Source organism: Paenibacillus jiangxiensis (genome assembly GCF_046098255.1).
GTDB lineage: Bacteria > Bacillota > Bacilli > Paenibacillales > Paenibacillaceae > Paenibacillus > Paenibacillus jiagnxiensis.
The window spans coordinates 1-115343 of record NZ_JBJURI010000011.1 but is presented as its reverse complement, the minus strand read 5'-3'; the positions used below and the strand labels follow the sequence as shown (position 1 = coordinate 115343).

Annotated in this window: 93 protein-coding genes and 2 pseudogenes (1 of these 95 running past the window's edge); 67 read left to right on the top strand and 28 right to left on the bottom strand. The window is 48.2% G+C overall.

Features of this window, described 5'->3' with window-relative positions; all coding sequences use genetic code 11:
• The 6 genes in view from iolA to fba are tightly spaced (at most 37 nt apart) and all read left to right on the top strand, a layout consistent with a single transcriptional unit that may run on beyond the window.
• Positions 1–1165: the 3' portion of a methylmalonate-semialdehyde dehydrogenase gene (gene iolA, locus ACI1P2_RS12755; protein WP_355320232.1), read on the top strand. 314 nt of this gene lie to the left of the window's left edge; only the last 1165 of its 1479 coding nucleotides appear in the window; its start codon lies beyond the left edge, outside the window; the stop codon is at positions 1163–1165.
• A 17-nt stretch (positions 1166–1182) separates the two neighbouring features.
• A complete protein-coding gene (gene iolB, locus ACI1P2_RS12750) occupies positions 1183–2001 on the top strand; it encodes a 5-deoxy-glucuronate isomerase (protein ID WP_355320231.1) in 819 nt (272 codons plus the stop codon).
• A gap of 20 nt (positions 2002–2021) precedes the next feature.
• Entirely contained in the window at positions 2022–3011 is a 990-nt protein-coding gene (gene iolC, locus ACI1P2_RS12745; protein ID WP_355320230.1) for a 5-dehydro-2-deoxygluconokinase, read from the top strand.
• A 34-nt stretch (positions 3012–3045) separates the two neighbouring features.
• Positions 3046–4959: a 3D-(3,5/4)-trihydroxycyclohexane-1,2-dione acylhydrolase (decyclizing) gene (gene iolD / locus ACI1P2_RS12740; protein WP_355320229.1), complete on the top strand. Its 1914-nt coding sequence runs from the start codon at positions 3046–3048 to the stop codon at positions 4957–4959.
• Between the two features lie 37 nt (positions 4960–4996).
• A complete protein-coding gene (locus tag ACI1P2_RS12735; RefSeq protein WP_355320228.1) occupies positions 4997–5863 on the top strand; it encodes a sugar phosphate isomerase/epimerase family protein in 867 nt (288 codons plus the stop codon).
• A 30-nt stretch (positions 5864–5893) separates the two neighbouring features.
• Positions 5894–6766, top strand: a complete 873-nt coding sequence (gene fba, locus ACI1P2_RS12730) for a class II fructose-1,6-bisphosphate aldolase (protein ID WP_355320227.1) — start codon at positions 5894–5896, stop codon at positions 6764–6766.
• 78 nt (positions 6767–6844) lie between these two features.
• Here the strand turns inward: fba and ACI1P2_RS12725 are convergent, their stop codons facing one another.
• Positions 6845–7597 carry a DeoR/GlpR family DNA-binding transcription regulator gene (locus ACI1P2_RS12725; RefSeq protein ID WP_355320226.1) on the bottom strand — a complete coding sequence of 251 codons (753 nt, stop codon included), beginning with the start codon at positions 7595–7597 and terminating at the stop codon, positions 6845–6847.
• 241 nt (positions 7598–7838) lie between these two features.
• Between ACI1P2_RS12725 and sigK the strand changes: the two genes are divergently transcribed.
• The 5 genes and pseudogenes from sigK to ACI1P2_RS12700 all read left to right on the top strand — a co-directional run bounded on the left by sigK (position 7839) and on the right by ACI1P2_RS12700 (position 10682).
• Positions 7839–8540 carry an RNA polymerase sporulation sigma factor SigK gene (gene sigK, locus ACI1P2_RS12720; protein WP_355320225.1) on the top strand — a complete coding sequence of 234 codons (702 nt, stop codon included), beginning with the start codon at positions 7839–7841 and terminating at the stop codon, positions 8538–8540.
• A gap of 143 nt (positions 8541–8683) precedes the next feature.
• Complete coding sequence (locus ACI1P2_RS12715; RefSeq protein ID WP_355320224.1) at positions 8684–8860, top strand: hypothetical protein; 177 nt, start codon at positions 8684–8686, stop codon at positions 8858–8860.
• Positions 8853–9455, top strand: a complete 603-nt coding sequence (locus tag ACI1P2_RS12710) for a zeta toxin family protein (RefSeq protein WP_355320223.1) — start codon at positions 8853–8855, stop codon at positions 9453–9455. The genes ACI1P2_RS12715 and ACI1P2_RS12710 overlap by 8 nt, the downstream gene beginning before the upstream one ends.
• 25 nt (positions 9456–9480) lie before the next feature.
• Positions 9481–9702, top strand: a pseudogene (locus ACI1P2_RS12705) (sigma factor); the annotation flags it as partial.
• A gap of 584 nt (positions 9703–10286) precedes the next feature.
• Positions 10287–10682 carry a hypothetical protein gene (locus tag ACI1P2_RS12700; protein ID WP_355320222.1) on the top strand — a complete coding sequence of 132 codons (396 nt, stop codon included), beginning with the start codon at positions 10287–10289 and terminating at the stop codon, positions 10680–10682.
• A 52-nt stretch (positions 10683–10734) separates the two neighbouring features.
• Here the strand turns inward: ACI1P2_RS12700 and ACI1P2_RS12695 are convergent, their stop codons facing one another.
• From ACI1P2_RS12695 to ACI1P2_RS12685, 3 genes are all read right to left on the bottom strand, one after another.
• A complete protein-coding gene (locus ACI1P2_RS12695) occupies positions 10735–11091 on the bottom strand; it encodes a hypothetical protein (RefSeq protein WP_355320221.1) in 357 nt (118 codons plus the stop codon).
• A 349-nt stretch (positions 11092–11440) separates the two neighbouring features.
• A complete protein-coding gene (locus tag ACI1P2_RS12690) occupies positions 11441–12829 on the bottom strand; it encodes an MFS transporter (RefSeq protein WP_355320220.1) in 1389 nt (462 codons plus the stop codon).
• Between the two features lie 3 nt (positions 12830–12832).
• Positions 12833–15232 carry a hypothetical protein gene (locus tag ACI1P2_RS12685; protein WP_355320219.1) on the bottom strand — a complete coding sequence of 800 codons (2400 nt, stop codon included), beginning with the start codon at positions 15230–15232 and terminating at the stop codon, positions 12833–12835.
• Between the two features lie 241 nt (positions 15233–15473).
• Here ACI1P2_RS12685 and ACI1P2_RS12680 point away from each other — a divergent pair, with 241 nt between their 5' ends.
• The 11 genes and pseudogenes from ACI1P2_RS12680 to ACI1P2_RS12630 all read left to right on the top strand — a co-directional run bounded on the left by ACI1P2_RS12680 (position 15474) and on the right by ACI1P2_RS12630 (position 29236).
• Entirely contained in the window at positions 15474–16349 is an 876-nt protein-coding gene (locus ACI1P2_RS12680) for an AraC family transcriptional regulator (protein WP_355320218.1), read from the top strand.
• Between the two features lie 36 nt (positions 16350–16385).
• A pseudogene (locus tag ACI1P2_RS12675) lies at positions 16386–16493 on the top strand (RNA polymerase subunit sigma-70); the annotation flags it as partial.
• A 279-nt stretch (positions 16494–16772) separates the two neighbouring features.
• Positions 16773–18560: a sensor histidine kinase gene (locus ACI1P2_RS12670; RefSeq protein ID WP_355320217.1), complete on the top strand. Its 1788-nt coding sequence runs from the start codon at positions 16773–16775 to the stop codon at positions 18558–18560.
• A complete protein-coding gene (locus ACI1P2_RS12665) occupies positions 18557–19624 on the top strand; it encodes a response regulator transcription factor (protein ID WP_355320216.1) in 1068 nt (355 codons plus the stop codon). Before ACI1P2_RS12670 ends, ACI1P2_RS12665 begins: the two co-directional genes overlap by 4 nt.
• 104 nt (positions 19625–19728) lie before the next feature.
• Positions 19729–21462 carry a beta-N-acetylhexosaminidase gene (locus tag ACI1P2_RS12660; RefSeq protein WP_355320215.1) on the top strand — a complete coding sequence of 578 codons (1734 nt, stop codon included), beginning with the start codon at positions 19729–19731 and terminating at the stop codon, positions 21460–21462.
• 338 nt (positions 21463–21800) lie between these two features.
• The gene (locus tag ACI1P2_RS12655; RefSeq protein WP_355320214.1) at positions 21801–23114 is read left to right on the top strand and encodes an ABC transporter substrate-binding protein; all 1314 of its coding nucleotides are present in this window, start codon (positions 21801–21803) and stop codon (positions 23112–23114) included.
• An 87-nt stretch (positions 23115–23201) separates the two neighbouring features.
• Entirely contained in the window at positions 23202–24086 is an 885-nt protein-coding gene (locus ACI1P2_RS12650; protein WP_458296050.1) for a carbohydrate ABC transporter permease, read from the top strand.
• Positions 24083–24910, top strand: a complete 828-nt coding sequence (locus ACI1P2_RS12645) for a carbohydrate ABC transporter permease (protein ID WP_355320213.1) — start codon at positions 24083–24085, stop codon at positions 24908–24910. Before ACI1P2_RS12650 ends, ACI1P2_RS12645 begins: the two co-directional genes overlap by 4 nt.
• A gap of 78 nt (positions 24911–24988) precedes the next feature.
• The gene (locus ACI1P2_RS12640) at positions 24989–26752 is read left to right on the top strand and encodes a family 43 glycosylhydrolase (RefSeq protein ID WP_408976211.1); all 1764 of its coding nucleotides are present in this window, start codon (positions 24989–24991) and stop codon (positions 26750–26752) included.
• 13 nt (positions 26753–26765) lie between these two features.
• On the top strand, positions 26766–28304 hold the full coding sequence (locus ACI1P2_RS12635; RefSeq protein ID WP_355320211.1) for a GH35 family beta-galactosidase: 1539 nt from the start codon (positions 26766–26768) through the stop codon (positions 28302–28304).
• Between the two features lie 299 nt (positions 28305–28603).
• On the top strand, positions 28604–29236 hold the full coding sequence (locus ACI1P2_RS12630; RefSeq protein WP_355320210.1) for a GNAT family N-acetyltransferase: 633 nt from the start codon (positions 28604–28606) through the stop codon (positions 29234–29236).
• A gap of 22 nt (positions 29237–29258) precedes the next feature.
• Here ACI1P2_RS12630 and ACI1P2_RS12625 read toward each other — a convergent pair whose 3' ends face one another.
• Together ACI1P2_RS12625 and ACI1P2_RS12620 are read right to left on the bottom strand one after the other, a co-directional pair.
• Complete coding sequence (locus tag ACI1P2_RS12625) at positions 29259–29705, bottom strand: hypothetical protein (RefSeq protein ID WP_355320209.1); 447 nt, start codon at positions 29703–29705, stop codon at positions 29259–29261.
• Positions 29706–29776: 71 nt separating this feature from the next.
• The gene (locus tag ACI1P2_RS12620) at positions 29777–30067 is read right to left on the bottom strand and encodes a MerR family DNA-binding transcriptional regulator (protein ID WP_355320208.1); all 291 of its coding nucleotides are present in this window, start codon (positions 30065–30067) and stop codon (positions 29777–29779) included.
• A 337-nt stretch (positions 30068–30404) separates the two neighbouring features.
• Here ACI1P2_RS12620 and ACI1P2_RS12615 point away from each other — a divergent pair, with 337 nt between their 5' ends.
• Positions 30405–30671, top strand: a complete 267-nt coding sequence (locus ACI1P2_RS12615; protein ID WP_355320207.1) for a hypothetical protein — start codon at positions 30405–30407, stop codon at positions 30669–30671.
• A gap of 159 nt (positions 30672–30830) precedes the next feature.
• Here ACI1P2_RS12615 and ACI1P2_RS12610 read toward each other — a convergent pair whose 3' ends face one another.
• A complete protein-coding gene (locus ACI1P2_RS12610) occupies positions 30831–31274 on the bottom strand; it encodes a hypothetical protein (RefSeq protein WP_355320206.1) in 444 nt (147 codons plus the stop codon).
• Between the two features lie 403 nt (positions 31275–31677).
• Between ACI1P2_RS12610 and nrdI the strand changes: the two genes are divergently transcribed.
• The 14 genes from nrdI to ACI1P2_RS12540 all read left to right on the top strand — a co-directional run bounded on the left by nrdI (position 31678) and on the right by ACI1P2_RS12540 (position 47876).
• Positions 31678–32037: a class Ib ribonucleoside-diphosphate reductase assembly flavoprotein NrdI gene (gene nrdI / locus ACI1P2_RS12605; RefSeq protein WP_355320205.1), complete on the top strand. Its 360-nt coding sequence runs from the start codon at positions 31678–31680 to the stop codon at positions 32035–32037.
• Complete coding sequence (gene nrdE, locus ACI1P2_RS12600) at positions 32024–34108, top strand: class 1b ribonucleoside-diphosphate reductase subunit alpha (protein ID WP_355320204.1); 2085 nt, start codon at positions 32024–32026, stop codon at positions 34106–34108. Before nrdI ends, nrdE begins: the two co-directional genes overlap by 14 nt.
• Before the next feature lie 35 nt (positions 34109–34143).
• Complete coding sequence (gene nrdF / locus ACI1P2_RS12595; RefSeq protein WP_355320203.1) at positions 34144–35112, top strand: class 1b ribonucleoside-diphosphate reductase subunit beta; 969 nt, start codon at positions 34144–34146, stop codon at positions 35110–35112.
• A gap of 184 nt (positions 35113–35296) precedes the next feature.
• The gene (locus ACI1P2_RS12590) at positions 35297–36022 is read left to right on the top strand and encodes a FadR/GntR family transcriptional regulator (protein WP_355320202.1); all 726 of its coding nucleotides are present in this window, start codon (positions 35297–35299) and stop codon (positions 36020–36022) included.
• Between the two features lie 18 nt (positions 36023–36040).
• A complete protein-coding gene (locus ACI1P2_RS12585) occupies positions 36041–37231 on the top strand; it encodes a M20 metallopeptidase family protein (protein ID WP_355320201.1) in 1191 nt (396 codons plus the stop codon).
• A 12-nt stretch (positions 37232–37243) separates the two neighbouring features.
• Positions 37244–38806 carry an ABC transporter substrate-binding protein gene (locus ACI1P2_RS12580; RefSeq protein ID WP_355320200.1) on the top strand — a complete coding sequence of 521 codons (1563 nt, stop codon included), beginning with the start codon at positions 37244–37246 and terminating at the stop codon, positions 38804–38806.
• Positions 38807–38954: 148 nt separating this feature from the next.
• Entirely contained in the window at positions 38955–39872 is a 918-nt protein-coding gene (locus ACI1P2_RS12575; RefSeq protein ID WP_355320199.1) for an ABC transporter permease, read from the top strand.
• A gap of 13 nt (positions 39873–39885) precedes the next feature.
• Positions 39886–40836 carry an ABC transporter permease gene (locus tag ACI1P2_RS12570; protein ID WP_355320198.1) on the top strand — a complete coding sequence of 317 codons (951 nt, stop codon included), beginning with the start codon at positions 39886–39888 and terminating at the stop codon, positions 40834–40836.
• Positions 40837–40866: 30 nt separating this feature from the next.
• A complete protein-coding gene (locus ACI1P2_RS12565; protein ID WP_355320197.1) occupies positions 40867–41844 on the top strand; it encodes an ABC transporter ATP-binding protein in 978 nt (325 codons plus the stop codon).
• Positions 41841–42935, top strand: a complete 1095-nt coding sequence (locus ACI1P2_RS12560) for an ABC transporter ATP-binding protein (RefSeq protein WP_355320196.1) — start codon at positions 41841–41843, stop codon at positions 42933–42935. The genes ACI1P2_RS12565 and ACI1P2_RS12560 overlap by 4 nt, the downstream gene beginning before the upstream one ends.
• A 51-nt stretch (positions 42936–42986) precedes the next feature.
• Positions 42987–44975 (top strand): S9 family peptidase, encoded by a 1989-nt coding sequence (locus ACI1P2_RS12555; protein WP_355320195.1) that lies wholly within the window; start codon positions 42987–42989, stop codon positions 44973–44975.
• 16 nt (positions 44976–44991) lie between these two features.
• Positions 44992–45426, top strand: a complete 435-nt coding sequence (locus tag ACI1P2_RS12550; RefSeq protein WP_355320194.1) for a hypothetical protein — start codon at positions 44992–44994, stop codon at positions 45424–45426.
• Positions 45427–45773: 347 nt separating this feature from the next.
• Positions 45774–46928 (top strand): MFS transporter, encoded by a 1155-nt coding sequence (locus ACI1P2_RS12545; RefSeq protein ID WP_355320193.1) that lies wholly within the window; start codon positions 45774–45776, stop codon positions 46926–46928.
• A gap of 51 nt (positions 46929–46979) precedes the next feature.
• Positions 46980–47876 carry an amidohydrolase family protein gene (locus ACI1P2_RS12540; protein WP_355320192.1) on the top strand — a complete coding sequence of 299 codons (897 nt, stop codon included), beginning with the start codon at positions 46980–46982 and terminating at the stop codon, positions 47874–47876.
• A gap of 81 nt (positions 47877–47957) precedes the next feature.
• On the opposite strand, the gene ACI1P2_RS12535 is transcribed toward ACI1P2_RS12540, so the two are convergent.
• Complete coding sequence (locus ACI1P2_RS12535) at positions 47958–48584, bottom strand: RraA family protein (RefSeq protein ID WP_355320191.1); 627 nt, start codon at positions 48582–48584, stop codon at positions 47958–47960.
• A gap of 237 nt (positions 48585–48821) precedes the next feature.
• Here ACI1P2_RS12535 and ACI1P2_RS12530 point away from each other — a divergent pair, with 237 nt between their 5' ends.
• The 6 genes from ACI1P2_RS12530 (at position 48822) to ACI1P2_RS12505 (ending at position 54267) form a co-directional block, all read left to right on the top strand.
• The gene (locus ACI1P2_RS12530) at positions 48822–49892 is read left to right on the top strand and encodes an isocitrate/isopropylmalate dehydrogenase family protein (protein ID WP_355320190.1); all 1071 of its coding nucleotides are present in this window, start codon (positions 48822–48824) and stop codon (positions 49890–49892) included.
• Positions 49893–49955: 63 nt separating this feature from the next.
• Positions 49956–50606 carry a class II aldolase/adducin family protein gene (locus tag ACI1P2_RS12525; RefSeq protein WP_355320189.1) on the top strand — a complete coding sequence of 217 codons (651 nt, stop codon included), beginning with the start codon at positions 49956–49958 and terminating at the stop codon, positions 50604–50606.
• A 29-nt stretch (positions 50607–50635) separates the two neighbouring features.
• Positions 50636–51292 carry an aspartate/glutamate racemase family protein gene (locus tag ACI1P2_RS12520; protein WP_355320188.1) on the top strand — a complete coding sequence of 219 codons (657 nt, stop codon included), beginning with the start codon at positions 50636–50638 and terminating at the stop codon, positions 51290–51292.
• A 25-nt stretch (positions 51293–51317) separates the two neighbouring features.
• A complete protein-coding gene (locus ACI1P2_RS12515; RefSeq protein ID WP_355320187.1) occupies positions 51318–52601 on the top strand; it encodes a four-carbon acid sugar kinase family protein in 1284 nt (427 codons plus the stop codon).
• Between the two features lie 90 nt (positions 52602–52691).
• Positions 52692–53978 (top strand): CitMHS family transporter, encoded by a 1287-nt coding sequence (locus ACI1P2_RS12510; RefSeq protein WP_355320186.1) that lies wholly within the window; start codon positions 52692–52694, stop codon positions 53976–53978.
• 46 nt (positions 53979–54024) lie between these two features.
• Positions 54025–54267 carry an HPr family phosphocarrier protein gene (locus tag ACI1P2_RS12505; protein WP_355320185.1) on the top strand — a complete coding sequence of 81 codons (243 nt, stop codon included), beginning with the start codon at positions 54025–54027 and terminating at the stop codon, positions 54265–54267.
• A gap of 58 nt (positions 54268–54325) precedes the next feature.
• On the opposite strand, the gene ACI1P2_RS12500 is transcribed toward ACI1P2_RS12505, so the two are convergent.
• Positions 54326–55192: a LysR family transcriptional regulator gene (locus ACI1P2_RS12500; protein ID WP_355320184.1), complete on the bottom strand. Its 867-nt coding sequence runs from the start codon at positions 55190–55192 to the stop codon at positions 54326–54328.
• Between the two features lie 198 nt (positions 55193–55390).
• Here ACI1P2_RS12500 and ACI1P2_RS12495 point away from each other — a divergent pair, with 198 nt between their 5' ends.
• The 4 genes from ACI1P2_RS12495 to ACI1P2_RS12480 all read left to right on the top strand — a co-directional run bounded on the left by ACI1P2_RS12495 (position 55391) and on the right by ACI1P2_RS12480 (position 59954).
• Positions 55391–56422, top strand: coding sequence for a DUF3231 family protein (locus tag ACI1P2_RS12495; RefSeq protein ID WP_355320183.1), 1032 nt, complete (start codon positions 55391–55393; stop codon positions 56420–56422).
• Between the two features lie 607 nt (positions 56423–57029).
• The gene (locus ACI1P2_RS12490) at positions 57030–57839 is read left to right on the top strand and encodes a C40 family peptidase (protein WP_355320182.1); all 810 of its coding nucleotides are present in this window, start codon (positions 57030–57032) and stop codon (positions 57837–57839) included.
• Between the two features lie 180 nt (positions 57840–58019).
• A complete protein-coding gene (locus ACI1P2_RS12485) occupies positions 58020–59042 on the top strand; it encodes a helix-turn-helix transcriptional regulator (protein ID WP_355320181.1) in 1023 nt (340 codons plus the stop codon).
• Between the two features lie 117 nt (positions 59043–59159).
• Positions 59160–59954 (top strand): SDR family NAD(P)-dependent oxidoreductase, encoded by a 795-nt coding sequence (locus tag ACI1P2_RS12480; RefSeq protein ID WP_355320180.1) that lies wholly within the window; start codon positions 59160–59162, stop codon positions 59952–59954.
• Between the two features lie 344 nt (positions 59955–60298).
• Here the strand turns inward: ACI1P2_RS12480 and ACI1P2_RS12475 are convergent, their stop codons facing one another.
• Positions 60299–60700, bottom strand: a complete 402-nt coding sequence (locus ACI1P2_RS12475; RefSeq protein ID WP_355320179.1) for a hypothetical protein — start codon at positions 60698–60700, stop codon at positions 60299–60301.
• Positions 60701–60780: 80 nt separating this feature from the next.
• Between ACI1P2_RS12475 and ACI1P2_RS12470 the strand changes: the two genes are divergently transcribed.
• Positions 60781–61527, top strand: coding sequence for a hypothetical protein (locus ACI1P2_RS12470; protein WP_355320178.1), 747 nt, complete (start codon positions 60781–60783; stop codon positions 61525–61527).
• A gap of 520 nt (positions 61528–62047) precedes the next feature.
• Here the strand turns inward: ACI1P2_RS12470 and ACI1P2_RS12465 are convergent.
• On the bottom strand, positions 62048–64303 hold the full coding sequence (locus ACI1P2_RS12465) for an alpha-galactosidase (RefSeq protein WP_355320177.1): 2256 nt from the start codon (positions 64301–64303) through the stop codon (positions 62048–62050).
• 52 nt (positions 64304–64355) lie between these two features.
• Complete coding sequence (locus ACI1P2_RS12460) at positions 64356–65342, bottom strand: LacI family DNA-binding transcriptional regulator (protein WP_355320176.1); 987 nt, start codon at positions 65340–65342, stop codon at positions 64356–64358.
• A 204-nt stretch (positions 65343–65546) separates the two neighbouring features.
• Between ACI1P2_RS12460 and ACI1P2_RS12455 the strand changes: the two genes are divergently transcribed.
• The 5 genes from ACI1P2_RS12455 to ACI1P2_RS12435 all read left to right on the top strand — a co-directional run bounded on the left by ACI1P2_RS12455 (position 65547) and on the right by ACI1P2_RS12435 (position 70713).
• Positions 65547–66239, top strand: a complete 693-nt coding sequence (locus ACI1P2_RS12455; protein WP_355320175.1) for a FadR/GntR family transcriptional regulator — start codon at positions 65547–65549, stop codon at positions 66237–66239.
• Positions 66236–67444, top strand: a complete 1209-nt coding sequence (locus ACI1P2_RS12450; protein WP_355320174.1) for a CynX/NimT family MFS transporter — start codon at positions 66236–66238, stop codon at positions 67442–67444. Before ACI1P2_RS12455 ends, ACI1P2_RS12450 begins: the two co-directional genes overlap by 4 nt.
• 244 nt (positions 67445–67688) lie before the next feature.
• The gene (locus ACI1P2_RS12445; protein ID WP_355320173.1) at positions 67689–68336 is read left to right on the top strand and encodes a FusB/FusC family EF-G-binding protein; all 648 of its coding nucleotides are present in this window, start codon (positions 67689–67691) and stop codon (positions 68334–68336) included.
• Positions 68337–68546: 210 nt separating this feature from the next.
• A complete protein-coding gene (locus ACI1P2_RS12440; RefSeq protein ID WP_355320172.1) occupies positions 68547–69992 on the top strand; it encodes an amino acid ABC transporter substrate-binding protein/permease in 1446 nt (481 codons plus the stop codon).
• Positions 69985–70713 carry an amino acid ABC transporter ATP-binding protein gene (locus tag ACI1P2_RS12435; RefSeq protein ID WP_355320171.1) on the top strand — a complete coding sequence of 243 codons (729 nt, stop codon included), beginning with the start codon at positions 69985–69987 and terminating at the stop codon, positions 70711–70713. The genes ACI1P2_RS12440 and ACI1P2_RS12435 overlap by 8 nt, the downstream gene beginning before the upstream one ends.
• 102 nt (positions 70714–70815) lie before the next feature.
• On the opposite strand, the gene ACI1P2_RS12430 is transcribed toward ACI1P2_RS12435, so the two are convergent.
• The 3 genes from ACI1P2_RS12430 to ACI1P2_RS12420 form a co-directional block, all read right to left on the bottom strand.
• On the bottom strand, positions 70816–72690 hold the full coding sequence (locus ACI1P2_RS12430) for a beta-glucoside-specific PTS transporter subunit IIABC (protein ID WP_355320170.1): 1875 nt from the start codon (positions 72688–72690) through the stop codon (positions 70816–70818).
• Between the two features lie 70 nt (positions 72691–72760).
• Complete coding sequence (locus ACI1P2_RS12425; RefSeq protein ID WP_355320169.1) at positions 72761–74038, bottom strand: apiosidase-like domain-containing protein; 1278 nt, start codon at positions 74036–74038, stop codon at positions 72761–72763.
• Between the two features lie 236 nt (positions 74039–74274).
• A complete protein-coding gene (locus ACI1P2_RS12420; RefSeq protein WP_355320168.1) occupies positions 74275–75243 on the bottom strand; it encodes a LacI family DNA-binding transcriptional regulator in 969 nt (322 codons plus the stop codon).
• Between the two features lie 124 nt (positions 75244–75367).
• Between ACI1P2_RS12420 and ACI1P2_RS12415 the strand changes: the two genes are divergently transcribed.
• Positions 75368–76786 carry a glycoside hydrolase family 1 protein gene (locus ACI1P2_RS12415; RefSeq protein ID WP_408976215.1) on the top strand — a complete coding sequence of 473 codons (1419 nt, stop codon included), beginning with the start codon at positions 75368–75370 and terminating at the stop codon, positions 76784–76786.
• A gap of 191 nt (positions 76787–76977) precedes the next feature.
• On the opposite strand, the gene melA is transcribed toward ACI1P2_RS12415, so the two are convergent.
• A complete protein-coding gene (melA, locus tag ACI1P2_RS12410) occupies positions 76978–78486 on the bottom strand; it encodes an alpha-glucosidase/alpha-galactosidase (RefSeq protein ID WP_355320167.1) in 1509 nt (502 codons plus the stop codon).
• A gap of 96 nt (positions 78487–78582) precedes the next feature.
• Positions 78583–79488 (bottom strand): AraC family transcriptional regulator, encoded by a 906-nt coding sequence (locus ACI1P2_RS12405; RefSeq protein ID WP_355320166.1) that lies wholly within the window; start codon positions 79486–79488, stop codon positions 78583–78585.
• A 563-nt stretch (positions 79489–80051) separates the two neighbouring features.
• On the opposite strand from ACI1P2_RS12405, the gene ACI1P2_RS12400 reads away from it, so the two are divergent.
• Positions 80052–81809, top strand: a complete 1758-nt coding sequence (locus tag ACI1P2_RS12400; RefSeq protein WP_355320165.1) for a DUF5605 domain-containing protein — start codon at positions 80052–80054, stop codon at positions 81807–81809.
• 139 nt (positions 81810–81948) lie between these two features.
• On the opposite strand, the gene ACI1P2_RS12395 is transcribed toward ACI1P2_RS12400, so the two are convergent.
• The gene (locus ACI1P2_RS12395; RefSeq protein ID WP_355320164.1) at positions 81949–83460 is read right to left on the bottom strand and encodes a hypothetical protein; all 1512 of its coding nucleotides are present in this window, start codon (positions 83458–83460) and stop codon (positions 81949–81951) included.
• A 545-nt stretch (positions 83461–84005) separates the two neighbouring features.
• Between ACI1P2_RS12395 and ACI1P2_RS12390 the strand changes: the two genes are divergently transcribed.
• The 10 genes from ACI1P2_RS12390 to ACI1P2_RS12345 all read left to right on the top strand — a co-directional run bounded on the left by ACI1P2_RS12390 (position 84006) and on the right by ACI1P2_RS12345 (position 99299).
• Positions 84006–85754, top strand: a complete 1749-nt coding sequence (locus tag ACI1P2_RS12390) for a cache domain-containing sensor histidine kinase (RefSeq protein WP_408976210.1) — start codon at positions 84006–84008, stop codon at positions 85752–85754.
• A gap of 42 nt (positions 85755–85796) precedes the next feature.
• Positions 85797–87380: a helix-turn-helix domain-containing protein gene (locus ACI1P2_RS12385; protein WP_355320162.1), complete on the top strand. Its 1584-nt coding sequence runs from the start codon at positions 85797–85799 to the stop codon at positions 87378–87380.
• Positions 87381–87541: 161 nt separating this feature from the next.
• A complete protein-coding gene (locus ACI1P2_RS12380) occupies positions 87542–88447 on the top strand; it encodes an ABC transporter permease (protein WP_355320161.1) in 906 nt (301 codons plus the stop codon).
• 1 nt (position 88448) lies between these two features.
• Entirely contained in the window at positions 88449–89318 is an 870-nt protein-coding gene (locus ACI1P2_RS12375) for a carbohydrate ABC transporter permease (protein ID WP_355320160.1), read from the top strand.
• 13 nt (positions 89319–89331) lie between these two features.
• A complete protein-coding gene (locus ACI1P2_RS12370) occupies positions 89332–90900 on the top strand; it encodes a type 2 periplasmic-binding domain-containing protein (RefSeq protein WP_355320159.1) in 1569 nt (522 codons plus the stop codon).
• A 20-nt stretch (positions 90901–90920) separates the two neighbouring features.
• Positions 90921–91850, top strand: a complete 930-nt coding sequence (locus tag ACI1P2_RS12365; RefSeq protein WP_355320158.1) for a nucleoside hydrolase — start codon at positions 90921–90923, stop codon at positions 91848–91850.
• A gap of 164 nt (positions 91851–92014) precedes the next feature.
• Positions 92015–94669, top strand: coding sequence for a glycosylhydrolase-like jelly roll fold domain-containing protein (locus ACI1P2_RS12360; protein WP_355320157.1), 2655 nt, complete (start codon positions 92015–92017; stop codon positions 94667–94669).
• A gap of 33 nt (positions 94670–94702) precedes the next feature.
• Positions 94703–96505 (top strand): beta-glucuronidase, encoded by a 1803-nt coding sequence (gene uidA / locus ACI1P2_RS12355; protein WP_355320282.1) that lies wholly within the window; start codon positions 94703–94705, stop codon positions 96503–96505.
• A 14-nt stretch (positions 96506–96519) separates the two neighbouring features.
• Complete coding sequence (locus tag ACI1P2_RS12350; RefSeq protein ID WP_355320156.1) at positions 96520–98985, top strand: glycoside hydrolase family 2 TIM barrel-domain containing protein; 2466 nt, start codon at positions 96520–96522, stop codon at positions 98983–98985.
• A 107-nt stretch (positions 98986–99092) separates the two neighbouring features.
• Positions 99093–99299 carry a DUF1657 domain-containing protein gene (locus ACI1P2_RS12345; protein WP_355320155.1) on the top strand — a complete coding sequence of 69 codons (207 nt, stop codon included), beginning with the start codon at positions 99093–99095 and terminating at the stop codon, positions 99297–99299.
• An 89-nt stretch (positions 99300–99388) separates the two neighbouring features.
• Here ACI1P2_RS12345 and ACI1P2_RS12340 read toward each other — a convergent pair whose 3' ends face one another.
• The 4 genes from ACI1P2_RS12340 to ACI1P2_RS12325 form a co-directional block, all read right to left on the bottom strand.
• The gene (locus ACI1P2_RS12340) at positions 99389–100060 is read right to left on the bottom strand and encodes a hypothetical protein (protein WP_355320154.1); all 672 of its coding nucleotides are present in this window, start codon (positions 100058–100060) and stop codon (positions 99389–99391) included.
• Positions 100029–101288: a glycosyltransferase family 4 protein gene (locus ACI1P2_RS12335; RefSeq protein ID WP_355320153.1), complete on the bottom strand. Its 1260-nt coding sequence runs from the start codon at positions 101286–101288 to the stop codon at positions 100029–100031. The genes ACI1P2_RS12340 and ACI1P2_RS12335 overlap by 32 nt, the downstream gene beginning before the upstream one ends.
• A complete protein-coding gene (locus ACI1P2_RS12330) occupies positions 101285–102289 on the bottom strand; it encodes a polysaccharide biosynthesis protein (protein ID WP_355320152.1) in 1005 nt (334 codons plus the stop codon). The genes ACI1P2_RS12335 and ACI1P2_RS12330 overlap by 4 nt, the downstream gene beginning before the upstream one ends.
• 67 nt (positions 102290–102356) lie before the next feature.
• Entirely contained in the window at positions 102357–102989 is a 633-nt protein-coding gene (locus ACI1P2_RS12325) for a DUF1796 family putative cysteine peptidase (protein ID WP_355320151.1), read from the bottom strand.
• 637 nt (positions 102990–103626) lie between these two features.
• On the opposite strand from ACI1P2_RS12325, the gene ACI1P2_RS12320 reads away from it, so the two are divergent.
• The gene (locus ACI1P2_RS12320; RefSeq protein ID WP_355320150.1) at positions 103627–103902 is read left to right on the top strand and encodes a hypothetical protein; all 276 of its coding nucleotides are present in this window, start codon (positions 103627–103629) and stop codon (positions 103900–103902) included.
• Positions 103903–104357: 455 nt separating this feature from the next.
• On the opposite strand, the gene ACI1P2_RS12315 is transcribed toward ACI1P2_RS12320, so the two are convergent.
• Positions 104358–107327: a serine-rich family protein gene (locus ACI1P2_RS12315; protein ID WP_355320149.1), complete on the bottom strand. Its 2970-nt coding sequence runs from the start codon at positions 107325–107327 to the stop codon at positions 104358–104360.
• A gap of 263 nt (positions 107328–107590) precedes the next feature.
• Between ACI1P2_RS12315 and ACI1P2_RS12310 the strand changes: the two genes are divergently transcribed.
• Entirely contained in the window at positions 107591–107932 is a 342-nt protein-coding gene (locus tag ACI1P2_RS12310) for a hypothetical protein (protein WP_355320148.1), read from the top strand.
• Between the two features lie 144 nt (positions 107933–108076).
• On the opposite strand, the gene ACI1P2_RS12305 is transcribed toward ACI1P2_RS12310, so the two are convergent.
• The 5 genes from ACI1P2_RS12305 to ACI1P2_RS12285 form a co-directional block, all read right to left on the bottom strand.
• Complete coding sequence (locus tag ACI1P2_RS12305) at positions 108077–109045, bottom strand: polysaccharide deacetylase family protein (RefSeq protein WP_355320146.1); 969 nt, start codon at positions 109043–109045, stop codon at positions 108077–108079.
• Positions 109046–109058: 13 nt separating this feature from the next.
• Positions 109059–109838 (bottom strand): hypothetical protein, encoded by a 780-nt coding sequence (locus ACI1P2_RS12300; protein WP_355320144.1) that lies wholly within the window; start codon positions 109836–109838, stop codon positions 109059–109061.
• A gap of 28 nt (positions 109839–109866) precedes the next feature.
• Positions 109867–111699 carry a glycosyltransferase family 4 protein gene (locus tag ACI1P2_RS12295; RefSeq protein ID WP_355320142.1) on the bottom strand — a complete coding sequence of 611 codons (1833 nt, stop codon included), beginning with the start codon at positions 111697–111699 and terminating at the stop codon, positions 109867–109869.
• 37 nt (positions 111700–111736) lie between these two features.
• Positions 111737–113269 (bottom strand): CgeB family protein, encoded by a 1533-nt coding sequence (locus ACI1P2_RS12290; RefSeq protein ID WP_408976214.1) that lies wholly within the window; start codon positions 113267–113269, stop codon positions 111737–111739.
• Between the two features lie 226 nt (positions 113270–113495).
• Entirely contained in the window at positions 113496–114803 is a 1308-nt protein-coding gene (locus tag ACI1P2_RS12285) for a nucleotide sugar dehydrogenase (protein WP_355320136.1), read from the bottom strand.
• Between the last annotated feature and the right edge of the window lie 540 nt (positions 114804–115343).

Below are 115343 nucleotides of genomic sequence, written 5' to 3'. Positions count from 1 at the left end.
AGCATTGGGCGAGGTGCAGCGCGGAATCGAGAATGTCGAATTTGCGGCGGGCACACCCTCTCTAATGATGGGGGATTCCCTTTCTTCCATTGCCACAGACGTGGAGGCAACAAACTACCGTTACCCCATTGGTGTTGTTGGCGGGATTGCTCCTTTCAACTTCCCGATGATGGTGCCATGCTGGATGTTCCCGATGGCCATCTCCCTGGGCAACTCCTTCATACTAAAGCCTTCCGAGCGGACACCGCTCCTGACGGAGAAGCTTGCCGAGCTCTTCACCGAAGCGGGCCTGCCGGATGGCGTGTTCAACATCGTATATGGGGCGCATGATGTGGTGAACGGCATTTTGGAACACCCTGATATTAAAGCGATTTCATTTGTAGGATCGAAGCCTGTTGGCGAGTATGTGTATAAAAAAGGCAGCGAGCATTTAAAGCGGATACAGGCGCTGACAGGTGCAAAGAATCACACGATTGTACTGAATGATGCCAATCTGGATGACACGGTCACCAATGTGGTATCCGCAGCCTTCGGTTCAGCCGGCGAGCGCTGTATGGCTTGTGCGGTGGTTACGGTGGAAGAGGGGATTGCCGATGAGTTTATCGCCCGTCTGAAGGAGAAAGCGCTGAGCGTCAAAATCGGAAACGGCCTGGATGACGGTGTGTTCCTGGGGCCGGTGATCCGTGAAGAGAACAAGGAGCGGACCATCCGTTACATCGAGAAGGGCATCGAAGAGGGAGCCAGACTGTTGATTGACGGACGTGATCAGATGCTGGAGGATGGTTATTTCATCGGCCCTACAATCTTTGAAGGTGTAACAACGGATATGACCATTTGGAAGGATGAGATTTTCGCGCCGGTATTATCAGTGATCAGGGTCAAAGACCTGAAAGAGGCCGTTGAAATTGCCAATCAATCGGAATTCGCCAATGGTGCGTGTCTGTTTACAACGAACGCCCACGCCATCCGTTATTTCCGCGAAAATATCGATGCAGGCATGCTGGGCATCAATCTGGGCGTACCGGCACCGATGGCGTTCTTTCCGTTCTCGGGCTGGAAATCGTCATTTTATGGAACATTGCATGCCAACGGCAAAGACAGCGTAGATTTCTACACCCGCAAAAAAGTGGTAACCGCACGTTACACAGAACCTGTATTCGAATAAACGAGGAGGAATCATTCGTGGCCAGTCATCTGCTGTGCAAACCGGCTCAAGCTCAAGAAGGCGATGTCACAATTATCCATAACCTGCTGCCTCGGGACACCCGGCTGGAATATGTCGGCTTTAAAATGATTGATTTGAAGCCGGGCGGACGTTATGAAGAGACGCTGCAGGATCAGGAATGCTGTATTGTGGCGTTGACAGGCAAGATTAGTGTTACCGAAGGCGAACAGACCTTCAAGGAAATCGGGACAAGAGAGAGTGTGTTCGAGAAAAAGCCGACGGATAGTGTGTTTGTTTCCGGTGGCAAGCCGTTCGGGATCGAGGCGGTAACAAGTGCAAGAGTCGCCCTATGTTACGCTCCTTCTCTGGAACCACTTCCGACCCGATGGATCAAGGCAGGTGACGTGGGTGTGGAGCAGCGGGGAAAATATCAGAACAAACGGATGGTGCACAACATTTTGCCCGACAGCGATCCTTCGGCAAGCAGCCTGCTCGTCGTGGAAGTGTACACCGAAGGAGGGAACTTCTCCAGCTACCCGCCGCACAAGCATGATCAGGATCGCCTGCCGGATGAGTCGTTCCTTGAGGAAACCTACTACCATGAAATGGATCCAGGCTCGGGTTTTGTCTTTCAACGGGTATACACCGATGACCGCACGCTGGATGAGACGATGGCCGTGGAGCACAGGGATGTGGTGCTCGTTCCGGCTGGATACCATCCTGTGGGTGTGCCGGACGGATACACCTCTTACTATTTGAATGTCATGGCAGGGCCCAAGAGAATATGGAAATTCCACAACGATCCGGATCATGAGTGGATTTTGGAGCGTCAATAACCTAAAGGAGCTGGGAGACCATGAGCGGTGGAGCAAGCGTGAATAAAAAGTTTGATTTAATTGCAATTGGAAGGGCCTGTATTGACCTGAATGCCGTGGAGTATAACCGGCCGATGGAAGAAACGATGACGTTCTCCAAGTATGTTGGCGGTTCTCCCGCCAATATTGCCATTGGCGGTGCGAGGCTGGGGCTCAAGGCGGGGTTTATCGGCAAAATTGCGGACGATCAGCACGGCCGCTTCATCCGCAATTATATGAAAGAGGCGGGCATTGATACTTCACAGCTGAAGGTGGATCTTGAAGGACACAAGACCGGCCTGGCCTTTACAGAAATTAAAAGTCCGGAGGAGTGCAGCATTCTGATGTACCGTGACCAAGCGGCGGACCTGTATCTTCGGCCGGAGGAAGTGGATGAGGAATATATCAAGCAGACGGGAATATTGCTCGTGTCCGGCACAGCTCTTGCGCAAAGTCCGTCCAGGGAGGCTGTATTAAAGGCGGTGCAGCTGGCCAAGCGCAACGGAGTTCAAGTTGTTTTCGAGCTTGACTATCGTCCATATACGTGGAAGTCAACCGAAGAAACCGCCGTGTACTACTCACTGGTGGCGGAGCAATCCGATATTGTGATCGGGACCCGCGATGAATACGATATGCTGGAAAACCGGGAAGGCGGCTCGAACGAGGAGACGATCCGCTACCTGTTCAGTCACCGGCCCGAAATTGTGGTGATCAAGCATGGTGTCGAGGGGTCTTATGCATACACCAGATCCGGCAGCATATTCCGGGCACAGGCGTACAAAACAAAGGTGCTCAAAACGTTTGGTGCCGGCGACTCGTATGCCTCAGCTTTCCTGTATGCCATCATTCGCGGCAAGGATATCGAAACCGCGCTGAAGTATGGCAGCGCTTCCGCTTCTATTGTTGTCAGTAAGCACAGCTCATCAGAAGCCATGCCGACCGTTGAGGAGATTGAATCATTAATGGCCAATCAGCCTGTCATTCATTCCTGAATCAAGATACTTCAATCTAAAGGTGGAGTTGTTCATGGGCAATAAAATCAGACTGACTACAGCACAAGCGCTGATCCAGTTTCTTAATCAGCAGTATATTCATGTTGACGGCCGCGAGACCCCGTTCGTGGAGGGGATATTCACCATTTTCGGCCACGGCAACGTGCTTGGCATTGGGCAGGCCTTGGAACAGGATGCCGGCCATTTAAAAATATTCCAGGGTAAGAATGAGCAAGGCATGGCCCATGCGGCCATCGCTTACAGCAAAGAAAAGCTGCGGCAGAAAATTTATGCGGTCTCTACTTCATCGGGTCCGGGATCGGCCAACCTGGTAACAGCGGCCGCCACGGCGCTGTCCAATAACCTTCCGGTCCTCTTTCTGCCTGCGGATACGTATGCAACAAGGCAGCCTGATCCGGTTCTGCAGCAAATTGAGCAGGAGTATAGTACGGCCGTTACGACCAACGATGCACTGAAGCCGGTTTCCCGCTACTGGGACCGGGTTACCCGTCCGGAACAGCTGATGAGCAGCCTGATCCGTGCTTTCGAGGTGCTGACTGATCCGGCCAAGAGCGGCCCGGTCACGATCTGCATTTCCCAGGACGTTGAAGGGGAGGCCTTCGATTTCGAAGAAGCCTTCTTCCAGAAGCGCGTCCATTATGTAGATCGTCTGCAGCCAAGCGAAAGGGAACTGGCAGCCGCGGAGCAGCTGATCCGCAGCAGCCGGAAGCCGCTTATCCTTGTGGGGGGCGGTGTCAAGTACTCGGAAGCGAGCGGGGAGCTCAAGGCTTTCTCGGAAAAATACGGGATTCCGCTGGTGGAGACGCAGGCTGGCAAATCGGTGGTGGAAAGCACGTTTGTCAATAATCTGGGGGGCATGGGCATTACAGGGACACTGGCCGCAAACAAGGCCGCCCGTCTGGCGGATCTGGTCATTGGCATCGGTACCCGCTATACCGATTTCGCCACTTCATCGAAGACCGCCTTCGACTTTGACCGTACGAAGTTCCTGAACATCAACGTCAGCCGGATGCAGACTTATAAGCTGGATGGCTTGCAGGTTGTGGCGGATGCCAAAGCCGCGTTGAGCAAGCTGCATGACCGCCTGGAAGGCTACATCAGTGAGTTCGGTCTGCTCATTCCGGAACTGCGTGAGGAATGGAACACTGAGCGTGAACGGTTGAGCCGGATTGAATTTAAACGCTCGGGTTTTGTGCCTGAAATCAAAAAGCAATTTACCCAGGAGATCATGAACGAATATGCGGATGCCCTTGGAACGGAACTTGCGCAGACGACGGCATTAGTTGCCGTCAATGATACCATTGCCAAGGACAGCATCATTATCTCCTCCGCCGGTTCACTTCCAGGCGATTTACAGCGTCTCTGGCATGCTGAAGTGCCGAATACGTACCATCTGGAGTATGGCTACTCCTGTATGGGTTACGAAGTATCAGGAGCCTTGGGCATCAAGCTCGCCCACCCGGACCGGGAGGTCTATTCCATCGTAGGCGACGGCAGCTTTCTGATGCTGCACTCCGAGCTGGTCACGGCTATTCAATATGGTCAGAAGATCAACATCCTGCTTTTTGACAACTCGGGTTTTGGCTGCATTAACAATCTGCAAATGGACTATGGCTCCGGCAGCTATTACTGTGAGTTCAGAACGGAAGACAACCGGATTATGAATATTGACTATGCCAAAGTGGCGGAAGCTTATGGCGCAAAGGTCTATCGTGCCCATACCCTTCAAGAGCTCAAGGAAGCTCTGCAGGATGCCAGGAAGCAAACCACCTCAACGCTGATCGATATGAAGGTTCTGCCAAAGACGATGACCGACGGATATGACAGCTGGTGGAATCTCGGGGTCGCTGAAGTGTCGAACAGGGAGAGCACTCAGCGGGCTTATCAACACAAAGTGGAGATGTTAAAAAAATCCAAACAGTACTAATAGGTGAATAATTATTTGCATGGGGAGAGGAATAAGCATGAAGCTGGCGTACGATCCGACGCATTTCAGAGATTCACTGTCACTGGAAGAAATGATCTTCAAAGTAGCCGATCTGGGCTATGAATACATCGAGCTGTCCCCGCGGGAAGATTTTTGCCCGTTCTATAAGTATCCGAAGGTTGACAAGCAGAAGATCAAGCAGGTCAAGAAGTGGATGAGCGAAGCAGGTGTGAAATTCTCCTCCCTGCTGCCGCTGTACCACTGGGCAGGTCCGGATGAAGAGAGAAGACAGGCGGCGGTACGCAATTGGAAACGGGCCATCGAGATTGCCGTTGAACTGGATATTGATCTGATGAACAGTGAATTCAGCGGTTCCAAATACGAGCCATTCATCTGTGAAGAGAAGTTTGTGAAATCCATGGACGAGCTGATTCCGGTATTTGAAAAGGAAGGGATACGCCTAAATTTGCAGGCTCATCCGTATGATTTTATCGAGACGAACACAGGAGCCATTGATATGATCCGCGCGCTTGATCGTCCATGGATCAAGCTTGTGTATTCCGTTGCTCATACCTTCTTCTATGATGACGGCGTGGGCGACATAGCCAAGATGCTGGATGATGCGGGCGACCTGCTGGATCATGTGCTGTTCGCGGATACCTTTAACCATAAAGCGGCTTACGGGCTACGCTACATTGTCAATCCGCCGGATGCGCAGGTAACGGTACACCAGCACCTGAATATAGGTGAAGGCGACGTGGATTTCGATACGCTGTTCCGGAAGCTGCGTGAGATGAAATTCGATGGAATTGCAACCAATGCAGTATTTGCATACAGCGACAAGCCGGAAGAGTCGAGTGCCATCATGCTGAAGAAGATGAAGGAAGGGTTAGGCCTCAGCTAGAAGCGAAGATCAGGGATGGAGGTGTTGGGCATGCCCTTGGTATCCATGAAAGAAATGCTGCTACAGGCCAAGCGGGAACAATACGCAGTCGGCCAGTTCAATGTGAACGGGCTGTCCTGGGTTCACGCGATTCTGGATGCGGCACAACAGGAAGAAGCGCCAGTCATTGTGGCGGCATCAGACAGACTGATTGATTTTCTCGGCGGGTACCGGACCGTTGCCGCCATGGTGAACGTGCTGCTGGAGGAAAAGAACATCCAGGTACCGGTGGCGCTGCACCTGGACCACGGCAAAACAGTAGAAAATTGCCTGCGTGCGATCGATGCGGGCTTCTCTTCTGTCATGTTCGATGGCTCTCACGGACCGATCGAGGACAACATCAGAGATACGAAAAAAGTAACGGCTTATGCCGCCAGTCGTGGCGTGTCTGTGGAAGCCGAGGTGGGAACGGTCGGCGGTATGGAAGACGGCCTGATCGGCGGGATTCAGTATGCTAGTCTGAACGAATGCATCCGGATTGTGGAAGAGACGGGAATTGACGCCCTTGCCGCTGCTCTGGGTTCCGTACACGGCAAATATGCAGGCGAGCCCAAGCTTGGCTTTGCGGAGATGGAGGTGATCTCCCAAGCAGTTGGCATTCCGCTGGTGCTTCATGGGGCTTCCGGTATTCCGCTCCATCAATTAAAGCAGGCGATTGAGCTTGGTCATGCCAAAATTAATATCAACACCGAATGTGTCACCGCCTGGTCACTGCAGCTGCGAAAAACACTGGCGGAAAACTTGGAGACCACGGAGCCGAGACTCATCTTGATGCCTGCCAGGGAGGCGATCCGCGAGACCGTCCGCACCAAGATTCGCCAGTTTGGCTCCAGCGGCAAAGCTGCCAGTCTGCAAAACAAATAGCGGTTCACGAAAAAACGGCACAGCCCTGGCATACTCTTGGCGAGTTGGCGGGGTTATGCCGCTGTCATTGCTGCAGAATCAAGGCGTTACAATCGTAATGCCGTTTTCCAAAGCGTACTGCTGATAGCTGCTGTTCGGTACACTGTTTGTAATGAGGTAATCAATATCGCTGAGAGCGCAATAGGTTGTGAGCGCATATTTGTCGAATTTGCTGTCATCAATCATTAAAAAAACGTTTAAGCTTTTCTCTACTACCGTACTCTTGATATCTGTTTCCAAGGGCGACGAGTTGGTCACACCATTCGTAAGGGAGATTCCGGTGGAAGCGACGAATGCTTTATTGATGTTGTATTTTTTCAACAGTTCGATGCTCTGAAAGCCTACAAAAGAGTTGGTTTTGCGTTCCAGCATACCTCCGGTTGAAAAGATGGTCAGCGATGGGTAAGCTTTGGCTTCGTGAATAAAGTCAAAATTATTCGTAATCACCGTAAGCTGTTTGTGGTGTACATAAGGAAGAAGCTCCAACGTAGTTGTTCCGGAATCAACAAAGATCACGTCCCCGTCCTCCACGAATTGGGCTGCAAGCTTGCCGATTTCCTGTTTCTTGGTTAAATTTTGGTCCCTTCGTTCATTGAAAACAACAAGAGTTGAATGGTTTACGGAAACTCCCCCATATACTTTCTTTAAAATCCCCGATTCGACCAAAGGTTGTATGTCTCTGCGTATTGTATTCATGGAAACGCCAAATTTGTCGACAAGCTCCTCCAATGACACCGATTCATGTTCGAATACATATTCTTTGATCTGGTTAATGCGCTGTGATTTGATCATTTTTTGATTCTCCTAGTGATAAATTCAGTAAAACTCCTGATCAAGTATTAGTTAATTTTATTGTAAGCGAGAACAAGAAAAAAATCTAGAACAGACACACGGTGCCTTGCTTTGGACAAAAGAAAAATTTTACTTTTTTCTAATACGTACAGGCACGGATGGGCAAGGGCCCACATAGAATGAACAGACCGCAAAATGATACGAAGGCCGGTATCAGGCAAAAATTCAGGAGGTGTCATCCGTGCCCGGACTGTTTACTGCAATTGCCCTGTTTATCAAGGAACTGACCCTGCTTGTTTCGTATGTCAAAAACAATGCGTTCCCCCAGCCGCTCAGCGAGCAGGAAGAAGCCAAGCATTTAAAGCTGATGGCCGAAGGCAACGCACACTCCCGCAATATGCTGATCGAGCATAATCTGCGCTTAGTGGCACATATCGTCAAAAAATTCGATAATACCGGCGAAGACCTGGAGGATCTGATCTCCATCGGCACCATTGGGCTCATCAAGGCCATCGAAAGCTTCCAAACCGGCAAAGGCACCAAATTGGCAACATTTGCGGCCAGGTGCATCGAAAACGAAATCCTTATGCACTTGCGTTCCCTCAAGAAAACCCGCAAGGATGTCTCCTTGCATGATCCTATAGGGACTGACAAAGAAGGCAATGAAATAACTCTGATCGATATCCTCGGCTCCGAGGATGATGACGTGATCAATACGGTGCAGCTCAAGATCGAGAAAAGCAAAATCTACCGCAATCTCGACATCCTGGATGACCGCGAGAAGGAAGTGGTGATCGGGCGCTTCGGCCTGGAGACGGGTGGCGAGGAACGGACCCAGCGCGAAATCGCCAAGGAACTGGGCATCAGCCGCAGCTATGTGTCGCGGATTGAGAAAAGGGCACTGATGAAGTTGTATCATGAGTTTTATAAGCAGAAGGGGTAAAAGCAAATAATACTTTACATAACAGGCGCACCGATAACGGTCGTCTGTTTTTGTTTATTTGAAAGTGAAATGGTTCCTGCTCTGTCGATATCAAATTATGATATACTCACGTTATATGATGTAAATTGGATGGTGAATACTGAATGGAGCGTATCCAAGATCTGGGCAAGCTAATTAAACTGACTGGAGACAGAGCCAAACTGGACGCTAAAGCAAATGGCACATACATTGTCTATAAATCACCGGATGGTCAGTTTATAAAAGAACATAGCAATGGCAAGATTGAGCGAATCAATGAACAGGAACTTCATCATGATTGATCCGATTGCAACGATGTTTATATTCGCTGGTAACAATGGTAGTGGTAAAAGCACAATTCGCAATCTACTTATTGATAAACTTGGTATAAGTGTAAATATCGATCCTGATGCTCTAGCCCGGAGAATTGATCGTGATAACCCTGACCGGCGTAAAGTATCGGCGGGGAAGGAAGCGATTAAATTAGCCAGGGAATGTATAAAGAATAAACGGGATTTCAGCGTAGAGACCACCCTTGCCGGTGGTAATGTGATTCGACAAATGCGTGAAGCCAAAGACCATGGCTTTGAAGTGATCATGTTCTTTGTGGGGCTTGGGGATTATCGACTTAATATTGAGCGTGTCGCTGCACGAGTTCGAAATGGAGGTCATCACATTGAGACTGCTGATATAATAAGGCGGCATCAGACTTCAATGGATAATTTGCTCTCAAATCTTAGTCTTATTGATCATTTAATTGTGATCGATAACAGCAGAGCGGATGGAGTAATTGTAATAGAGGCAGTTGGTGAAAACATAAGACATCATGTGGCGACTTTACCGGATTGGGTACAAGTCATCGCTCGTCACTTGGAAAACAAAATTACCGATCATTAATAAACAGACGACTGTCTTATCTCAGTTGTCTGTTTATTTCATTTTTCTATTGTTTCGTGTCCATATCGTCAAAAAATTCGATAATACCGGCGAAGACCTGGAGGATCTGATCTCCATCGGCACCACTGGCCTCTTCCAAACCGGCAAGGGCACCCAATTGGCAACGTTTGCTGCCAGGTGTATCGAAAACGAAATCCTCATGTACTTGCGTTCCCTCAAGAAAACCCGCAAGGATGTCTCCTTGCATGGAGTTTTATGAGCAGAAGGGGTAAGTAACAATTTCAAATGTCAAGAATTCTAGCTCCAAAAAGCCACAGTGAAATTATCTCCGCCAAGTACAACCTAAAAAGCATTATACAGCCTTAGTTATGAAGGGAAATCGCAAGTGAAATGGGTATGTCTGCGGGTGCGCTGATTGAATATATACAAAATGGATTTTACTTTCATAATTCTTCTGGCTCATCCATGAACCATGAAATGTAGGAGCAATTTTGACAAACCAATATTGTTGCATTGCGGTTGGCCCAGTCAAGTCCCAAGAAAGTAGCTCCTCTTGAATTTAGTTGTCGATAGTCTTTCTCGAAGGTATCGTTCCTGCAACATGGACAAAAAACCTTAGTGTTATTTATGTGAAATTCCATAAGAATCACCCTTTCAATTTTATGATTACTACGTACTAACCTAATATTTGGTTTCTTAGTAACATCACGGCCCCGAGAAAGGCAATGTACCTGCCACGATTACCCTTTATTACAACCCTATTAATGCTATTGTTATATATAAATCTGATGATCTGAGTGCTAAGATGGGGTCGAGCTCAAAAACAAGGTAATGGCTTTTCTGAGTACCTTTGATTATGACGAGAAATTTATATTTGAAGAAAGAGATGATCCGGTGGAAAATCTACAAGGGAAAATGCATAAAACCTTCAAAGGCTACAATTCTTATGAAATAGTTGATGCCGACACGTCATTTATCTACAAATTAGCTACTATTGTTACTGAAAAGTTTCATTTTACTCATATCAATTCAATAACGGGGCCTGAACAAGTTTTCATGGATTTTGAAAAAGGTGGGAATATGATAACTCTTGGATGGGATATTTGGAGCGGTTGTTTTGTCATGGCTCATGACAATGCAGGTGACAAGTATATTGAGGAATTAGGAAAGTATTTAGACACCTTACCTTGCTTTGCTAAAACACAAGAAAGCGGCAAACTAAGATAGTGGAAATAACTTTTTGTTTGCCGCTTTTTTTAACTAATGTATCCCGTTGGTATTAATATCTTTTCCGATTTTCTCCAGGAGATTTTTTGCGTGTATGACTTCTGTGCATTGTATTCTTCATACTGCGGCGCTTTTTATTTGTACTTAATATACCGACACCTGGCGCACCGTATCCGAGACCGGGGTAATAACCTAATCCCGAACCTGGACCTCCAAAACCAAGACCTGGTGCAAATCCTACTCCCGAACCAGGGAGACCCACCCCAAAACCAAAACCTGGCGCACCAAATCCGAGACCGGGGTGAAAACCTAATCCCGAGCCTGGACCTCCAAAACCAAGACCTGGAGCAAAGCCCACTCCCGAGCCAGGGAGACCAATAGCTTTTACTCGAGCTTTTTTTCGAGCCATTTTCTCACTCACCTTTTATTTATTTTCCAAAGGAGATAAGTCGCATTCAGATTACAAAAGTAAGGCAAACATGAGCAACAGGACATCAGGAAAATGGAGACTACAACCTTCGGTACCTGAATATGCCGTTTAGTCCCCCCTTTCAGATAGATGGTATAATTTATGTGTAAATTGGAGTATTCGAACTAGGTCAGCTTATCAATTTTTTAGGCAATTTAGAAACATAGCTTTTCCAATAGGAACAAACAGCCGGATTATCGATTAGCTTTGCAATGTCTGTATCTGTTTGTATGGGCAATAAAAAACAGCTTCAAGCCATCCATAAGATGGCTTGAAGCCGCATGATCAATTAATCGTTCGAGCCCGATCTTGCTTCCAATTCTTGTCGGATGTTGCTTTCGTTTTTCTCATATTTTACATACTTCAACATAATCATTGCTCCAACCGCAAAGAAAATGGCCGGCAGCCAGGTGAAGCAAAATTTAATGGCCGCCAAGGATTGAGGCGTCTGTGCTGTATTTGCGACATAACCTGCACTATCCAAAATCAAGGAAGGAATAAAGCTGCCTAGTCCAGCACCCAACTTGATGCAGAATGAAATTCCGACTGCCGTCAAAAAGCCGCTGGCTCTAATGCCATTTTTCCATTCCCCATAGTCGACAGTATCCGAAAGCATGGCAAAAGGCAAGGTAACGGCTATACCCGTTCCTAGAGAAGCTATTATCCATCCCACGATAATCAGCGTAATGTTACTGCCGGAGAACCCGATAATAATTTGACCCAAGGCGGCCAGTGTTAACCCAATAATTTGTGTATGGGACTTGATCAGACGTTTGACCAGATATGGCAGTACCGTGATTGAGATCATTTGGACAACGACAAGACCATTTAATAAAGCGGCCCAATTTTTATGGCCCAAATTATATTCGGTGTAATAAATTACGGTCGACGTTCTCGCTGTGTTTCCTAACCAATAAAAAATGAAGACTAAAACAAGTGTAATCCAAGGCCAATTCCCTTTAATGGCGCGAAAGCTTTGACGAATGGAGATGGATTTGGCTTTCTGGGTAATCCCAATTTCCTTTGTTCCGCTAAAAGCGAAGAGAAGAAGCAGAATAGCTGCGACTGCAAATATGCCAACGGTCATGCTAAATCCTAATTGATCGTTTCCTTGTCCGAAGAAATCAACTAATGGGAGCGCAAACGAAGCGGTAATCAAATACCCGATCATGCCTCCATTGCTTCTCCAGGAATTTAACCGGACTCTTTCATCGGAATCGTAGGTCAGATTTGGCAGCGCGGACGACATGGAAGCACTGATGCCCGTATAAATAACACCGGCTAAAATATAGGTTACCAATGCATAAATCGTTTTTGCGCCTTGCGATAGATCCGGAGTCAGAAAAGCCAGAAAAACGGAAATGCCAAAAGGAACAGAAAGCCATAACCAGTAGGGGCGGCTTTGTCCCCATTTTGTACGCGTATGATCAATCACAATTCCCCAAATCGGAGCATCGAGAGCATCAACAAACCGTGCTATAAGCAAAATCATACCTGCTGCGGCTACGGAAATACCAAATACGTCCGTGTAAAAATACATGATGAAGCTCGTAAGGGTACAGTAGAGCAAATTTCCCGCCGTATCGGTGCTGGCAAAGGCCAGTATTCTTTTTAAGGATAACTTCGATGGTTTTGGATCCGTGACGCTATCCTTTTCGAATTTGAGAGCGTTTTCCATTTTTTATCTTGCCTCCTCTACTGTTTTTAAAGGAATAAACCGTCCTTCAGCATATAGAATTTTCTCTGCCATTTCTCCATGTAGAGCAATAAAATGAGCATCAGCTTCGTAAAAATGGTATTCTGTCGGGTATGGAGCGTAGCTGTGAATTAAAAGCCCTTCCTGAGTATGTTCAATACAGCCATTAATCGCTTTTATTTGATTGTCTTCTTTGTACAAGAAGGTTTTTTTGCCAAAGCCATCGAGATACGCTGCAAGTTCTTCTCCCATATCCCAGTCAGCGGTTTCTTCTTCTTTGTTAAACAGCTTCGAAAAAATGCCGCCATCTCGATAGAAGGTGGATTGTCCAAACCGGTTTCTTGATAAATCGGGACGATTGAAATGGGGGCCCCCGACACTATAGGTGGAAGCTGCTTCCCCGGTATTCAGCCTCTTGTCGGTAGCTTTTGCATCGGTATCATAGCAGTATAAAATGCCTGCAGTAGCTCTATAAGCAGCTTTCAAATAACGGGTATCCTGCAATTTCTCGTATACTTTTAGAGTAGCCGCAGCCGTTAATCCCCCCCACAAGGAGTGAATCATATAAGAGAGCGCTTCCCACCAGCGATCCGGATTTTGGGCTCTAAAGTCATTGGAGAAACCTATGTTGGCGAGCAGTAACTCTCCATACTTTTTGGCGGCTTCGATATGGCCGGAGCTTGCTAATGCGCCTGCCGCCGGGCCAAATCCGGCATTGTCATAAAAGTGCTCGGTTACCGCCGCTTTATATGCATCGCTGTCTTCTGCGACTTTTGCAGCGATATCAGACCATAATGCCTGTATTTCCTTATACTTATCTGTTAATCCCCGCTTTTTTATTTCATCCAGCAAACCATCAATATACAGGAAGAAGGTACCCAACATTTTGGCTTCTTCTTTTCCTCTAACCGTGTGGTGCAAGTCTGGGTTTACCCGTAACCGAAATACTTCCGCTGCCCACTCTAAATAAGTCTCAGGGGTGTTATATTTTAATAGGTTTTGGTCAAAACGCGACAATAAATAGAAAACATGTCCTATATATTCATAATCCATGCAGCGATAGAACTCGCCATAAAGGAAGGAGGGCTTTAAGAAGTCTCCATTAACAAACCATTTGGGGCGAATATAATTTACGCAGCTTTCTTCCACCTTTTGCACTTCATTAATATTAGGGAGGTCATCCAATAGGTTTTTTTTCAGGACAAAACTCAGCTTTCCGAGCGACTCTCCCTGATTGGAAACAGGAGAATAGGAATACGGAGCATCCCCATCGGGACCGCTATAAAGTGCATTGCTGATATATTCTGCTCTATTGTTGATCATGCTTTGTATAGGCTTCATCACATTAATAACAATGCTATCCACTTTTCCGTTATCGAGCTCTATTGAAAGTTTATGTTCACCGGGTACATCGAATATCATAGTAGCTTGATAACTGCTGTCGCTTTTATTCATGAATGACATGATATTTTGTGTCTTACTGGCTTCATTTGAATCCTTGTATTCTACGAAAGCATCTTTCAAAGAAAGATGGGATGGTAATGTAAAAGAGAAATTATAAGGCTGTTTGGTTATGGCAAGCGGTTCAAAATAATAGACGGGGTGTCCATATTTTTTCCCTACCTCATAGAAATTTTCTTGATTCTCAAATGCCTCAAGCACAAATTGCCAAGTCTTTTTTTCATCCGCTTTCATTAAGAACCCATCTTTGGCATAAATCCAGTCGGAGTTCGTAAATCCTTGAGGGTATCCGCCTGCTAAAACCAACTGGTGAAATAAAACGCCATCCAAGGAAGGAGAAACGTTTTCAAAAAATCGATTTTCATATTGGCAGTAGGTTCCTACCGATTTGGTTTCGCCATCCAACTGGTAAAGGCCCAAATGGGGGGCCGTATGGCTTCTTCTCACACACGCCAATTTCGTGAAGTTCTTTGAAATGGACGGAAAAACCGCTGCTGAATGATTGGTTTGAAGATTCAAATCGTTCATTCGATACATCACATAAGCAAATGAGGCCCAGACTCTGAAATCGGGAATGGAGACATCATGCTGTGTACGATTGATCAATTGAATCGTCCAAAATAAGGAATCGGCAGACTGTTGCAAATCATAAGTAAAAAGGACTTTCACTTCATCCAAAACATAGGTTATTGTTGCGACTTCTTCATTTATACTCAAATTCCCGACCAATTCATTGCTGTTATATTTTTTATCGTTTATGGCAACACAGAAGTTCCCAAATAATTTATCCTTGTCCTTATAGTCTGCGCTTTCTAAATATTTCTCATCGACAACCCAATTCATCCGGTGGGGATCATTCTTCAGGATTAGTTTTGATACATTTCCATTCGGACGGAAATCAATGATGAAATTCTGGTTCTCCACCCCGAGCCCTCCTTTGTTTTATCTGGATAAAATATTAATCAAGATAATGATAGAAAAATGAAGAAAATTTAAGATAATTGAAGAAAACAATTATTCATTAAAGCGTTTACTGTAATCGCTTACTATCAAGTATAATAAAAAGCAATCATAATTAAATAAACGATTACAATAGGTTTTTATACATTTTCACTTTTGGTGATACGAATTTACGATCATGGCATATCCATTGGAGGGAATATTCATGAATGAGGATTTGATTGTATCTATCGCAATTCCGCCCTTTCCCATATTTATTGAAGGAAACTTAACCGAGTATGGAATAGGTGCTTTGCATCCGGATAGAAGGAACCTGGACTATTTCGACATAATCCTTGTTAAAGAAGGGGCTTTGTACTTAGGAGAAGAAGGGATCGAATATACGGTAAGGAAAAATGAGATGTTGATTTTGCTGCCTAATAAACACCATTATCCATTAAAGCCAACGGATGAAATAACAAAATTTTATTGGATTCACGTTTTTACCACTGGCAACTACGAGCAAAGCAATCAAGCAAAACAGTTGGAGTCCAACATTCCAATTCCTTCGCTTCATTTTCATAATAAGTTTCATACCATTCATCTTTCTAAAAAATGTAAGCTCATTGATACGGATGATATTTACGAAAAAATACAAGAGCTGCTGGTTGGTACGACGAAAAAAGATACAAATATATCGTTTTGGGATATCCAACAACGATTCTTTTCTCTATTAAATCTCTTGGACGGACACAACCAGGCTAAAGATACAAGCGTTTTAGTTGCTGAAAAAGTAGAACAATTTATTCGTGCGAATTTTAATAAAGATATTACAAACGACACTTTAGTGGCCAAATTTAATTTGCATGAAAATACGCTTGCTAAATATTTGAAACAGTATTACGGATATACACCCATGGAATATTTAAAAGAATACAGGTTAGAACAGGCTAGAAATCTCTTGCTAAAAACAGATTATCCCATAGAAAAAGTAGCTGAACTTTGCGGTTATAACTGGGTTCCTTATTTCTCCAGATTATTCAAACAGAAATTTAATATTTCTCCGCTGCAATATCGAAAGAATCATATCGGGACAAAATAGCAGGGAAGATACCGGACAGATAAAGAAGGTAATGAAATAAGAGGAAACCTCGACATTCTCAATGAGCGCGAGAAAGTGATCGGGCGCTTCGACCTAGAGACAGGCGGAGACGAACGGATGCAGCGGGAAATCGCGGAAGAGCTACGTTGAAGATTCGTTCCGAATATCACTATACTTAGTAACAATAAAAAAGATAATAAGATTTCTATTATTAATAATGACACAATTAAAGCGCTTGCAAGATTTGAAAAAAATTTCAGATTATATTAATATAATTGCTCCCTGGTCCACCCTATAAAAATATCTGGGGGATGCCCTTTTAAGCTTTTAACGGGCTCAACGAATTGGAGTACATCGGCTGCAATACGGAATGTTTTCCGCCAAGGCGTTGGTTTTACATTTAACGAGGGGGCTGGTGCAATCATGAAACGCTTTTTTCTACTGTTGTCCGAACCGTTTCGAAGAAGCATCCGGAACAAGCTTCTGCTTGCCATGATCATGCTTGCAGTTCTTCCGGTTATCGCCGTTACCGCACTTGCGGCAGAAAACAGCCGACAATCGATGGAAGACGAAGTCATCAACACGAATCTGTCCAATATCAAATGGACCGGCATCTATCTTGGAGAGCAATTCGGCCGGCTAAACAGCTTGATTTATTCCATTTTGCTGAACGAGCATCTGAGCGAAAATATTATGGAAACGGAGGACGGCAGTTTATCGAGGCAGTTCACTGCTCAGCGCAATATCACCGATATGCTTAGCTCCGTTTTAAACTCGGCCAATACAAATGTGATCAGCGCAGAGCTATATGTGCGAGATAGCGGCAAGCTGTTCAGGTTCAGCTCCGACGGCAGCGAAATCCGTTCTCCCGCTGAGATTCCCGTTCCATATAAAGAATTGTTCGATGAGAAGCAGTATATTATGATTCGTACTGATCCGCGGAAGCAGGGTCAGTTCGAGCTCACCCGAAGCGTCAACCGATTCGAGAACCGCCAGGCTGTAGGGGGTGTGACGCTCGGCGTTCGCTGGACATATCTAGACCAGACACTGGCGTTGCTGAATCCCGGCCCGAATCAGACCGTAATGCTAGCTGATAAAAATGGTAGTATTCTGTATAAGCAAGGAAGCGGAACTCCTACATTGGATGCGGGAAATTTGATCAATTTACCGCGCGACCAACCGGGTTATGTGCATACGAGGAATGCTTACATCTTCTATAGCTCGGTCGATCCGTCGGGACTTATGCTAGTGAAGATTATTCCAACAAACGCCATCAATCAGAGCGCACGCTCGACGATGAACTACGGCTTTATTGTAGGAAGCATTTCAATAGTGGTTGCCATTATACTCGCCGTCTATATCGCTTACCGCATGTCACGACCGATCGTAATGCTAGCCCGCTCCATGCAGGGGCTTGGACCAATTGTTAGTGATGTCAAACCTGTGGATATTCCGGTTAGCGGCAGAATCGACGAAATCGGTTGGTTGGAGACTCATTTCGTAAATATGACTGGGCGAATCAGGGAGCATATCAAGACCGAATATAATATGAAGTTGGAAAAACAAACAGCCGAGCTCAAAGCCCTTCAAGCGCAGATTAACCCGCATTTTCTTCAGAATACGCTTCAGATGGTTGGCAGCATGATCTATGATAAGAAACCAAAAGAGGGGTATAAAATCATCAAATCGCTTAGTGCCATGTTCCGATATGTCATCCGCGAACCAGAGGACATGTCCTCCTTACGCGTCGAAATCGGCCACCTGCAGCACTATATGCAAATTCAGAAGGAACGCTATGGCTCGCGGCTTACGTACACGTTTATAGCGGATGAAGAAATAATGGAATCAAGAATTCCCAAGTTGACCCTGCAGCCGATCGTAGAAAATTCCTTTTTCCACGGCTTGGATACTAAACCGGGAGATTGGCGGATCGATGTTGGAGTCCGCCTCGAAAACGGAGAGATCGTTATCCGTGTGCGTGATAACGGCGTCGGTATTTCCCCTGTTCGACTAGAAGATATTCGGAAAGAACTTGCAGATAGAGGAGGTTTACAAACAAAGGGCAGCCGGATCGGTTTATATAATGTTGCTTTGCGCATACGCATGCACTTCGGGGAGCGCTATGGGGTTGAGGTGGAGCAGGCTTCTGGCGGTGGAACGGTAGTCACCGTACGGATGCCGTACGTGCAGGAAGGGAGGGATGAATCATGATCAAAGTTATGATTGTAGACGATGAGCAGTGGAACCTGAATCTGATCCGCAAAGTTGGCAAATGGGGGAAGCTTGGAATGGAAGTGGTCGGCGAAGCGAACGATGGTATTGAGGCTGTCCAGCTACTCGACACCGTAAAGCCGCAGATCGTGATCACGGATATGCGGATGCCTGGCGTGGATGGTGTCGGGTTGTTGGAAGTGTTAAACGACCGCTATCCGGCGATCCGTTCCATTGTTGTCAGCGGCTATGAGGACTTTACTTATACAAAGCACGCCATCCGCTATAAGGCGGTGGATTACCTGTTGAAACCGGTTGACGAGGAGGAACTAAACGACGCACTGTCAAAATGCAAAGCTGAGATTGAAAGCGCAGAGGAAGGGGACAGGACGGTTACACCTGATCCGGAATTGTCTAGGTCTGTTGCCCTGCTGAAGAATCAGCTTGCCTACCATTTCAACGATCTAAACGCTTCCGGCATTCAAAGAGTGTTTACACAGTTGGAGCAGGAAAAGCTATTATCTGCCGATGGCGCGTCCGGCATGATGGCGCGCCTCGCGGAGGAGCTGCACATACTGCTGCTGGAACTGTCAGCCGCGAACGAGTTGAAGGACGAGCGAAGACAGCTCTTGGACGAAGCGCTTATCCATCATAACAGTACTCCGCAGATGACTGTCGCAGCGATCTGCGATGAGTACCTGAGTGCCCTGGAACGGCTCATCCAGCGGCGAAAATTCAAGAACAAGCTGAACGTGGAGGAAGTCAGACAGTTCATCGACCGCCATTTTGAAGAGCCATTGTCGCTCGATCGTCTTTCCCGACTATTCTTCGTCAGCAAGGTATATCTCAGCAAGACGTTCAAGCAGAGATACGGCCGTAATATCACCGATTATGTGCTCGAAGTGCGGATGACCAAGGCTCGCGAATGGCTGGTGGAGGAACGGCTTTCGATTAAAGCGGTGGCTGAAATGACCGGTTATGATGATATTTCATATTTCCACCGGGTTTTCAAGAAGCACTTTGGTGTCGCACCGGGCGAGATGCGCAGAAAAGACCAGGTATAAAATTATCCTATCGAAGAGGATAAATCCGTCCAGATAATCGCTTTAAATTGAACGCTATACTGAAAGCGTTATCATTAAGGTGATTTGAGGAGGTATTCAGTGATATGAAACAGGTATGGAAAGGCATAGTCAGTACGGTACTTGCCGCCGTTATGCTGCTGAATGTGGCGTCGACCGTGAAGGGCGACTCTTTGACGCAGTGCGGGCAGTCGGTTCCCGACAAAAGCTGTCCATGGCCGACCCGGTACGAGGGGGCATCGCCTCGGCCAACAACGATCCCGGCTTTGCGTGAGTGGACGGCCGCGTCAGGCTCGTTCCAGATCGGCTCAAACTCCCGGATTCTCATTCGTCCCAAAGACGTACCTGAACTTAGATCCGATACCAGGACCTTCGCCGATGATCTCGAAGCGATGACCGGTAATGCCACTCGTGTCGTTGTTACGAAAGCGGATCCTGAACCTGGTGATGTATTACTTGAACTCCGCTCAACGGACAACGAGATTGGTGACGAGGGATACAATCTCACGGTTGGAGCCTATGTGAAAATCAAAGCGAACACATCAACCGGCGCCTTCTACGGGACCCGCACACTTCTCCAGCTGCTGCGACAGTACCCGTCGGTGCCCGCTGGTGAAGCGCGGGATTGGCCGCGCTACTCCGAGCGTGGACTGATGATCGACATAGCCCGCAATTACTATTCGTACGACTGGCTTGCGGAACGCGTCCGGGACATGGCTTACCTGAAGCTCAACTATCTTCACCTCCATTTTACGGACGATCAGGGCTGGCGCATCCAAAGCGACCAGGGCCTGCATTCGTCAGAGTTCCTCACCAAAAAACAAATCCGAAGCCTCGTGAAGCTTGCGGAGAGCTACCACATCACGGTCGTGCCTGAGATCGATATGCCAGGGCACATGGGCTGGGCGTTAAAGTCTCATCCCGAATTCCAATTAAAAGATGCAAATGGCTTCGTCATCCCCAACAAGATCGACTACTCGATTCCTGAAGCTCGTGAGTTTCTGTTCACTCTTGTGGAAGAGTACCTGACCCTTTTTCCGGGACAATATTGGCATATGGGAGCTGACGAGTTCCTCGGAGAAGCAGAATTTGATAACTTTCCACAACTTGAACAGTACGCTAAGCAGACCTACGGGCCACTTGCTACGGCGAAGGATGGAATTCATGGATTAATTAACGAAATCAATGCGCTGGTCCGTGCACAAGGCAAAACATTACGGGTTTGGAATGATACCCTGACGCTCGGATACACTGTTCCGGTTGACAAGAACGTTAACGTGGATTGGTGGACGGACTTGAATACTCCAATCCCATCTACAAATCCGATGTCACCTCAAGAGCTATTGCTCGAGGGATATAACGTTCAAAATGCCAGTTTCTGGCCTACTTATGACTATAACGATATCGGTAGTCCGCCCCCGCCTTCGATTAAGGGCATGTATGAAGTCTGGGCTGTGCAGCGCTTCCATGGTTTTGTTTATTTTGACGAGACTGCCAGCGCGGCACCATTCAGCGATATCGACCCGGCTGAACCCCAGAATCTCGGTTCAGTGGTCCACTTTTGGAACGACGGCAATGAGAATGACTACACTGAAGCACAAACGGCCGCATCGATCTTTCCAAGGCTACGGGTGATGGCGCAGAAGACCTGGGAGTCCGCTCCACTCGTAACGACCTATGTAGAGTTCCAGCCAATCATTGAGAGTGTCGGATCAGCAACCTACGGTCAGTCGGCCGACGCAGAGTTCCAGCCAACCATCGAGAGTGTTGGATCAGCAACTTACGGTCGGCCAGTCGACGCAGGGGCAAAGCGTAATTAAGGTGGTCGTATTGGCCCATTTGCCAGCTGTGAATTATCCAGCATGGGCAGACAGCCGATCCAACGCCACACTTTACTCTCCTATTTTTGGTGTAAAGGCATGTCCTTCTGCAGGTGGCAGCAGGTGAGGAGGACATGTTATTTCCCGGTCTTTGACCGGGATTTTTTTCATGTTAAGACCCAGTTTCAAGAAGCATTTTGGTGTTGCGCCGGGTGAGATGTGCAGAATAGACCAGGATAGATTTGTCCTATCGAAGAGGATAAATCCGTCCTATTAATCGCTTTCATTTCCGCGCTATACTGACAACATCAAAAATAAGTTTTAAGGGGGTATTAGAAATGAAAAAACTAGTATGGAAAGGCGCGGTCGGCACGGTACTTGCCGCCGTTCTGCTGGCAGGCTGCGGCGCCAACGGCGGAGGAAGCACAAATGCAAACGATACCAATACCGGATTGACCGATACCGGCGAACCCAAGAGCGTTACGCTCAGGGTGTTCATTGAGGGACCTCGGCTCAAAGAATACTATGACAAGTATATTGAGCAGTTCAAGGCCAAGGAGAAGGCGGAGAAGAACATCGACGTCACCGTGCAACTAGAAATGCCTCCCGTTGAAAACGCCTCCCAGATTTTAAAGACACGTCTTGCGTCCAATGATGCTCCAGACGTGTTCACGATTCACGCTATCAATAATATTCCGCAATATAGCAAAGCAGGCTATCTGATGGATCTATCCGATCAGCCGTTCGTGGGCAAACTCTTGGATAGCGTCAAGCCGGCCGTCACGAACGCAGAAGGCAAAGTGGTTGCCGTTCCGCTCGAGACACTGTCGTGGGGCTACCTGTACAACAAGAAAATCTTCTCCGAGCAAGGCATTGCGCCTCCGACCACGCTGACCGAAATGAAGGCGGCCGTGGACAAGCTGAAGGCGGCCAACATTACGCCGTTCCTGTTGTCGTATAAAGATGCTGCGATACCGCAGTTATTCCTGCCGCTTACGGTCGGTGCGCTGATTAATACGGAAGACAAAGAGAAAGATTTTGTCGATCGGATGAATAAAAACGAGGCTTCGTTCAGCGAGATGAAATCCATGTTCGATATCATTGATCTCGTCAACAATAACGGCACCGACAAGGGACTCGAAGTCGGTGGCGATGACGGTGCAGCTTTATTCGCGCAAGGTAAAGCGGCTATGTGGGTGGAAGGCCCATGGTATGCCGAGTCGATTCTTAAATCCAACCCGGATATGGACTTTGGTGTAGCTCCGATGCCGGTCAACGATAACCCGAATGCCACGATGATCAACCTGAGTGTTTCTACGTCGCTCGCCGTCTATTCCGGCACCAAGAACAAGGAAGTGGCTACGGACTTTGTAAACTACATTCTGGACGACAAGGATTCGAATGCTTTCTTTGAAGCGTTGAAGTACAACCCGCTCGCTACGATTCACACTTTCGAGAGTTATCCGTGGATTAAAGAGGCGACCGAATACGTAAAGCAGGGAAAATCCTATCAAGACCCACGCATTCCGCAATCCGTCAAGGACGAAGTCGGCAAGGGACTGCAATCCTACTTTGCCGGCCTAATGTCGCAGGAAGACGTAATCAAGGCACTCGACAAGGCCTGGGAGTCGTACAATAAACTCAATAAATAAGTGGGGATAAGCGGGATGGATGACGGGGGTTCTCCTCACGTATTCCATCCCGACTTATTTCCCGCAGGGGTAAAGGGGAGAGAAGCAGTGGAACTGAAGGGCTCTAAAAAATACTTGTCGCTGGCGGCTTTCGTGACGCCCGCTCTCATACTGTATACATTATTTCTACTGATTCCGACGATTGGCGGCATATACTATAGTTTCACCGACTGGGACGGACTCAACCAGAATTACAATTTTATTGGTTTTGGCAATTTCGTTGAAGCGCTGAAGGATGATCCCGACTTTGTGCATTCGCTCTGGTTTACGATGAAATATGTTGTGTTTATGATCGTACTACAGAATGTGCTGGCCCTGCTTCTTGCCGTATTTATTGAGACGAGACGCAGAACTAAGGGACTGTTTCGGACCGTACTGTTCATGCCTAATATGATCAGCATAATCATTAGCGCATTCATGTGGACATTCGTGTTCTCTCAGGTGTTACCGCAGCTTGCTGTGAAGACTGGGCTGATTTTCCTTGATCAGTCGTATCTCGGTGATCCGAAAGTATCTTTTTTCTCCATCTTGGTTGTCTCGCTCTGGAACGGTGTAGGCTATTTAATGATCATTTATCTTGCCGCACTGCAAGGTGTTCCGCAATCGCTGAAGGAAGCGGCCATGATCGACGGGGCCACTCCGTTCCAGACCTTCCGCAAGGTTACACTTCCGATGATTACGCATGCGGTGACGATCTGCCTGTTCCTGACGCTTAACAGTGCGTTTAAAGTGTACGAGGCCGTATTCGGCCTGACGGGCGGCGGCCCCGGTCGGGCGACCCAGGTCATCACGATGAACATCTACGAGGAGGCGTTTTCGAATAATTTCCGTTATGGCTATGCCAATGCGAAATCGGTCATCCTGTTCGTCATTATTTTGATCTTCACCCTGATTCAGATAAAGATTACGAAGAAGAGAGAGGTGGAAGCATGAGGGCGAAAAGAATATCGAATCTGTTTATCCTTGCCGTTCTTGTGGTTTCCTCTGCTATTGCCCTCTTCCCAATCTATATGGCGGTTATCAACTCGTTTAAGACGCAGGGCGAGATGTTCGAATCCTTTCTGTCGTTGCCGACGAGCCTCCATTTTGAGAACTACAGCCAGGCCTACGACAAGCTGGACCTTCTGCACAGCGCCTTCAACTCAGTGATTGTATCCGTAATCGGCATTGGCGGCATTGTCTTTTGCGCTTCGCTGGCTGGTTACAAGCTGTCTCGGACGCGCGGGAAAGTCAGCGACCTTCTCTTTCTCCTGTTCGTCGCTTCAATGCTTGTTCCGTTCCATTCCATCATGATTCCGCTAACCCGGATGGCCAAAGATTTGCATGTCCAAGGCACTTCCTATGGACTTGGGGTTATCTATATCGGACTGGGCGTCAATATGGCTGTTTTTCTATACCACGGCTTCGTTAAATCGATACCGCGGGAGTTAGAGGAATCCGCGGAAATGGACGGCTGTAATCAATTCCAGGCGTTTTTTCAGATTATTTTTCCGCTTTTGCTGCCTATCACTGTCACCATTGCCATTCTGGATTTTCTGTGGATCTGGAATGACTTCCTGCTTCCACTGTTGATGCTGTCTGACGCGAACTCCTATACGTTAATCATTTCGACCAACAAGCTGTTTGGCGAATACAACAAGGACTGGTCGCTGATCTTAGCGGCACTGGTGTTGACGGCTATTCCCGTTGTATTGATTTATGGATTTTTCCAACGATTTATTATGCACGGTATCGCAGAAGGAGCAGTTAAGGGATGATTTGCAAGCAGACCAATCTTGAGATTAAAAGATTAAGGAAGGTACGCGAAAATGGAATATATCTGTAACCCGATCAACATGGAATACAAGTATCAATTTATTGAAGCGTACGGCAAGCTGACTGTAAATCGGGAAGCTGCGGATCCGTCTATGATTTATTTTAACGGAAAGTACTTCATGTTCCCTTCCATGACTGCAGGGTTTCTTGTGAGTGACAATCTTTCCGACTGGGTGTTCCATCCCCTTAAGGATCTGCCGATCTACGATTATGCGCCGGATGTTCGGGTCATTGGGGAGTACATGTACTTTTCCGCATCAAGATCTTCGCAAAACTGCTCCTTTTACCGAACGAAAGATCCAATCTGTGGATCTTTTGAAGAGATCGAAGGAACCTTTCCCTTCTGGGACCCGAATTTGTTCGTGGATGATAACGGAAGAGTATATTTCTACTGGGGATGTTCCAACGATCAACCGATCTATGGAGTGGAGCTGAACCTGGAGAAAATGAGACCGTTAACGGAACCGGCAGAACTTATCTTTACTAACTTATCCGTCAACGGATATGAAAGAAATGGCGAAAACCATATTCCTCCCCGAACGCCAGAAGAGATTGATGAAATCATTCAAAAGTATGCGAGTGATAACCCGAACCTGACGTATGAAATGTTGAAAGTGGTGCGAGATGCGATTGGGAATGAACCATTCATTGAGGGAGCATGGATGGATAAACATGGTGGCAAATACTATCTGCAATATGCCGTCCCCGGTACGCAGTATAACGTATACTCTGATGGTGTTTATGTATCAGACAATCCATTGGGACCATTTTCTTTGGCCAAAAACAACCCTTACTCCTATAAACCGGGAGGATTCATCCCAGGGGCCGGTCACGGATCGACCATGGAAGATCGTCATGGGAACTACTGGCATGCCTCAACGATGAGAATCAGTGTGAATCATAATTTCGAGAGAAGGATAGGTTTGTGGCCAGCAGGGTTTGATCAGGATGGTGAACTATTTTGTAACCAGCGTTACGGCGACTGGCCGATGAAAGTTGGACAGGCAGTGATGAATCCCTGGAGTAACCCGGATTGGATGCTACTTTCGTATGGTAAACCGGCTACTGTCTCCTCGTATGTAGAAGGAAAAGAAGCAACGAAGGCTACCGATGAGGAGATCCGTACCTGGTGGAGAGCAGCGTCCAATGTGGCTGGCGAATGGATTGAAGTCGACCTCTTGCATGAATGCGACGTATTTGCGATTCAAGTTAATTTTGCGGATGATGCGTTGAGCGTTCCACCTCCTGAAGGAGCAGAATTTCATGGAGATGCCCCAACGTACCGATACATTGATCAGCGTCAGCATTTTACCAGATGGCTTCTGGAAGGTTCGATGGATGGCAAGAAGTATTTCGTCATCGAGGATAAGTCCAATGCAAATACGGACTTATCGCATGATCTTATCGTAAGGGAAAACGGGCTGAAGGCTCGTTATATCCGATGCACGGTTAAGGGACTCCCTTATAACCAAGCAGCGTGCATTTCCGGTCTTCGAATTTTTGGTATAGGCAAAGGAGAGCTTCCTGAAAAGGCAACTGGAGTTCAGACCAATCTGGTCAGCGATCTTGATCTCGTTGTAACTTGGGATCAAGGAGATGCCGTTGGATACAACATAGTTTGGGGCTACGCGCCCGATAAGCTTTATCATAGTTATATGGTATTAGGCAGTAATGAAGTCGCGATCGGTGCATTAATTAAAGGTGAGCCGTTATACATCAGGGTGGACTCTTTTAACGAAAAAGGAATCACCGAGGGGGACGTTCGTGTAGTGATTGATTCTTAAAGGAGGAAATTCCATGTCATTGCCTCAACTGTTAAAAGAAGATGGAGTATATAATCTTTATGTCGATGGCAAACCCTATATTGCTTTAGCCGGGGAAATCCATAATTCAAGCGCCTCAAGTCTTGACTATATGAATAAAAAGGTATGGCCCAATCTCAGAGAACTTTATCTAAACACGGTAATTGTGCCGGTTTATTGGGAACTGATTGAACCTGAACAAGGAAAATTCCAATTTGATTTATTGGAAGGGATTATCGACCAGGCTCGAAAAGAAAACGTACGGCTGGTATTATTGTGGTTCGGATTATGGAAAAATGGAATTTCCAGCTATGCTCCAGGCTGGGTGAAGAAGGATTACACAACTTATTTCCGTGCTGTCTATAAGAATAATGAACCATCAGAAACCATCTCTCCCTTTTGCGATAAAGCTGTAGAAGCTGATGCTAATGCTTTCACACAATTCATGACACATCTGAAAAAAGTAGACGGTGATCGGAATACGGTCATCATGGTTCAAGTGGAGAATGAAATCGGGTTACTTGGCAGCGACCGGGATTATTCTGACTGCGCAAACGTCGAATTCAATCGGCCAATACCTGCCATGATCGAGTCTCTCTATGGGGTTAGCGGTACGTGGGAGGAGGAATTCGGGGATAACGCGGCTGAATACTTTATGGCTTATCATTATGCCCTAGCTGTCGAACGAATAGCGAGTGCCGGTTCCAGGGTCTATCCTCTACCGCTATTCGTTAACGCCTGGTTGGAACAATTCCCTTGGAGACCGGGAACATACCCGAGCGGAGGACCGATAGCGAAGGTAATGAAGATATGGAAAGCAGTGGCTCCCACCATTTGCTTGTATGCGCCGGATATTTATCTGCCCAATTTTGCAGAGATTTGCGAGGAATATACAGCCAACGATAACCCATTATTTATTCCTGAAACCAGAAGAGATTTAGTCACAGCTACGAATGTATTTTATGCCATGGGCAAGCATGATGCGCTTTGCTTTTCGCCATTTGGTATAGAAGACTTTATGGAACCCTTGGATCAAAATGCGAGTATTGATACAGACATCATGACGGCTCTTAATATTGAAAACTCGGGCTTTACTTTGAATGGAACGGGTCCTTATCTGGCACGCAGTTATGAGCTGCTGGGGAACATGCTGGGTATTATCCAGAAATATAGGGGAACCGGGAGAATGACGGGTTTTCTTCAGAATCACGAAGCAGGGTGTATCTTGTCGTTTTCCAAGTATGACATCCGAATCACTTATCATCGTCAGCCAGAGGGTAAGCCTTTCTCGGGGGGACTTGTGATTGAGGTTTCTGAAGATGAGTTTATTTTTGCCGGAATCAGTTTTTACATTGAATTTTTGCCGAAGCGCTCGAGTTCGATGAAAACAAGTTATGTAAGGATTGAAGAAGGAAAATTTGTTCAAGATGAATGGGTCCCTGGCCGCGTTCTTAACGGTGACGAAGGAGCTTACCATATCAAGCTGGGAAGCAATCCGGCCGCGTTGCGTATAGAGTTGTATCAATATAGATAAGCTTTTTTCCATATCGAGGTATCTTATCTGTTGAGATACCTCGGTTTTCGCTTGATTTTCGCATTGTCCGTCCGTGTGGGCTAAAACTCTTGAATTTCCTTGCGAGGAGATTCGGGAGCTTTTTTTGCATGCTTATGACTCCGATGAGTAGAGCATCGGCTGCGCCGTCCGGATACCCTGTGTGCGGAGATCATAACGGTTAGTTGAAAAAAGCAATACAATAAATACTTGACTCTCCCCTATAGGGGAGACATTAAACTCAATGTGTAAGCTGATCAATTAAAAGGGAGGAAGTCAAAATGAACTTGGATATCAGAGACGTTAGAAGCGAGGATATCGAATCCATTAAATCGATCATTTCCAATACGTGGAACGCGAAGAGGTTTATCGAGGATGAAGACGTAATAAATGCAGCAGTTACAATGATGTTCATAAGTCCAATATTAAACAAAAGCACTTTTGGAAGAGTAGCTACATTAGATGGAGAAGTTATTGGTGTAATTTTTGGTTCAAGAGTTGGTGAAACAACATCTTATCGATTGCTGCAAGAAGATTATACAAACGAATTGCTACAACTCTTAAATCTAAATGACATGGAACGACAAGTATTTGTTGAACTCACCTCCATGACTAATGAGGCATACAGCAAGTTAATCAGAGGAAAAGAAAATAAGTTTCAGGGCTGCTTAGAATTCTTTGCTGTTTCTGAAGAAGCTAGGGGAAAAAAGATAGGCAAAAAATTATTTATTGAGCTCATCTCTTACTTAAGAGATACAAAAGCAAATAAAATTTATGTGTATACAGACACAATGAGTAACTATGGATTCTATGACCATAATGGATTTGTCCGTCTTGATGAAGAAGTAACTGTAGTTAATCTACCTGCCGGCAAATTTGAAAATACAAATTTTATTTATGAATTTAAACTTTAAGCTAAAAGCCAGTCCACCTCATTTATGGGGTGGGCTTTAGACTTATCTGAAATTGGGAAAAGTGATTATATTGATTAAAAACATCTGCCACTAAATAAAACATATAAACTTTATTACACGTCAAACTGTTTTTCTCCAAATATTCTATCACCGATTGAAATGTTTCAATTTCAGTATCTCTCGTACAATTAATAGTTAAATATTCTCCCTTTGGTAATTCAGATACATTAGAGGTATCTTTAAGTAATCTATAATCATCTGATGTTATTAGACGAAATACATCACTGATTTCCCAATGATCATCGTGACATGAATAAATTAACCCATACTGAAATGTATGGATTGCAAATTCGTCTAATTGTTCATCTATTTTATCGAATGACTTTATCTCATTAAGTTCTCCACTTTGTGTAGGTAAACTTAAAAAGTATCTTTCTTCAAATGTCTGAATTTTAAATCCATCGTTCATAAGTTCAACTTCAGATGAATGGATAGCTGCCTTTAATATTTCTATTCGTTTATTAAGTTCCTCTAATTTCTTTATTTCTTTATGAATTTCTTCATTTTCTGTTCTAAGTAAAGTTTTAGGTAATTAGTATCGGCTTTAGCAAATAAGGCTTTAATTTCTTTAACACTTACATTACTTTGCTTACAAATTTTTATAATATCCAGATAGATGAATTGATTCATTGTATAATAGCGATAACCGTTATCGGGATTAATGTATGCAGGTATTAACAAGCCAATATCATGATAATAACGTAAGGCTTTTATCGTAACATTTTTCAGTCTGGAAACTTCCCCAACTGAAAAATACCTTTTATTATCCATAAATGAATGGAGCTCCTTTCCAAACTGACTCACATATAGGAACGGGATAAAAAGGAAAAAGTTGCGAAACGTTATAACTCTATCACGTCAAAGCAGGGATTCAATAGGAAGGATAGGAGAGAACTCATGAATTTGATCATCCGGTTAGTTATCGGCACGGCATTTGGTTTAGCCGTATCCATTATTACCCTAAACAGGTACTCAGGTGGCTCAGTAACCTGGTTCAATAGGGTGATTGAATAGATTCTGGGTTTGGAGCAGTGTATGTACTAAAGATAACATTATTTTTTAGGCTTCCATCCCGATTAGGGAAATATTAATGATGGGAGTGGTATCCATGGAAAAGATAAGTTCACCGGAAGAGCTAATGGAGAACATCGCAAATATGAGCCGTGACAACTCTGTGTACCAATTTCATATTCCAGGCAAAGGAACGTTCACTCTCGTCTTGCAAGAGGAAGAGCAGCAATCGATTCGAGCCGATGTTGAGGCGAATTCAGAACTAAAGTCTTTAATTGAACAAAGCCGGAAAGAATACAAGCTGGGCCAAGCGATGAAGACATCCGAAATCCTAACGTCTTTTTCTCCTGAGGACTTTCGATAATGAATCGCGTAGTTCTATGGTCTCCAGCTGTATTTCTCATTGATTCTTGAAACAGAAGCCTAGATCAGTCGGATCGACAAGCGTCTAAGGATGAGTTGCTATTGACGATATTCTCAAATCAGCTTAAGTTTTAACTTCGGAACAAGCCAAGCAAATTACTCATTTTTTTAAAAGAGTGTTAATTTGTCTGGCTTCTTCAATATTAGTTGCTGGTGAGCTTATAATCAGTTTATCATTTTGGTATTCTTGTTTGGTTAAGCTATGGAAAAGTTTTTTGTCACTAACCTCAATTGTATACTGATGTGTTTCGTAATTGAAATAAATCTCCCCTAAATATGTCCTTTTGTTCTCCTCATATGCAATAAAGCCTGATCCGGAAGTAAACAAAACATTGGGGTATTCTATATCATTGATTGAAATAGAACCTTGAAAATTATTACTTTTTTTGTCATGCAAACCTTTTAATATGACCACAGCCCCTTCACTTATACTTGAATCAGAGTCATAAATATATGCGTCTGTGTCGATTTGTATTTGTTCTTTTGTATTGCAACCTGTCATAAACAGTAAGATTAAAAACGACAATAATAAAAATTTCTTCATAAAGAGTACCTCCAAAAACAATTTAAATTATCAAGTAAGATAAGGACAGAGCCTTGTAAGACTCTGCCCATATTTATTAGTATTTAAATAATATACGGTATTTAGCTGAGCTGATGTATTCTTTTTCCCAGAGGTCGCCAGCTGTATCATGAGTTTTATATGCAGAAGGGGGAGGTTGTTCAGAAAAATCTGAAAGCAGATTCAGATGATATAATATACAAACATTTCAGCCGCTCAGTTGCGGCTTTTTTTTATGTGAAACTTATGTGAAAGGTGTATTGTTTCTTCTCTTTATCCCACTTATGGATCATTGACATTTCAATATATAGTTATAAAATAGATGGAGTCATCTAAATATAGTATCTATCATCATTTTTCCTAGTATTTAAGGAGGCACTAAACGATGCTCATTGTTTATGATTCCAAGACCGGCAACGTAAAAAGATTTATTTCCAAGCTTAAACTCCCAGCCGTTCAAATTGAAGAGCAGCTGACGATTGATGAACCCTATGTGCTCATTACATATACAACAGGATTTGGCCAGGTACCCGGGAAGGTATCTTCTTTTTTGCAGCAAAATGCTAAAAACATGGTTGGTGTAGCTGCCAGCGGCAACCGCAACTGGGGAGAATGCTTTGCCAAAAGCGCAGACTTAATTGCGGAGTCTTATCATGTTCCGGTCCTTAGCAAATTTGAGCTGTCCGGGACTTCGACCGATGTAGAACGCTTTAAAAGGGAGGTGAGCCGGGTTGCGTCATATTGAATTGAACAATATGTTAATGAAACGTGATGCGGACGGATTCTTTCAATTGGAAAAGGATCAAGAGGCTGTGGCCGAGTTTATGAACGAAGTGGACGCAAGAAGCTTGAAATTTACCGGTTTTGCGGAGCAAGTCCGGTATATGATTGAACATGATTACTATGAAGATTTTTATAAAAATTATTCCTCCGAGGAAGTCACGGAAATTTTCGATATTACGCACAGCTATCAGTTCAAGTTCCCCTCCTACATGGCGGTGTCGAAATTTTATACTGATTATGCTGTCAAAAGTAATGACCGTAAGCTGTATCTTGAGCATTATCCGGACCGGGTGGCAGCTGTAGCTCTCCACTTGGGACGCGGCAGCAGCAACACAGCCCGTCTGCTCGCACGATCGATGATGGAGCAGCGTTTGCAACCTGCAACTCCGACATTTCTGAATGCGGGAAAAAGCCGCCGTGGAGAATTGGTGTCCTGCTTCCTGCTAGAGATGGATGATTCGCTTAATTCGATCAACTACGTATTAAACACATGTATGCAGCTGTCCAAGATTGGCGGCGGCGTAGCAGTCAACCTGTCCAAGCTGCGGGCCCGTGGAGAAACGATCAAGGGTGTGGAAGGTGCGGCAAAAGGAATCATGCCTGTGCTGAAGCTGATGGAAGACGGCTTTTCCTACGCTGATCAAATGGGCCAGCGCAAAGGCTCGGGTGCAGCCTACTACAATATTTTCGGATGGGACGTCGTAGAGTTCCTAGACAGTAAAAAGATCAATGCTGACGAGAGAGTACGCCTGAAGACCCTTTCGATCGGTCTGATTGTTCCCAACCGCTTCTATAAGCTGGCTCAAGACAACGAGCTGTTGTACGTTTTTGCGCCTTATAGTGTATACAAGGCTTATGGCACACATCTGGACGATATGGACCTCGACGACATGTATGATACGCTGCTCGCTGACGACCGTGTCAAGAAAAAAGCAGTCATGAGCGCCCGTGACATGCTGACGAAAATTGCAATGATTCAGCTTGAATCCGGATATCCGTATATTATGAACAAAAGTAATGCCAATCAGGCGCATGCCTTGAAAAATGTGGGCCAAATCAAGATGTCCAATCTCTGTACCGAGATTTTCCAGCTGCAGGAGACGTCCGAAATTGCGGATTACGGTCAGCCGGATATCATCCGCAGAGACATCAGCTGCAATCTGGCTTCCTTGAATATCGTCAATGTCATGGAACACGGGAAAATCAAGGAATCCGTTCACGAAGGTATGGTTGCACTAACCACCGTCAGCGATATGACGCATGTGGTGAATGCGCCGGGGGTTGCCAAAGCAAATCAGGAAATGCATTCAGTCGGTCTCGGAGTAATGAACCTGCACGGTTTCCTTGCAAAAAATAAAATTGCCTATGAGAGCAATGAAGCCAAAGATTTTGTGCGCACCTTCTTCATGACCATGAACTACCACTCTTTGGAGAAAAGCATGGAAATAGCCAAGGCAACGGGGCAGCGATTCTATGGATTTGAAGAATCAGATTATGCAACGGGTGTATATTTTGACCGTTATCTGCAGACGGACTACCGGCCGACAACGGAGCGAGTGCAGGAATTGTTTTCCAATATATATATACCGGGACCCGACGATTGGCAGGTACTGAAAGAGAACGTGATGAAGAACGGTCTTTATCACGCGTATCGTCTGGCGATTGCACCGACGGCCAGCATTTCCTATATCCAAAACGCGACACCCAGCGTAATGCCGATCGTAGAGCAGGTAGAAACCCGCACCTACGCCAATTCAACAACCTATTATCCGATGCCTTACTTGCAAAGGGATAACGTTTTCTTTTATAAGTCGGCGTACCAAATGGATCAATTCAAGGTGATTGATTTAATTGCAGAAATTCAGCCTCACATCGATCAGGGAATATCGGCCGTGTTGCACGTAAACAGCGACGTAACGACACGACAGCTGGCACGCTGTTATCTGTATGCTGCACATAAGGGTTTAAAATCGTTGTACTATACGCGTACCAAAAAGCTGTCTGTGGAAGAATGTCTTACCTGCTCGGTCTAAAGCCATTTCAATTATAATGAAGGAGATTGGATGTTATGCCAGGAATTCAAGCGGTCAACTGGAACCGCCCAGATGACGACTTCACCATGATGTTCTGGAACCAGAATATCATGCAGTTTTGGACAGATGATGAAATTCCGTTATCCGACGATAAAATGACCTGGGTGACCCTTAGCAGCCAGGAAAAAGAAGCTTATATGAAGGTGTTGGGCGGTTTAACTCTGCTTGATACTATCCAGGGCGGTGTGGGTATGCCGCAGATTATGGAGCATGTTGACGGGCTGCAGCGCAAGGCGGTATTGGGTTTTATGGCCATGATGGAGCAAATTCATGCGAAATCCTACAGCAGCATTTTTACAACCCTGGCTTCCACCGAAGAAATTGATGGTGTATTCCGTTGGGTGCAGGAAAATCCGTATCTCCAAACTAAAGCGGAAACCATTCAACAGTATTACAAGAATATCAGCACGAAAAAAGATCTTTTTATGGCCATGGCCGCCTCCGTGCTGCTGGAAAGCTACTTGTTCTACAGCGGATTTTTCTATCCGCTCTATCTGGCAGGTCAAGGAAAACTTACATGCAGCGGAGAGATTATCGACCTGATCTTGCGTGATGAAAGCATCCACGGTGTGTATGTCGGCGTATTGGCCCAAGAAATTTATGCCGAACTGGATGAGGATGAACAACAAGAGTTATACCAGTCCCTGGTAAAGCTGCTGCGCTTCCTGCATGCTAATGAAGAGCAATATACGGAGCAGATTTACAGTTCCATTCATTTGGTGCATGATGTAAAAGTTTTTTTGCGGTACAACGCTAACAAAGCGATGATGAATCTGGGCTTCGACCCTCTATTCGAAGATGAAGAAGTCAATCCGATTGTGTTCAACGGCATCAGTACGCATACCAAACAGCATGACTTCTTCTCCAAGAAAGGCAATGGTTATGTTCGGGCTTTGAATGTAGAGCCTTTAAGGGATGAAGATTTCAATTTCGAGCTCTCGTAAAAACAGACTTCAGAAAACAAAATATGCAAGCATAACAAGCCGCCGAGTTGCGGCTTTTTTTCTTTTTAGCGGTACTAAATGCAGAGAAACAACTTGTGGAGCGAAAAAATTATTGCATATAGGTTTACTAGGTATTATATTAAATGGTATAAGGTCTAGACCATATATAGATCGGAGTGGTTACATGTCGATTCAATCTCCTTGGAGCTTTGAGAAAGTATCGACCAAAAAGGTAAGCGAATTTATCAGGGAACAGCTAGAGGAAGCGATCATACTCAAGGAATTAATGAGCGAGGATCAACTCCCCTCCGAGAGGGAGCTTTCGCAAATTTTCAATGCGAGCCGGATTACGGTGCGCGAAGCGCTTGCTTCCTTAGAGAGCAAAGGCCTGATTGAAAAGCGGGTCGGAGCAAAAGGGGGGACATTCGTCCTTCCCGTTACGGCCAATTCGCATAAAAGGACACGGGAGGAAATCAAGCGGGACTGGGAACAAATGCTGAAGGTGTTCGAATACCGTTCGATTGTTGAGCCGGAGAGCGCTTTTTTGGCTGCTGAGCGGATCACCGCAGGCGAGCTGGAGCTTCTTCAAAGCTATGTGGATCAGAGTATGGAGCCGGAATGTACGCGTGAATGGTTCCGGGCGCTGGATGTCAAGTTTCACCTGACTATCGCCAAGGCTTCGGGCAACCCCTACTGCGAGGCGGCTGTCCGAAAAATTCGGACCAAGATTAATCCGGCGCTTGACCTTATGCCTTATGACGAAAATGTTCGTTCGGTAAACTGCGAGGTGCATATGGAGATTCTCGAGGCACTTAAAGCGCGCGACAGGAACAAATCCCGCGACGTGATGAAACGTCATGTCAGCTTTGCCGCAGAGGCTATTTACTCCCGCTTGGTAGCCGGGGACTAGGAAGGAGACTGAGATTTTATGGAGATCAATGAGCTTTTGCAACTCGCCAAACCGCTCCAGGAGCAACTGACGGCTTGGCGCAGGGACTTTCACCGTCACCCGGAAACGGGATATGAGGAGATTCGCACGTCGGCGCTCGTTGCCGAGCACCTGGAGAAGCTGGGGCTGGAAGTGACACGGAATGTGGGCGGGACCGGCGTCGTGGGACTCCTGCGGGGCGAAAGGCCCGGGCCGACGATCGGGCTGAGAGCGGACATGGACGCGCTCCCGATCCAGGATCAGAAGACGGTGGATTACAGCTCGCAGGTGGCTGGAAAAGCGCATTTATGCGGTCATGATGCACACACGGCGATTTTGATGGGCACCGCCCGGCTGCTGACGGAGCTTGGGAAGCCGAAAGCGGGAAACATCAAATTTATTTTTCAGCCAGCGGAAGAGGGCCTGGCAGGAGCACGAGCGATGATCGAAGACGGCGTACTGGAAAATCCCAGGGTCGAAGCTATCGCGGGGCTGCATATGTTTCCCGATTTAGAGACGGGAAAGCTGGGCGTAAGTAAAGGCGTCGCGTTTGCCTCGGCTGATGCCTTTACCATTAAAGTGCTGGGGAAAGGAGGCCATGCGGCCCGCCCGCATGAAGGGATCGACGCTATTGCGGTGTCCGCGCAAGTGATCAGCGCGCTGCAAAATATCTCCAGCCGTATGGTCGATCCACTGGAGCCGGTTGTCGTGACCATCGGTAAAATTTCCGGAGGTTACATGGGAACGGCCATCGCGCCCGAGGTGGAAATGACGGGGACGATCCGCACGTTGTCCCGTGAGCTGCGGGAACGGATGCCCGGGCTGGTCGAGCAGGTGGTTGGCGGTGTGTGCGCTTCATTTGGCGCCGGATATGAGCTGAAGTTCGGAGCAGGTTATCCGATTGTCATCAACGATCCGGGCATGGTCGATTTGATGACCGCGACCAGCGAGCAGGTATACGGCTCCAAGCAATGGAGCTATATAAAACCGTCCACGGGCGGAGAGGATTTCGCTTTTTATTGCGAGCGTGTCCCGGGCGTATTTTTCCGGCTGGGGTCTGGCAACGGCGAAGAGCGGACAAGGTATCCGCTGCACCATCCGATGTTTGATCTGGACGAAACGGCTTTGCCATATGGAGTGAGTCTGCTGTCGGCCATTGCACTGAATTTTTTGAACAGAAATGAATGGTGAGGAGAGGAAGAGATGAGAAAACATAAATGGACAAGTGTCTTGTCAACGCTGCTGATCGCGATGGTGGTGTTGACGGCTTGCGGCGGAAATGCTTCGACTCCTGATGCGACGAAGGATAATGGCAGTGCGGCGGAGACTGGCGCCAAAACGCTGACGATTGCGAACGGCACAGACATTGAAAGCTTCGACCCGCACAACAATAACAATACGGCCAGCGAAGCGGTGCTGGTCAACGTATTTGACTATCTGCTGAAAAATGACGGCGGGAAAGACAAAGCTCCCGGACTCGCCACCTCGTGGGAGCAGGTGAACGACACGACCTGGCAGTTCAAGCTGCGCGAAGGCGTGGCATTTCATAACGGAGACCCGTTCACCGCAGAGGACGTGAAATTTACGATTGAACGGGTGGCCAATGACAGCTCCTTGAAGCAGCACTCTTATTTTAAAAATATTGTGGAAGTGAAGGCCGTGGACGAGCATACGGTGGATATCGTCACAGACGGGCCCGACCCGCTGCTGCTGAACCGGCTGTCGAAGATGGGGGCGGGAATTTTACCAGCCAAATATATTCAGGAGAACGGCATGGAAGCTTTCCTGAAGCAGCCGGTAGGTACGGGGCCATACAAATTTAGCAAATGGCTCAAGGACGACCGGGTGGAGCTGGTCAAGAACGACAGCTACTTCGGCGGACAGCCGAAATGGGATAGCGTCGTGTTCCGCGTCATTCCTGAAGCATCGACCCGCGTATCCGAGCTGCTGGCCGGCGGCGTGGATATCATCTCGGGTGTTCCATCCACGGACATTGAGCGAATTGAGAGCACGGAAGGGAAACAAATTGTCAAAACGCCGACCCAGCGTGTGCTGCAGCTGATCTTGCGTCAGACCGAAGGCGCCGCGACCGCCGATCCGAAGGTGAGGAAAGCCATCGACCTTGCGATCGACAAGCAGGGCATTGTGGACAGCATTGCCGGGGGGGCGGGCATTGTGACCCGGACCTCTGTAACACCGGGTAATTTCGGAGCTGATCCTTCCCTGTACGAACAGACATTGTATGACCAGGAGAAAGCCAAGCAGCTGCTGAAAGAAGCCGGCTTCACGTCCGGCGGTCCGGAGCTGACTCTTTCCGTATCTTCTCAATATAAGGAACAGGCCGAAGTGGTGGCCGCCATGCTGGATCAGACCGGCTTCAAAATCAATCTGGATGTGCTGGAGCCAAGTGCATTCAGCGAGCGTTACAGCTCCAAATCGTTTAAAGAATTGTATATGATCGGGATCGGCAACTCGCTGTTCGATGCCTCCAACAACTACAACCGCTATCTGTTCGAAGAAGCGAAAGGAGAGACGGATTACAATAATCCGGAGGTGGAGAAGCTGCTGCAATCGGCTTTGGTCAATATGGATTCTGCTGCCCGGGAAAAAGAGTACCAGCAGGTACAGCAAATCTTGGCGGAAGAACGCCCGGCGGTGTATTTGTATCAAATGGAAGGGGTATACGGTACGGATGCCCGCGTAAACTTCCAGCCGCGCAGTGACGAATTGCTCTTTGCCGAGGAAATCACGCCTGCAGCTGAATAACTGCGCCTGCAGCATGATGTGACTAAAAGCGGAGCAGAAACGGCGGGGACTTCGAACTCGGGTTCCCGCCGTCTTTTGTTTGGAGGAGCCGCGGTATGCTAATAACCCGCCGGGGTCTGCCTGTGATGGTAATGGAGGTGAGTACAGCTTGGGAAAATATATCGTCAAATCGCTGCTGCAGGTCATCCCCGTCCTGCTGATCGTCTCCCTGATTGTTTTTATTCTGGTCAGGGTAACCGGCGATCCCGTCGCGCTCATGCTGCCGGAGACGGCTACCGCAGAGGACCGCGCGGTGCTTACGCAGGCGCTGGGGCTGGATCAGCCCTTATATACGCAATATTTAAAATTTCTGGGGAGCGCACTCCAAGGGGATTTTGGCAACTCGTTCCGCTATGGCGAATCAGCGCTGCCGCTGGTGCTGGAACGGCTGCCGGCCAGCTTCGAACTGGCCGCTGCAGCCATGCTGTTCGCGGTGCTGATGGCGGTGCCGCTGGGCGTAGCCTCAGCCGTTAAACGCAATACGTTACTGGATCTGGTCATTTCGGGCCTGTCGGTTATCGGCAAGGCGATGCCTAATTTCTGGATGGGAATAATGCTGATTTTGTTGTTTTCTGTAATGCTGGGTGTGCTGCCGGTGTCCGGCCGGGGCGGATTTGCTCATCTGATTCTGCCTGCGTTTACCCTTGGGGTAGGGCTCGCTGCGCAAATGACCCGGCTGATTCGCTCCAGTATGCTGGATATTCTGAATCAAGATTTTATCCGCACCGCCCGCGGCAAAGGCATCAGCGAACTGCTGGTGATCGGCAAGCACGCCTTCAGGACCGGACTGATTCCCGTAGTCACCATTATGGGCCTGCAATTTATGAGCCTGATCGGCGGAACGCTGATCACCGAGACCGTGTTTGCGTGGCCAGGCCTGGGTCAATTGCTGGTCGTTGCGGTCAATACGCATGATATGGCGATCGTGCAGGCATCGGTGTTTGTGATCGCTTTTATTGTGGTCGTCACCAACATCTTGACGGACGTGGCGTACCGGCTGCTTGATCCGCGTATCAAATACAACTAGGGGTGTGGCAGCAATGAATGAAAGTGCAATTCAGGCTGTAGTTCCGGAAGGGCCGGTGCAGGAAGGACCGGGGCATTCGGGTCCGGAGCAAGAGCGTAAACGGGCAGGGTTTCGGGTCATTTTGAAACGGCTGCTGCGAAGCAAGACCGGAACGGTCGGCGCGGTGCTGGTGCTGATCGTGTGCCTGACGGCGCTGTTCGCGCCACTCCTGACCAGCCATGATCCGGCTGCTGTCGATCCGCTGAATCGTCTGAAACCCCCGGTGTGGCTTGAAGGTGGGACCAAAGAACACTGGCTCGGCACCGACAATCTGGGCCGGGACATGTGGAGCCGGATCGTCTACGGTTCGAGAGTTTCGCTGATCGTGGGCATTGGCGCAGTACTGGTGTCGGGGGCCATCGGCGCGGTGCTTGGTCTCATGTCGGGCTTTTACGGCAGATGGATCGACGCCGTTATTATGCGGGTAGCCGACAGTTTTATGGCCATTCCGACGATCCTGTTCATGCTGGTCGTAATGGCGGTGGTCGGGCCTGGCCTGACGACGTTGATTTTTGTGATCGGCGTGACAAATTGGGTGTCTTACACAAGGGTAGTGCGCGGAGAAGTCCTGAGTGTCAAGGAGCGGGATTTCGTCAAAGCGGCCAAAGCAGTCGGGGCGAGAGACGGGCGAATTATTCTGAAGCATATTTTGCCGAACATTCTGTCTTCATTTATCGTAATTTCCGGCATGAATGTAGCAACGACGATTATTATGGAAGCCTCGCTCAGTTTTTTGGGGCTGGGCATCAAGCCGCCGGACGTTTCCTGGGGAGGAATGCTCAGCGACGGCAGACAATATGTGGCGACAAGCTGGTGGGTGGCGACGTTCCCGGGGCTGGCGATTACGTTGACCGTGCTGGGCGTTATTTTTCTGGGAGATTGGCTGCGCGACGTCCTGGACCCCCGCATGAAAAGCAAAGCATAAAGGCCATGAAGAAAGGGGGCTGGGAGCCTTATGACCGCGGAATTACTCGAGGTAAACAATCTGAAAACTTCGTTCAAAACGGAGAAAGGGATGATTCCCTCCGTACGTGGCGTCAGTTTTACCGTAAGCCGGGGCGAGACATTGGCTATCGTCGGGGAGTCCGGATCGGGCAAAAGCGTAACGTCCCTGTCGATCATGGGGCTGATCGGGGCGCCGGGAAAGGTCACGGATGGTGAAATTCGCTTCGAGGGCCAGAACCTGCTGGGGTTGTCCAAAAAAGGACTGCGCAGCATTCGCGGCAATGAAATTGCGATGATTTACCAGGAACCGATGAGCTCGCTGAATCCTGTGTTCACGGTCGGCAACCAGGTGCGCGAGGCGATTCTTCAACATTTGAAGGTGAGTAAAACGGATGCGGCGCGCCTAAGCATCGAGATGCTTGAGCGGGTAGGTATTCCGGATGCGGCCAAAGTGGCGCGAAGCTTTCCGCATCAGCTGTCGGGGGGCATGCGGCAGCGGGTCATGATTGCCATGGCGCTTGCCTGCCGGCCGAAGCTGCTGATTGCCGACGAACCGACGACAGCGCTGGACGTGACGATTCAGGCGCAAATTTTGCAATTGATCGCGGAGCTGAGCCGTGAAGAGAACACTGGCGTCATCCTGATTACGCATGATCTGGGTGTGGTGGCGGAAATGGCTGACCGGGTGGCTGTGATGTATGCCGGTGAAATCGTTGAAGAGGCGGACGTGTTCGACTTGTTTGCGAGGCCGGGACATCCGTACACGATCGGACTTCTGGGTTCACTGCCCCGACTGGATGAGCAGAAGGACAAGCTGGATTCCATTCCGGGTACTGTGCCGGATATGTTCAATATGCCGGACGGCTGCCCGTTTCGTCCGCGCTGCCCGTATGCTCAGGAGCAATGTGCGAAGGAATATCCCGAATTGCGCGTGAAGCAGACGGGTCATAAAGTCAGGTGCCTGCGGATGGAGGAGGTGTCGCCATGAGTAAAGCCGGAGCGGACGGACTATCTGCGGAAATGACGGCAGGGCTGTCCGAAGCGGAGATCGGGCAGGCTGCAAACGCACAGGAGGAATCGGAGCGCCGATACGTAACGAATGAACCTCCGCTGCTTGAAGTGAGCGGGCTGAAGAAGTATTATCCCCTGAACAAGGGCTGGTTCTTTAAAAAAAGCGGCTCCGTCAAAGCCGTTGACGGCGTAAGCTTTCGGGTCATGCCTGGCGAAACGCTCGGGATCGTCGGTGAGTCGGGCTGCGGTAAATCGACAACCGGACAGCTGATTACCCGGCTGCAAATGCCGACGGAAGGCAGGATTGTCTTTCAGGGTCGGGATTTGAACGAGCTGTCGGAGGAAGAAATCCGCAAAGCGCGGAGGGACTTGCAGTTTGTGTTTCAGGATCCGTTTTCGTCGCTGAACCCGCGCATGAAGATATTCGATATAGTGGCCGAACCGCTTCAGGTGCATGGTTTGGCCAAAGGAGAGGCGCTCAAGAACGAAGTTTACCGGCTGCTGGAGACCGTCGGTCTCGGAGCGCATCTGGCGGATCGCCATCCGCACGAATTCAGCGGCGGACAGCGCCAGCGAATCGGGATTGCCCGCGCCCTGGCGATGAAGCCGAAGCTCATCGTCTGTGATGAGCCGGTATCCGCGCTGGACGTATCGATTCAGGCCCAGATTCTCAATTTGCTGAAGGATCTGCAGCAGCAGTTTCAACTGACTTACATTTTTATCGCCCACGGCCTGCCTACAGTCAAGCATATCAGCGACCGTATCGCGGTTATGTATCTGGGTAAAATTGTCGAGCTGGCCGGGCGCGATGAATTATTCGCCAATCCGCGGCATCCATATACAGAGGCGCTGCTGGAGGCGGTGCCCGTGCCCGATCCGACGCTGCGCCGGGAGCGGATTTTGCTGACCGGGGAGATTCCGGGTCCATCGAATCCGCCTTCCGGCTGCGTTTTCCATCCGCGTTGCCCTTATGCGCAGGAGATTTGCCGGACGCAGGCGCCGCTTCTGACGGAGCATGGCGCAGGGCATTTCGCGGCCTGCCATTTCCCATTAAGCGGCTTAAAATAGAGTTCAAAGATGACTTTTTGAACTACCTTTTAGAGAAAGGGAGAGATCAGAATGGATAAACGGCCGATAATGCCGGACGATTTGTACGGATACCAGTGGGTCAGCCAGCCGTCGGTCAGCCCGCATGGCAGGGTGGCTTACGTGAATCAAGCGGTAGACCGGGAAAAGAACGACTACACGACGCATATTCGCGCTGTCGCGCTGGACGGAAGCGACGACCAGCGTTTGACCGGCGGTGACCAGGACTCCGCGCCGTCCTGGTCACCGGATGGGGGACGGCTCGCTTTTCTGCGCGTATCCGAAGGGATAAAGCAGCTGTATACCGTTCCGGCGGAAGGAGAATCGGCGCCGTCGCGACCGGCCGTGCAGCTTACCTCATTAGCACGGGGAGTGAGCGCCTTCGTATGGTCGCCGGACGGTCAGCATATCGCTTTTACGAGCCGGGTTCACGCAGACGAGGAGTGTGAGCCGGCTGGCTTGCGGGGCCGGATTTTTGAGCGGACCACCCCCAAAGCGGAAGGCACTGGGTGGTGGGACGGGTTGTACAGCCAATTATTTGTGGCGAACCTGGAGAACGGCCGGATTACGCAGGTAACTTCCGGTCCCTGGGATGTTTCCGCTCCGGTCTGGTCGCCGGACGGCGGAGCCTTATCGTTCGTCTCGAAGCGGGTCACGGATGAGGGACAGGATGCTGATTTGCTGCATTTTGCCGATGTGTACACTGTGAAGCTTGACGGCGGCGAACCGCTAAAAATCACGTCGTCCGATCTGTTGATCAGCCAGTTTGCCTACTCGCCGGACGGTCAGCAGCTCCTGATCATCGCCAGCGACCGCGCATACGGCAGCGGCAGCCATAACCGGCTGTATAGGGTAGCCGCCACGGGAGGTGCGCCGGAGCCACTCGCTCCTGGGCTGGACATGCAAATCGGCAACGCTGCACTTGGTGATATGAAATCGGCGGGGGCAAGCGTATCCCCAGTATATGATCCCCGCAATCCGCAGCTTGGGGTATACGTGCTCGGCACCCATCAGGGCAGTGTGCACGTATACCGGATCGACGGAACGGGCAACTGCGCGGCGGTGACGGGCGGCGGCGAAAAGGATGTATATCAATATACGTTATCTCCCGACGGCCGCCATATTGTGATTACCGCTTTGACGGCCGGGCGGCCGGGTGAATTGTACCGGGTGGATATCCAGACCGGAGAGGAGCTGCGGCTCACGCGGCGCAACGATGAGTTGCTGGCCGGGCTTGAGGTTCGTGTGCCGGAACGGATCGCGTTTAAGGCTTCGGACGGGATTGACATTCATGGCTGGCTGCTGAGGCCCGCCGGATTGAGCAAAAGTGCGAAGGTTCCGCTCATTTTGCAAATTCACGGAGGGCCGCATGCGATGTACACCGGTGTGTTCAGCCATGAAATGCAAACCCTTGCCGCACAGGGTTATGCCGTGTTGTGGGTGAACCCGCGTGGAAGCATGGGCTACGGGCAGGACTTTGCCAAGGCTTGCCGCGCTGATTTCGGCGGCGGAGACTGCCGGGATTTGCTGGAGGCCGTTGATTATGCGCTTGCCGAATTCGACTTCGTCGACGAGACGCGGCTCGGGATTGGCGGCGGGAGCTACGGCGGCGTCATGACCAACTGGATCGTCGCCCATACGAACCGCTTCCGGGCAGCCGTTACACAGCGCTGCATTTCCAATTGGCTGTCCTTGTACGGAACGAGCGATATCGGAATCTCGTATGTCGAAGGGGTGATCGGAGGCAATCCGCAGGAACACGCAGAGCTGCTCTGGTCCAAATCGCCGCTGGCCCATGCCCATCGGATCGACACGCCGCTGCTCATTTTGCATGGCGAAAATGATTACCGTACCCCGGTCTCCCAGGCCGAGGAGCTGTATACCGCTCTGAAGCGGTACGGAAAAACGACAAGGCTTATCCGCTATCCCGGCTCCAACCATTCTCTGTTGAAAAGCGGGAAGCCCTCGCTGCGCGTCGATAGCTTCGAACAGGTGAACGCGTGGTACGGGCAATTTTTGTGAGAGGAAGTGCTCTAAAATGAGCAATGTGCAGTTGTCCATTCCCGTAGCGATGCTTGTGGAAAATGCTTTGACCAGCGGCGAGCCGATAGAGGCGATTATTGCATGTATGCGGAGCGGTGACTTTTCTCCTTTGCTGGGCAAGGTCAAGGATCCGGCGATGGATTTTGCGGAAAGGCTGCAGACGGCGGAAGAGATCGGCGATGATTGGGAGAAAGCCCTCCGTGAGGGTTATGAATTTAAATTTTTGCACATTAACGGGCTGAAAAGGCTGCTGGCTTTCCGCTTCGGGAAGGAGGCAGACCGCGACTATATACAGGAGGGCTTGTCGCTGCGTCGGCTGAAGCTTGGGCCTCAGGATGCAGAAACGCTTCGTGCGCTGATTGGCCGGCAGTGGCGGGTATTTGAAGAAGAGGCACATAGAGAAGTGGGAATAGAGTTGAAGTACAAGTGATAAATTGGCTTTAAGGGGTAAAGCGAGTATTCATTACTTAACAGGCGAACCGGTAATGGTCGTCTGTTTTTTTCTATTCATAATTTCATGACTTAAGAAAGTGGGAGTCAGGCATGTACGCTAATTTTGGAATAGAATATTTTTATGGAAATAGATAAAAAAATACAATTTATTTATAATGCCTTAAAACATTAAAATAAATATAAGGAAAACGTCTATCGACGTACCTTCAAAGAAGCCAGACCGCGTTTAGCTGGAGTTTTTCTTGCGATTGCAGAATTGCTCAGCTTCGCTGAGAACTTCAAATTCTGTAATCTAATAAAAGCTGAAATAATCAGAGGTTTGTTATGCTCAAATATGTCTTGATTTTAGGTTTTGCTTTTCAAATCATATTAAATATGTCGCGGCCGGCCTTGTCGCTGTACGCTTCGTTTTTGGGAGCTACTCCGTTTTCCGTGGGTGTTTTAACCGCATGTTATGCGGTGCTGCCGCTTTTTCTGGCTATACGTGCCGGAAAGATTGCGGACGCGATTGGGGACAGGTTGCCTGTTTTCTTCGGAATGTCCTCGCTGGGAATGGCGATGCTTTTACCCTGGCTGTTTCCTTACTTATGGTCTTTGTTTGCTTCTCAGTTGTTAACTGGGCTTGCCAGTGTGTTTATCGCAGTATCCTTGCAAAATGTACTGGGGAAACATGCTCCAGAGGGCAGGAGGGATGAATATTACAGCCATTTTAGTACAGTGAACTCCTTGGCAGCGGTAGCGGGTCCAATTACTGCCGGTTATCTTCTTGAGCATACGACGTATTCCTTTGTTTTTGCCGCAGCCTCGATTGTTGCAGCAAGCACATTTCTTTTTAGTCTTCAATTGCCGGGAACAAGAAACCGAACTGCCTCATCCAATATAAAGCTGTCCGAATCGTTAGGTCTGCTCAAATCAAAGCCGCTGCGTAAAGCTTTAATTGGCAATGCTCTGGCTCTATATTCGCGAGACATATTCACGGCATATTTTCCTTTATATGCGGTCAGTCATGGGATATCCGCTTCCGTCATAGGCTGGATTTTATCCATACAAGGGATTGCGATGGTCGTTGTTCGCTTTGTTTTGCCGAGGTTAATCCGCATGTACAATCATCAGCTTGTTTTGATAGGTTCCGTAGTTGCGGCTGGAATTGCATTTGTGGGTGTGGCCATATCCGAACATTATTTATGGATGGGCTTCTGGAGTGTTGTGATGGGTTTTGGCCTGGGGTGCGGACAGCCGATCTCCATGACGGTCGCATACAATTCTTCGCCTAAATCCCGAACGGGTGAGGTGCTGGGGCTGCGTCTCGCGGCGAATCGGCTGTCGCAGCTTGCCGCTCCGCTGTTCTTTGGATTTATTGGAGCTTCGTTGGGATTGCTGTCCGTTTTTTATGTCAGTGGCGCCTTCTTGTTAGGGGGCTCCTGGCTGATCCGGCAGGAGAAAGAGCCAGCAGATGAAGGAACGCCTTTATCGGGGTAGGCATGAGAGTAAGAAGCTCTTCTAAAATTATTTTTCCAGTGGAGGGATAGGATGAAAGAGCAAAATGATGAGATGGAAAGCCTGCATACTGTGCCGCATTCTGCGGGGACCAACGTCCCTTCCATAGCAATTCCGGATCATGCATGTGATTGCCACCATCATATATATGATCCACTACGTTTCCCATACAATCCTGAAGATAAGCGCGGACAACCTTCGTCCACAGTACAATATTATCGAAAACTCCAAACCCGGCTGGGCACGACTCGAAATGTCATTGTAACTCCATCAGCCTATGGAACCGATAACCGCTGCACCTTAGACGCACTGTTGCAGATGGGTTCCAATTCGCGGGCGGTAGTTGTGGTAGATTCAAGTGTAACGGAAGCGGAGCTTTCCAATATGCACGACTTCGGTGTAAGAGGAATCAGGTTCAATATCAGCACAGGAGCACCCAAGGATTTTGCGCTAATACAATCTCTGGCTGAAAGGATAGCGGATTTCGGCTGGCACATTCAATTTTGGATGAAAGCTGATGATACGGTTGAGATGAGCGAGCTGCTGAATAAGCTTGCATGTCCAATCGTTTTTGATCACTTGGGCGGGATTCCTTTGTCTGTTGGAATAAGGCATCCGGCATGCAAGATCATGTGCAGTTTAATGGAGCAGGGAAAAGCTTGGGTGAAGCTTTCCGGATTGTATCATCTTTCTCTGGAAGGACCACCCTATTATTCAGATACGCTGCCTTTAGCAGCGGCTTTCATTGAAACAGCTCCGGAACGTGTCATTTGGGGAAGTGATTGGCCGCATCCAAGTATGTATTCTGCAGGCAAACCGATGCCCAATGACGCCGATCTGATAGAGTTGTTGGCTGTGCAGTCGTCTAATCAAGAGATATTTTATAAAATATTGGTTGATAATCCAGCCCGATTATATAATTTTAAATGATACCCCAAAAATAAAAGACTTTCCGCAGCGTTTTCTGGTGGAAAGCCTTTATTATTCAGTCACTGGTGTTCAAATAAATAACTAAGCTTTTAGCTTGGAAAGCATACTGTCCAAATAATCCAAAGTTGCTTGACGGTCTCCGCTGATTCTCTTCTCCCGTTCCTCATCCTTCTTTAACTTTTCTTTGGCAGACTGCACGACCTCTGCCTCCCTGCTTTGCGGAATGACCAATACACCGTCCGCATCACCCACAATAATATCCCCTGGATTTACAGATACACCGCCGCATGAGATCGGAACATTAACCTCTCCCATCCCCAGTTTCCCGCCTGCAGCAACGGTAGTTCCCCTGCTGAAAACCGGATAATCCAGCTGGCGAATTCCCTCGATATCCCGGTTCACACCATCTACCACAATAGCTTGTATCCCCAGAGTTTTAGCCATTCCTACTACAAAATCACCTGCAATTGCCCGATAGGTATCCCCTTTTGCATCAATGACAAGGATGTCACCCGGTTTGGCCTCACGTATTCCCTTCAACACCATGAGATTATCTCCGGCAGGCATTTTCACGGTAAATGCCCTTCCGGCAATTCTGTAATCGTCCTGTAAAGGCTTGATCGCAGAGTCCATGTTGTTCATACCATCCATCGCATCGGACAGGCATGTCGTAGGCAAATCTTTTAATTTCTGTAAGATATCTGTCATCGTGTTACCTCCTCAATTAAAATAAATAACCTTGAATTATAGTTTACTTCAGCAGGAAGGACCATCTGAAATTTAAATTATTTATGTTGTTCAATAAAAACTTTCTATATGAAGCAGTACAAAACAGAAATAAAAAAAATCTATGATCAATGATCAAAAGTAAATATTTTATGTATTTTTTAAGTTTTACTATATTAGGACTAAGAAAAATTCTACACAGCGAAAGGAAATGATCCTATGACGACTTACAAATTAGGTGCCCTGTACGGAGATGGTATCGGGCCGGAGATTACGCAATCCACGATTGACATTTTGAAAGCGGCTTCTCAAAAAGCCGGTGCAGATATAGAATGCGTTACCCTGCCCATGGGCTGGGGAGGCATTGAAGAATACGGAGATCCGATCCCACAGTACACCAAGGATGAACTGGAGAAGCTGCACGGCTGGATCATGGGACCCCACGACTCCGCCGCTTATCCGGAGCAGCATAAAGCCAATCGTAATCCGAGCGGCGAGCTTCGCCACTACTTCGATCTCTACTCCAACGTTCGTCCAGCCAAGAACATGGCCGGCATCAAGGGCGTGGTGGAAGACACCGACCTGGTCATTTTTCGTGAGAACACGGAGGGATTTTACTGTGACCGCAACATGTACGTAGGCACCGGCGAATGGCAGATCACCGAGGATGTCGTCGTTTCCACCGGCGTTTTCACCCGCAAAGCGGCGGAGCGCATTGCTCATGAAGCCTTCCGCATGGCCATGCAGCGCCGCAAAAAGGTCACGATCGTGCATAAAGCGAACGTGATCAAGCTGGGCACCGGCCTGTTCAAGAACGTCTGCCTTGAGGTCGCCAAGCAGTACCCGGAAGTGCAGGTGGACGACTACCATATCGATGCCATGACGGCTCACCTGGTGCGCCGGGCGAAAGACTTTGACGTCATTGTCACCGAGAACATGTTCGGAGACATCCTCTCGGATTTAACGGGCGAGCTTGTGGGCAGCCTGGGATTGGCTCCATCCATCAATACCAACGACAAGCTGGCGATGGCACAAGCGGCGCACGGCTCAGCACCGGATATCGCGGGTCAAAATATTGCCAACCCGGTAGGCATTATCTTGTCCACCGTCATGCTGATGGAATGGCTGAGCGCACGCCACAACGATGAGAAGCTGAAAACGGTCGGCGAGCTGATGGAAAAAGCCGTGTTCAAGACGATGGAAGAAGGTGTGAAGACACGGGATCTGAAAGGATCGGCTTCCACCACCGAATTTACGGCTGCTATTGTCGCCAATATAGGCAGGCTGTAATCCAGCGGATCCGGCACAACGCCGGATCTTCTCATTCAGCAGCTGCTTGAAAGGGGGTAGACCATGAATTTAAAGCAACAGTTAAGCCAAGTTGGGCGTTATCTGCTGGACCATGAATTAGCCTGGGGCACATCAGGAAACATGAGTGCTCGTATCGATGAAGAACACATGCTGATCACCGCATCCGGAACTTTCATGGGAGATTTAAATGAGAATGATTTTGTGATTACCCATATCCCGACAGGAACCTATGAAGAGGCACGTAAAGCATCGAAAGAAACGCCGTTTCATACCGGAATATACCGGCGGCGTCCTGATGTCGGAGCCATTTTGCACTCATCGCCATTTTACAGCACGTTGATTGCTTGCAGTGATACACCACTTCTCTCGGAGCTGTTTATTGAGACCATGTATTATTTGGAGCATGTCGCCTATGTGGATTATTACCATCCTGGAACTCAGGAGCTCGGAGATGCCATTGCGGAACAATCGGAAAAAGCCAACGTGATCATCATGCGCAACCATGGGGTAGTGGTATTTGATGATCATTTAACGGAAGCCAGAATGCGGCTCGAAACGCTGGAAATGGCCAGCAGGATGATGATTCAGGCTCAGGCTGCGGGCATTAAACTGAACAAAATTTCTGATCAAGTGGTTCAGAGTTTTCTGGAGGACTCCAGGTACAAACCACGGAAGCGTCTTGGCGGCAAATGATAACCTGAGAATTCAAGGGAGGGATGGACATGAGCAAACGGGTAGGTTTGGTGCATGCCACGTTAAATTCGGTGCAGCCCATGACAGAAGCTTTTCGCCAATACGCACCCACGATGCAGGCGCTGAATTTTTTGGATGAAGGCCTGATTACAGAGTTAAATGCTGCAGGCAAGGTCACACGGCCTTTGATCCGGAGGTTCATCCGTTTGGTTGAGAAAGCAGAGGAGGCTGGAGTGCACGGAGTGCTTTTAAGCTGTTCAAGCTTCACGCCATATACTTCCCTGGTTAGCCAGTTATTTGATTTCCCCATTGTTAGCGTTGATTTTGCCATGCTCGAAGAGGCTGTACAGACTGGCACGAAGATTGGTGTCATTGCCACGGTAGTGACCGCTGCACCGATTACCAAGCAAATACTTGAAGAGATTGCAGAAGAGAAGAACAAGCCGGTTGAGATTTATACCGAAACGCTGACAGATGCCTTTTCAGCGCTGCAAAACGGGGAAGAGCAGCACCATAATCAAATCATTCGCAGCAAAGTGGAGGAAATGTCCCGGAATTGCGATGTCGTCGTTCTCGCGCAGATATCCATGGCCAGAGCTATGGAAGGATACACTCCGCCGGGAAAGCCGGTATTGACCAGTCCGGAAAGCAGTATCCGCTCTTTATTGGGGCAGTTGGCGGATTAGGAGCAAAGCGAAAGGAGTTGCAGCTATGATCGGAGTTGTAGCGGATGACACAACCGGGGCGAACGATATCGGCCTGATGTTCAACAATAATCATTATGCCGTTAAAGTAGTTACTTTTGATGAAGTGGAGCAGCCGAGCGCGGATCAGGCGGATGTGCTAGTTATCGACACAGACAGCAGGCTGGATACACCGGAACTGAGTTACGAAAAAGTGTTTAAGGCCACACGCCAGCTTCAGCAGCTTGGATGTAAAACTTATTTTAACAAAACCTGCTCCGTGTTTCGGGGCAATGTAGGCCGAGAACTGGATGCCATGATGGATGTGCTGCAAGAAGATTTTGCAGCTGTAATACTGGCTTTTCCAAAGAATGGGCGTCAAACAAGTCATGGAATCCATACCGTTCATGGGAAGCGTCTGGAAGAATCCGAGTTTGCCAAGGACCCGGTACATCCCACCCTGGAATCGGATATCGTCAAAGTTCTGCAATCCCAGACAGAGCGCAAAGTGTCCTTAATTCCGATTGAAAAGGTTAGAGAAGGCGCAGTTTCGTTAAGAGCTGCCGTCGCTGCCGCGAAAAGGTCCAGTAATTATTGCATCATCGACGCAGAAACGCAGGCTGATTTGTTTATGGTTGCAGGTGCTGTTCATGATTTGCCTGTTTTATGCGGCAGCTCCGCCATTGCGGAAGAGCTTCCCAAGTACTGGGGGCCAAGAAATTCTCCGAATCCCATGAATCATAAGGATATGACCGATTCCAATGGAGTATTTATCGTGTCCGGAAGTCTGACTCCTCAGACCAAGGCTCAAACCGCTTACATGATTGAAAAGGGAATAGACCATATTATTCTGGACTCCCGAAATTTTTTCCATTCTGGCAGGCAGTCCGAAGAAATTGAACGTGCGGTTACACTGGCGTCAGATTTCATTCAAACGGGCAAAGATGTCCTGGTCATGGCAGACAATAATCCGGACGTAGTAAAGGAAACCAAAGAAATAGGACAGAGTCATCATCTGGATCCTCTATCTGTCAGCAAAACCATTTCCGATGTATTGGCAGTCGTAACCCAGAAAGTGCTGAAGCAGACGGGCTACAAACGTTTAATTGTTGCAGGCGGCGATACTTCAGGAACGGTGTGCCGGAAATTGGGGATAAAAGGGAACTATATTGTCGAGGAAATCGAGACAGGTCTGCCTTCAGGGCTTGCCATCGGTGCAGAGTTACTGATTGTACTCAAGTCCGGAAGCTTTGGAACCCCTGAATTTTTAGAGCGTGCTGTTCAGTATCTTAAAGAAATCTCGTCTAAGTGATGCAGCTATAGACACCACCCAGCCTGAATTACAGGGTGGTTTCTTGGTCAAGTTTATTTGTAAGCGTTAACATTTGGAAGGAGATGAACCATGTTAGTTTTATTAGGATTATTAACACTGCTTGTTTTTACGGTCTTGGTCATGAGCAAGCGCATGATCGCATTCACCGCTATTATCGTTGTTCCCATTATTGTTGCTATTATAGGCGGTTATGGAGCACAGCTTGGAGATCTGATGATTGATGGCGTAGAATCTGTAGCCAAAACGGCTGTGCTTCTGCTGTTCGCAGTTCTCTACTTTGGAATCATGATGGATTCAGGTTTATTTGATCCGCTAAGTAATAAACTGTTAAAAATAGCCAAGGGGGACCCGGCCAAGATAGCTGTAGGAACCGGCATATTGGCCTTGCTTTGCGCTCTGGATGGGGATGGAACGACAACCTACATGATTGTATGCTCTGCCATGCTGCCCGTGTATCGCAAGATCGGAATGAATCCGCTAGTCCTTGCCACAGTAGCCATCATGTCACTCGGGATTGTTGCAGGCATGACGCCTTGGGGAGGATCAGCTACACGCGCTATCAGTGTGCTGGGGCTGGATGCAGGTGATTACTTTACTCCGTTTATTCCTACGATGCTGCTCAGCGCCTTGTGGATTCTTCTGACAGCCTATGTTTTAGGCAGGATCGAACGCAAACGGATAGGGATATTAACTATTGAACCCGACTCCGAATCAGAGGCTGGAGAGAAGACCGCCAAAAGCACCTGGAAGCTGTGGTTTAACCTGTTCCTGACCATTGCTCTGATGGCTGTGCTTATTGCGGATATTATACCTTTGTCTACCTTGTTTATGATTGCGTTTGTCATCGCGCTTTTGGTCAATTTTCCGAATCTGGAGGATCAGAAGAAAGTTTTGAAAGAGCACGGCAGCAATGCTATACCGGTCGTCAGCTTAGTGCTGGGGGCAGGCATCTTTACAGGCATTTTATCAGGTACGAAAATGGTTGACGCCATGGCTGGCGAATTAGTTGCCTGGATTCCTCAATCCATGAGTCCTTTCTTTACCGTTATTGTTGCCATCATTGGTATTCCATTGAGCTTCTTTATGTCCAACGATGCCTACTTCTTCGGGGTGGTCCCTGTTTTGGCGCAAACGGCGGAACAGTATGGGTTCCATCCGATTGATGTAGCAAGAGCGTCTGTAGTCGGTCAGGCCGTGCATCTGCTCGGACCTACATCGGCACCTCTATGGGTACTGATCGAGTTAATCCGGTCTGATTTGGGCAAACTGCAAAAATATTCATTTATACCGATTCTCATCGCCTCATTGGCCATGCTTGCTTTCGCGGTCATTACCGGAGCAATCTCCATTAGATAAATCCTGATGCCCGCACTAAATTAAAAAGCGAAGGGAGAAGGTAAGCATGAAAAGAAGAATAACGGGCGCGATTGTAGAGGTCAATCATACCGCGAATCAGTTTAAATCCAGTATTGTGCTGCTGGTGGACGGCAAACATATTGATGTTAAAAGCATGCTTGGATTGAGCATCACCCTCTTTCAGGACGACGAGTTCAAGCTGGAAATCCACGGACCAGACGAAAAAGAAGCCAAGAAAGCGATGCTTGATGTGTTTGCTAAAAATGGCCTTCGTGTAGAGCTCATATAAATGTAAGAAAAAAAGGGCCTTCTCCTTGCAAAGTTCGGAGGAGGCCCTTCTTGTGTTGTCAGATCGCTCGATAGTGCTCTTTCAAAAAATTTACAAATGCTTTAACCGTCGCCAAGTCCATAAATTCTTTTCTGTACAGCATCCAGGTTGTCCATAAAACAAGTTCACCCGCACTATCCCTTAAAGGGATTTGTTCAAGCTCATCCCCCTTTTCTATAACAATGGAAGGAACAATAGCGTAACCCAATCCGCTTTGAACTATCCTTTTGGCGAACTCCATAGAATCCACATCCATAGAGACAAGTGGAGGTTTGGAATAGTTGTTTTTCCACCAGTTGTCGATCACCATCACCAAAGCGGGATCAGTATTATAGGTGATTCTCGGCTGATCTGCCAGTGAATCCAGATCAATGGGGGATTTGGATATGATGCAAATCGTTTCCTGATCGATAATCTCTTTTTCTTCCGACCAGTGGTGCTCGCCGCGCACGATGCCGATTTGCACCTCCTGCTTAAACACCGACGTAATAAGGTCCAAATTGAGCCCTGTTTTCACCGTAAAGTCCACCAAAGGGTAAAGGTCAAGAAATTGCCTTAGTACATCGGGAAGCTTATACAAGGCCACTCCTCTTGCAACGCCAAGCCGGAGCGTGCCTTGAATTTTACCCTCCATGTTTCTAAGCTCTTCCTTGATATGCGAGAGCTTAAGCAGCATCTCTTTGGCGTATTCGACAAGAAGCACACCCTGTTCCGTAAATTCCACACCACGTCTGCCCCGGTATAACAAGGTGATGCCAAATTCTTTCTCAATCTGCTGAAGGCGGTAGGTAAGCGAAGGCTGAGAAATAAACATACGATCTGCGGTTTTTGTAATGTTTTTTTCCTGCGCAAGCAATTGCAGTGTGGTCCAATCTTTCTCATCCATGTGGAGGTCTCCTTCAGACATAGAAAAAAATGATGTAATAACCTTAATATCATCATTATATTCTATTCCAAAGTTAAATATAAGATAAAAATTGTGTGCTTACTGCAGCATGCTCATGCCAATCATAATCGGTGAAATTGCCCGAATAAAAAAAAGGGATTAACACACCCTAAAGCAAAAAAAGGTGGCAAAATCCTTATGAGCAAGCTTGAAGAAGTGCAGAAAAGCCCAATGAAAGGAAACCGGTTCGATAAATTAACGTCTGCTGAAGTGGCGAAATTGTGGGCAACTTATATGGGGAACAGCCTAGCCCGCTGCGTACTGCGCTACTTTCTTCGACATGTGGATGATGAGGAAATCCGAAACGTCTTGGAAGAGGGGCTTCAGCTGGCCGATCGATTCGTGCAAACGGTATCGGACATCTTTACCCGGGACAATCATCCGGTTCCAGTCGGCTACACGGAGGATGATGTCAACCTGGGAGCGCCCCGGTTGTTTGCCGACGAGTTTTACCTGCACTACTTGAAATACACCGGCAAAGCCGGGATCAGCATTTACGGGATTGCTGTGCCATTGATGAGCCGAAAGGACGTCCGCGATTTTTTTACCGATTGCCTCGCTTCTACGGTCAAGCTGTTGAACGATGTTAACGATTTACTCGACGCGAAGGGCTTTTTGGTCAAACCGCCTTACATCCCAGTGCCGAAAAAAGTCAGTTTCGTGAAAAAGCAGGGGTATTTAAATGGTTTCTTTGGGGATGTCCGTCCGCTTCAAGGGCTGGAAATCACGCATCTTTACGATAACATCCAGAACAACGCAGTCAGCATTGCAGTGTTGCTTGCCTTCTGCCAGGCAGCCGAAATTCAGCAGGCCCGGGATTACTTTAAAAGAGGAAAGGCAATCGCCAGCAAGGAATACGAAATTTTAAGCAAGTTATTGGACAAAGATGATTTGCCTACTCACCCGCTCATGAATCATCTGGTCACCGATTCCACTACATCACCATTTTCTGATAAATTGATGATTTCCCACAAAATAGACATGTACTCGATGCGAATTCGATCGTACGGCAATGCCTTGGCTTTCAGCGCAAGACATGACGTAACGGCCACTTACGCGAGATTCATAGCCGAGGTAGGAAATTACGTAGAAGACGGGGCCAACATCATGATCGATTTGGGGTGGATGGAACAACCTCCGCAAGCGGCGGATCGTGATGAATTGTTTTGAGAAAATTGCAGCTTGGGTGAAATTGCCCAGGCTGCTTTTTTTGCTTGCCAGTAGAGGCGAGGACCTGAGGATTAGTTTTCCATCTTCGATATTGGACTAAAGGATTATTTTGGAGACCTTGTTCTTGGGGCAGCCAAGCAGCCGCTTTACCCCAAAGGCGGCAACAGGCCTACAATTATTGTAATTAATTTAAATGATATTACTAATTTGGGTGAAGCTAATGTGCGGTTTTATGAATGAACCGAGCCCAATGAGCATACTTTGATGTGTAATTTTTACCAATCCAGGCTTCGCAAAATGTTGATTTTAGGACATAGGGCCCGTCGTCCCGGGCGGGGAAATGAGCTTACTTCTTATCAATAAAAAACGTAGTGATATCAAATGGTTACAATAATTTAATCTTTATTAACCTTTTTGAAATCAGGATTTTTAATGCTTTTGGAAAATAAATCATGCCTCCTTCTCTGATTCCTTATGCTCAAGTTCGCCTGTGTCAAACAGGACCCGGGGCTGATGATCGTTTCTGGACGGTCCGTTTACAATGGGACAAGCCCGGTGCACAACAGGCCAGGGAAAAAATCTGAGACATCAGGAGGAACTCGAGAGCATGAATTGGAAGAGAAAGATCATTACGTTGAGCGTAACAGCAACGATGCTTACAGCGAGTCTAACAGCAGGAGCATTCACGGCATCGGTATCGGCTGCCTCAGTTGAACATTCAAAGGCTGAGGTTATCTGGGGTGTCAATCTGCGCACATCGCCTTCGACTTCTGCCAGTATAATTCGTCAGCTGCCTAAAGGCGAGACGGTAACGATCCTTGAAGAATCCGGATCAGCATGGTACAAGGTGCAGGATTCCGCCAACCAGACAGGATATATATCATCTTCTTCAAAATATACACAAGCCGTCAACGGTAACGTCGGCTCCGACTATAACAGCACCTCGGGCTCAAAAAATGCTTCCACCGCCAAAGGCAGCGAAGCTGTTGAGAAGGTAATCGCAGCAGGCATGAAATATTTGGGCACACCTTATGAATATGGGGCAAGCCGCACCAGCACAAAAACATTTGACTGCTCCAGCTTTGTGCGTCGGGCCTTCCTGGATGCGCTCGGCACCAAGCTGCCATCCGATTCCCGCCAGCAGGGGGATTATGTCAAAGCGAAAGGTCCGGTTCAGACCGATTGGAGGAAGCTGAAGCGGGGGGATCTGATGTATTTTATGTCCTATAAAGGAACCAAGTCTTCTGCTTATGCCAGTGTTAACAAAGCAAGTCAACGGATTACCCACACCGGCATTTATCTGGGGAACGGCAAAGTGCTGCATACGTATTCCAATGAAGGCGGGGGCGTAACCATCAGCGACATTGCCGGCAATCATTGGCAATATCGTTTCCTGTTTGGAGGAAGCGCACTGTAACAAAAGTATCTTACACAACAGGCGACTCGGATAAAGGTCGCCTGTTTTTTTCTATTTATCTATACGAAGTGGAGTGGCTTCTGCTTTGCTATATAGATTATGATATACTCTCGGTATGTGATGTGAATTGGATGGTGAAGACTGAATGGATCGTATTCGCAGCTAAAGGAGGCCCATTTAATGAAGTATCATACCTCTGACCGCATAAAAATCCATCCGGGATTATGGGGAACATTTCGTCAATTAGGGATTCCAGCCCATGATATAGCACGCAAAGCACGGCTTCCGCTCACCATCATTACTGAACCGGCAGTTACCACCGCCCAATATTTCGCGATTTGGCAGGCCTATTCCGATCTTATTGGTGATCCTGCCCAAGGAATCATCAAGATGGCGACGGTCTTCGAAACAACCAAATACCCACCAAACGTCTTGGCGACTTATCACGCTCGTGACTACCGCGACGCTCTACACCGAATGGCCCGGTACAAGCAGCTTTGTCCTCCCGAAAGCTTGCATATCACCGAGGAGGGAGAGCGTTGTACCATCGAACTGGAATGGCTGTATACAGAGCAACCCTGTCCGCCGATGCTGGTTGGTGTTACGCTGGCATTTCTTCTGGAGCTTGGACGCCGGGGCACAGGTCAAACTATTACGGCGCAGCTTGTTGAATTTTCTCACTCCATGGGGAGTGTCCAAGCCCTTGAAGCTTATTTCGGCTGCCGTATCCGAACTGGGGCAAAATGTAATCGCTTGACGCTGCATCGGAGAGATCTGGACCGCCCTTTTCTTTCATACAATGAAGAGCTGCTGGAGCTCCTGACCCCTGTTCTGGACCAGTCGCTCAATGAACAGCAGCACAGCCGTTCAATTGCCGAGACGGTCAAATGGATCATGAAACGCAGCCTTACAGGAGGGACCCCTGACATACAGGCTGTTGCGAAGGAGTTAGGGATGAGTGATCGCACCCTTCAGCGCCGGCTTACTGACGAAAACACGAGCTTCAAGCATCTGTTGGCACAAGCGAGACATGAGCAGGCGCGAGAGTACCTGGCAGACCCTTCGCTTGATATTAAGGAAGTGGCTTTCTTGCTTGGATATAAAGACCAAAACTCGTTCTACCGCGCCTTTCGCCTTTGGGAGGGGGATACTCCTTCAAATTGGCGCAATGAGCATCTGAGTACAAGCCCAAGCATTTACTGAGTTTATTATTTGGCGTGTTCAACAAGAACTTTGGCGTTATATGCTAGTTACTAAACTGTGACTGCGAGGTAATATAATCTCTGTCCGGAGCACAAGAATGTAAAGGAGAACTGCATGATGGATATGGGATTGAAGAATAAAACCGCTTTAGTTACAGGATCAACGAAAGGCATAGGCAAAGCAATTGCCATTGAACTTGCCAAAGAAGGCGTTAATGTACTCATTAATGGACGAAATTACGAAGAGGCGGAACAAGTTGTAAATGAAATCAAGTCAATTTTCCCGGATACCGCTCCTCAAAATGCTGCAGCCGATCTTGTGGATATTGAGCAAAGGGAAGCTTTGTTTGAAAGATTCCCCAGTGTTGATATTTTAGTAAACAATATGGGCATCTATGAAATTATGCAGTATGAAGACGTTGACGATGAAATATGGGAAAAATACTTCCGTACCAACGTTCTTGCTGCCAATGGTTTATCTAAATTTTATTTGCCTGCAATGTTGAAGAATGATTATGGCCGTATTATTTTTATTGCCAGTGAAGAGGCAGTTATGCCTTCAGGGCAAATGCCTCAGTATGCAGTCACAAAATCGATGTTATTATCCTTGTCCAAAAGCCTGTCCAAATTAACAAAAGAGACAGAAGTTACCGTCAATACAATCATGCCGGGACCCACACTCTCTGAAAATGTGCATCAAATCATTGAGAGTATTTATCCTGATGAAAATATGACTTTTTCCGATAAAGAGAAAGATTTCATGGCCACAAATCTGCCCCAATCCGAACTGCAGCGATTTATCAGGCCTGCTGAAATAGGCAGACTGGCCGCATTTGTATGCAGTCCTTATGCATCCGCATTTAAAGGCTCTCCAATCCGTATGGATGGCGGGATGGTGCCTACTATTTTTTAGTATTTCAAAAGAAGCTGTCCTAAAAGTAGTTTATAACTTGAAAAAGGACATTCTGAGAATTTAAAAAAATTGAAAAGCGGACCGGGCAAGAGGAGCTATCCTTGCCTAGTCCGTTTGTCTCATCTGCGTGTATATCATGAATATCTTCTTTCAGGTTCATTGGCATATAGAGTTGGCTCCATGGTATATTGAATGACAAAAGAAGCCTTCCTTTTAGATGGCTGCTCGTCACATCCATTTTACTGGGAAAGACTTCTTTTTGTATGGGAAAATTGAAGAAGGGGCTATCCCTAAGCTATATTCAATGACTTATAGGACAGCCCTTTCTGATAAAGATGATTTGCTCATTTGCTTGTTAATATTAATTTTTCCGTTTTACCATCGACTGTAAGTGTGATTTCATATTGATCATCTTTGTTTGGAGTAAGAGAACTGACGTCTATTCCCCCGTGTTTATACTTATAACCTGAACTCCAATTTCCTTCTTCCGAACCGGAAATTGAATTACTTTCACCCTTCAAATTATATTCAAAATGATTAATTTCCCCATTCATTTTTCCAATATACTCGCATGACAGTGATCCAAATAGATCTTTGGATTTAGGTACAGACAAGTTAATCCTCCAATTATTTGATTCGGCAGTATAATTTTTTGTTTGGGCGTTACTGGCTTTATAGGTTAGTAGGCCAACTACAAATACTACTAGTATCGCAATAACCACTAATAGAATATACTTCTTACTCATAATTCTCCTCCAAACTTAGGTTTACAATGTTACCATAATTATGTACAAAATCCACTAAACAATTTTGAAAGGAGATTCACATGAAAAAATTCTTGTCAAGTTGTCTTGTCGGAGTATTGTCCATTGGTTTGATTGGAAGCACAGTAGTTTCCGCTGAATCAAAAGAAGAAACCAATTCAATTGTTCCAGATGGTTATGAAATTGTCAAAGTTTACGATTCACCTAACAACCTAAATACCCAAAATTCAAATGAACTGGGTCTGTCTCAACTCAGCGTAGAACCCAAAGTAACGAGTAATGACACTGACGAAAAGATCACTTTCGAGACTTTTGAAAATGAAACAAGACCATTATACGACTTGAAAAATACAGAGACAGGAGAAATTGTAACTCAATATGAGACAAATGTTGGTGTACTGGCTTCATCAGGTACATACTCTTCAAATGGTACTGATTCAACGTTAAGTGTTCGAGCTTATGGGACTATATACTATATTTTTAGTGGTGATTCTAGTCAATATGTTGAACTAGATAAAGTGGATTGGCGTTATGAATTACTTGATAGTAATGCTAGAATTGTGAGTAAAACTCATAACTTTCAGCAGGCGGGTGCCTCAAAAGTAACTAATAGAGCTGTTGACCAAAGAAGAACATTGAGACCAACGGCCAATTCTGGTACTGATCTTGTAAGGAACTGGGGATGGGATCCTGTTGATCATTTGGCCGGTGTTTGGAGATACGGAGTTGAAATGAATGCCACAATTGGTAGAGTTAATAGTTCCTCGACATGGACAATGCAGGTCCTTGTGTACAACGCTGCTACCTAGTCCTTTATTGGTTACCTAAAAAGAGGACAGTCTCGAAAGTTTTCGTATATAGGAACAGACAAAAAATTAACGAAAGGACCTCAAACTCCATACCTATATGGGAGACGAGGTCCTTAGTATTAGCTAAAAATAGGGCATAAAATAGAAAATTACTTTTGAGTCAGCCCCTTTTTTAACTTATTGGTAGAATTGTTAGAGCGACTGGCATCTGAGATGCTTGAAGATATTAAAAAGATTTAGGTTTGAACATTTTTCTTGCTGCAAAAACTTAAGTGCTGTTTCACTAATACCGGGTCAGTAAGATCCGCTGCTTACCATAACGATGTTCTTCTACTCATCTTTTTTTCCTCCCAATATTGTTTATTTTGAGCATTTTCTTGCTCGCATCTATATAGGAAGGTTCGGTTATAAATTAACAACCACATTTAAAAATTTTTTTAGGATGACTGTTTACAATAGCTTACAAAGAAGAGAGCGCCGGCCCCGGCGCTCTCTTTGATCATTCATACGTTATCGTTATTCAGCGGGGCAGTCCTTTTAACCGGAAGGTTAAGCTGGCGAAGTCCCCTTTCAGATCAGATACAGTGAGACCGATGTTCATTAAGCGGTCCCCGCCAAAGGTTTCGCCGCCGAACGCGAGGCTGAAGGGAGAAGCAGTGTCTCCCGCCAAGCTGTTACCCGTCACCCCGGTTTCGATTCTGTATTTTAGCTGCGGGTCCAGTCCTTTCAGCGTTAACCGCCGGATCGGGCCGTTCGGCTCAGCCAGCACGCGGAAGTAAGCGACAAACGCTTCGGACTGGTCCTCGCTGACGAACATCCAGGCCGTATCGCCCCGGCCTTCAAACGGGCTGAGGAGCCGGTACATATCCCCTTGCTGCACAAGGGAACGAATTTCTTTGTACTGGGCAATTTGTCTGGCGGCGAGCTTTTTATCTTCCTTTGTAAAAGCGGTAAGGTCAAGCTCGTAGCCAAAGTTGCCGCTCATCGCCACGTCGCCGCGAATAGCGAGCGAGGTCATTCGTCCCACCTGGTGGTTCGGAACGCTTGAGACGTGCGCGCCCATGGAGCTGGCTGGATACACGATGCTGGTTCCGTATTGGATCGCCAATCTTTCGATGGCGTCGGTATCATCGCTGGTCCAGGTTTGCGGCATATAATACAGCATTCCCGGATCAAACCGTCCGCCCCCGCCGGAACAGCTTTCAAACAGGATGTCCGGGAAGCGGGAGGTGAGCCGGTCCATCAGATCGTACAGTCCGAGCATGTAACGGTGTGCGGTTTCTTTTTGCCGTAGGGCCGGAGCTGCTGCCGAGGCAATCTCCGTCATGTTCCGGTTCATGTCCCACTTCACGTAAGTGATCGGAGCGGAAGAAAATACAGCACTTAGCGTGTCGTATAAATAATCGCATACTTCCTTGCGGGAGAGATCGAGCACCAGCTGGGACCGTGCCTCTGTCCGCCGTCGGTCTCCGGCATGCAGACACCAGTCAGGGTGCTTACGATACAGTTCGCTGTTCGGGGATATCATCTCCGGTTCTACCCAAAGACCAAATTGCAGGCCTTGTTCATTCACACGGTTTGCCAGGTCGGCAAGCCCGCCAGGCAGCTTGCGGCGGTCCTCAAACCAATCCCCAAGGGAGCTGTCATCCTTGTCGCGTTTCCCGAACCAGCCGTCGTCAAGCACAAAAAGCTCTATTCCGAGGGGGCCGGCTTCTTTGGCAATTGCTTCAATTTTATCTGCATCAAAATTGAAATACGTGGCTTCCCAATTATTCACCAGGATGGGCCGCTCTTTGTCACGATAGACACCCCGGCACAGGCGTGTGCGGTAAAGTCGATGGTAGGTGCGTGACATGCCGCCAATGCCTTCTCCGGAATAGACCATGACAGCCTCAGGGGTTTGAAAAGACTGACCCGGCTCAAGCTGCCAGGAAAAGTCAAAGGGATTGATGCCAATGCTTACACGGGTCTGGCTGAACTGCTCCACTTCCGCCTGAGCGATAAAGCTGCCACTGTAAACCAGACTGAAGCCATATACATCACCATGGTCCTCCGTTGCATCAGGACGAAGCAAGGCCAGAAAAGGATTCATCTGGTGACTGCTTGATCCCCGTCGGCTCTCCAGCCGAATGGCCCCGGGGCCGAGTTCGCGGCGCTGGACATGCCGTTCCCGCACCCAGGCTCCGGACAGATAGAGGGCATGGTAATTGGCATCGGCAAAATCGACCGAGGCGCTCAAAGCTTGCTCAAGCGTCATGGCAGCGCTTCCTTTATTCTCAATCATAGCTGAGCGGGCAATAACGCTGTGATTTGCAAATACGGTATAGAGAAGCGTGGCCTGCAGGCCCGAGTATTTGTCCTCAAGGATCAAATAAAGGGTGGCCGCTTCATCATCCGATTCGGTGTAGACGGCGGGAAGTCCTTCGAGCTTTGGTTTACCTGATACAATGCGGTAGCCGGTGTATTTCAGTTCTGTAATCCGGGTGCCGTCCTCCAGTGTCAGCTGGTAAGCAGGCTGCCGGAAGTCGCTTGTTCCATACTGGGGGTACTCCTGCGGAAGCGTATCCAGGGAAATCGAGCGGTCGGAAGGAACGGGATTTGGAGAGAAGGAGCTGCGCTCCCTAAACTCCAGTATACTGGCCAGATTACTGTCATGATGAAGCCGGGCCCCCCAATAGACATGGGCGGGATATCCTTCCACGAGCTGAATAATATAGCTGGAATCCTTGGACTGCAGGTGAAACAAGCCAAGCGTTTCGTCTACGTGAATATGCATGGAAATTCACTCCTTTAGGGATTCATAAAATAGATTTGGTGCAAGTGCCCGTTCAGCTGTTACTGTATGAGCTCTCCCGTATGATCAGCTTTGTTCCAATGACGCTGTGAGCTGGCGCTTCACGGCCCTCAAACCGTTCGGCCAGCAGCTGAACGGCAGCTTTTCCCATCTGTTCGGGATAGGCCCGCACCGTGGTCAGCGGAGGCTGTACGAAGGCGGCCATCTCAATGTCATCGAAGCCCACAATAGCCATCTCCTCCGGCACTTTGACTCCATGTCCATGAAGGGCGCGCAGGGCACCGATGGCGAGCGGGTCACTGGCTGCGAAGCAGGCCGTCGGGCGTTCCTGTCCGGCCAGAAGCTCGTTCATCATCCGATATCCGTCGGCCGTGCTCCAGGCTCCCGTACGGATGAATTGAGGATGATACAGCCCCCGTTCCCGCAAGAACCGCTCAAAATAATGCGCCCGCCGCTCTCCGTCGCTCTCGCCGCCGATAAATCCGATGTGGCGATGGCCCAACTCCAGCAGATGTCCAAGCGCCTGGTCAACAGCCTGCCGGAAATGGAGCCGCACCGAATCGTATTCCAGCTGCTCCTGGTATTGGTCAACCAGAACGATGGTATTTTTGTCAGGATGCAGCTTGACGGCCTCTTCGGGATCGACGCCGCCCACCACAATCAATCCGTCCGTCTTCTGCAGAGTAGTGATGGATGAGCGGCCCCGCAGCGTCTGCCCCAGCGTCAACCCGAGCTCTTCACAGCGCAGCTCGATTCCCCGGCGAATCGAAGCATAATACGGATCATCCCGCTCCTCTTCGATGGAGCACCATAGGAGGAGGGAGACCGTTTTTCCGGCACGTTCTGTATTTTGCTTCAGCTGTCTCAGCCTTGAAGGCTTATATCCAAGCTGTTCGGCAACTGCAAAAATACGGTTTTTCGTATCCGGGCTTACGGCCAGGGACAAGTCGTTGTTCAGAACCCGTGAAACGGTTGCGGCAGACACCCCCGCTTCGCGGGCAATGTCTTTAATGGTTGCCAAAGAAGCTCACGCCTTTTTTAGTTAATAATTTTACTAAAACAGAACTGAATTCATCCTAGCATACCCTTTTAGTACTTTCAAGAATAAATGGAACTTTAGACGATTACGAACGGACAGGGAGTTGTCTTAATGAAATAGATGTGATAAAGTACCAATTAACCAAACATCCTATGTTTGATAAATAGATGAAGAGAGGGTAGACACATGCTTGAGAAAACAAAGCGGCTGACGCTGGTTGAGCAAGTCGCACTGCAAATGGAAAGTCTGATCGAATCAGGCAAGTGGGCTATCGGGATGCGCATTCCGGCCGAACCGGAGTTGATGGCTGAGTTAAATGTTAGCCGCAATACATTAAGGGAAGCCATTCGGGCATTGATCCACGCAGGACTCCTGAAGACGAAGCAAGGGGACGGAACTTATGTCTGTTCTGCGAGCGTTTTGGGGGTCGTGCTGCAAAAACGCATTTTGCGTTCTGATACACTGCAAACGCTGGAAGTCCGGCATGCGCTCGAACGTGAGGGGGCCAATCTGGCTGCGCAACGCAGAACGAGCGACGAGGCGAATGAACTTTTTCTCCAACTGGAACGCTGGGAGGCGGCGGCAGCACGGGGAGACATGGATGGCTTTGTAACGGAGGATATTCGTCTTCACCAAAGCATCATCGCGGCGTCTCATAATGAAATTTTAATCGAATTATACAACCATATCACGGAAGCGTCACAAGATTTGATTACAAGCCTGACTCGTTATGAAGCCGGTGCGGATTTCTTGGAGATGCACCGGCAGCTGGTCGAAGCGATTGTCGATCAGGACGCCGATCGTGCTGTGGCAGCGGTTCACCGTTATATTGCGGAATCGAAAGCTGTTCTCGAAGTCGAAGGAGGGGAACGGCTATGAGCGTACAAAGCAATACAAAGTCAACGATAATGAAGAAGTCGTTGTCGTCGGGTTGGCCGATTATCATAGGCATTGTCCTGATCGCACTGACCATGCGATCACCGCTAACGTCGGTAGGTCCATTGGTTGGTTCGATTCGTGAATCCCTTGGACTGTCGAACACTGCAGCAGGTCTGCTCACGACATTGCCGCTGCTTGCTTTCTCGCTTCTTTCACCGTTCACGCCCATTCTGGCGCGCCGCTTCGGGGTGGAACGGGCCATGCTTTATGCGTTGGTCCTGCTCATAGCGGGTATTGCTATCCGCTCGCTCGGCGCAGCAGCTTCCTTAATGGCAGGCACTGTTTTGCTTGGGCTTGCCATTGCAGTATGCAACGTGCTCCTTCCGAGCCTGGTTAAACGGGATTTTTCCAGTCAGGTCGGCCTCATGACAGGAGTGTACTCCGTGTCGATGAATTTATTCGGGGCGATAGCATCTGGTGTCAGTATCCCGCTCGCCCGCAATCTCGGTTTCGGCTGGACTGGCGCGCTCGGAATCTGGGGGGCACTCGCTCTGCTAGCTGCGCTAATCTGGTTTCCTCAAGTCCGCGCAAGTCACGCGTCTGCCAGGGCAGCAACTAGCGGTGCTTCATCACGGCGAAGTCTGTGGCGTTCACCGCTGGCATGGATGGTCACGCTTTTTATGGGCATGCAGTCGCTCCTGTTCTATGTCTTGATCGCCTGGCTGCCTGAAATCATGACAAGTCGGGGTTTGAGTGAAGACAGCGCTGGTTGGATGTTATCGCTGTTTCAAATCGCAGCGCTGCCCGTATCGTTCATCGTTCCCATCGTTGCGGGACGCATGAAGAACCAGCGTTTGCTGGTCATAATCATGACGATCCTGTTGCTTGTTGCGTTGGCAGGCCTTTATTTCGGGGGAAATGCATTCATTGCGTTATGGACAATTTTACTCGGAATTGGCGCGGGATGTGCGTTCAGCTTGGCCATGATCTTTTTAAGCCTGCGGACGAAAGATGCCCACGATGCAGCCTCTTTGTCCGGCATGTCGCAATCCGTTGGATATTTACTGGCAGCAACCGGACCGGCCTTATTTGGTTTGCTCCATGACACCACAGCAAGTTGGAACGTTCCGCTGCTGCTGTTGTTTGTCGTTAGCGCTCTGCTGCTTATACCCGGCTTGGGTGCCTCAAAAAAACAAACAGTATAAACTTCTTGGCTTTAGATAGACGTTTTTGTTATACTTTTATCATCATTTGTGATTGGGGGTTTTACCGTGGCAATACTGAATTGCTCATTCACTAGGGAGTCCTCATGCAAAGCCTGATTTAGGGCGATACTTTGCATGGGGCGCGATAGGATGGAAGATTGATTTTATCGCCCACGCTTAATCGTTTCTTATAGCAGGCTTTGCACCTTATGATCTTTTAATGAAAAATAAGGGGCTGAGAGCTATGAGTAAACCATTTATTAAAAACCATCAATATAACGTGATTAAGAAACAAGCGGAATTCATTCTGAGCACTTTGCGAAAAGTAGCGGATCGGAGTATCCTGGACACGGTAAGGTATAGCGCCTTAACGAATATTGTTGAAGCATTTTCTGACCTGACAGAGGATCAGCGGCGGATGCTGGAACCAATAACGACCTTCGAGACTGCATACGATTTCCAAAGATATCTTGGCGAATTGGAATCATACCTGGAGCCATATCCACCGATTACGCCCAAACAGATTGAGAAGCTTTTCCCGAAAAATAAGAAGCTGAAAGTACCTGATCTGCAATCCATCGACTTTCGATTTGTGACGTACCTCAGCTGGGTGGATATTGCCGCGAACAGATTATTCATTGTTTATCCGTTCGAAGGGCAGTTCATCGGTATTGAGGGGAAAATTACGCCGACCAACAAGAAAGGGTATTGCCTGTTCTGTAATCGACATCATGAGCTTGCATTCTTCCTGGTCAAGACCAAGCCTTCCGTTCCTACGCCGGATAATTATGCTGCCATTGGCCAATACGTATGTTTGGATAATCAGGTTTGCAATCAGAGTATTACCAATACAGGGTCATTGGAGAAGTTCATTCTCTCCGTTCGAAAATAAAGGTTTTAACTAAAATGGGTTGCCTTTTTAAAGGCAGCCTGTTTTATTGCCAGCTAATCGTTCTTTCCCTTACATCTTATTACACAAAAAAAATATTCCCCCAACATATTATTGGAATGTATAATAATAATTACGGCTAAAAATGAGAATAGCTGATGCTACAAAGAAATTCGGGTTCAAACCCGAAGTCGACCGAGAAGAGGAGGACATATGAAGTCAACAAAGATCTCAGTATTTATGCTATCGCTGCTGCTCCTCCTGGTGACCGGCTTGGCCGGTTGGGCGGGAAGTGCCACAGCGGAGCCGAATTCAGGTAAAACGTATGTAATTGGTACCGACATTACGTTTGCTCCATTTGAGTTTCAGGATGTAAACGGCAAATTCGTCGGCATTGACATGGATCTGATGGAGGCCATCGCGAAGGATCAAAATTTCAAGTATGAAATTAAACCGTTAGGCTTTAACGCAGCCGTGCAGGCGCTTGAGTCCAATCAGGTGGATGGCGTCATCGCGGGCATGAGTATCACCGACGAGAGAAAGCAAAAATTCGATTTTTCAGAGCCCTATTTTCAATCCGGCGTAGTCATGGGCATCAGCCAAAATAATGACACAATTAAGAGCTATGAAGATTTAAAGGGGAAAAAGGTAGCTGTTAAAACAGGCACGGAAGGCTACAGCTTCGCTGAATCCATTTCCTCCAAGTATGGATTTACGATTGTCCCGTTCGACGATTCTTCCCAGATGTATGATGATGTGAAAACAGGCAACTCAGCTGCCTGCTTTGAAGATTATCCTGTCTTGGCCTATGGGGTGACCCAAAACAACGGTCTGAAAATCGTCACAGAGAAAGAAGAGGGAGGTTCATACGGCTTTGCTGTGAGCAAGGGCCAGAACCAGGAGCTCCTGCAGAAGTTTAATGCCGGTCTGGCCAATCTCCATACGAACGGTGAGTATGACCGGATTCTGGAAAAGTATCTGGGTGAAAATGCTGAAATGGCACCTCCAAGCCGCTGGGAGCTTATTCAGCAGTCTTTGCCGCCGCTTTTGAATGGTCTTGGGAAAACAGTGCTGTACACGATTATATCCTTGATTTTTGCCTTTATTTTGGGGCTGATTTTCGGATTTATGAAAGTGGGACAGAACCGGTTTCTGCGCGGTGTAGCGACCGTCTTTGTCGACCTGTTCCGTGGAATTCCGCTCATTGTCCTGGCTTTCTTTATCTACTTCGGGATTCCGCAGGCGTTCGGGTTTACGATGCCGCTGTTTCTGGCCGCGATCTTGACGCTCAGCCTGAATGCCGGGGCTTATATCACAGAAATTATCCGAGGCGGGATTCAATCGATCGACAGTGGTCAATTGGAAGCGGCCCGTTCGCTCGGCCTGCCTTACCGTACAGCGATGATGAAGATTGTCATCCCGCAGGCCATACGCGTGATGATCCCGGCGTTTATCAATCAGTTTGTCATTACACTCAAAGACACGTCCATTTTGTCGGCCATCGGTCTTGTCGAGCTGACGCAATCGGGTAAAATCATTATTGCCAGAACGTTCGCCTCCTTTGATATCTGGCTCATGGTTGCGATCATGTATCTGATTGTCATCACAATTTTAACGAAAATTTCTGACAGACTGGAGGCGAAAATTCGTCGTGGGTAAAATCCGGGTTGAAGGTTTAAAGAAAAGCTTTGGCTCGAATCATGTGCTGAAGGGAATCGATATGCAGGTCAAAGAAGGAGAAGTTGTCTGCCTCATCGGCCCTTCCGGTTCGGGAAAAAGTACGTTTTTGCGCTGTATTAACCAATTGGAGAAGATCACCGGGGGCCAGGTTGTCGTTGATGATCAGGACCTGAATGATCCGAGAACGGACATTAATAAAGCACGTGAAAATATCGGCATGGTGTTCCAGCATTTTAACCTGTTTCCGCATTTCAATGTGCTGAAAAACATCATGTTTGCTCCCATGGAGCTTGGCAAATTGAAAGAGGATGAGGCGCGCAGCACAGCACTCCGTCTGTTGACGCGAGTAGGCCTCGCGGACAAGGCGGACGCTTTCCCGAGCCAGCTGTCAGGCGGACAGAAGCAGCGGGTGGCGATTGCTCGCGCGCTCGCCATGAATCCGGACGTTATGCTGTTCGACGAACCGACTTCGGCCCTTGACCCGGAAATGGTAGGCGAAGTGCTTGGCGTCATGAAGGACCTGGCGCGTGAAGGCATGACGATGGTGATCGTTACTCACGAGATGGGCTTTGCCCGTGAGGTGGCGGACCGGGTCGTCTTTATGGATGGCGGCTTTATCGTTGAGCAAGGCCCGCCGGAAGAAATATTCGGGAATCCGAAGAATGAGCGCACGATCAGCTTTTTGGAAAAAGTGCTGTAAAGCGGTCTTTGAAGTGAGTAAACGTTCATAAAAATAAAAAATGACCGATCACCGGCTGATTTCAGTCCATGATCGGTCATTTTTTTGTTCGTCTAAAGTGGATCATTTAATTAGAATCAACGGATCGCCCGAGTGAATATGCCCATACTCTTTAACATGAATCTCCGCATAATCCGCAGTGTTGGATATGATAACGGATGTCGTTGTATCGTATCCGGCGTCTCGGATCGCTTCGATATCGAATTCGACCAGCTTGTCGCCTTTTCTGACAGTGTCTCCTTCTGTAACAAAAGTGGTGAAATGTTCTCCTTTTAATTTAACGGTATTAATGCCGATGTGAATCAATACTTCGACGCCTTCATCAGACACGAGCCCGATAGCGTGTTTGGTTTTGAACAGCGTTTGTACGGTTCCGGAAATGGGGGCGTAAACAGCGCCGATTGTAGGGATAATCGCCGCCCCTTTGCCCATCGCACCGCTGGAGAAAGCTTCATCCTGTACATCGGTTAACGGGATCCATTCACCGTCCAACGGGCTGAAAACGTACTTTTCGTTTGCATTATGCTCATGATCCCGGACAGGAGCGTCCGCAGCAGGGGTTCCATTGGCGGCTTCAACCGGAGCGGCGTTTTTATACCCGAACAGAAAAGTTAAAATAAAACCACCAGCAAAGGCCACTACAATTGAAATCAGGAGTCCGATGAACCCCCGGTCCACGCCTTCCGGTCCGATAAACATCGGGATGCCAAAGACACCGCCTCCCGCAATACTGTAGTAGTTATTGGTACCAAACATGCCCGCTACGGCGCCGCCAATTCCCCCGGCGATGGATGCCAGGATAAAAGGCTTTTTCGCCGGCAGGGTAACGCCGTAAATGGCCGGTTCCGTAACCCCCATAAACCCTGCAATCGTAGCCGAGGTGGCGATCGGTTTCAGACGTTTGTCTTTCGTTTTCAAAGCAATAGCGAGTGTGGCTCCCGTCTGGGCGAAGATGGTGCAAAACAGCATGCCATTGATCGGATCGAAGCCTTTGTTCATAATATTATTGATTAAAATCGGAATAAACGCCCAGTGCAGCCCGAAGATAATGATGGATTGCCAGAACCCGGCCAGCAGGAGGCCTGCGATGATCGGGCTTAAACCATAAACCCACAAACTTCCAGCAGCCAACTGGTCGCTAATAAATGTAGACACGGGTCCGACGGCAAGGAAGACAACAGGCGTGACGATGATTAAAGTTAACAATGGTACAAAAAACATTTTCATCGATGAAGGCATATACTTGCTGATAAACTTTTCGACAACTGCCGCCAAATAAGCCCCGATAATAATCGGAATGACCGATGAAGTGTAATTGAGCAGAACCACCGGTATATTCAAGAAGGTCAATGCCGTGCCTTCGTTAAATGCCGTAACCATGGTCGGGTATACGAGAGCGGCCCCGATCAATGCCGACAAGTAAGGATTTCCGCCGAATTTCTTGCCCGCGGAGAAGCCGAGAAAGATTGGGAAGAAATAAAACAAGGCATCGGCTGTCGCGTACAAAATTTTGTAGGTACCCATGTCCGCGGTCAACCAGTGTAAGGTCGTGAACAAGGAGAGCAGACCCTTGAGGATACCCACCGCCGCCAGCACGCCAACTACCGGCATGAACACACCCGATATAATATCGACAAAACGGCTGAATAAATTTCCTTTCTTTTCTTCCTCGACAGGTCCGGCTTCTGCCGATATTCCCGGTAATTTCGTCAACTCGGCATAGACCTTCGGCACATCATTGCCGATGACCACCTGAAACTGTCCGCCACTTTCCACGACAGTGATGACGCCGTCGATCTGCTTGACCTTCTCCTTATCCGGCAAGGAACTGTCTTTGAGTTTGAAGCGCAAACGGGTCATGCAGTGAATGACGCTGTTTACGTTTTCCGCTCCGCCAACCGATTTCAGGACTTCTTTTGCTGTTTTTTCGTAATTCACTTTGCTCACTCCTAGAGGTAAATGATGCTTTATCGAGCTGTATACGCTTTCCTTAAGGCGGATAGGCGCTTTATTGACGTTGGCCTATGACCACTACATCTTGTTCAAAACGATGCATCGGAATGATGGATTTCCCATCCTTGGTTATAACCTCTGTGACGGCAAATCTTTTTTTCTCCAGATCGATCGTTGTAAATACGTAATCCCGAACGTCCCGATTCAAGCGGACCTTGGTGTTTACAGGGATGTACAAAACGATGGTTTCGTCATTCGCAGCGGCGCGTATTTCCGGCGTTTCGTTCAGTACAATGTCGGCCGGTGAGATGCCCACCAGGTTATAGCTTTCGAACAGGTATTTGATAAAGGCGTAATCCCATGCTCCTTCAAAGCGCAGTGCATCTCTCCAGTCATAGGGGGCGTCAAAGCCCTCCCCTTCGACAATGCCGAACTTTTGGCCTTGCTTATGCCAGCTCCAAATCCCGTGAGCGCCGTAGGTGATGCCTGCGCTACCACCGGCCAGCAGGCTTTGCCAAGCGGCTTTTCTTGCATCGAAACGGGAGTACCTTCCGTAAACGTTGCGGCTGTAGCTGATTTGTTCATAACAGGGCTCTCCGTTAATGACGGGCCGCGTACGGGGACGCGTATAAAAATGCTGGGCTATTTCATGGGCCATAAATTGAAATTGCGAGTTATGGCCGGATTGATACATATAGAAATCCAGTCCGTCATGATTTTCGAACTCTTCCGGGAGATCCCTCAATCTGCCTTGAATATGGAGCGTGTTTAAGCTTGCCGGACTAACGGCATGGACCACTTCAAGCGCTTTCATATAATACGCATTAGCCCGCTCGCTCGGAAAGTCGGTATCCCCGCTGATGAAGTAGATCGGATTATATTTTGAGAACCGCTTCACTGCAAATCTGATATAAGGCTCCACTGCGTCAAACGGCATTTTGTTGTCTTTTTGGAACATCCCGGCCCATGTATCCGGTACATAATTGCACCACAAGAGCACCAATGCAGGAATAAAACCGCGCTGAACGGCCATGCCAACCATTTGTTCCGCCCGTTCAAAGTATTCCTCGTTCAGACTGTAGTAATCGTACGAACCGTCTTCGTTCAATGAAAACGGATCGATTTGAATATCCGAACCACTGGCGTCCCATTGACGCAGAAGGTTGATTTGCAGTACATTGAAGCCCTGCGTTTTCCGAACATCCAAATATTCTGCCCATTCTTCGATGGAGGCATTGGTAAACGCACTCCATACGGTATCCGCCAAATAAAAAAAGGGTTTATCATTTAGCGTTAACGTTCGTCCGTGTTCAGCGACAGATAGCTTCGCCATGATCACCGTTCCTTTCAATGCAGATCCTTTTGTTTATATAAAATTAATATAAAAAAGGCTTAAATTTTAGTGATAAAACTAAAATAATCCGTTTTCATAATGGATATTAGCATCTATACAATGCTTAGTCAAATTTTTTTTTTGGAATAATCATATTAGTTTAGTTTTGTTTAGTTAATATGTTCAGAAGAAAGCAAACAAGACCTGCCTCAGTGGACAGGTCTTGTTTATCTAATTCAGGTGGTTTGACGCTTAACGAGCCGGAAACTTAACTGCGAAGCTTCTACGGATTCGTTGCCAATGCTGTTCCACAAATAATAAAAAGCGTTCCAGGCTTGCTCTTTAATCGGATTATGGATGGTTGTTAAACCAAGTGAGGCCGAAAGCTCGGTATTGTCAAAGCCGATAATCGCGAGCTGCTCTGGGACAGCCAGATGATGGCGGCGCGCCTCGTTTAAGATGCCCGCTGCCGCGTAATCATTGGAGCAGAGAACGGCCCCGGGCGCCTCTTCCATGGCGATAAGTGAACGCCAGGCTTGCTCGCCGTCAAGCATGCCGTAAACCTCATAACGGTACCAGTCGGGTCTAACCGGTAAGCTGTGCCGCTTCATGATGGATTCGTACGCCATTCTGCGGCTCTGGATGTTCAAGCTGTCCGGTCTGCCAAAAACATTGGCGATTTTCGTGATTCCTTTTGCCAGCAAATGCTCAAGCCCCAGCCGGTAACCTTCCCCTTGATCCATTGCTACAGACGGGATTTGGCCCGCTTGCATACGCTGCCAGGAGATGATTGGCCCGTAGCGGCAGTAAGCGGACAGTTTCCCGGGATCATTCACACAGGTAATAATTAACAGTCCGTCCACCCGCTTGCTCCTCAGATCTTCAAATGCCTGTATCTCTTTAGCTTGATCCCCTTGAGTAGTATAGATAATGGTTTGGAAATCATAACGTAAAGCGGCTTCGATAAAGTGGTTCATAAAGGGAAGCACAATTTCATGCAGAGATGCAATGACGATCCCGATTTGATTGGTCCGGCCTTTCGAGAGCGCTACCGCGTTCCGGTTTGGGGCATAATCAAGCTGTTGCATGATTTGCCTAATCTTATCCCGTGTTTCCTTGTTCACATGCGGCGAATTATTGATGACTCTTGACACCGTCGCTCTGGAGTATCCGGATAATTTCACGATCTGTTCAAACTTTGACATGTAAATACCCTTTCCCAAAACTTAAATTTGACATGTAACCCGTTCCAACCGTTACGATTTAAAGCGAGGTTCAATCCAGTGTAGCATAAATTTATAAATGGGATGGAGTGAGCAGCAGATGAGCATGCAGGGGATTCATTTTCCGGAAAATTTTTTGTGGGGAGGGGCCGTCGCGGCCAACCAGCTGGAGGGAGCGTACAACGAAGACGGCAAAGGTTTGTCCGTGCAGGATGTGACTCCCAAAGGGCTGGTTGGTCCGGTTACGGAAGCGCCGACACCTGACAATATGAAGCTGGTGGGCATTGATTTTTACCACCGTTACAAGGAAGACATCAAGCTGTTTGCGGAAATGGGTTTTAAAGTGTTTCGCACGTCCATTGCCTGGTCGCGGATTTTTCCGAATGGAGATGAGACGGAACCTAATGAAAAAGGGCTGCAATTTTACGATGATTTGTTTGATGAATGCCTGAAATACGGGATCGAACCACTGGTTACTTTGTCCCATTACGAAACCCCTTTGCATCTTGCGAAGGAATACGACGGCTGGGTCAACCGGAAGCTGGTGGACTTCTATACACGTTATGCCGCCACGGTGTTTAAACGGTACAAAGGGAAAGTGAAATATTGGTTGACCTTTAATGAGATCAACTCCATTTTGGAGGCTCCGTTTATGAGCGGGGGCATCTATACGCCGAAGGACAAGCTCAGCAAGCAGGACCTTTATCAGGCTGTGCACCATGAGCTTGTGGCAAGCGCTGCCGCGGTCAAGCTCTGCCATGAAATTGACCCGCAAGCCAAAATCGGCTGCATGATGCTGAGCATGCCTACCTATCCGCTGACGTCAAATCCGGATGACGTGATTAAAGTCATGGAGTTTGAACGCCGGAACTATTTCTTTGGTGATGTGCATGCTCGCGGCGTGTATCCAGGATACATGAAACGTTATTTTAGAGAAAACGAGATCGAAATTCAATTCGCGCCCGGCGACGAGGAGATTTTACAGAATACCGTCGATTTTATATCATTCAGCTATTATATGAGTGTGTGCCAGACGGCTGATCCGGAGAAGAGTGCAGCTGGTGAAGGGAATATCCTTGGCGGCATTCCCAACCCTTATCTGCCGGCAAGCGAATGGGGCTGGCAAATCGATCCGCAAGGGCTGCGCCTCGTCCTGAACGACTTTTATGACCGTTATCAAAAACCGCTGTTTATCGTGGAAAACGGTCTGGGGGCGGCTGATGAGCTGGTCGTAAATGAAGCAGGAGAGAAGACGGTGGAGGACGATTACCGCATTCAGTATTTGAACGATCATCTGGTGCAGGTTGCGGAAGCCATTGCCGATGAAGTGGAAGTGATGGGGTACACGTCCTGGGGCTGCATCGATCTGGTCAGCGCATCGACGGCTCAACTCAAGAAGCGCTACGGCTACATTTATGTGGACCGCCATGACGATGGCTCCGGTACTTTGGAGCGTTACCGCAAAAAGTCTTTTTATTGGTACAAGGAAGTCATTGCAACAAACGGCAAAAGTCTCAAGCGGTAAGCACTTCATTAAGCATTCGCCGCATGAATAAGGCGCCTGCTCTGCGGACGTCTGATATAAGGCTTATATCTTCAGAAAAAACCAGCGGTACCTGGAATTCAAAGTACCGCTGGTTTTTCTTATTTTGGCATGACATATTCAATCGTTTTCTGTATTAAATGGAAGTAGTATTCATCCAAAGGAATGAGTGATTAACTTTCCTTAAGCACCGCCCGTTCCTTCCCTTTATCCGCTTCCCCGGCATTGCGGTTGGCGGCTTCGCGGTCCAGCTTCATCTCCTCGACCGTCTTGACCTTCAGACGGGCTGCGCCTTCGTAGGCGCGCACAGGAATCAGATCGTCAGAAGTCAGCCGCACCTTGGCTGCGGTAATCGCCTCCGTATACTGCGGCAGCCATGTCTCCTGGGCGACCAGCATTTCATCAACAAGCTGCCAGATTTCCTTCGGATTGCAGACGGCTCCGACCAGCGGGTCCATCATGAATGCCTGGCGCAGCAGCTTGTCGTCGCCATGGATAGCTGCTTCCACCGCCAGCCGCTGCACAGAGATGCTGGCATTACAGACGGCTGCCGGCCCCAGCGGCAGCTCGCCCACGACCGGCATCGAGATGCCGTTGCCGTCAACATAACCCGGTGCTTCAATAATCGCGTCATCCGGCAGATTGGAGATAATGCCGCCGTTCACGGTGTTGAAATGTCCGCGGTAGACACGCCCGGTCTCCAGCCCTTCAATAATATAGGACCCGTGCTCCTGTCCCCGATGCTCCGAATTATATTCCAGTGCCGGCTCCTTCATCCAGTTCGGGAAGTCGGTCTCGAACCAGTTCCGCCCCTCTGTGCAAACCCGGAGATATCCGCCCGTCTCCCCGTTAATCCAGGAGCCCAGATCGATCCATTCCTGGATCTCATCCGGACGCTTGCGGTACCATGGCACATATTCGCTTAAATGCCCGTTCGATTCTGTACTGTAATAGCCGAAGCGGCGCAGCATATCGATCCGCACCTTCTCCGTGCGTGCATAATCGGGATGCTTCTCGAACGCTTCCAGCAGCCCGGAGGTCAAATCCTTGCCATTATGGCGAATCTGAATGTACCAGGTCTGGTGGTTGATACCGGCGCAGATAATATCGACATCTTCCTTCTTCAGGCCATAGACGTTGGCGATCTGCTCATGCCCGTGCTGCACGCCGTGGCAGAGTCCGATCGTCCGCACCCCGCCGTATTTGTTGCATGCCCAGGTCAGCATCGCCATCGGATTGGCGTAATTGAGCAGCAGCACATCCGGATGAGCCAGCTCGCGAATGTCCTTGCAGATGTCCATCATGACGGCAATTCCGCGCTGACCATACATGATTCCGCCTGCGCACAGCGTATCTCCCACACATTGGTCGATGCCGTACTTTAACGGAATATCCACATCGGTGGCAAAAGCCTCCAGTCCTCCGACCCGGATCGTGCACAGCACATATTTGGCGTCCTTGAGCGCCTCTCTGCGGTCCGTTGTCGACTGGATGCGGATATTCAGTCCATTCTCCTCAATATCCCGTTGGCACAGTTCTGTCACCATCCGCAAATTATGCTCATTGATATCCGTGAAGGCGATATTCACATCACGGAATTCCGGAACCGTCAGCAAATCCCGCAGCAGGCCGCGAGTAAACCCGATGCTGCCAGCTCCTATAAAAGTCACTTTAAATGACATGTCGTTTCCCTCCCACAGGTTTGATATGCACCCTTATTGTAGCAACGACAGGGAGGGAAGCGTTATCAAATTCATGACTTGTTTCCATGCAAAGTGTTAACAATCGTCACCTCGCTGCTCATGGGCGAAGCGGACTGCCTCTACCGATTGGCGATAATCGGACGGGGTCATGCCTGTTGCGCTTTTGAACAGCTTGTGCAGATAAGGGCGGCTGTGCACTCCCACATAGTCTGCGATCTCCGCGACCGGAATATCAGTCTCGCGCAGCAGCATCTTCGCCTTTTCCATGCGAAAGCCAGTCAGATACGCCATGATGGACTGTCCGATCTTCTGCTTGAAGATCCGCTGTACATAACCCGGGTGCAGGTTGACCGCTTCGGCCACCTGTTTGATCTGGACGGGGCGGTCATAATTCTGATGCAGAAAGTCCAGGCACTGCCTTACATATTGATTCTGCATATCGCCACCCTGACTCTCAAGCTCAAGGTACAGCCTCGCAATCCGCAGCAGCAGTCCGGTGAGCTGCACCTGCACCAGCATCTCCGAGCGCTCCTTGCGGTCAAGCTCCAGCACGAGGCTTTTCAGCGCATGATATACTTCGTGCGGCTCCCTTAACAGCAGATAGGGCTGCGGACAGTCCAGCAAGGCCGCCATCTGCACGTCCGCCGCCGCCAGTTCCGCAGCGGAGAGATAAGCTCCCGCAAGCTCTTCAAAACGGAATTCCACATTCAGCATCCTGCATGATTGCTCCACGAGCAGCCGATGGGGAATATGCGCGTCCAAAATAATGAACTCCCCTTTTTTGAGCACCGACCTGTGCGTCTGCCCGCCATAGGCCAGCTCCACCGCGCAGCTCCCGGCGATGGCATACATAATCTCCGTCGACGGGTGGGTATGCAGCGCCATCTCGTATTCGTTCCATTCCTTGAAATAATAGGCGGTAATGACCGGGCGGCATCCGGCCGCTTCCGCCTTGATCCTGAACAGCCCTTGCGGTCTCATGCGCTATTCACCTCATTATATGTACACGATTGCCTTGCCCCTTGAACTGATCGAATCAAGTGTAACTTAATCTCCATTCAATTCCTAACTCTTTAAGGTGTTGGGTTGTAGACTCGTCTAACATAAATGCCCTCCTCAGAATTGAATTGGAATTATGATATTATTATCGTGTAATTCCACATACAATGATAGCGCTAATCATTCATGGAGTAAGAATAATCGATCTGTGAAATTTTGCTCCTGTCAGTTAAAGGTCAGCTTCAATTTTATTTATACAAATCACATTTTTTTGAGTTATTTTTAGTAATTGTTTAGTTGTGGTTGTTATTTCGAATTTATTAATATATACAGTGTTTATAAGGGGATATAAGATTAAAACTTGAAATTTCATTAAAATATCTAAATAAATTCGTGAATAAAAGAGAAACAAACTAAAAAAACAACTTTATTTATTGACTGTCAATTTAACGAATGCTATTATACTGATGATTGTAAGCGCTATTAAAACAGAAGTTTAGTACATTAATTGAAATCATAAAATTTGGATACCTGGAGGATTGTTTATGGAATTTACTGAAAAAACGAGATTAGGAAACGTTTTATCTAATAAAGAAGCCAGGGATATCTTGAAAAAACATCTTCCCCAAATTTTCGAACTCATGCTTGATCCTGCTTTTGGAACATTCGTTAAGTTAACTAGTATAGAGCAAATGAAAACTTCCTTTCCTGAAATAACAATTTCTCCAGATTTAATAAAGGCTCTTCAGCATGAACTCGCAAGCGTTCCAGCTGATCATAACGGAGAAGAAGGGGGCTTTCCTTCAACCAGCTATGAAGATGATTCAGTTGGCATCGGTTCGGCGAAAGTTGCTGCCCCTGACACAGCAGCCAAATGGGATGTATTGGAATTGGAATTCCAGGGGCCTGGTCATGGAAACCCTTTTCTCGAAGTTGCTTTAAATGTTGAATTTTCATTGGAAGGCAGAACTTTAGAGGTAACGGGCTTTTATGATGGCGAAGGCATTTACCGGGCAAGGTTCATGCCGGACCAAGAAGGCAGTTGGACATATAAAACTAAAAGTACTGCCAGGTCACTGGATGGAATCTCAGGTCAATTTGTCTGTACGGCGCCGTTGGAAGGTAATCGGGGACCTGTAAGGGTAAAAAATACGTTTCATTTTTCATATGAAGATGGGACCCCTTACATACCGGTTGGTACCACTTGTTATGCATGGGTACATCAAGACGAGCAGCTCATGAACGAAACATTGGAAACATTAAAAGCCGCTCCGTTTAATAAAATGCGGATGTGCGTTTTCCCCAAATCATATGCTTTTAATACAAATGAACCGAAATATTATCCATTTGAGGGATCTTTAGAAGAAGGATGGGACTCTGCACGATTTAATCCAGCGTTCTTCCAACACTTGGAGCAAAGAATCAGCGAACTTGGAGAGCTTGGCATTGAAGCGGATTTAATTCTCTTCCATCCATATGACCGCTGGGGTTTTGCCGATATGAACAAGACTCAGGATGATCGTTATTTACGCTATATTGTGGCTCGTCTTTCCGCTTATCGTAATGTCTGGTGGTCACTGGCCAATGAATACGATTTAATGTGGGCCAAGGATTTGGAGGATTGGGAGCGCTTTGCTAAAGTCGTGACAGAAAATGATCCTTATAACCACTTAATATCCATTCATAATTGTACACAGTTTTATGATTATAATCGCCCATGGATCACTCACTGCAGTGTGCAGCGGGTTGATGTCTACAAAACAGCCGAGAGCACGGATGATTGGCGAAAACAATGGAACAAGCCTATTGTGATTGATGAATGTGCATATGAAGGTGATATTGATCAAGGCTGGGGCAATATAACCGGTGAAGAAATGACCCGCCGATTCTGGGAAGGTGCCGTTCGCGGCGGTTATGTAGGCCACGGGGAAACCTATTTCCGGTCTGATGAAGTTTTATGGTGGTCAAAGGGCGGTAAACTGCATGGCAGCAGCCCTGAACGTATTGCTTTTTTACGCAGAATCATGGAGGAAGGGCCAAAAGACGGGTTAAATCCGTTGTATTTATTCTGGGATGTTCCAGCGGCAGGGATTCCGGATGAATATTATTTATTCTACTTTGGCTTTTTTCAGCCACGATTCAGGGAATTTCGAATGAAGCCGGGAATCCAATTCAAAGTGGAAATCATGGATACCTGGAATATGACGATTGAAGAATTGGAAGGTACTTTTGAAGGCAGGTTCCGCATTGAATTGCCGGGCAGGCAGTATATGGCCGTAAGAATGAGACAAATATTGACGTAGATGAACAAGAGCGCTGTATGAGAAAGCGAGTATAATAAAACGGCAGCCTGAATGAAGGGCTGCCGTTTTACCTTCAATACGATTAGCAATTGTATCTTGACCCGCGCCGTTCGTATTAAATTCTACGGGTATCGGTTAATTATTCCGACAAATCTTCAATATGAAGTGTCACACCGTTATACGTGGCATACCCGTAGCTTTTGGGCTTACCGTCAGCATCGGTGTCAAACAGTAGTCTGGCAGGTGTGGGTCCTCCAGCTACCGAGAAGGTTGCCCGCAGTTTCATTTCACCCTGACTTTCGCCTGTCAGTTGAAGGTCGGCTTCATAGCGGCTCTCATCGGCATAATTTGAATGGACCTTCTCATATCCATTGTAAAAATTCACACCGTCATCGCTAAAGTTGACGTACTGCGTTTCCGTTAGGCTAACATTGTCTGAGGATTTATGTTCAAGATAGGTTGCATATCCGGAATGTTTTCCTGCGATTTTGCCTTCAATATCCGCGTATACGGAATCCAATACAGATAAGTCTTTGATCGCATAGGGGATGTTATCTGTAGTTGGTTGTATGGGGACAGGCTTTTTGGGCTTATAATCAAGCAGCTTCACGATCCGCAGCCGAATTTGTGAATCACCGCTGCCTCTGAGCATCTCCAGCCACATGGCACGCTTGCCATCCGGATGCCAGGACATGGGCGAGCGGTAAACCCAATTCTCATCCGTATTGAGCTGAATCCCTTGATAACCTTCTTCGTACACAGAACGGTTCACGTCAATCAGGACAGGGCCAATGTTCCCCTCCCTGAACTTGCGCACTCCATCAACTGCATACATGTACTGAATTCCGGTAAGCCCGCCCATACTTCTTGTGCCAAGAGGACGAGGCATCAGTCCGAAGATGGCCGGATCTGTAGTTTTGGAAAACCTGGTGCTCATGACGATGCCCAAACGTTCATCCGGAGAAAAAATGGTGGTTTCATCGTATCCCGGAGTATATGTGATTTGCGTAACCGTTTCAGAATCCAAATCCTGTACAACGGAATCCGTGGTACTGTGGTGTAATGCCCCGACAAGGGATATGGCGTTTCCTCCCTTTACAAACTGCTTTACTTCTCCTCCCCGAATGAGCTGGGGAAATATAAAACCCGGGTTGTTCAGGTCATCTGTAAAGCTCTGTACAGTGCTGATAATCTGTACGTTTTCGAGAACATACTTATCCGTTTTACGTTCCAGAACACCTATAGCCGCAGCGGCGCCAATGTCTGAGCGCAGCATCGTCCAGCTCATATGTTTATTGTCAGGTGCGATGATGATTTCAGACCAATGATGGGTTGTGCGCGGATCATCTGCGAGGGTGGACGGATACTCGATGGGCAGCAATTTGGTGCTTTTGCATTTGTCGATATTGGGGGTGCATTCAAGCACATAATCTCCCAGCAGCACCCGTTTATTATCCTGGAATGGCATATAACGGATACCGTTTGCTTTTGGTTTTTGCGGTACGACTCCTGAGAATATCTTCCTGAATTTCGTTCCGTCATCGTTGAGGACAGCCATGTTATAATAATCGGGAACATTCATATTCTTCTTGGTCTTATACGAAATAAGCACTTTTCCTGAATACGTATAAGTGCCATTCTGGAGTTTCATGTCAGCAGGCAACGGGACGCTTTTTATAGCGATTCTTCCAATCCCATCACGATTGAGCTTGTGGCTTATATTGTCTGAAGATACGTCTGCAGCGTATGCCGGTGCTGCCAATGACAAACAGACACTTAGTATAATCAAGACCGAAAACCAGCTTTTTTTCACATCATCGCCTCCAAATTTAATATTTTTAATTTGAAGTATCAGGGATATATTGCCACAAAAAGTAATTATTGAACACAGGAAGGAATTTAATTCATATAAGCTCACCTCCAGGCTTTAATTTTTGTAGAAATGATGCTTTGCGAAGTTTTGTATGCGCTTACAAACAAAACTATACGATCTGTATCAAAACCGCTCAACAGGTCATTTTTAGGTTTCAGCAGGGTCATTTTTAAGGTGATCTCAAAAACCCAGTAGCTTCATTGCAAAGCAGGCCTTAAAATGAGGGGGAATGTTACACCAGGGAAGGGAGGCGTATGAAGCATATGGGTTGGAACCGCAGGACAGCCTCATGGATAAGAAACATGAAGTTTCAACATAAATTAATGGCGGGTTACCTGTTGGCTTGTATAATTCCGCTGATTATTGTAAGCGTCATCATTTTTCGGCAGGCGGCAGTGGAATTGGAGAGCTCATCCGAGGAATTTGCTGCTTTGTACACATCCCAGATCAGGACTTCATTGAATAAATTCATGAAAGAATATGACCAGATCACCAAATCCGTATTGGTCGATAACGATCTGATTTATAAGCTTGGCGAAGAACGAAAGATGTCTATAGACGAATTGGTCCTTCAGAGGGTAACCGTACAGAAGCTGCTGATGCGTGTTGCCCTGCTGGAACCGGAGATCAGCAGTCTCATGCTCATCAGCCGGGATAACAGTGTCTACCAGTACTCCAATACGACAAGCAGAGTGAATGAAACTGCACTCTTATCGCAGAAGTGGTTCAAACGGATTCGCAGCTCAGATGATACGTTTTTTATCACCGGGCTGCATGATCGCATGTACTATGAAGACAAAGGAGAGGGTGCCGTAGTTACCGTGGGAAGGGTGCTGCTCAGTTCCGATGGCGCGTATGCCGGCGTACTGCTTATTGATTTGGACCCCTTCATGCTGCTGCAGCTGGACAATGATTTTGTTCAGGCCCGGGACAAATATGGCATAAGTGTCGTCATAAGCAATCACCTTGGGGAAATCGTTTATCATTCCGAGGCAGCCAGCGGCCGGATGACCTGGAAGCAGGTGCTGGAATCAGGCAGGGATTACACAAAGGATGCCGGGAGTCCTGAGCGGATCATTTTATCCGAGCAGACCCAAGCAGGGGAGCTGTTCATCCGGACTGAGATCCCACGGTCGAAGCTACTGCTGAGGATTAGCAAAATCCAGGCGGTTACCATAGTAGTCATCCTGGTGAGCGGTCTGATTGTAACCCTGATCTCCATGGCATTAAGCTATCATATTACCAAGCCGATCAAGGCGCTCCGTAAAAGTATGAAGAAGGCGGAAGGCGGTCAATATGTGCCGATTCCGGACCATCAGGCCGAAGACGAGATAGGAAGCCTGGTGCAAAGCTATAACAAAATGATCGTCACGATTCGGACCTTGATTGAAGACGTATATATCGCCGATATCAAACAGCGTAAAGCCAAATTACTGGCGCTTCAGAACCAGATCAATCCCCACATGCTGTACAATACGTTGGAATCCATTCGAATGAAAGCGCTTGCCAAAGAAGATGAGGAAGTCGCCGATATGATCAAGATCCTGGCGCGGATGTTTCGGCTGGCCTTGGGCAAGGAAGGCAGGCAGCATTTGGTGAAGCATGAAGTGCAGTATACGGTGAATTATTTGCAGCTTCAGAACATCCGGTTCGATCATCGCTTCAAGCTGCATATCAGGCTCCCTGAGGAAATTCAGCAGTGCAGCATCATTCCCCTGGTTTTGCAGCCCATCGTGGAGAACAGCATCAACCATGGTTTTCAGGGATACAGCCGGCCGATGAATATCACCATCGAAGGTATGTGGACAGGAGATGGGGGCATTGTCATCCGGATTACGGATGATGGAATCGGCATGCTGCCGGCCAAGCAAGCAGAGCTGTATGCTCTCCTGCAGGATGCAGAGTCGGACAAATACAGGCTGGAGCAAACGGATGAATTGGCGGAGAAAGGATTAGGGCTTAAAAATATTGCTGAACGCATCAAGCTGCATTATGGGAACCAATATTATTTGTCTTTCTCTTCAGTCTATGGAACGGGCACGACTGTCGAGATCTATATCCCCAGAACTTGAATCAATCCTGTATGGAATAGGTAAGGGAAAGGGTGAGCTGAGATGAAGATGGTTATCGTGGATGATGAAAAAGGGATTGTGGACGGACTGAACAAGCTGATCGGCCGTTACGTTCCCGAATGTGAGATGATCGGCGCAGCCTATAACGGGTTGGATGGATTCAGGCTGATTCTGGAGCGGCAGCCGGACATTGTGATTACAGATATCCGCATGCCTCAGGCAGACGGTCTGGAGATGATCCGGATGCTGAAGGATGAGGCCTGTCATGCCAAATTTATTCTCTTGAGCGGGTATGCCGAATTCGAATATGCCCGCAAAGGCATGCAACTGGGCGTTCAATTCTATATCAACAAGCCGGTGGAAGAAGAGGAGCTGCAGGACTGTGTTTACAAGGTGATGGAAGTCATCCGCTCCGAACGGGCCCGGCAGCAAGAGGTGCACAACTTAAAGCTGCAGGTGCACAACCGTATGGTGGAGAGCGCATTACGAGACCTGATGGATGCGGGCAGCGACAATAAGCTTCTGGTGGATGAGTTGCTCCGGGTAATCCGTATCCCTCTTGAAGATACCCGTTACGTATGCGCCTTGCTCGAATTCGAAAGCAGCTTGGGAGCTTTGAAGGGGCCAGGCCTTGAACGGCTGTTCCTCCGGATAGACCGTACTTTGGAGCAGTATCAGGGAGTATACCGGATCCGCTATTCGGGCTCTCAAGTAGCTGTGATGGTGACTCATGATCAGGACATCAAGTACAGAGAGCTGATTCGCTCCATTCACGACTTGAAAGAAATGGTTTACGAAGAGACAAAGCTGTCCATGGCCGTCGGGATTGGTACAGTACAGGAAAGGGCGGAAGGAATCAGCTTATCCTTTGAAGAAGCCCGCCATGCCTTAAGCTATAAGGTGATCAAGGGAGAAGATGCCGTAATTCCGTATTCCGAGATCGTAAACTTGAAAGGGCGGCGCCTTCCTGTTTCTGAAGAGATTATCTCAAAGCTGGAAGCTTGTATGGACAATATGGATGAAAAGGGATGTGTGAACCTGATTCGCGAAATTTTCGGCATTATTGAAAAGGAGGAGAGCATGAGTCCCGCCGATCTCCAGCTGCAGTGCTTGAGCATTCTCTTATCAAGTATGCGCAAAATGTCTCTTCAGCAATTCCAGCAGCATGATATCATCGGGCGCCACATCCTCTCCCTGGAAAGCATATCCCGGTTCAGGACATTGGAGCAGCTGGAAGAGTGGATGGTTCAGGTTATCCAGGGCATCCTGTCCTTCAAACAGGAACATCAGATTCCCCGGAAAAAGGACATCATTGCGGAGATCAAGGAGTATGTGACGGAGCATTACAGCGAACCGATCAGCCTGGCGGATTTGTCCGCTCGCTTTTTTATCAATCCTTATTATTTGAGCCAGCTGTTCAAGCAAAAGACGGGGGAAACGTATCTTAATTTTTTGGCACAGACCCGGATCAATAAGGCAAAGGAGCTGCTGATCAGAACGGATTTGAAGGTTTATGAGATATGCCAGCGGGTCGGTTACTCCGATGCACAGCATTTTGCCCGCTTATTCGAGAAATTAACGGGATGCAAGCCAAGCGAATACCGCAAGAACCCGCTCAGGGAATAATCATGATCCGTCCTTTCGCCAATCTACAGGCGGGAGGATTTTTTTGTACAGCTAAAAAATGGCCCTGTGAAAACTTAAAAACGTCCCTTTGTGCGTTTGGCTTCCCGAAAGTATAGTGGATGTAAGCGGATACAACAAAGCGCATACGGGGGGGATAAAAATTGAAAAGCTGTAATCTTCATCATATGAAGGTGTATTGGCCACTATATGTGATGGCGATTCCGGGAATCGTTTTTCTCATCGTATTTAAATTCATTCCGCTGGCCGGTGCTGTCATCGCCTTCAAGGACTATTCGGTTTTTCAAGGGTTCATCGATAGTCCCTGGGTAGGTCTCAAACATTTTAGTACGCTGCTTCACCATCCGGATTTTGCCCGAGTGTTCGGCAATACGCTGATGCTGGGATTTTTCAAGCTTGTATTGATTTTCCCGGTGCCCGTTTTGCTGGCACTGATGATCAATGAGATTCGAAAATCGGCGTTGAAGAAAGGAATCCAGACCGCTCTGTACATTCCGCACTTTTTATCCTGGGTTATCGTTGGCGGTATTCTCTTCGATTTCTTTTCGTTAAGCGGTTTGTTCAACATTATCATCGGGTGGTTTGGTCAGGATGCTGTGCTGGCCATGCAAGAAAGTGCATACTTTAGACCCATTTACGTGCTTGCTTCGATATGGAGAGATGCCGGATGGGGGACCGTGGTGTATATGGCCGCCATTAGCGCGATCGATCCGCAGCTCTATGAATCAGCGATGATCGACGGCGCCTCCAAGTTCAGGCAAATCCGCCACATTACATTTCCGCTTCTTCTGCCTACCGTTCTGGTGCTGTTCTTGCTCGAGATAGGCAATTTCCTGGATCTTGGCTTTGATCAAGTATACAATCTGCTCACTCCGATGACCTATAACGTAGGGGATATCCTGGATACGTACGTGTTCCGGACCGGCATTCAGCAGGGGCAGTACAGCTTTGCTACCGCGGTAGGGCTGTTTCAATCCGTGATTGGATTTATTATGGTGTACATCTTCAATAAGCTGTCGAAGAAAGTGTCGGATGGGGGGTTATGGTAGGATGCTTGAATCGAGAGGGGAAAAAGTATTCGTTACGGCAATCACCGTCTTTCTCATCCTGTTTTCAATCATAGCGCTCGTACCGCTCCTGTCCGTAATTGCAACCTCGTTCAGTTCCAAAAGTGCCGTGGACATGAACCTGGTAACGTTATGGCCGAAGCAATTTACGTTAGACTCATGGAAGCACATCATCGACCGTCCCGACTTATGGAAATCGTTTTTCCTGACGCTCGGCTCGACAGTAATCGGAACGGTATTGGCACTTTTGATGACTGCCTTGTTCGCATACCCGCTGTCGAAATCCGAGTTCCGCTGGGGCTCCGTCATTATGGTGGCTGTTGTGATCGCCATGATCTTCAAGGCGCCTATCGTGCCATACTTCCTGACGGTCCGCAGTATCGGCCTTTATGATAATCCGCTGGTGCTGGTTGTGCCGCATATTCTGAATCCATTCAATCTAATCATTATGAGAACCTTCTTCAAGCAGTTCTCCAAGGAATTGGAGGAAGCGGCCTTGCTTGAAGGCTGCGGATATTTCCGTATGCTGTTCCAATTCGTGCTTCCGCTATCCAAGGCCGTACTGGCAACGCTTGCTTTATTCTACGGTGTGGTATTGTGGAACCAATTTCAGCATCCGCTTTTCTTCCTGCAGGATCCAAACTGGTTTCCGCTGCAAATCAAGATCCGACAGTTCATCACCGACGATAACGTCATTATGGCTGGTGCCGCATCTACGGCTAACCTTAACTATAACGAGCGGACCTTAAGAGCAGCGACCGTTATTTTTGCCATCATTCCGATCGTTTTGGTGTATCCGTTCCTGCAAAAATATTTTGTCAAAGGAGCCATGATCGGCTCCGTAAAAGGGTGAAGGGGGAGAAAACATGAATTTCAAAAAAATTGGATTATTATTAGCGGCAGGTATCCTTGCGATGACTACTGTAAGCGGTTGCGGCGGGGATTCTTCCAAAGGTTCGTCAGCTGCTGACCAGAACCAAACCTCTGACGGAGTTGTCGATCTTGAAGTGTGGGGAACGAACATCGGATATCAGCCGATCACCAAAGGCAGCAAGCTGTATGAATTTTATAAGGAAAAGCTTGGTGTGGGTGTTATTAATCCGTATGTGGAATGGAACGGAGGAACCAACTATCTTAATCAGCTGAACCTGAAAATTGCCGCTAACGAAATCCCAGACCTATTCTTACCTAAGCAGGGGATTGAGGACAGCTTGGCTAAAAATGGTGCGATTGCCGACCTGACTGAACTGTTGCCTAAATATGCACCGAATTTATGGCAAGCCATTCCGCAGGAAATGTGGGATGTGGTCAAGGCGAACGACCCTACCGGTCAGGGGAGAATCTATTATATCCCCGGTATGGTGGACTACGGAAGATACGCCGGCATGATCCGCCAGGATTGGCTCGGCAAGTTGGGCCTGCCGATGCCGAAGACTCAAGACGAATACGTAAAGGTGCTGGAGGCATTCCGGGATCAGGATCCCAACGGCAATGGCCAGAAGGATGAGCTTCCAACCGGCGGCCGGGAGCAGGCCCGCTGGATGGATCATTTGTTCGCCATGTACGGGGTTGCCATGTTCGAAGGTTATCCGGACTGGGACATTTACGACGGCGAGCTGACTTATTCCGCGGTGACTCCGAATATGAAAGCGGCTTTGGAGTTCATCTCCAAGCTGTACAAGGAAGGCTTGATAGACAAGGAATCGCTTTTGAACACAAAGGATAAGTGGGACGGAAAGATTTATGCGAATAAGGCAGGAAACTACTTCCATTGGGTAGAGTCCGGCAATTTGCCCTTGGAAAATATCTATAAGAACACGGGTGTAAAGGCACAATTCGAAGTACTCCCTATCCCGGAAGTCCCGGGCTATAAGGGTTTCTATACTTGGAAGAGATCCACACCACCAGCCTGGGTAGTCAAAAACAACAAGGATGAGAAAAAGCTGATGGCCACCCTAAAGCTGCTGAACAACATGTATGATAAGAAAAATTGGAAAGATTTGTTCCTTGGCGTGGAAGGCATGCACTATACGATCAAGGACGGCAAAGCCGTCAAGCTTCCTGATGACAAAAGCAGTCAGGAGAATCTAATTCTTAATCCGGCTTCAGGCATATCGACACTAGATATGACAATTGATCTCTTAAATAGTACTGTATCGGAAGACAACAAGTGGGTAATTGATCAGGTCACCCGGAACATGCAGGAAGCCCAGAAGTATGCCAAACTCATAGCCGGTGACGGCATGCCGGCCAGCGTATACGACGGTTTCCCGGACATTAACAATCGTACGCTATTCGTGGAATACGCCACCAAGATTATCATTGGCCAATATCCGATCAGCAAGTTCGACGAATTCGTCGACAAGTGGTATCAATCGGGTGGCGAAGAAGTTACGAAGCGTGCAAAAGATTGGTACGCTAAGCTGAAAAAATAATCAGAGTGGAGGGTTCTTCAATGCACAACTACCTGCCTTTTGATGTTCCTTATCAAAAAAAGATCAGGCTAATCATCAACACGGACGCCAAAAACGAGGCTGATGACCAGTTTGCAATCGTTCACGCACTGCTGACCCCGCGATTTATGATCAAGGGCATCATTGCAGCTCATTTCGGTACAGAGAGAACGAACGAGTCTATGCTGGAGAGTTATAAAGAATGCGAATATGTATTGTCTCTTATGGGGGACGCTGGAAAGGTTCCTGTATTCAAGGGGGCGACGCACGCCATACCAGATGAGCAAACCCCCGTTATGTCAGAAGGGGCCGAGCTGATTGTTCGCGAAGCGATGTCTGACGATCCTGCACCGCTATACGTCATCTTCCTCGGACCCCTAACTGATATGGCCAGCGCTTATTTGGCAGAGCCGCGTATCGCCGAAAAGTTGACATGCGTTTGGATTGGCGGCGGCAAATATCCGGAGGGAGAGCGGGAATTCAATCTGATGAACGATATCGACGCCGCAAATGTTGTCATGCAGTCCCCTATCGAACTCTGGCAGGTGCCACGCACTGTATATCCAACCGTCAGAGTCAGCCTGGCAGAACTGGCTCTGAAGGTTCGTCCTTACGGTGCGATCGGTCAGTACCTGTTCCAGCAAATGATCGATTTCAATGACAAAATGGCGGACAATATGCGTTTTCCAAGAGGAGAGGCGTGGTCTCTCGGCGATTCTCCTGCAGTCAGTCTGCTGCTTGACGCACATGATTATGACTGGGAAATGAGGAGTGCTCCGTATATTACCAAAGAGATGTATTATGTGCACAAGCCGACTGAGCGAAAAATTCGTGTATACCACGATGTAGACTCACGTTTTACATTGGAGGATATGTACGCGAAGCTCGCACTGTTCCATGCTGTACAGCAACAAAATCAAACTCAATATTAGGAAATACCTCTTCGGTATCACTGTGAGACTAAGGCGGTCAGGTATACTGGCTGCCTATTCTTTCTCAATCATTTCAAGGGGAATCGAATCCCATTTTCTATTTGGCACTTTCACGAAATAGAAGGGCACCGGATCATGAAAACTGAATCGAAAGAGGGGCAATCATGGGAAATCGTCTAATGGAAGTGCTTGAGGGTCAAGAACATAATTATATCCTTCCTTTTCTCTGGCAGCATGGCGAGGAAGAGAAGGTGATTCGGGAAGAGATGGCCCGTGTGCATGAAGCCGGAATCGGGGCTGTTTGTGTGGAGTCCCGGCCTCATCCGGATTTTCTTGGACCGAAATGGTGGATGGATATGGACATTATTATGGAGGAAGCCCGGGCTCGTGGCATGAAAGTATGGATTCTCGATGACGATCATTTTCCAACGGGACATGCGGGAGGCAAGGTGAAGGAGGCTCCGGAAGAGCTTCATCGCATGTTTTTGGGGGAACGTTATATCGATACCATCGGTCCTGCCAAGGGAGCATCTCTGTTGCTGGACACCTTACTTATGTACGGGCTGCGGCCGACCATCTCGCATAGCCAACATGCGAGCGGCAAAAACAAGCTGATTTCAGTAGTCGCGGTCCGCCGTAATCCATCCAATGGGACATTACTCAGTGACTGTGTCGACATCACTGATCTTGTACATGACGGTATCCTTTATTGGGATATCCCTGAAGGGTATTGGCGGGTATTTATTATTTCAGAAAATAAGCATGGCGGCAGCAAGGCGCAGGAAGATTATTTGAACCCGCTAGACCGGGATTCAGTTCGAATTTTGATTGATACGGTATATGAAGCTTTTTACGAACGGTATCGGGAGGATTTCGGTAAGACGATTGCCGGCTTCTTTTCCGATGAGCCCGGATTCTATAATGACCCGGTAACCTTTGATTTCGACTCGAAGCCTGGAAAAAAGGGGGTGCCGCTCCCTTGGAGCCGGGAGATGCCGGCCCTGCTTGAGCAGGCGCTGGGTAAGGATTACCGTAAATATCTATATTTTCTCTGGCAGGATGCTGGAGAACAGTCGAGTATCGTGCGGTACGCCTATATGGATATTGTCAGCAAGCTCTACGCGGAAAACTTCTGCAGCCAAATCGGAGCATGGTGCAGAGCCCGCGGGGTAGAGTACATCGGACATGTACTGGAAGACAACAACGTTCATGCAAGGCTAGGCCCAAGCGCCGGACACTTCTTCCGCTCGCTCTGGGGGCAAGACATGTCGGGCATCGACGTGGTGCTGTGGCAGATCGTCCCCGGCTTCGATGAGCTGCCTTTCCGCAAGCCGACGGGGGAAACGGATAGTGAATTTTTCCATTATGGCCTCGCCAAGCTTGGTGTGTCTCTTGGACACATCGATCCGAAAAAACAAGGAAGGACGATGTGCGAAGTGTATGGGGCGTATGGCTGGGCGGAAGGGTTAAAGCTGATGAAATGGCTCACGGACCACATGCTCGTTCGCGGCGTCAACTATTTTGTCCCTCATGCCTTTACCCAGAAAGCTTTTCCGGATCCGGATTGTCCGCCACACATGTATGCGGGCGGGAAAAATCCACAGTACCGCTACTATAAGCATTTAAATCGATATATGAATCGGATCAGTCACCTGATTTCGGGCGGAAGGCACATAGCGACAGCAGCCGTTCTATATCACGCTGAAGCCGAATGGTCCGGGGAATCGATGTATTTTCACAAACCTGTGAAAAAATTGATGCATCATCAGATCGACTGCGACGTTCTTCCCGTCGATATTCTTTTGGAAGCATCCAGCGTGAAAAACAACAAACTGCATGTAAATCGCGAGGATTACGAATGCCTGATCGTGCCCTATGCAGAGGCGCTTCCGGCGGCGATGGTTCGGCGTTTAGCGGAGTTTGCCGAGCAAGGCCTGGCTGTTCGTTTTGTTGACGGGCTGCCGTTACGATCTAGCGAGGGGAGTGATATTTCTAGCGAACGGTCATGTCTAGCCGATCACCGGAATGTGAAGCTTGCAGCTTTAGACCAGCTGGCGCAAGACCTTATTGCAGAAGGATATTACGATGTTAGAGTAGACAAATACGAACCGTACCTGCGGAACTATCACTACTGTCATGATGGTTTGGATGTTTTTATGTTCTTTAACGAACACCCGAATCAAACCCTATCCACGAGGATTATTTTACCTGTCCAAGGTGAAGTTTATGCATATGATGCGTTCCTGAATCGGTTGATTGATTTAAATGTAAGTATGGAGAACGGAGCGAAAGCAGTACAGCTTGTCCTTCATCCGTATGAATCTATCGTCCTGCTCCATGGATCTGACCTGGAAGGCTATGCTGCACTCCCAAGGCATACCGCTCTGGCGGAGCTTGAGCTTCATGGCGAATGGGCGGTTTCCACCGCTGATTCTGAAACTTATCCTCATTTCAAGAAGTGGGGAAAACTGACGGCTCTGACGAATATGAGCGGACCTGATCATTTACCCCGATTTTCAGGCACCTTCCGTTATGAAACGGAGTTTGAATGGGAGGAATCCGTAAACCATGCTCTGCTGGATTTGGGTGAGGTTTACGAAACGGCAGAGGTGTGGTTGAATGGCGAGCAAGCAGGGGTACGCATCTGTCCTCCATACCGGGTGGAAATCAATGGCCTTATAAAGAAGGGCAGAAATAAGCTTGTCATTGAAGTTACGAATACGTTAGTGAAGGATCAGTGTGACTTCTTGTCGGCCTTTGCGCAGCAGGAACCAAGCGGGCTCATCGGGCCCGTCCAGGTGAAAAGTATTAAGGTATAGATGATTAAAAACCATCTTAAAGGGGCCGAATGGATGTTATATCCTATCATAACAGAAACACGTGCAATGCTGGAGTTGAATGGTATTTGGAATTTTAAGCTCGACTCCGGAAACGGCTTTGCCGATGTGTGGTACTCAAGGAAACTGACTGACACTATACCGATGGCGGTGCCTTCCTCCTATAACGATATAGGCGTCACATCGGATATCCGGAACCATATCGGCTGGGTTTGGTATGAAAGGGAGTTTGCAGTTCCCAGTCTGCTTCGATCCCAGCGCCTTGTCTTGCGGCTCGGCTCAGCTACGCATGAAGCAAAGGTTTATGTGAACGGGGAACTGGTTATGGAGCACAAAGGCGGTTTTACCCCGTTCGAAGCCGAAATCAATCCGTTTTTACAAAGCGGAAATAACCGGTTGGCCGTCGCGGTGAACAATATTGTAAACCATTCCACCCTACCTGTCGGACACTATGTCGAAAAGGAAATCGAGGGGCTTGGGAAATATATTCACAACTCCCCGAATTTCGATTTTTTTAATTATGCGGGAATTCATCGGCCAGTCAAGATTTACACGACTCCGCAAACGTACGTGAACGATATTACAATCGTTACTGGCTATGCGAACTCCTCCGGGATTGTATCATACAAGCTGGATATTGTCGGTGATGCCCAAGCGAGAGTAAGTATTCTCGACGAATCCGATTCTGTTGTGGCACAAGAAGCTGGCTTGGAAGGTACGATGAGCATCCAGAACGTGAAGCTGTGGGAGCCGATGAATGCTTATCTTTACACGCTAAAGGCAGAGCTATTAAAGGGTGAAGAAGTCATCGATGTGTATGAGCAGCCGTTCGGCGTAAGAACTGTAGAAGTCAAAGACGGCAAATTCCTCATCAACAAGAAGCCATTTTATTTTAAAGGATTCGGAAAACACGAGGATTCCCCCATTAACGGAAGAGGGTTCAGCGAATCAGTAAATGTTATGGATTTTCATTTAATGAGATGGGTGGGTGCCAACTCTTTTCGGACATCACATTATCCATACTCCGAGGAGCTCATGCGTCTGGCTGATCGTGAGGGTTTTGTCGTTATCGATGAAGTGCCGGCCGTTGGCTTAAACTTAAACTTCAATGCATTCACGGGTGTAAGCAGTGGGAACAGCAGCACAACTTGGGAGAGAATCAAGACACGCGAGGCTCATCGTGAAGTCATACGAGAGCTGGTGGCACGGGATAAGAATCATGCGTGTGTAGTTATGTGGTGTGTGGCAAACGAACCAGGGGCTGAAGAGGAAGGAGCATACGAATACTTCAAGCCGATGGTGGAGTTGGCGAAAGCCTGCGATCCCCAGCAAAGGCCGGTTACAATCACGACGATGATAAAATCCACCCCTAAAAATTGCAAAATTGCAGATCTAGTGGACGTTCTGGCTCTGAACCGATATTACGGATGGTATTACGATGTTGGTGAGTTAGAAATTGCAAAAATTCATCTTCGAGAGGAATTAGAAGGCTGGAATAAGCGATGTCCGGGAAAGCCAATCATAATGGCGGAGTTTGGTGCTGATACCATTGCCGGGTTCCACGAAGTGGATCCTGTCATGTTCACCGAAGAGTTTCAGGCAGAGTACTTGCGCATCAATCATGAGGTTTTCGATGAGTTCGACAATTTTATTGGAGAGCATGTTTGGTGTTTAGCCGATTTTAATACAAGCGAGGGTGTCAGACGGGTGCAAGGAAACAAGAAAGGGATTTTTACTCGTGACAGAAAACCTAAATTCGCAGCTCATGAATTGCGAAAGAGATGGAATACCATTTCTGACTTTGGGTACAAAAGGTAGATAGGAGTGTTGACATGATTCGTACTTCTTTTAACGATAATTGGACGGTTGGCTCGAAAAACAGCTTTTTTTCAGAAAAAGAAATTGCAAAGATTCCATTGAAGACCGTCACATTGCCACATGATGCAATGATCGAAAGGAACCGCAAAAAGCCTATAGAAGGGGACAAAGGTAAAAGTAATTTTCAAATCGCATTTTACCCGGAAGGGGAATATGAGTATAGAAAGATGTTCTTTGTGCCGGAAGAGCACAAAGATAAAAGAGTAACCATTGAGTTTGAAGGCGTATATATGAACGCTATGGTATATTTGAACGGAGCTTTTGCCGGACAACAACCTAATGGATACACGAATTTCTATATAAAAGCAGATCGTTTCCTGAAATATGGGGAAGAGAACGAGATTAAAGTGATTTCGTTGAATTACAAAGATTCCCGTTGGTACTCCGGTGCAGGGATTTATCGGAACACCAAACTCATCATAGGGAATTTGGTGCATATAGCTCTTGACGGCGTCAAAATTTCCACCCCTGATATCCAAGCCGATCGCGCTGTAGTCCATGTAGCGACCGTCATTGAAAACGAAGGACTTCACACTCGTACGGTCAATGTTCGTACGGAAATCGTCGACGCCGACGGTAATATCGTTGGCAGTGACTCCGCAACGTTGACCACGTTCGCAGGGGAGAGGGCTGCATTGCGTCAGCGCATTTACGTTCGGCAGCCCAAGTTTTGGAGCGTAGAACATCCCCATTTATATACATGCCGAACACGCGTGATGACGGAGAATGAACAACTGGACGAAGAAACGAATTCTTTCGGGATACGTTCGCTTACACTTGATCCGGACAGAGGACTCTGCATCAATGGCGAAGTCGTGAAGCTGCGCGGCGCCTGCATTCATCACGACAATGGCGTGCTCGGAGCAGCCACGATCGAAAGAGCCGAAGAGCGTCGCGTCGAGATTCTGAAGCAGGCGGGCTTTAATGCATTGCGCAGCGCGCACCATCCGATGAGCAAGGCGCTTCTGGACGTTTGTGATCGCCTCGGCATGCTCGTCATGGACGAAAGCTTTGATATGTGGACCTCAACCAAGGTCGATCACGATTACGCGCTTCATTTTGCAGACTGGTGGGAGAAAGATATCCAAGCGATGATCGACAAGGATTACAATCACCCCTGTGTCATTATGTATAGTATCGGAAATGAAATTCCGGAAGCAGGGAGACCGATTGCTTCCGTATGGGGTCATAAATTGGCGGAGAAGATACGTTTGCTTGACAGTACCCGATTTGTAACAAACTCGATCAGCTTTGTCATATCCGTCTGGGATGAAGTCAAAAAGATGATGAGCGCGAATGATGCAGCTAACAATGCAGGCATCAATACGATGATGAACAACATCGGTCAGGCCCAGGCAGCGATTACAACATCCGACCTCGCCACGATTCGAACGGCAGAATCGTTTGGTCACGTTGATATCGCAGGTTATAACTATGCAGAAGCGCGTTATCTGACAGACAGGGAGCTGTTTCCGAACCGGGTGATCGTTGGAAGCGAGACGTTTCCTTCGTTAATCGACAGGAATTGGAAACAGGTGTTGGAGAACAGCCACATTGTTGGTGATTTTACTTGGACAGGCTGGGACTATCTAGGTGAAGTGGGAATCGGAAGAGTCAAGTATGATCCTAACGATGCGAGCTTTTTAGGGGCATTTCCGTGGCTTGCGGCCTGGTGCGGGGATATTGATATTATCGGTAACCGGCGTCCGGTATCTTACTACCGTGAAATCGTGTTTGGCCTTCGCAAGGATCCGTACATCGCGGTTCAACGCCCCGAGCATTACGGCAATCATCCCCTTCCCACCAAGTGGAGTTGGAGCGATTCCGTCTCCAGTTGGTCATGGAACGGGTACGAAGGAAAACCGATCCGGGTGGAAGTGTATGCCGATGCCGATGAAGTAGAGCTGCTCGTGAACGGCAAATCGGCAGGCAAAGCGGCTGCAGGCGAAGAACATCGATATAAAGCTGAATTTGATTTAGCCTATGAGCCAGGGGAACTCGTGGCCGTAGCCTATATGGATGGTCAAGTAATCGGACGAATGACGCTTCATTCGGCAACCGGCGACGTCCAGTTGAAAGTGGAGGCGGACCGGACGGAAATCGCCGCGTCCGACAGAGATCTGTCGTTTTTAATGATCAGCTTGGTGGACGGACAAGGGAATCTATACAACACCGCCGACCGTAAAGTTTCTGTCCAGGTGGAGGGCCCAGGAGTACTGCAAGGACTTGGCAGTGCTGACCCGAAGTCTTCGGAAAACTTCTTTGACACCGAACGTACGACTTTCGACGGGAAAGCTTTGGCGGTTGTGAGGCCCAAGGATGCCGGAATGATCATCGTGACGGTCACTGCAGACGGATGCGACCCGAAGGTCATACAGATCAACGCCATAGCGAATGCTGATACACTCTGTGGATGCTAAGTCACGGAGGTAGGTATTTTTTTTGAAAAGGACGGTTACATTAACTTCGTTGCTTGCTGAGGAAATACTTAGTAAGCACAACCTGAAGAATGAGGGAGGTGAATCCGGTGACCGTAGCTTCTGACGTAAAAACTTGTGTAGCTTCGTTAAAAAGCGCACAGGCAAGCTTGGAACAGTTTGCTCTGTCGACGCAAAACCAGGAAGCGAAAACTCTGTTCACAAATGCGGCTCAGCAAACGCAGCAGGTGCTTCAACAGGTGGAGCAAAGAGTCCAGCAGTTGGAGAATGAAGAGCCTCAATATAAAGGCTTTTAAAAAACATTACGGATTGTCCTTGCGTGCAACAAAAGGTAGAGGTGTCCCCAATAGAACGATTGTTTTAGGGACACCTCATCGTTTTACACTTACCGAATTTTATAATCATTAGGCAAAGCCTCTTTGATCTGCTTCCATACCTGGTGATCAACAATTAATTCGGTATCCCTTGACTTGACAGAGAACAAATCACTGTAATGATTCGCTGTCATCGGTCTTATGACGACATTTATATCAGGATCCGGAAGCATGTACTTCTCAGGTAGTCTATTCACAATAATTTTCCAGTCGTCGAAATCGATGAATGGAGCATCCGAAGATTGAACCGGCGGGACCGAGTGCTTGACAGGCTGAGTTATCTGTACCGATGTCACAGGTGCTTCCGGCTGTTTAACTGGCTCATAGGTCTGCACCGGTATCGCGGTCGGTTCCGGCTGCTGCACAGGTTCGTAGGTCTGCACGGGCGGTACAAATGCCTCCGGCTGCTGCACAGGTTCGTAGGTCTGCACGGGCGGTACAGATGCCTCCGGCTGCTGCACAGGTTCGTAGGTCTGCACGGGCGGTACAGATACCTCCGGCTGCTGCACAGGTTCGTAGGTCTGCTCAGGCGGTACAGATGCCTCCGGCTGCTGCACAGGTTCGTAAGTCTGTACGGGCGGATCAGGCGCCTCCGGCTGTTCGTCTTTTTTCCACCACTGCAGACGCTTGGATACCTGCACGCATGTTTCTTTAAATCGTGCCCAATGGTTGCGCAGGTTCATAGGTATGGGAGCTCCTTTCGGCAATTGCACTGTGATATACGTTCATCACCATGTCTGTCATTTTATCCAAGGACCAGTGAGACATTGCCCATAGTCTGGCCTGGGAACCCAGCCGTTTACGAAGAGAATTGTCTTTCAACAGCTTCTCCAGCATTTTGGACAGCTCTGTGGGATTTTTGGGAGGTATTAATAACCCTGTTGCGTTATGCTTCACCATTTCGGGAAGTCCCCCTACATCACTGGCAATTATAGCTTTGCCCGCGAGCTGTGCTTCGATCAGGGATAAAGGCTGATTCTCTATAATGCTCGGAATGACGTAAATATCCGCTTGCTTGAGCAGGCCGGGAACATCATCCCGTTTGCCCATGAATACAATGTCATTGCTTAGCTTCAAGTATTTGGCCTGGAAACGCAGCTCGGTCATTTTATCTCCTTCACCTACGATCCAGCACTCCCAATCTGTACGTTTTTTCTTTAACTGGTGAAGCGCCTCAATCAGATCCTGGACCCCTTTTAATTCCACCAGGCGTCCGGAGAAAATGATGACTTTTTTATCTTTCGGGCGCAGCACCTTTGATTCCCGATCCATTTTCTCAAGAAATGCAGCGGTGTCAAAGCCGTAATGCAGCACATCGAGCTTCTTTTTGGGAACCTGAAATTCATCTGTCAAAGTACGTTTCAGCCATTGGTTCGCAACAATCGTACGTTCTGCCGAGGTGGCTCCGAGATGCTCGAGCTGGTCATAATATTCCCGTGCTATTTGAGAGGTAGGAGACTTATGAATCGTTTTAAGCTGCAGTCTGATTTCGTGGGCAACGCATCCATGGAGGGTGGCAACCTGGGCTGTCTTCTGTGGTCTAATGCGGTTGATGCTTGCTGTCGATAGAACATCCTGCGTATGAATAACGTCGTACGAGTGCAATCCCAGATAAGCGACAGACAGCTCATATACATAACGGCGAAACTCGGTATATTTTACAAGATGATTGATATGAATTTCAGGATAAGCCGATTTATTCAGCATAGCATGCAGGAGGGGAAGAACTTTATTGCTGTAAAGCTTTTTATTCTTGTTGACGATATGCACAAAAGTGCCTTCTTCATCACCATAACCGAGAAGATCTACCTCATGGCCCAAAAATTCGAGCCGTTCTTTTAACTGCTCCATATAGGACCATACGCCCCCCAGATGGGGAACATGCCAGTACGTTGCTAACAGGATTTTCATGAATTCATCTCCCTTGCCGATATAAAGCCTCCATCCTCAAGCTTTTGCCGGATTTCCTGTTTGGACATCAGGTTTGCCGCAGAAACATATTTCTTTATATGTTCAGAAGGATAAGAGGCATAGGTGTTTCTTAATCCCGGAATTTCAATTTCCGGCAGCACGACAAAGTAACGATTGTTGTAGATAACGGCATGACGGCTTTCATATTCGGAGAGAAGGATTTCGGCCAATTTTTCTCCCGGTCTCGTCCCGATGTGCACGATCTTCGCGTCTTTAATCCCGTAAGCTTCTATCAATACTTCGGCTAAATCCATGATCTTGCACGCATCCATCATCAGAACGAATATTTCCCCGCCTTTTCCTTCCTTTGCCGCCGTTAAGACCAGTTCTGTCGCCGACTGCGTGGTCATAAAGAAACGGACCATTTCCCTGTCCGTAATTTCGATCTGTCCTGTTTCCTTTAATTGATTAATAAACAGCTGCAGCACACTGCCGCTGGAACCGAGAATGTTGCCTCCTCTAACGCTCACAAACCGGGTCCCGGTATGGATGGTATTCGCGTAGATCATCAGCTTCTCAGCAATAGCTTTGGTCATGCCGTAAAAGTTGACGGGATCGGCCGCCTTGTCGGTGGAAATATTAACAACTTTCTTCACACCGTTTACAGCCGCCGCATCAATTACGTTCTGTGTGCCGATAATGTTTGTTTTCAAAGCTTCGACGGGCTGTTCTTCACATATATTGACATGCTTAAGCGCAGCTAAATGGAACACGTAATCCACACCCCTGCATGCGGCAATCAATGCTTCCTGATCGCGGATGTCACCAATGCAAAAGCTTAATCTCGGCTCCTTTAACTCCCGCTCCATTTTCACCTGGCTGGATTCATTTCGTGAATAAATAATGATTTTTTTCGGATTATGGGGTAGCAGCTGGGTGACGAGTTCCCGTCCCCATGAGCCGGTTCCTCCGGTCACCAGGATGACTGAATTTTCGAACATTCTTCTTCCTCCTTAAGGAAAATAGCACTACCCGCGCATTTTGTTTCGATTAAAGCCCATAGGTGTTTTATTTCAAATTCTCGCTATAATGTACACCTTGGAGCAGCTGTGTCCATAAATGGTTGTTTCCTAACCACTTATCTTCCTGCGGGAATTGAACTGCGCATACTTTTTCCAAAGTCCAGCCCTCATCCACGATGCCCGTATGCCCTGTATGATTAACAACAAGCACCTGAAAATTGTTGGTTACCAGTTCCGACAGCACGTCCTGAAGTTCTTCCGCATCCTCCATATCCGCTTCCGTCCGGACAAAAAGAACTCGCTGGCAGGTGGCGCATTTGTCAAGAAAACGCTGAATTCGTCGTTCTAATTTGGCTTTCACTTCCGGATAAGTCTTCAATTCGGTCAGCGAATTTCTGGCAATGTCAAAATCATGACTGGACAAAATATGGTAGGCATCCTCGGACACGGCCAGGTTGTCGCCCGCATACCCGAGAATACGCAAATGTGATTGATCCATAAAATCATAAAAGCGGTACCTCAACAGACGATTGACATCGGATAACGAGTATGATCCCATCCAGTCGATTACGCCCGCGAACGGTCTAAGTTTGTTCTGCCTCAATTGAATGGAGGCCAGACAAAGATCACCCAAACTGAAAATAGCATCGTACGCGCCTTTGATTCCTTCCAGTTTCATTTCAGATATCCCCTTTAGTCAGTGTCCGGCCGCTTGACCAACATGCGTGTCAAACAAACCGGCAGACAGATCAGTCCACGGCTGCCATTGCAGTGTCATCTTCGTTTTTTCCGTTCCATAGGCAGCTGTGCCGGATATCACCAATCTCGCAGGTGTATGGGTGATATCAGGACATATTGTCCAATATGGCAACCAGATCACCACGGTCCAATAGAGCCTTTAAGAGATAGAAACCTATAAACCCGGCTCCTCCGATACTGTAGCTTTCGTGTTCACTCTCCTTTTAATTTTTTTGTATCCTATGAAAAATTAAGTATCCTTGTACTAGTTATCTATCATGGAACGATAAGAATGGGCGGGGGTTAGTTTCTGAATGAATTTCCCCTGTATGCTTATGAAGAACCGGAAGCGTACAGGGGCCTCATATTCCGGATAGGCTTGTTGCTTAGGAATTGCTGACGTACGGTTTCAGTTCAGGAAGTTCGAAAAACCGGTCGCCGCGCACTCTGTGTAACCATACGGGTCTACATAGTTTAACCTAAAAAAAATCGAACTGAATAATCGTCGTTCCCGGTCTCAAATTTTCTATTCCTAACATATAATGAGGCAGATTGAATAAAAAAGGAGTGAAATTGTTATGAGTGATGAACAAAACAACGAACAAACACTGGATGAGAAACAACAACGTGACGAAGAGGCTTTGGTTAAGAAACAAGAACGTGACGAGGAGGCACTGGCTAAGAAACAAGAACGTGACGAAGAGGCTGTGCTTAAAAGGCAACAACGTGATGAAGAGGCTTCATTAAAGAAGCAAGATCGTGATGCTGATGCAAATGCAGAGGACACAGAGGTAGCAGAGGAAGTAACCGATGCAGACGCTGTTGACAACGATGCCGACAAAGACGAATCTTAATATGAAGTGCAACAGCTGAAAAGGAAATGATCTATGGAAGAGATGGTTCCTGAATTCATTAGGGGCCATCTTATTTATTGTTTCCTGGTTCCCTTTGGTTAAACAATTAGAACTAATCTTCTGTTAGGAACTGCATTCTTACTCTCGTTTTAAGTGCCTTAGAGGTGCACGATGGATAAATCCGCAAAAATGCCCAGGTCTCGAAACCCTTAATTAATCATGAATTCCACCATAGCCTAACAAATTGCACTATACATTGATGACTTCGCCCTGAACTAGCAGAGGAACCGCTTAATATAATGATTCTGTAATAGAAAGGAGGCAAAAAAATAGTGGATAAAAATGAGGATTATAGAAACAAATTGGATAAGGATGTTTCATTAAACAGTTATGGAGATGAAAAAAAGGTGGCAGGAGAGGATCCCACTGCGAATGCGACAGCTAATGCAGACGCGTCAGCTGATGCAGACGCGACAGCAACAGCTGATGCAGATGCGACAGCCGATGCGGATGCCGACGTCGATGTGACAGCCGATGCCGACGCGGATGCCGACGCTGATGCGAAAGCGGATGCGGACGCTGACGCGGATGCGGACGCTGACGCGGATGCCGACGCTGATGCGGATGCGGATGCCGACGCCGATGCGGATGCGGACGCTGACGCGGATGCCGACGCGGATGCGGATGCCGACGCCGATGCGGATGCGGATGCGGACGCCGACGCGGATGCCGACGCCGACGCGAAAGCGGATGCGGACGCTGACGCGACAGCTGATGCAGATGCGACAGCGGATGCGGATGCGACAGCCGATGCGGACGCGACAGCTGATGCGGACGCGACAGCTGACGCGGATGCTGACGCGGATGCCGACGCGGATGCGGATGCGGATGCTGACGCCGACGCGGATGCGGACGCTGACGCTGACGCGAAAGCGGATGCCGACGCCGATGCAGATGCAGATGCGACAGCGGATGCAGATGCGACAGCGGATGCGGATGCGACAGCCGATGCAGATGCGACAGCTGATGCGGACGCGACAGCTGACGCGGATGCGGATGCGGATGCCGACGCGGATGCGGATGCGGATGCTGACGCCGACGCGGATGCGGACGCTGACGCTGACGCGAAAGCGGATGCCGACGCCGATGCAGATGCAGATGCGACAGCGGATGCGGATGCGACAGCCGATGCAGATGCGACAGCTGATGCGGACGCGACAGCTGATGCGGACGCGACAGCCGATGCAGATGCGAAAGCCGACGCGGATGCTGACGCCGACGCGGATGCTGACGCCGACGCGGATGCGGATGCCGACGCCGACGCGAAAGCGGATGCCGACGCCGATGCAGATGCAGATGCAGATGCGACAGCCGATGCAGATGCGACAGCTGATGCGGACGCGACAGCTGACGCGGATGCCGACGCCGACGCCGACGCGGATGCGGATGCCGATGCGACAGCCGATGCGGACGCGACAGCGGATGCGGATGCGACAGCCGATGCGGACGCGACAGCTGACGCGGATGCCGACGCCGACGCCGACGCGGATGCGGATGCCGATGCGAAAGCCGATGCGGATGCTGACGCCGACGCGGATGCTGACGCCGACGCTGACGCAGATGCAGATGCTGACGCGGATGCAGATGCTGACGCGGATGCGAAAGCCGATGCGAGAGCGGACGCGGATGCTGACGCCGACGCCGATGCTGACGCGAAAGCCGACGCCGACGCGGATGCCGACGCAGATGCTGACGCGGATGCCGACGCCGATGCGGATGCTGACGCTGACGCCGATGCTGACGCGGATGCCGATGCTGACGCCGACGCGGATGCCGACGCGGATGCCGACGCTGACGCTGACGCTGACGCTGACGCTGACGCTGACGCGAAAGCCGATGCTGACGCGGATGCTGACGCGGATGCCGACGCTGACGCCGATGCTGACGCTGACGCCGATGCTGACGCGAAAGCCGATGCCGACGCCGACGCCGACGCGGATGCCGACGCTGACGCTGACGCCGATGCGGACGCGGATGCCGATGCTGACGCCGATGCCGATGCTGACGCCGACGCGGATGCCGACGCGGATGCCGACGCTGACGCTGACGCTGACGCCGATGCTGACGCTGACGCCGATGCTGACGCGAAAGCCGATGCCGACGCCGACGCCGACGCGGATGCCGACGCTGACGCTGACGCCGATGCGGACGCGGATGCAGATGCTGACGCCGACGCCGATGCTGACGCGAAAGCCGACGCCGACGCCGATGCCGACGCGGATGCTGACGCGGATGCTGACGCTGACGCCGACGCGGATGCTGACGCTGACGCGGATGCCGACGCCGATGCGGATGCAGATGCAGATGCTGACGCTGACGCCGACGCCGATGCTGACGCGAAAGCCGATGCCGACGCCGATGCGGATGCCGACGCAGATGCAGATGCGGATGCCGACGCCGATGCTGACGCCGATGCGGATGCAGATGCGGATGCTGACGCTGACGCCGACGCCGATGCTGACGCGAAAGCCGATGCCGACGCCGATGCTGACGCCGATGCGGATGCTGATGCGGATGCTGACGCTGACGCCGACGCCGATGCTGACGCGGATGCCGATGCCGACGCAGATGCGGATGCCGACGCAGATGCTGACGCGAAAGCCGATGCCGACGCTGACGCTGACGCTGATGCCGATGCAGATGCCGATGCGAATGCTGATGCTGACGCTGATGCTGATGCTGACGCGAAAGCCGATGCCGACGCGGATGCTGACGCTGATGCCGATGCCGACGCCGATGCCGATGCCGATGCCGACGCCGACGCGGATGCTGACGCTGATGCCGACGCTGACGCGGATGCAGATGCTGATGCGGATGCTGACGCTGATGCAGATGCAGATGCCGATGCTGACGCGAAAGCCGATGCCGACGCCGATGCCGATGCGGATGCCGACGCTGACGCGGATGCCGACGCCGATGCGGATGCTGACGCTGATGCGGACGCCGACGCTGATGCCGACGCGGATGCTGACGCCGACGCTGATGCGGATGCCGACGCTGATGCTGACGCCGATGCGGATGCTGATGCTGACGCAAAAGCCGACGCTGATGCTGACGCCGACGCCGACGCCGACGCCGACGCTGATGCTGACGCTGACGCTGATGCTGACGCCGATGCTGACGCTGACGCGGATGCTGACGCTGACGCCGATGCGGATGCGGATGCGACAGCTGATGCCGATGCGGATGCGAGAGCTGACGCTGACGCCGACGCAGATGCGACAGCCGATGCCGATGCGAGGGCTGATGCGGATGCGAAAGCCGATGCCGACGCGGATGCTGACGCCGACGCTGACGCGGATGCGGATGCTGACGCGGATGCGGATGCCGACGCCGACGCCGACGCGAAAGCTGACTCCGGGCACAATACCTTTACAAACGGCAATAATACCGTGATCAATATCAGTGATAATAGCAGTGGATATATCGCTATGACTATATCTACACTTGCTATATTGGAGGCCTTAAAAGGAAACCAGGATCCAAACAAAATAGATGGCCTGATCTCCACCCTGAATAATACACTGAATGGGTTGCTGCAAGGTGGAAATGATAATCGCAGAGCTATCCTTAACGCTATTAATTCCCTCAGAAATGAGTAAAAAATTATAAGGTTGAGGAGGATTGTATGTCACAAACAAACATCTCGCGCTGTACGCTTCCTGCGAAGAAAGATAGCGATAGCCTGTATGTGGAGATTAGAAACAGTAACGAAAAATTTAGTCGTCAATTCAACCTCAATGCATACGATAAAAATTCGTCGGAAAAAGAATCATTACCCGTATATGTTGATGACCAGCTTACACTGAAGGATACCCTGGAGCCCGGATCACAGAAAGTCTATAGAATAGACGTGTCGAAAGTGGACGGGAAGATTGTTTTTGAAATTTCGCAAACCAAGGGCGGTTCAGGTATTAAAGTATCGAGAAACAACAAGAATCCAGCTTCTGTAGTATTACAACTTAAATAAAGTCTCTTGACCGACCGGATTACGGGGCTGTCCTAAAAGCAGATCATTCTGTTTAAGGGTAGCCCTTTCTTTATCCGTGAAGACGAGAATCCCCCCTCCTTAAAAGCGTCTGGCTTTAGGAGGGGGGATGTCATCTTGTTACAATTATAAAAGTCTGTCGATGACCGGTATATAATCTTCACCCGGTGGTTCGTTCTTATGTTTTGCGTACCAATCTTTAAACGTGGTCACTTCAATTTCGGGATCGCTCGTCATGTAGTGAAGCAGCTTCTCGAAGGAAGAAATATCAGGATTATCCGTTCCGTAGATTTCACAATACACCGTTCCACCCGATGATTTATCCCTGAACAGAGCAGCGGGATCCTCAGCAGCACCGGCAGGCTTGGTTTTCTTGTTGATCAATGAGAAACTGTGCAAAAAAAGGGTCATCTTTCTGAGCCCGTGGGCTTTCGCTAATTGGATGACATTTACCAATTCATCATAAGATAACCAGTCCAGATCGAATTTGGATTTCAGGCGTTCCCCGGTTTTCGATATAATTTTGACGTGGGTGACCGGAATTTCGATGGTGTTATAATAGGAAATTGTTTTATTCGCGGTCGGGATTTGTTCCAGATGATTATTGGGGTGCTGATAAAAGACCGAGGAATCGATTGGTATGCCGACCTCGGATAAAGCGTAAAGCGTGTTTTCGTTAATTGCATAAGATCCTCCTCTATGCGCAATCGGATAGGATCCCGTATGCTCGGCGATGAACTGTTTTCCGTATTCCAAAATTTTAATTTGCTCCCGCAGCGGGTAATGATAGATCGGCTTGCTGTAGAACGGCAGACTTCCGGACGGATGGGTATGCAGTTCTACTTCATGGCCCCTGAGATGGATGTTCCGGGCAATTTTTTGAAGCAGGGCAGAATCGTAATTAACATCGTATACATCCAGAAAAAAATTTCCCTTCACCCGGTAATGTTCCATGATATCCATTATTTTTCCGATCCCCGGCTGCTCCGGCAATCCCTCCCCGGTGATCAGCCGGGGGGGATTGAAATATGCGTCTTCCGTATCAATTGTAATAAATACCGTAAGCTTTTTCTCCGTTTGGTCTGTTTTTTTCATTCATATTCTCCCTTCAACCGGGATGCACAAGATAAGCAGGTTCGAAACCCGTTTTTTTCCGCCATGTAATCCGGCCTTCCCCGCCGTCATGGTAACGGCCATATACCAAATGCTCCAATCCTTGACCGTACGGATTGCTCTCGTCCAAGATCCATTTCACGATATGCAAATGGAGATGGAACATAATCCCCTCCACCAAATAATCGCCGTGTCCCAGTATTTGCGTATATAAGGCGACGTTACCCGTCCGCCGCAAATGGATAAATCCGACAAGACGTTCGTTCGTCACTACTTCTCCCTGTGTGTGACCCGGCGCATCCATAAAAGCTCCCCAAAAAATGGAGTAATGAAATGGACAATCCGGCATCCGCAAGTGATAATATTGCTGCGGCGGCCCCCCGATATCCTCCAACGTTTCCAGAAGAAACCCGCTCCTCGGGCCTCCGCTTCGGATTTCCTTGGAATGAGTGATCGAGATGATATCAGGAGTAAACAGCCTTCTCACAAAGGGTTTTATATAGAACCCCTTATTTAACGACTTGCGGGCTGCATACTCCGCCGACCTTGTGCTCTTGTATGTGCGTTTTGTTTTTATAATGAAGCTTTCGTAGGTTTGATTTCTCAGGTCCAGCCAACCGGCAGGGTCTTCTATCGGTTGGCCGCGTCCTACGTAGTCGTATAAATAATCGGCGATATAGTCTTCACGATTTTCCTGTGCGTCACAGCTATGATTTTCAGGTCGATAACTTACGATTACGACGGGCAAACTCGAATCGATACCCGATATTCCCAAAAAAACTCTCTCCTTTTTCGTTGATAGCTTATTTCCGTTGATTCAATTCGTTGTAGACGTCGATATAACCGCGCAAAAGGTTCCGCCAATCCCTTTCCTGTACGACCCATTCCCTTGCATTTCCCCCCAAGTGGGATTGTTGCCCGGCACGGGTTATCGCCTCGGCTAGCGACGCAGCATCCTCCGGTTGAAACATCAGTCCGGTGTAACCGTCCGACACGATCTCTCGTAAGGCCGGTATGTCGCTGACCAGTACGGTTTTCCCCATCGCCATCGCTTCGTACGGTTTCAGCGGTGTCACCAGTTCGCATACCTTTGCACGCGTGCGCGGAAAAGGCAGGATATCCATGACCGAGTAGAACCTTTTTACCTGTTCATGAGGCAGCGCACCAACAAATGAGACTTCTTTTTGCAAACCAAGCGTCACTGACAGCCTTTGCAGATCGGGCAAGGCAGGGCCGTCTCCGGCAATAAGTAGCTTTATATCGCTTCGCTGCTTTTGTAGAATAGCCAGGGCGTGCAGCAAATAGTCCAGCCCCTCGTATTTCTCCAGGCTTCCGACAAATCCGATAACGAATTTTCCCGCGAGGCCATAGGTCTGCTGCAGCTCGGGACAAGGAGGCTGCGGTTGAAAATGGTTGACATTTACTCCATTGTAAACAACGGTTATTTTTTTCGCAGGGATGCCCAGATCAATCAGATGCTTCCTTAAAGCATCGCTGATGACAACGACCCGATCCGCAAGCCGGCAGCACTCCAATTCACCAGCTTCGTGCAGGCGGAACCGTTCCGATTGCTCAAACCCTTTCGTTTTAAAAGACTGGGTATAATGCCACATGCCTCTCACTTCATAAACGGACCGGATACCGAGCTTGCAGGCGACCATAAGCGGGGGAAGAGCGTTTTGAAAATTCGATGCCGCATGAATAATGCCCGGCTTCAGCCGCTCCAGTAATTTGGCGAATTGAAGGGCGTATAACCGGAAGTATTGGCTCATGGGCGCCTTGTTCAGCTCGGTATGGCTCGCATCGTACAGACGATACATGTCAATCCCGTTAAGGCAGGAACGGACTGAATCGACATGGTCGGCCGGTGGCCAGCCCAGCTTGGTAACACCGACGACCTCCAGTCCCATTTCCTTCTGGTGCTTAATAATTTCCGCACTTCTCACGGTATAACCATTGATTGCGGGGAAGGATTTGTTCCATACATGGACAACCGCAGAACCATGAACGATTGGGCACAAATCGTCATCCAATTCCCATGGTTTGTGCAAATGCCGGATTTCGTCACGCGCCATTTCCAGTTCATTTCCATAGAAACGGCCAGACCGTTTCTGAACCCCCTTCAGAAAAACCAGCCGCTTCGTAATATTACCGAGCCGATGATGGATGCTCGCAAGCCGTCTGTACACATGCATATTATTGGCGTCGATACGATAAGCTTTCCTCGCATAGTTCAATGCAGTAAGAAAATCATTGGATTGATAGCAGACTTTCGCCAGATAAAGAAGGATTTTCACCTTTTGAGGACCCGCAAAATCACGCAATTTCCGCTGTACCTCCTCCAGCTCGCCCCGTTCAGCCAGCCAGCGCATGCGCAGGCATGCCCAAGCATGTTTTCTGGAGAATAGCTCAGTTAACAGCTTATCCGTTTCAGGGGTGATGGGAAGAGGGGAGCCGGAGCTCAAGAGAGAGTGGCTGACACCCCTCCACATGGACTGCCTTCTGGCTTCGGCAGCTTCACCCATAACAGATGCAATTTCAAGTAATTTGCTCGCGTTCCATTCATCTGGAGCGATTCCGGGATCATCACTCAGCCTTATTCCCGGGTCAGACGGTTGTTTTTCATGTTCAGTCATCCCGATTGTTTTCTCACATCCTATCGTCAGCATCTGCCTATACTGTGGCATATGCCAGGTGATCGCCGCCGCAGGCCACATCTGCAGCCGTTTCGGGATCCGTTTCGTCTCCGGATAAGGAAGACTCGCTACATTCCTTAACCATACGGATGTAGTTGAATTTATCCGCAGCGAATATTTTCAGGCCTCTGCTCCGGCATTCCGAAAAAAAATGTTTAAAGTCTTCCGTCGTACTGCCGCGCGGCGAAATTTCGGATAAAATCTCCTTTTTCACGATCATGGCTTCCCCGCTTAGCCGGTCGACATACCGGTTCTCTTGATCCGGGGAAACGAGCATCAGTTGCTGCCGGGATTCCAGGTACATATAGCTGGCCCGCTTGCCGACGATGGAGGCATCCGTATATTGAAAGGCATGCATCAGGTCGGTCAGGAAATGTGCGGCATAATAGTCCGTTCCATTCATCAGAGCGACGAAACTGCAACCGGTATGGCGGACAGCAACACCGAGGCGCTCATCAAAAGGGGTCTCCTCGGGAAACAGAAGCAGTGATACGTTCAGCTTGGATTGCAGATCCTTTATTTGCTCTTCGGATACACTGTTCTTATCAAACAAAAGGATCAGTTCCTTATGCTCCCAGGCCTGGTCATGAAAACTCTTGAGCAGCCCATCCAGACATCCACATTGATCTTGACAGGCGATGACTGCCACTCCCTCAGGTCCTGATGTTGCGATCCCGAGAGTTCTAAGGATTTGATCGAACCTGTGTCTGTACAAATGCTTCAAATGTACTTCCCGCAGCCCCAGCAAACTGAGCCGCTCGCTATAATGAGCGTTATGAAGCAGATTGTGTAAGAGAGCATTCGCCTCGTCGGCCGATCCCGCGATCGGCACAATTCCGGAGAACATCTTTTCGATTCCGAGGGAGTATGTGCTGACTACATTCGTTCCAGCGGCAAGGATTTCGAACACTCTTCTCGAAAACATCGTCGGGCTGTCTTTCACCGAGTTTACGTTTAAAAATACCTTATACAGCTTATATGCCTCTACCATCTCCTCATAGGGCAGTGAACCGACGATATAAGGCCGATATTTTATTGGAAATTTATAAAGATTGTTGAATCTGTAATGGCGTTTGCGATCATAGATATGCAGGTTAAAGCTCCGGGCCGGACCCAGAATCAACGACATGTCCTTTACCCTATGGGGATATTTGGTACGATACCAGGATCCTGCAAAGGCCACGTCATCCTTTGAACGATAGCTGGAAGCAACGGGATTATGGACCGCGGGCTGTGCGGCAAAAGGAAGCACGCCGACCCGGTCGTGACCCAGATCTCGTAAATACCGCTTAATACAGTTTGCGTCGGTAGTAAATACGTAATCGAATAATCTGGCGGTAGAGATGAAGCGCTTATAATTAGGAGAATCTTCCTTGTTCCAAAACACGGTGGGTATTCTGTTTTTTCTGCAAAACCTGATGATTCTCCGTATCACCGCGTCCGGCTTTCCGCCGATATCGCAAAGCTGGTTCCGCCACGAACCGTCAAACCCCTGCCAGGCGGATTCCACCAACAGCAAATCCGGTTTAGAACGTTGAATTTGTCGCCTCCAGGTTGAGGTATTCAGATGGATCAACGTACATTCGTATTTGAAACAAACATAGCTGAACGCATCCATGATACAGGCCACACGAATGTCGGTCCGCCCGCCTCTGCTTAACCTATACGGCTTGAGACTTCTAATCCTGTCCTTGATCATTGCCCGCAGTTGTCTCCATTCCGCTCTCTGTTCAGTTTTAGCGAATAGACTCACCTTCTCTCACACGGTTGTGCGGAATCGTTGCACGCGCAAGCGGTGTGCCTATTTTTTCGCATAAGAATCCCGAAAGCCTAAGCTGGTTATGATCCACCAGATTTCGGGTATCGATGATCCTCCGTGAACGCATCAGACTTCCGATCAGGTCAAAATCCATATCTTTGAATAGGGTATGGTCGGTAAGCAGGGCGATACAATCGGATCCCGTCACGGCTTCATGCAACGTGGGCACCTTATCCGTCATGGGCTGGCTAACATAGGGATCGTAAATTTTAAGCTGATAACCGTGTTTGCGAAGCTCGTTGATTACTACAAGGGAGGGACTCTCTCTGATGTCGTCAATATCTCCTTTAAATGCAACGCCAAGCAGGGTGATGACAGGCTTATCGATATCACTTGTCATTTCGCGGATCCGATTTGAGACCAACAAGGGAACATTGTCGTTCGTTATCCGTGACAGCTTGATTAATTGGGTTGCCTTAGGGGCTTTTTCGAAAATAAACCATGGATCAACAGCGATACAGTGCCCCCCGACACCAGGACCGGGTGAATGAATATGAACTCTTGGATGCGAGTTGGCCAATCGGATCGCTTCCCACACGTTAAAGCCAATCTCTTCCGCAATTCGCGCCAGTTCATTCGCCAATGCGATATTGACGTCACGATACGTATTCTCCATCAATTTGACCATTTCGGCGGTGGTAGTATCGGTAATATGGATGCTCCCCTCTACAATCCGTTCGTACAATTCCGCGCAGTATTGAGCAGAAAGCGGGGTTATTCCCCCGATAATCCGGTCATTATGCTTCAGTTCGTAAAACAGCCTGCCCGGCATCACACGCTCGGGAGAGTAGCAAACAAACAAATGTTCGCCGAGCACCAGATTCGTTTGTTGGAGCACAGGGAGCAGTACCGATTCCACCGTTCCAGGGGGCACCGTAGATTCGAGAACAACCAGATCTCCTGCCTTCAGAATGGGGACAAGCATTTCAGCGGCCTTAACAACTTGCGACAAATCAGCCGTTTTATCGGGGCCAACAGGCGTCGGAACGGCTATAATAAAGGCGTCCGCTTCCTGCGGCTGCATCGAAACGGTAAAACCTCCGGAGTCGATCGCATCCTCCAGGGCCTTTGTTAAGCCGAGTTCGTGCAACTGAATTTGTTTTGACCGAATCATATTGATGACAGTTGAATTCACATCGACTCCATGCACATGTATTCCGGAATTGGCAAATATAACGGCAGTTGGCAACCCGATATAACCCAATCCTAAAACACATAGCTTCATCTCATCCCTCCGTTCTTGGGTATTTCGAAATAGATTATGAACCAGTTTTTTACGTGGTAACGGCATATAGCTCAGAAATATAAAAAAAAAGGCATGAGCCCTGTTCATGGGACTCGCAAGTACTTTGGTTGGAATTTTAAAGGAAGGAGGTAGATGTAGAACTCGAAGGAGGTGTGCGTTGGTAAACCCGAATGCTATAAATTTATAACATATCAAAAACAAACCGATAACTGTCTGATTTCAGTTGTCGGTTTGTTTCATTTTTCGTCTTTTTATGTTCAAAGCGTCAAACTTGACAAAAGGCACTGAATTATTGACAGATAGGGCTTTAGGACATAGCCTCAGTAAGTATATTCAAATACCTTATTATCATCTGAATCTTGTGCAACTATACTTTGTAGTTCCAATGTGTTCCCAATAGAAACATCAAGGAAGGTCCTATTACTATCATTTAATTTAACGGAGACGGTGTAAAATTGTTTGTGTACCAATATTTGTGATCTAGTCGGATCATAAAAAAGTAGGGTATTCTCGGGATTG

Excerpts from the sequence above, each read along its gene's own strand:
- iolC (WP_355320230.1), top strand. The coding sequence starts at position 2,022 with ATGAGCGGTGGAGCAAGCGTGAATAAAAAGTTTGATTTAATTGCAATT.
- iolD (WP_355320229.1), top strand. The coding sequence starts at position 3,046 with ATGGGCAATAAAATCAGACTGACTACAGCACAAGCGCTGATCCAGTTT.
- ACI1P2_RS12735 (WP_355320228.1), top strand. The coding sequence starts at position 4,997 with ATGAAGCTGGCGTACGATCCGACGCATTTCAGAGATTCACTGTCACTG.
- fba (WP_355320227.1), top strand. The coding sequence starts at position 5,894 with ATGCCCTTGGTATCCATGAAAGAAATGCTGCTACAGGCCAAGCGGGAA.
- ACI1P2_RS12725 (WP_355320226.1), bottom strand. The coding sequence starts at position 7,597 with ATGATCAAATCACAGCGCATTAACCAGATCAAAGAATATGTATTCGAA.
- ACI1P2_RS12715 (WP_355320224.1), top strand. The coding sequence starts at position 8,684 with ATGGAGCGTATCCAAGATCTGGGCAAGCTAATTAAACTGACTGGAGAC.
- ACI1P2_RS12710 (WP_355320223.1), top strand. The coding sequence starts at position 8,853 with ATGATTGATCCGATTGCAACGATGTTTATATTCGCTGGTAACAATGGT.
- ACI1P2_RS12700 (WP_355320222.1), top strand. The coding sequence starts at position 10,287 with ATGGCTTTTCTGAGTACCTTTGATTATGACGAGAAATTTATATTTGAA.
- ACI1P2_RS12695 (WP_355320221.1), bottom strand. The coding sequence starts at position 11,091 with ATGGCTCGAAAAAAAGCTCGAGTAAAAGCTATTGGTCTCCCTGGCTCG.
- ACI1P2_RS12690 (WP_355320220.1), bottom strand. The coding sequence starts at position 12,829 with ATGGAAAACGCTCTCAAATTCGAAAAGGATAGCGTCACGGATCCAAAA.
- ACI1P2_RS12680 (WP_355320218.1), top strand. The coding sequence starts at position 15,474 with ATGAATGAGGATTTGATTGTATCTATCGCAATTCCGCCCTTTCCCATA.
- ACI1P2_RS12670 (WP_355320217.1), top strand. The coding sequence starts at position 16,773 with ATGAAACGCTTTTTTCTACTGTTGTCCGAACCGTTTCGAAGAAGCATC.
- ACI1P2_RS12665 (WP_355320216.1), top strand. The coding sequence starts at position 18,557 with ATGATCAAAGTTATGATTGTAGACGATGAGCAGTGGAACCTGAATCTG.
- ACI1P2_RS12660 (WP_355320215.1), top strand. The coding sequence starts at position 19,729 with ATGAAACAGGTATGGAAAGGCATAGTCAGTACGGTACTTGCCGCCGTT.
- ACI1P2_RS12655 (WP_355320214.1), top strand. The coding sequence starts at position 21,801 with ATGAAAAAACTAGTATGGAAAGGCGCGGTCGGCACGGTACTTGCCGCC.
- ACI1P2_RS12645 (WP_355320213.1), top strand. The coding sequence starts at position 24,083 with ATGAGGGCGAAAAGAATATCGAATCTGTTTATCCTTGCCGTTCTTGTG.
- ACI1P2_RS12640 (WP_408976211.1), top strand. The coding sequence starts at position 24,989 with ATGGAATACAAGTATCAATTTATTGAAGCGTACGGCAAGCTGACTGTA.
- ACI1P2_RS12635 (WP_355320211.1), top strand. The coding sequence starts at position 26,766 with ATGTCATTGCCTCAACTGTTAAAAGAAGATGGAGTATATAATCTTTAT.
- ACI1P2_RS12630 (WP_355320210.1), top strand. The coding sequence starts at position 28,604 with ATGAACTTGGATATCAGAGACGTTAGAAGCGAGGATATCGAATCCATT.
- ACI1P2_RS12625 (WP_355320209.1), bottom strand. The coding sequence starts at position 29,705 with ATGAACGATGGATTTAAAATTCAGACATTTGAAGAAAGATACTTTTTA.
- ACI1P2_RS12620 (WP_355320208.1), bottom strand. The coding sequence starts at position 30,067 with ATGGATAATAAAAGGTATTTTTCAGTTGGGGAAGTTTCCAGACTGAAA.
- ACI1P2_RS12615 (WP_355320207.1), top strand. The coding sequence starts at position 30,405 with ATGGAAAAGATAAGTTCACCGGAAGAGCTAATGGAGAACATCGCAAAT.
- ACI1P2_RS12610 (WP_355320206.1), bottom strand. The coding sequence starts at position 31,274 with ATGAAGAAATTTTTATTATTGTCGTTTTTAATCTTACTGTTTATGACA.
- nrdI (WP_355320205.1), top strand. The coding sequence starts at position 31,678 with ATGCTCATTGTTTATGATTCCAAGACCGGCAACGTAAAAAGATTTATT.
- nrdF (WP_355320203.1), top strand. The coding sequence starts at position 34,144 with ATGCCAGGAATTCAAGCGGTCAACTGGAACCGCCCAGATGACGACTTC.
- ACI1P2_RS12590 (WP_355320202.1), top strand. The coding sequence starts at position 35,297 with ATGTCGATTCAATCTCCTTGGAGCTTTGAGAAAGTATCGACCAAAAAG.
- ACI1P2_RS12585 (WP_355320201.1), top strand. The coding sequence starts at position 36,041 with ATGGAGATCAATGAGCTTTTGCAACTCGCCAAACCGCTCCAGGAGCAA.
- ACI1P2_RS12580 (WP_355320200.1), top strand. The coding sequence starts at position 37,244 with ATGAGAAAACATAAATGGACAAGTGTCTTGTCAACGCTGCTGATCGCG.
- ACI1P2_RS12570 (WP_355320198.1), top strand. The coding sequence starts at position 39,886 with ATGAATGAAAGTGCAATTCAGGCTGTAGTTCCGGAAGGGCCGGTGCAG.
- ACI1P2_RS12565 (WP_355320197.1), top strand. The coding sequence starts at position 40,867 with ATGACCGCGGAATTACTCGAGGTAAACAATCTGAAAACTTCGTTCAAA.
- ACI1P2_RS12560 (WP_355320196.1), top strand. The coding sequence starts at position 41,841 with ATGAGTAAAGCCGGAGCGGACGGACTATCTGCGGAAATGACGGCAGGG.
- ACI1P2_RS12555 (WP_355320195.1), top strand. The coding sequence starts at position 42,987 with ATGGATAAACGGCCGATAATGCCGGACGATTTGTACGGATACCAGTGG.
- ACI1P2_RS12550 (WP_355320194.1), top strand. The coding sequence starts at position 44,992 with ATGAGCAATGTGCAGTTGTCCATTCCCGTAGCGATGCTTGTGGAAAAT.
- ACI1P2_RS12545 (WP_355320193.1), top strand. The coding sequence starts at position 45,774 with ATGCTCAAATATGTCTTGATTTTAGGTTTTGCTTTTCAAATCATATTA.
- ACI1P2_RS12540 (WP_355320192.1), top strand. The coding sequence starts at position 46,980 with ATGAAAGAGCAAAATGATGAGATGGAAAGCCTGCATACTGTGCCGCAT.
- ACI1P2_RS12535 (WP_355320191.1), bottom strand. The coding sequence starts at position 48,584 with ATGACAGATATCTTACAGAAATTAAAAGATTTGCCTACGACATGCCTG.
- ACI1P2_RS12530 (WP_355320190.1), top strand. The coding sequence starts at position 48,822 with ATGACGACTTACAAATTAGGTGCCCTGTACGGAGATGGTATCGGGCCG.
- ACI1P2_RS12525 (WP_355320189.1), top strand. The coding sequence starts at position 49,956 with ATGAATTTAAAGCAACAGTTAAGCCAAGTTGGGCGTTATCTGCTGGAC.
- ACI1P2_RS12520 (WP_355320188.1), top strand. The coding sequence starts at position 50,636 with ATGAGCAAACGGGTAGGTTTGGTGCATGCCACGTTAAATTCGGTGCAG.
- ACI1P2_RS12515 (WP_355320187.1), top strand. The coding sequence starts at position 51,318 with ATGATCGGAGTTGTAGCGGATGACACAACCGGGGCGAACGATATCGGC.
- ACI1P2_RS12510 (WP_355320186.1), top strand. The coding sequence starts at position 52,692 with ATGTTAGTTTTATTAGGATTATTAACACTGCTTGTTTTTACGGTCTTG.
- ACI1P2_RS12505 (WP_355320185.1), top strand. The coding sequence starts at position 54,025 with ATGAAAAGAAGAATAACGGGCGCGATTGTAGAGGTCAATCATACCGCG.
- ACI1P2_RS12500 (WP_355320184.1), bottom strand. The coding sequence starts at position 55,192 with ATGGATGAGAAAGATTGGACCACACTGCAATTGCTTGCGCAGGAAAAA.
- ACI1P2_RS12495 (WP_355320183.1), top strand. The coding sequence starts at position 55,391 with ATGAGCAAGCTTGAAGAAGTGCAGAAAAGCCCAATGAAAGGAAACCGG.
- ACI1P2_RS12490 (WP_355320182.1), top strand. The coding sequence starts at position 57,030 with ATGAATTGGAAGAGAAAGATCATTACGTTGAGCGTAACAGCAACGATG.
- ACI1P2_RS12485 (WP_355320181.1), top strand. The coding sequence starts at position 58,020 with ATGAAGTATCATACCTCTGACCGCATAAAAATCCATCCGGGATTATGG.
- ACI1P2_RS12480 (WP_355320180.1), top strand. The coding sequence starts at position 59,160 with ATGGATATGGGATTGAAGAATAAAACCGCTTTAGTTACAGGATCAACG.
- ACI1P2_RS12475 (WP_355320179.1), bottom strand. The coding sequence starts at position 60,700 with ATGAGTAAGAAGTATATTCTATTAGTGGTTATTGCGATACTAGTAGTA.
- ACI1P2_RS12470 (WP_355320178.1), top strand. The coding sequence starts at position 60,781 with ATGAAAAAATTCTTGTCAAGTTGTCTTGTCGGAGTATTGTCCATTGGT.
- ACI1P2_RS12465 (WP_355320177.1), bottom strand. The coding sequence starts at position 64,303 with ATGCATATTCACGTAGACGAAACGCTTGGCTTGTTTCACCTGCAGTCC.
- ACI1P2_RS12455 (WP_355320175.1), top strand. The coding sequence starts at position 65,547 with ATGCTTGAGAAAACAAAGCGGCTGACGCTGGTTGAGCAAGTCGCACTG.
- ACI1P2_RS12450 (WP_355320174.1), top strand. The coding sequence starts at position 66,236 with ATGAGCGTACAAAGCAATACAAAGTCAACGATAATGAAGAAGTCGTTG.
- ACI1P2_RS12445 (WP_355320173.1), top strand. The coding sequence starts at position 67,689 with ATGAGTAAACCATTTATTAAAAACCATCAATATAACGTGATTAAGAAA.
- ACI1P2_RS12440 (WP_355320172.1), top strand. The coding sequence starts at position 68,547 with ATGAAGTCAACAAAGATCTCAGTATTTATGCTATCGCTGCTGCTCCTC.
- ACI1P2_RS12425 (WP_355320169.1), bottom strand. The coding sequence starts at position 74,038 with ATGGCGAAGCTATCTGTCGCTGAACACGGACGAACGTTAACGCTAAAT.
- ACI1P2_RS12420 (WP_355320168.1), bottom strand. The coding sequence starts at position 75,243 with ATGTCAAAGTTTGAACAGATCGTGAAATTATCCGGATACTCCAGAGCG.
- ACI1P2_RS12415 (WP_408976215.1), top strand. The coding sequence starts at position 75,368 with ATGCAGGGGATTCATTTTCCGGAAAATTTTTTGTGGGGAGGGGCCGTC.
- melA (WP_355320167.1), bottom strand. The coding sequence starts at position 78,486 with ATGTCATTTAAAGTGACTTTTATAGGAGCTGGCAGCATCGGGTTTACT.
- ACI1P2_RS12405 (WP_355320166.1), bottom strand. The coding sequence starts at position 79,488 with ATGAGACCGCAAGGGCTGTTCAGGATCAAGGCGGAAGCGGCCGGATGC.
- ACI1P2_RS12400 (WP_355320165.1), top strand. The coding sequence starts at position 80,052 with ATGGAATTTACTGAAAAAACGAGATTAGGAAACGTTTTATCTAATAAA.
- ACI1P2_RS12395 (WP_355320164.1), bottom strand. The coding sequence starts at position 83,460 with ATGAAACTCCAGAATGGCACTTATACGTATTCAGGAAAAGTGCTTATT.
- ACI1P2_RS12390 (WP_408976210.1), top strand. The coding sequence starts at position 84,006 with ATGGCGGGTTACCTGTTGGCTTGTATAATTCCGCTGATTATTGTAAGC.
- ACI1P2_RS12385 (WP_355320162.1), top strand. The coding sequence starts at position 85,797 with ATGAAGATGGTTATCGTGGATGATGAAAAAGGGATTGTGGACGGACTG.
- ACI1P2_RS12375 (WP_355320160.1), top strand. The coding sequence starts at position 88,449 with ATGCTTGAATCGAGAGGGGAAAAAGTATTCGTTACGGCAATCACCGTC.
- ACI1P2_RS12370 (WP_355320159.1), top strand. The coding sequence starts at position 89,332 with ATGAATTTCAAAAAAATTGGATTATTATTAGCGGCAGGTATCCTTGCG.
- ACI1P2_RS12365 (WP_355320158.1), top strand. The coding sequence starts at position 90,921 with ATGCACAACTACCTGCCTTTTGATGTTCCTTATCAAAAAAAGATCAGG.
- ACI1P2_RS12360 (WP_355320157.1), top strand. The coding sequence starts at position 92,015 with ATGGGAAATCGTCTAATGGAAGTGCTTGAGGGTCAAGAACATAATTAT.
- uidA (WP_355320282.1), top strand. The coding sequence starts at position 94,703 with ATGTTATATCCTATCATAACAGAAACACGTGCAATGCTGGAGTTGAAT.
- ACI1P2_RS12350 (WP_355320156.1), top strand. The coding sequence starts at position 96,520 with ATGATTCGTACTTCTTTTAACGATAATTGGACGGTTGGCTCGAAAAAC.
- ACI1P2_RS12340 (WP_355320154.1), bottom strand. The coding sequence starts at position 100,060 with ATGAACCTGCGCAACCATTGGGCACGATTTAAAGAAACATGCGTGCAG.
- ACI1P2_RS12335 (WP_355320153.1), bottom strand. The coding sequence starts at position 101,288 with ATGAAAATCCTGTTAGCAACGTACTGGCATGTTCCCCATCTGGGGGGC.
- ACI1P2_RS12330 (WP_355320152.1), bottom strand. The coding sequence starts at position 102,289 with ATGTTCGAAAATTCAGTCATCCTGGTGACCGGAGGAACCGGCTCATGG.
- ACI1P2_RS12325 (WP_355320151.1), bottom strand. The coding sequence starts at position 102,989 with ATGAAACTGGAAGGAATCAAAGGCGCGTACGATGCTATTTTCAGTTTG.
- ACI1P2_RS12320 (WP_355320150.1), top strand. The coding sequence starts at position 103,627 with ATGAGTGATGAACAAAACAACGAACAAACACTGGATGAGAAACAACAA.
- ACI1P2_RS12310 (WP_355320148.1), top strand. The coding sequence starts at position 107,591 with ATGTCACAAACAAACATCTCGCGCTGTACGCTTCCTGCGAAGAAAGAT.
- ACI1P2_RS12305 (WP_355320146.1), bottom strand. The coding sequence starts at position 109,045 with ATGAAAAAAACAGACCAAACGGAGAAAAAGCTTACGGTATTTATTACA.
- ACI1P2_RS12295 (WP_355320142.1), bottom strand. The coding sequence starts at position 111,699 with ATGACTGAACATGAAAAACAACCGTCTGACCCGGGAATAAGGCTGAGT.
- ACI1P2_RS12285 (WP_355320136.1), bottom strand. The coding sequence starts at position 114,803 with ATGAAGCTATGTGTTTTAGGATTGGGTTATATCGGGTTGCCAACTGCC.